The sequence below is a fragment of the Chromobacterium sp. LK1 genome (genome assembly GCF_001043555.1).
Taxonomy (GTDB): Bacteria; Pseudomonadota; Gammaproteobacteria; order Burkholderiales; family Chromobacteriaceae; genus Chromobacterium; species Chromobacterium aquaticum.
Genome location: NZ_LDUI01000012.1, coordinates 1 through 98,958, shown reverse-complemented (window position 1 = coordinate 98,958; position 98,958 = coordinate 1). Strand labels below are relative to the sequence as shown.

General features: G+C 61.3%; 94 protein-coding genes and 1 pseudogene. 48 read left to right on the top strand and 47 right to left on the bottom strand.

Annotated features, from left to right (window positions below):
• The 5 genes from VI26_RS06670 to VI26_RS25145 all read right to left on the bottom strand — a co-directional run.
• On the bottom strand, nt 1-301 hold a 301-nt coding region (locus VI26_RS06670), incomplete at its 3' end, for a hypothetical protein (protein ID WP_048408960.1).
• Nucleotides 302-338: 37 nt separating this feature from the next.
• Nucleotides 339-530: a hypothetical protein gene (locus VI26_RS06665; RefSeq protein WP_043632737.1), complete on the bottom strand. Its 192-nt coding sequence runs from the start codon at nt 528-530 to the stop codon at nt 339-341.
• Nucleotides 527-1,171: a hypothetical protein gene (locus tag VI26_RS06660; RefSeq protein ID WP_048408959.1), complete on the bottom strand. Its 645-nt coding sequence runs from the start codon at nt 1,169-1,171 to the stop codon at nt 527-529. Before VI26_RS06660 ends, VI26_RS06665 begins: the two co-directional genes overlap by 4 nt.
• Nucleotides 1,171-1,533: a hypothetical protein gene (locus tag VI26_RS06655; protein ID WP_048408958.1), complete on the bottom strand. Its 363-nt coding sequence runs from the start codon at nt 1,531-1,533 to the stop codon at nt 1,171-1,173. Before VI26_RS06655 ends, VI26_RS06660 begins: the two co-directional genes overlap by 1 nt.
• Before the next feature lie 79 nt (nt 1,534-1,612).
• Nucleotides 1,613-1,744: a hypothetical protein gene (locus tag VI26_RS25145; RefSeq protein WP_254894529.1), complete on the bottom strand. Its 132-nt coding sequence runs from the start codon at nt 1,742-1,744 to the stop codon at nt 1,613-1,615.
• Between the two features lie 971 nt (nt 1,745-2,715).
• Here VI26_RS25145 and VI26_RS06650 point away from each other — a divergent pair.
• A complete protein-coding gene (locus VI26_RS06650; protein ID WP_048408957.1) occupies nt 2,716-3,474 on the top strand; it encodes an autoinducer binding domain-containing protein in 759 nt (252 codons plus the stop codon).
• Between the two features lie 170 nt (nt 3,475-3,644).
• A complete protein-coding gene (locus VI26_RS06645; protein WP_048408956.1) occupies nt 3,645-3,842 on the top strand; it encodes a hypothetical protein in 198 nt (65 codons plus the stop codon).
• Between the two features lie 22 nt (nt 3,843-3,864).
• Here VI26_RS06645 and VI26_RS24395 read toward each other — a convergent pair whose 3' ends face one another.
• Both VI26_RS24395 and VI26_RS23155 read right to left on the bottom strand, forming a co-directional pair.
• Entirely contained in the window at nt 3,865-4,230 is a 366-nt protein-coding gene (locus tag VI26_RS24395) for a hypothetical protein (RefSeq protein WP_156183779.1), read from the bottom strand.
• The gene (locus VI26_RS23155; RefSeq protein ID WP_141111156.1) at nt 4,230-4,544 is read right to left on the bottom strand and encodes a hypothetical protein; all 315 of its coding nucleotides are present in this window, start codon (nt 4,542-4,544) and stop codon (nt 4,230-4,232) included. The genes VI26_RS24395 and VI26_RS23155 overlap by 1 nt, the downstream gene beginning before the upstream one ends.
• A 156-nt stretch (nt 4,545-4,700) precedes the next feature.
• Between VI26_RS23155 and VI26_RS06630 the strand changes: the two genes are divergently transcribed.
• The 32 genes from VI26_RS06630 (at nt 4,701) to VI26_RS06485 (ending at nt 32,545) form a co-directional block, all read left to right on the top strand.
• Nucleotides 4,701-4,946 (top strand): hypothetical protein, encoded by a 246-nt coding sequence (locus tag VI26_RS06630; RefSeq protein ID WP_048408955.1) that lies wholly within the window; start codon nt 4,701-4,703, stop codon nt 4,944-4,946.
• The gene (locus tag VI26_RS06625; RefSeq protein ID WP_048408954.1) at nt 4,943-5,401 is read left to right on the top strand and encodes a phage regulatory CII family protein; all 459 of its coding nucleotides are present in this window, start codon (nt 4,943-4,945) and stop codon (nt 5,399-5,401) included. The genes VI26_RS06630 and VI26_RS06625 overlap by 4 nt, the downstream gene beginning before the upstream one ends.
• A gap of 37 nt (nt 5,402-5,438) precedes the next feature.
• Nucleotides 5,439-6,314: a YdaU family protein gene (locus VI26_RS23150; protein WP_053074272.1), complete on the top strand. Its 876-nt coding sequence runs from the start codon at nt 5,439-5,441 to the stop codon at nt 6,312-6,314.
• Entirely contained in the window at nt 6,295-6,873 is a 579-nt protein-coding gene (locus tag VI26_RS06615; RefSeq protein ID WP_048408953.1) for a hypothetical protein, read from the top strand. Before VI26_RS23150 ends, VI26_RS06615 begins: the two co-directional genes overlap by 20 nt.
• Nucleotides 6,870-7,313: a RusA family crossover junction endodeoxyribonuclease gene (locus VI26_RS06610; RefSeq protein ID WP_048408952.1), complete on the top strand. Its 444-nt coding sequence runs from the start codon at nt 6,870-6,872 to the stop codon at nt 7,311-7,313. The genes VI26_RS06615 and VI26_RS06610 overlap by 4 nt, the downstream gene beginning before the upstream one ends.
• Nucleotides 7,310-7,843: a hypothetical protein gene (locus VI26_RS06605; protein ID WP_048408951.1), complete on the top strand. Its 534-nt coding sequence runs from the start codon at nt 7,310-7,312 to the stop codon at nt 7,841-7,843. Before VI26_RS06610 ends, VI26_RS06605 begins: the two co-directional genes overlap by 4 nt.
• Nucleotides 7,844-7,932: 89 nt before the next feature.
• Complete coding sequence (locus tag VI26_RS24390) at nt 7,933-8,190, top strand: hypothetical protein (RefSeq protein WP_156183777.1); 258 nt, start codon at nt 7,933-7,935, stop codon at nt 8,188-8,190.
• 231 nt (nt 8,191-8,421) lie between these two features.
• Nucleotides 8,422-8,724, top strand: a complete 303-nt coding sequence (locus VI26_RS06600; RefSeq protein WP_048408950.1) for a hypothetical protein — start codon at nt 8,422-8,424, stop codon at nt 8,722-8,724.
• An 11-nt stretch (nt 8,725-8,735) separates the two neighbouring features.
• The gene (locus VI26_RS06595) at nt 8,736-9,185 is read left to right on the top strand and encodes a hypothetical protein (protein WP_048408949.1); all 450 of its coding nucleotides are present in this window, start codon (nt 8,736-8,738) and stop codon (nt 9,183-9,185) included.
• Between the two features lie 2 nt (nt 9,186-9,187).
• Nucleotides 9,188-10,666, top strand: a complete 1,479-nt coding sequence (gene terL / locus VI26_RS06590) for a phage terminase large subunit (RefSeq protein WP_082150922.1) — start codon at nt 9,188-9,190, stop codon at nt 10,664-10,666.
• Complete coding sequence (locus tag VI26_RS06585; RefSeq protein ID WP_048408947.1) at nt 10,648-12,846, top strand: phage portal protein; 2,199 nt, start codon at nt 10,648-10,650, stop codon at nt 12,844-12,846. Before terL ends, VI26_RS06585 begins: the two co-directional genes overlap by 19 nt.
• A gap of 15 nt (nt 12,847-12,861) precedes the next feature.
• On the top strand, nt 12,862-14,040 hold the full coding sequence (locus tag VI26_RS23750) for an HK97 family phage prohead protease (protein ID WP_048408946.1): 1,179 nt from the start codon (nt 12,862-12,864) through the stop codon (nt 14,038-14,040).
• A 69-nt stretch (nt 14,041-14,109) separates the two neighbouring features.
• Complete coding sequence (locus tag VI26_RS06575; protein ID WP_048408945.1) at nt 14,110-15,636, top strand: hypothetical protein; 1,527 nt, start codon at nt 14,110-14,112, stop codon at nt 15,634-15,636.
• Nucleotides 15,637-15,687: 51 nt separating this feature from the next.
• Nucleotides 15,688-15,996, top strand: a complete 309-nt coding sequence (locus tag VI26_RS06570; RefSeq protein WP_048408944.1) for a hypothetical protein — start codon at nt 15,688-15,690, stop codon at nt 15,994-15,996.
• A gap of 3 nt (nt 15,997-15,999) precedes the next feature.
• Complete coding sequence (locus VI26_RS06565; RefSeq protein WP_053074270.1) at nt 16,000-16,518, top strand: head-tail connector protein; 519 nt, start codon at nt 16,000-16,002, stop codon at nt 16,516-16,518.
• Entirely contained in the window at nt 16,515-17,003 is a 489-nt protein-coding gene (locus VI26_RS06560) for a hypothetical protein (protein WP_053074269.1), read from the top strand. Before VI26_RS06565 ends, VI26_RS06560 begins: the two co-directional genes overlap by 4 nt.
• Nucleotides 17,000-17,431 (top strand): hypothetical protein, encoded by a 432-nt coding sequence (locus tag VI26_RS06555; RefSeq protein WP_048408943.1) that lies wholly within the window; start codon nt 17,000-17,002, stop codon nt 17,429-17,431. The genes VI26_RS06560 and VI26_RS06555 overlap by 4 nt, the downstream gene beginning before the upstream one ends.
• 67 nt (nt 17,432-17,498) lie before the next feature.
• Nucleotides 17,499-18,272: a hypothetical protein gene (locus tag VI26_RS06550; RefSeq protein WP_048408942.1), complete on the top strand. Its 774-nt coding sequence runs from the start codon at nt 17,499-17,501 to the stop codon at nt 18,270-18,272.
• A gap of 44 nt (nt 18,273-18,316) precedes the next feature.
• Nucleotides 18,317-18,655 (top strand): hypothetical protein, encoded by a 339-nt coding sequence (locus VI26_RS06545; RefSeq protein WP_048408941.1) that lies wholly within the window; start codon nt 18,317-18,319, stop codon nt 18,653-18,655.
• 95 nt (nt 18,656-18,750) lie between these two features.
• Entirely contained in the window at nt 18,751-18,912 is a 162-nt protein-coding gene (locus tag VI26_RS06540) for a hypothetical protein (protein WP_156183776.1), read from the top strand.
• 32 nt (nt 18,913-18,944) lie between these two features.
• On the top strand, nt 18,945-19,547 hold the full coding sequence (locus VI26_RS24385) for a hypothetical protein (RefSeq protein WP_156183775.1): 603 nt from the start codon (nt 18,945-18,947) through the stop codon (nt 19,545-19,547).
• Nucleotides 19,548-19,615: 68 nt separating this feature from the next.
• Nucleotides 19,616-19,900 carry a phage holin family protein gene (locus VI26_RS06535; RefSeq protein ID WP_048408939.1) on the top strand — a complete coding sequence of 95 codons (285 nt, stop codon included), beginning with the start codon at nt 19,616-19,618 and terminating at the stop codon, nt 19,898-19,900.
• Nucleotides 19,897-20,328: a lysozyme gene (locus tag VI26_RS06530; protein WP_048408938.1), complete on the top strand. Its 432-nt coding sequence runs from the start codon at nt 19,897-19,899 to the stop codon at nt 20,326-20,328. The genes VI26_RS06535 and VI26_RS06530 overlap by 4 nt, the downstream gene beginning before the upstream one ends.
• A 29-nt stretch (nt 20,329-20,357) precedes the next feature.
• Nucleotides 20,358-23,639, top strand: a complete 3,282-nt coding sequence (locus VI26_RS06525; RefSeq protein WP_082150921.1) for a tape measure protein — start codon at nt 20,358-20,360, stop codon at nt 23,637-23,639.
• The gene (locus VI26_RS06520; RefSeq protein WP_048408936.1) at nt 23,639-24,235 is read left to right on the top strand and encodes a DUF2460 domain-containing protein; all 597 of its coding nucleotides are present in this window, start codon (nt 23,639-23,641) and stop codon (nt 24,233-24,235) included. Before VI26_RS06525 ends, VI26_RS06520 begins: the two co-directional genes overlap by 1 nt.
• A 3-nt stretch (nt 24,236-24,238) precedes the next feature.
• Nucleotides 24,239-25,093 (top strand): DUF2163 domain-containing protein, encoded by an 855-nt coding sequence (locus VI26_RS06515; protein ID WP_048408935.1) that lies wholly within the window; start codon nt 24,239-24,241, stop codon nt 25,091-25,093.
• 66 nt (nt 25,094-25,159) lie between these two features.
• Nucleotides 25,160-25,348, top strand: a complete 189-nt coding sequence (locus VI26_RS06510) for a hypothetical protein (protein WP_048408934.1) — start codon at nt 25,160-25,162, stop codon at nt 25,346-25,348.
• Nucleotides 25,349-25,404: 56 nt separating this feature from the next.
• Nucleotides 25,405-25,842, top strand: coding sequence for a C40 family peptidase (locus tag VI26_RS06505; protein WP_048408968.1), 438 nt, complete (start codon nt 25,405-25,407; stop codon nt 25,840-25,842).
• 3 nt (nt 25,843-25,845) lie between these two features.
• Nucleotides 25,846-31,155, top strand: coding sequence for a phage tail protein (locus tag VI26_RS23140; protein ID WP_053074266.1), 5,310 nt, complete (start codon nt 25,846-25,848; stop codon nt 31,153-31,155).
• Between the two features lie 42 nt (nt 31,156-31,197).
• Nucleotides 31,198-31,626, top strand: coding sequence for a hypothetical protein (locus VI26_RS06495; protein WP_048408933.1), 429 nt, complete (start codon nt 31,198-31,200; stop codon nt 31,624-31,626).
• A gap of 39 nt (nt 31,627-31,665) precedes the next feature.
• Nucleotides 31,666-32,175, top strand: a complete 510-nt coding sequence (locus VI26_RS06490) for a hypothetical protein (protein ID WP_048408932.1) — start codon at nt 31,666-31,668, stop codon at nt 32,173-32,175.
• Nucleotides 32,176-32,212: 37 nt separating this feature from the next.
• Entirely contained in the window at nt 32,213-32,545 is a 333-nt protein-coding gene (locus VI26_RS06485; protein WP_048408931.1) for a hypothetical protein, read from the top strand.
• Between the two features lie 8 nt (nt 32,546-32,553).
• On the opposite strand, the gene VI26_RS06480 is transcribed toward VI26_RS06485, so the two are convergent.
• Nucleotides 32,554-33,756, bottom strand: coding sequence for an integrase arm-type DNA-binding domain-containing protein (locus VI26_RS06480; RefSeq protein WP_053074278.1), 1,203 nt, complete (start codon nt 33,754-33,756; stop codon nt 32,554-32,556).
• A 168-nt stretch (nt 33,757-33,924) separates the two neighbouring features.
• Between VI26_RS06480 and VI26_RS06475 the strand changes: the two genes are divergently transcribed.
• The 3 genes from VI26_RS06475 to VI26_RS06465 all read left to right on the top strand — a co-directional run bounded on the left by VI26_RS06475 (nt 33,925) and on the right by VI26_RS06465 (nt 37,188).
• Nucleotides 33,925-34,704 carry a class II glutamine amidotransferase gene (locus VI26_RS06475; protein ID WP_048408930.1) on the top strand — a complete coding sequence of 260 codons (780 nt, stop codon included), beginning with the start codon at nt 33,925-33,927 and terminating at the stop codon, nt 34,702-34,704.
• A 70-nt stretch (nt 34,705-34,774) separates the two neighbouring features.
• Nucleotides 34,775-36,580, top strand: coding sequence for a putative nucleotidyltransferase substrate binding domain-containing protein (locus VI26_RS06470; protein WP_048408929.1), 1,806 nt, complete (start codon nt 34,775-34,777; stop codon nt 36,578-36,580).
• On the top strand, nt 36,580-37,188 hold the full coding sequence (locus VI26_RS06465; RefSeq protein WP_048408928.1) for a 3'-5' exonuclease: 609 nt from the start codon (nt 36,580-36,582) through the stop codon (nt 37,186-37,188). Before VI26_RS06470 ends, VI26_RS06465 begins: the two co-directional genes overlap by 1 nt.
• Before the next feature lie 17 nt (nt 37,189-37,205).
• Here VI26_RS06465 and VI26_RS06460 read toward each other — a convergent pair whose 3' ends face one another.
• Complete coding sequence (locus tag VI26_RS06460; protein WP_048408927.1) at nt 37,206-38,996, bottom strand: sigma-54-dependent Fis family transcriptional regulator; 1,791 nt, start codon at nt 38,994-38,996, stop codon at nt 37,206-37,208.
• 494 nt (nt 38,997-39,490) lie between these two features.
• Between VI26_RS06460 and VI26_RS06455 the strand changes: the two genes are divergently transcribed.
• Entirely contained in the window at nt 39,491-41,011 is a 1,521-nt protein-coding gene (locus tag VI26_RS06455) for an aldehyde dehydrogenase family protein (protein WP_048408926.1), read from the top strand.
• A gap of 342 nt (nt 41,012-41,353) precedes the next feature.
• Nucleotides 41,354-41,827 carry a class I SAM-dependent methyltransferase gene (locus tag VI26_RS06450; protein WP_197081403.1) on the top strand — a complete coding sequence of 158 codons (474 nt, stop codon included), beginning with the start codon at nt 41,354-41,356 and terminating at the stop codon, nt 41,825-41,827.
• A gap of 51 nt (nt 41,828-41,878) precedes the next feature.
• Here VI26_RS06450 and VI26_RS06445 read toward each other — a convergent pair whose 3' ends face one another.
• From VI26_RS06445 to VI26_RS06395, 12 genes are all read right to left on the bottom strand, one after another.
• A complete protein-coding gene (locus tag VI26_RS06445; protein WP_048408925.1) occupies nt 41,879-44,074 on the bottom strand; it encodes a phosphocholine-specific phospholipase C in 2,196 nt (731 codons plus the stop codon).
• A 14-nt stretch (nt 44,075-44,088) separates the two neighbouring features.
• On the bottom strand, nt 44,089-44,262 hold the full coding sequence (locus VI26_RS24380) for a hypothetical protein (protein ID WP_156183774.1): 174 nt from the start codon (nt 44,260-44,262) through the stop codon (nt 44,089-44,091).
• Between the two features lie 187 nt (nt 44,263-44,449).
• Nucleotides 44,450-45,817: a cell envelope integrity protein CreD gene (gene creD / locus VI26_RS06440; RefSeq protein WP_048408924.1), complete on the bottom strand. Its 1,368-nt coding sequence runs from the start codon at nt 45,815-45,817 to the stop codon at nt 44,450-44,452.
• 115 nt (nt 45,818-45,932) lie between these two features.
• Nucleotides 45,933-47,351: a two-component system sensor histidine kinase CreC gene (creC, locus tag VI26_RS06435; protein WP_048408923.1), complete on the bottom strand. Its 1,419-nt coding sequence runs from the start codon at nt 47,349-47,351 to the stop codon at nt 45,933-45,935.
• A gap of 4 nt (nt 47,352-47,355) precedes the next feature.
• Nucleotides 47,356-48,036 carry a two-component system response regulator CreB gene (gene creB, locus VI26_RS06430; RefSeq protein WP_048408922.1) on the bottom strand — a complete coding sequence of 227 codons (681 nt, stop codon included), beginning with the start codon at nt 48,034-48,036 and terminating at the stop codon, nt 47,356-47,358.
• Nucleotides 48,033-48,494 (bottom strand): dihydroneopterin triphosphate diphosphatase, encoded by a 462-nt coding sequence (gene nudB, locus VI26_RS06425; protein WP_048408921.1) that lies wholly within the window; start codon nt 48,492-48,494, stop codon nt 48,033-48,035. Before nudB ends, creB begins: the two co-directional genes overlap by 4 nt.
• Complete coding sequence (locus tag VI26_RS06420; protein WP_048408920.1) at nt 48,494-49,117, bottom strand: response regulator transcription factor; 624 nt, start codon at nt 49,115-49,117, stop codon at nt 48,494-48,496. The genes nudB and VI26_RS06420 overlap by 1 nt, the downstream gene beginning before the upstream one ends.
• A gap of 18 nt (nt 49,118-49,135) precedes the next feature.
• On the bottom strand, nt 49,136-50,419 hold the full coding sequence (locus VI26_RS06415; RefSeq protein WP_231461433.1) for a mechanosensitive ion channel family protein: 1,284 nt from the start codon (nt 50,417-50,419) through the stop codon (nt 49,136-49,138).
• Nucleotides 50,420-50,455: 36 nt separating this feature from the next.
• Entirely contained in the window at nt 50,456-51,169 is a 714-nt protein-coding gene (gene lolD, locus VI26_RS06410) for a lipoprotein-releasing ABC transporter ATP-binding protein LolD (RefSeq protein WP_048408919.1), read from the bottom strand.
• Entirely contained in the window at nt 51,162-52,406 is a 1,245-nt protein-coding gene (locus VI26_RS06405) for a lipoprotein-releasing ABC transporter permease subunit (protein ID WP_048408918.1), read from the bottom strand. The genes lolD and VI26_RS06405 overlap by 8 nt, the downstream gene beginning before the upstream one ends.
• 78 nt (nt 52,407-52,484) lie before the next feature.
• The gene (locus VI26_RS06400; RefSeq protein ID WP_197081402.1) at nt 52,485-52,706 is read right to left on the bottom strand and encodes a hypothetical protein; all 222 of its coding nucleotides are present in this window, start codon (nt 52,704-52,706) and stop codon (nt 52,485-52,487) included.
• Nucleotides 52,707-52,781: 75 nt separating this feature from the next.
• The gene (locus tag VI26_RS06395; protein ID WP_231580968.1) at nt 52,782-53,504 is read right to left on the bottom strand and encodes a C40 family peptidase; all 723 of its coding nucleotides are present in this window, start codon (nt 53,502-53,504) and stop codon (nt 52,782-52,784) included.
• Nucleotides 53,505-53,791: 287 nt separating this feature from the next.
• Here VI26_RS06395 and VI26_RS06390 point away from each other — a divergent pair, with 287 nt between their 5' ends.
• Together VI26_RS06390 and VI26_RS06385 are read left to right on the top strand one after the other, a co-directional pair.
• Nucleotides 53,792-55,474 carry an AarF/ABC1/UbiB kinase family protein gene (locus VI26_RS06390; protein WP_048408916.1) on the top strand — a complete coding sequence of 561 codons (1,683 nt, stop codon included), beginning with the start codon at nt 53,792-53,794 and terminating at the stop codon, nt 55,472-55,474.
• Between the two features lies 1 nt (nt 55,475).
• Nucleotides 55,476-56,288, top strand: a complete 813-nt coding sequence (locus tag VI26_RS06385) for a hypothetical protein (protein WP_048408915.1) — start codon at nt 55,476-55,478, stop codon at nt 56,286-56,288.
• A 4-nt stretch (nt 56,289-56,292) separates the two neighbouring features.
• Here VI26_RS06385 and VI26_RS06380 read toward each other — a convergent pair whose 3' ends face one another.
• Nucleotides 56,293-56,931 (bottom strand): hypothetical protein, encoded by a 639-nt coding sequence (locus tag VI26_RS06380; protein WP_156183773.1) that lies wholly within the window; start codon nt 56,929-56,931, stop codon nt 56,293-56,295.
• Nucleotides 56,932-57,628: 697 nt separating this feature from the next.
• Between VI26_RS06380 and VI26_RS06375 the strand changes: the two genes are divergently transcribed.
• Together VI26_RS06375 and VI26_RS06370 are read left to right on the top strand one after the other, a co-directional pair.
• Nucleotides 57,629-58,054 (top strand): hypothetical protein, encoded by a 426-nt coding sequence (locus VI26_RS06375; protein ID WP_048408913.1) that lies wholly within the window; start codon nt 57,629-57,631, stop codon nt 58,052-58,054.
• Nucleotides 58,055-58,337: 283 nt separating this feature from the next.
• Nucleotides 58,338-59,330: a DUF2860 family protein gene (locus VI26_RS06370; protein WP_048408912.1), complete on the top strand. Its 993-nt coding sequence runs from the start codon at nt 58,338-58,340 to the stop codon at nt 59,328-59,330.
• A 240-nt stretch (nt 59,331-59,570) separates the two neighbouring features.
• Here VI26_RS06370 and VI26_RS24375 read toward each other — a convergent pair whose 3' ends face one another.
• From VI26_RS24375 to VI26_RS25300, 20 genes and pseudogenes are all read right to left on the bottom strand, one after another.
• The gene (locus VI26_RS24375; RefSeq protein ID WP_156183772.1) at nt 59,571-59,885 is read right to left on the bottom strand and encodes a hypothetical protein; all 315 of its coding nucleotides are present in this window, start codon (nt 59,883-59,885) and stop codon (nt 59,571-59,573) included.
• A gap of 309 nt (nt 59,886-60,194) precedes the next feature.
• Nucleotides 60,195-60,596: a hypothetical protein gene (locus VI26_RS24370; protein WP_231580967.1), complete on the bottom strand. Its 402-nt coding sequence runs from the start codon at nt 60,594-60,596 to the stop codon at nt 60,195-60,197.
• 410 nt (nt 60,597-61,006) lie between these two features.
• Nucleotides 61,007-61,324, bottom strand: a complete 318-nt coding sequence (locus tag VI26_RS24365; protein ID WP_156183770.1) for a hypothetical protein — start codon at nt 61,322-61,324, stop codon at nt 61,007-61,009.
• 41 nt (nt 61,325-61,365) lie between these two features.
• Complete coding sequence (locus VI26_RS24360; protein ID WP_156183769.1) at nt 61,366-61,554, bottom strand: hypothetical protein; 189 nt, start codon at nt 61,552-61,554, stop codon at nt 61,366-61,368.
• Nucleotides 61,555-61,584: 30 nt separating this feature from the next.
• Nucleotides 61,585-62,016, bottom strand: a complete 432-nt coding sequence (locus tag VI26_RS23745) for a hypothetical protein (protein WP_082150925.1) — start codon at nt 62,014-62,016, stop codon at nt 61,585-61,587.
• A gap of 9 nt (nt 62,017-62,025) precedes the next feature.
• Complete coding sequence (locus VI26_RS24950; RefSeq protein WP_231580966.1) at nt 62,026-62,529, bottom strand: hypothetical protein; 504 nt, start codon at nt 62,527-62,529, stop codon at nt 62,026-62,028.
• A gap of 397 nt (nt 62,530-62,926) precedes the next feature.
• A pseudogene (locus VI26_RS06365) lies at nt 62,927-63,604 on the bottom strand (IS3 family transposase); the annotation flags it as partial.
• A 76-nt stretch (nt 63,605-63,680) separates the two neighbouring features.
• On the bottom strand, nt 63,681-64,037 hold the full coding sequence (locus VI26_RS24355; protein WP_197081401.1) for a hypothetical protein: 357 nt from the start codon (nt 64,035-64,037) through the stop codon (nt 63,681-63,683).
• Nucleotides 64,038-64,618: 581 nt separating this feature from the next.
• Nucleotides 64,619-65,011 (bottom strand): ribonuclease toxin immunity protein CdiI, encoded by a 393-nt coding sequence (gene cdiI, locus VI26_RS23735; protein WP_082150918.1) that lies wholly within the window; start codon nt 65,009-65,011, stop codon nt 64,619-64,621.
• A 145-nt stretch (nt 65,012-65,156) separates the two neighbouring features.
• A complete protein-coding gene (locus VI26_RS24350) occupies nt 65,157-65,549 on the bottom strand; it encodes a hypothetical protein (protein WP_156183768.1) in 393 nt (130 codons plus the stop codon).
• Nucleotides 65,550-65,662: 113 nt separating this feature from the next.
• A complete protein-coding gene (locus tag VI26_RS25305; protein WP_082150917.1) occupies nt 65,663-65,872 on the bottom strand; it encodes a DUF4926 domain-containing protein in 210 nt (69 codons plus the stop codon).
• A 381-nt stretch (nt 65,873-66,253) separates the two neighbouring features.
• A complete protein-coding gene (locus VI26_RS06360) occupies nt 66,254-66,457 on the bottom strand; it encodes a hypothetical protein (protein ID WP_048408911.1) in 204 nt (67 codons plus the stop codon).
• On the bottom strand, nt 66,458-66,637 hold the full coding sequence (locus VI26_RS25230; RefSeq protein WP_304413457.1) for a restriction endonuclease fold toxin: 180 nt from the start codon (nt 66,635-66,637) through the stop codon (nt 66,458-66,460). It lies immediately after the preceding gene.
• Complete coding sequence (locus VI26_RS25225; protein WP_304413456.1) at nt 66,622-66,783, bottom strand: restriction endonuclease fold toxin; 162 nt, start codon at nt 66,781-66,783, stop codon at nt 66,622-66,624. The genes VI26_RS25230 and VI26_RS25225 overlap by 16 nt, the downstream gene beginning before the upstream one ends.
• 462 nt (nt 66,784-67,245) lie before the next feature.
• A complete protein-coding gene (locus VI26_RS24345) occupies nt 67,246-67,545 on the bottom strand; it encodes a hypothetical protein (protein WP_156183767.1) in 300 nt (99 codons plus the stop codon).
• Nucleotides 67,546-67,607: 62 nt separating this feature from the next.
• Complete coding sequence (locus VI26_RS24340) at nt 67,608-67,922, bottom strand: hypothetical protein (RefSeq protein ID WP_156183766.1); 315 nt, start codon at nt 67,920-67,922, stop codon at nt 67,608-67,610.
• Between the two features lie 334 nt (nt 67,923-68,256).
• Complete coding sequence (locus VI26_RS24795; RefSeq protein ID WP_197081400.1) at nt 68,257-68,460, bottom strand: hypothetical protein; 204 nt, start codon at nt 68,458-68,460, stop codon at nt 68,257-68,259.
• A 241-nt stretch (nt 68,461-68,701) separates the two neighbouring features.
• Nucleotides 68,702-68,914, bottom strand: a complete 213-nt coding sequence (locus VI26_RS06355; protein ID WP_156183765.1) for a hypothetical protein — start codon at nt 68,912-68,914, stop codon at nt 68,702-68,704.
• 153 nt (nt 68,915-69,067) lie between these two features.
• A complete protein-coding gene (locus VI26_RS06350) occupies nt 69,068-69,382 on the bottom strand; it encodes a hypothetical protein (protein ID WP_048408909.1) in 315 nt (104 codons plus the stop codon).
• A 208-nt stretch (nt 69,383-69,590) separates the two neighbouring features.
• Nucleotides 69,591-69,800, bottom strand: a complete 210-nt coding sequence (locus tag VI26_RS25300) for a DUF4926 domain-containing protein (protein ID WP_082150916.1) — start codon at nt 69,798-69,800, stop codon at nt 69,591-69,593.
• A 140-nt stretch (nt 69,801-69,940) separates the two neighbouring features.
• Here VI26_RS25300 and VI26_RS06345 point away from each other — a divergent pair, with 140 nt between their 5' ends.
• Entirely contained in the window at nt 69,941-70,873 is a 933-nt protein-coding gene (locus VI26_RS06345; RefSeq protein ID WP_048408908.1) for an IS5 family transposase, read from the top strand.
• 281 nt (nt 70,874-71,154) lie between these two features.
• Here the strand turns inward: VI26_RS06345 and VI26_RS06340 are convergent, their stop codons facing one another.
• The 3 genes from VI26_RS06340 to VI26_RS06330 form a co-directional block, all read right to left on the bottom strand.
• Nucleotides 71,155-71,625, bottom strand: a complete 471-nt coding sequence (locus VI26_RS06340) for a hypothetical protein (protein WP_156183764.1) — start codon at nt 71,623-71,625, stop codon at nt 71,155-71,157.
• Complete coding sequence (locus VI26_RS24335) at nt 71,612-84,343, bottom strand: hemagglutinin repeat-containing protein (protein WP_048408906.1); 12,732 nt, start codon at nt 84,341-84,343, stop codon at nt 71,612-71,614. The genes VI26_RS06340 and VI26_RS24335 overlap by 14 nt, the downstream gene beginning before the upstream one ends.
• 67 nt (nt 84,344-84,410) lie before the next feature.
• Nucleotides 84,411-86,120: a ShlB/FhaC/HecB family hemolysin secretion/activation protein gene (locus VI26_RS06330; protein WP_082150915.1), complete on the bottom strand. Its 1,710-nt coding sequence runs from the start codon at nt 86,118-86,120 to the stop codon at nt 84,411-84,413.
• Nucleotides 86,121-86,570: 450 nt separating this feature from the next.
• Here VI26_RS06330 and VI26_RS06325 point away from each other — a divergent pair, with 450 nt between their 5' ends.
• The 4 genes from VI26_RS06325 (at nt 86,571) to VI26_RS06310 (ending at nt 97,028) form a co-directional block, all read left to right on the top strand.
• Nucleotides 86,571-92,249, top strand: a complete 5,679-nt coding sequence (locus tag VI26_RS06325; RefSeq protein WP_231580965.1) for an alpha-2-macroglobulin — start codon at nt 86,571-86,573, stop codon at nt 92,247-92,249.
• Nucleotides 92,239-94,425, top strand: a complete 2,187-nt coding sequence (gene pbpC / locus VI26_RS06320) for a penicillin-binding protein 1C (RefSeq protein ID WP_053074262.1) — start codon at nt 92,239-92,241, stop codon at nt 94,423-94,425. Before VI26_RS06325 ends, pbpC begins: the two co-directional genes overlap by 11 nt.
• Nucleotides 94,426-94,498: 73 nt before the next feature.
• Entirely contained in the window at nt 94,499-95,536 is a 1,038-nt protein-coding gene (locus tag VI26_RS06315) for a patatin-like phospholipase family protein (RefSeq protein ID WP_048408904.1), read from the top strand.
• A 427-nt stretch (nt 95,537-95,963) separates the two neighbouring features.
• Nucleotides 95,964-97,028 carry a hypothetical protein gene (locus VI26_RS06310; RefSeq protein ID WP_156183763.1) on the top strand — a complete coding sequence of 355 codons (1,065 nt, stop codon included), beginning with the start codon at nt 95,964-95,966 and terminating at the stop codon, nt 97,026-97,028.
• An 82-nt stretch (nt 97,029-97,110) separates the two neighbouring features.
• Here the strand turns inward: VI26_RS06310 and yedF are convergent, their stop codons facing one another.
• On the bottom strand, nt 97,111-97,350 hold the full coding sequence (gene yedF / locus VI26_RS06305) for a sulfurtransferase-like selenium metabolism protein YedF (RefSeq protein WP_019100738.1): 240 nt from the start codon (nt 97,348-97,350) through the stop codon (nt 97,111-97,113).
• Entirely contained in the window at nt 97,347-98,558 is a 1,212-nt protein-coding gene (yedE, locus tag VI26_RS06300; RefSeq protein ID WP_048408902.1) for a selenium metabolism membrane protein YedE/FdhT, read from the bottom strand. The genes yedF and yedE overlap by 4 nt, the downstream gene beginning before the upstream one ends.
• Between the last annotated feature and the right edge of the window lie 400 nt (nt 98,559-98,958).

Below are 98,958 nucleotides of genomic sequence, written 5' to 3'. Positions count from 1 at the left end.
CGCTGCTGCCGATCTGGGCGTCGTCGCCGCTGCTGTTTAACTCTCCCTCCGGCAACTCCGAATTGATAATCGACGCGCTTACCGCATCGATCGAAGCCATTTCCACCGGCAGGAACTCGTCGCCGAAGTGCTCGAAGCACTTCGCGGATAGCCAGCGAGCATCTGCGGCGCGCTTGTCGTCATAGAGAGCAACCACGATGTCGTGGTAGGAGCCCTCGCCCGCAGGAAACTTGGCGATGAACCATTGATAGCCCTCACGGCAAGCGGACCATTGCTTCAGCAGAACCTTGGTAATTTGCATGTTCTTCTCCTCGCCCTGTGGGCGTAAAAAAGGCCGCTCAGGCGGCCTTGTCGTTGATTGGGTCTTCGCCGGCGAGCTCACGCTCCAGCTGGCGCTGCCAGTAGTCGCCGCGCCGGCGGCGGTGTTCCGGGGTTTCTGGCTTGCTGCGCACCTTGGGGACGAGCTCGCTGGCCCTGGCGCCCTGGGCGATCTGGATGAAGTCGCGCAGCTCGGTGTTGTGGCCGATCATGCGATGAGCCCTTCCACGGAGAAGAGCGCAGCGACGGCGTCGGGCAGGTGGGATATCCGCTCAAACCGGCTACCGGCCTCCAGTTCTTGCCACGGTGCCACGTCTCCGTTGAGGTGCAAGCCGGCTACACCCTCGCTCTCGGTCATCAGGCCTTGGATGTCTTCGACCAAGCCGGAAAGCGCCGCCAGTAGCAAGGTGCGCTGATGCAGTTTGCAGTCCACCTCGTCGAGGGTGGACTCCTCCGGCCGGGCGCCAATTGCCTCGCGTATCGCGCGCAGCTCTGCCCAAGCGTGATCACGCTCCTCAGCCATCGCGGCCAAAGCGGCATTCGAATTGGCGAGTTGAGTCTGAAGTTCATCACGCTGTTTGCGTGCAATATTCAGCTCGGCAAACCTCTGACCGAGGTTTGGATTACCCGGCGCGCCGCCCTGCGCATAGCGCTCCAGCGTTGCAGTATCCCAGCCGACCAAGGCATTCACACATGCCACGATGCGGCGGGCGTTTCGATGCACAACGGACTCCGCAATCAAATGGCCTCCGTAGTACTCGACGTGTTCTGACCCCGGCATCTCTGGGACAGGATCATTAGCAATGACCGTATAGCCAATACCCAGACGCCACGGCTCTTGGGTGTGCTCCATCACGCCGCCTCCCGTTCATCGTCGGCCCGGCCATCCATCTGGTCGCGCGCCGCAGCGGTGTTGAAAGTGCGCACCGCAGCGACCAACGGCTGCATCGGCTCACCCATCGGGCAACCGTCAAACACTTTGCGCAGCAGGTCTTGCCCCAGGAACATGTACAAGGCTTCCAGCGCTTCCGGGCGGCCGCTCTCCCACATCTCTTCGAAGAAACGCTGCCCCATCGCACGGCAGCAATCGGGATCAGCGAGCATCAGATCGATCTCGTGCTCGACGGCCAGGTGGTCAATCTCTTCCGCCGCCATCGCGGCGCCGTGCCGGCCCAGGTCGGCAAGCACTTTGCAAGACAGGTTTTGTAGGCTCATGGTGATCAACTCCAGTAAGGTTGCAGCGCCAGCAACAGCACGATGGCCATGCTGATGGCGATGGTTTGAAGGGCGTAGCTCATCGCGCCCTCACGACTTGGTGAACCGGTGTACCGCGGCGGCTGAACCACATGAAGCGCAAACACTCGCCGTTGGCGCGCAACTGCTGCGCCTGGGCGTCGCTGAGCCAGCCGATCATGAAGTGAGGCATGCTGTGACCTCCAAAAAGAAGCCGCCCGGCGGGGAGCGCGGGCGGCCAAGGTACTGCGGGGGAAATCTGTCCCCGTCTTTCCGGGGTGTCAGCGCTGCGGTAGCTTTCCGTCGAACTTTCCAGCGCATTCCCGACGCATCAGCCGTTGGTTCAGGGCGCCGCACCCCTGTTTGCTGCTGCCGGTTACGTTGTCCGGAGTCGCTTGGCATGCGACCGTCTGCGCTGCCCCTCGCCACCCTTGCCATCGAGCCAAATTCATTGGGGGACGGTAGCCGGCTTTCAACTGCGCCTTTCCGTGGGCTACGACGCACCTCCACCCGTTCGCGTCCTTTGCTCGGTTGCCTGGCCGTGGTCACCAGTCCTGCTGCTGCACATTGAAGCGGGCCGGGCGCTACTCCGGCTCTGTGGTCGATACGCGGTTCGGAGGCTAACTTCTATTGCTCCATCGGCTAACACTGCCCAAGCGGGACTCTCACCCCTACCGCCAGATCTAGTCTGGACACCCGCGCCACGTCTGCGTGTCTGCTTTCCACGCCGCCGCTTCAATGTGCCGCCTCGTTTAGAAGCGGCCTTCTACTTCACTCCCCCGTTTTCTGCCACGGTGGGCTTGGCTTCCTTTGCGTAGGCCCGTGCAGTCTTGCTGGCGGTGCCCTATTCGCGCCTGTCGCATTCCAGGCGCTCTCCCTCAACCGAGTTTTGCAGGCCGTAGCCGCGAGGGTGGTGCTGTTCGCAGGTTGTTTGAGATCGGTGCCCGGTGTGCTGGGCTGGTGACTGAACAATAGCAACGAGCGAATGCACATGCAATAGCAACGAGCTAATTTTTATTAGCAATGTTGCTTTTTTGTCGTGCGACCAATCGCACGTTGCTCAGCAAACTGGGTATCTAAATAGGAAGAAGGGAGGCATGCGAGCTGTTCGGAGGCACAAAGGCAACCAAAAAATGACCTAATGTGAACAATGAGGAGGTCTTAATGCAGATAACGCTTTCAAACCTGCCGGAGGCCGTGGAGCTTTTCAGGCAGCGGACTGGCGCCGTGGTGCATGACGTGGCGGTGCTCAGGCGCGTGCTAATCAAGGTAAGGACTGCGCACGATCTTGAAGCGGCCCTGGCTCTGGTGCGCGCGGCCGCCGGCGGCCTACCGCTCATCTTGGTGGCGTTCTTCGGCGACCAAGGGTTCGACAAAGCGCTGAACATAAACCTCGGCTGGCCCAAAGCCTGGATCGCAACGTACTCAGCAAACCAGTTCCATCGCGTTGACCCTGTTGCCTACGGCCCAGCCGGCGCAGTATTTCCGTGGTCGCCGATGCTGACGACGCTGGAGCCTCGGACAAAACTCGACGAGCAGTTCGCGCGGGCAATCAAAGAAAACCAGATGCAATACGGTCTTTCGTACATTGGAGAGTGGCAGGACTGCCGCGTGATTCTGTCGATGATAGGGAAAGAGATAGAGGACGACCGGGAGACTCGCGATTTGCTGGAAGTGCTAATGCCGGATCTGGTGGACGTTGCCTATAGAGTTTTTGCTTCAAACAGAAAAACTTCCCAAATGGAAGTAATTCAGCAAACACTAATAGAACTGTATTGTCACAAGGGATTAAAAAAAGACGAGATAGCATTAGAATTAGGCATGACGAGAAAAGGCGTGGATTACCACATAAACCAGCTCATGGACCGTTATTCCGCCAACACTATAGAACAATTGATGTTCAAGATTGGTGCATGCGAATAGCTCATCACTCTTAAATACTTGCTTCAAAAATACGTAGAAATACTGTGTACAGTTTTGACTTCCTCTGGGGAAGTGACACTGAACTCCGTCAAATGGGAAAATATCGTCACAACACAACAACATAGTGACAAATGACAGGCCCTACGCTCGACGAAGAAACGGAGTAAGAAATGCAATGCGGTAAAAGTAGCAACACGAATCACCCCTGCATCCACGCGACAAACTGCCATCACTTCAAGGCAATCGTGGACGCGGACAACGAAGAAGGACCTATCGCCCAGCTGCTGGTTCAGATCCTGCCGTCTGGAAAGCTGCGATTGAGCGGCGCAGATGGTGAGGTTGGGAAAATCCTGAAGTTCTTCTCGTGATAAATGGCGCCCCCCGGCGCCATTATGCTTTCTTAGAGCGAAGAATCAACGCATCGCGCATCAGGTTGAGAAATGTTTCTGTCTCAAGCTCAGCAAGGATATGGGCCAACTCCTCCATAGAACGCGCCTCTATTTTTAATTCCCGGCCGTCGCCACATAATGGATGGGGGCGATCCATCCATCCAGTTGGTTTGCCGCAACCTTGCTCCAACTTCCTGGCAAGTGTATGCCCCACACCGCGCGGGCGCCCGCTCGGAAGGGGTACACCGTTCAGGATATGGGATAGATAGGCAGGTGATGTATCTGAAACTTGTGCGACAGCAGCAATAGTAGATCGCTCAACCACCAAAGCCCGGAGGTTTTCAAGTCTTACATCTTCAACCTTCATTACACCTTCTTGGCGTGCTGGGCCAGTGCATCGGTTATCAGCTTGTGCAGGGTGTTTGTCTCCAGCTCACCCAATATGCTGGCGAGTTCCTCCAGAGAACTGGCTTCAATTCGCTGCACCTGGCCACCACTGCCTATAGGATGAGGGTGATCCATCCAGCCCATTGGCTTACCGCAGCCCTGCTCCAGCTTCCTGGCCAAATCCGGACCAACATCACGCGGCTTACCTGTACGCGACGGCACGCGGTTCAATATCTGGCTCAAATAAGATGGGGATGTATCAGCGACCTGGGCGACGGCTGCGATGGTGGACATCTCAGTCACTAAGGTCCGCAAATTATCCAGTCTGATGTCTTCAACTCTCATATCTCACTTATAGCATTTTGCTAAGACCCAATACATGTGCACGTTGCTATTGCTTTAACATTTGCACGTTGCTAATATCGCCTCATCACCACCCTGGAGATGAGCATGAAGCTGAACACCATGACGGCGCAGGAGCGAAAGGCTCTAGCAGAAGCGGCCGGCACAGACCACGTCTACCTGTATCAATGTGGCGCAGGCCTCAGGAAGCCAAGCCCCGACCTCTGCCGCCGCATAGTAAAGGCTGACCCGAGATTTCTTCTGTCCGATCTCCGCCCTGACATCTGGGACGCCAATACGAGCGTAGCAGTCAGCTCGAATGATGAATGCATGAATAGCGAGGTGCAATCATGAGCTCCCGCTACATTCACATCACAGCCGCGGCCCAGACGATCGCGAAGAGCCACCATAACGGCATCGCCGGCCTGGCCGCAGCGATGAAGACCTATCCCAAACTGCTGGCCAACAAGCTGAACCCTACCCTCGCCGCCAACCAGCTGACGCTGGAGGAGGCCGCAGAGATCACCGACCGCACGCAAGACCCTGCGATCGCCGACGCGCTGGCCGCCCTCTGCAACCGCGTGACTGTTGCCCTGCCTGATGCGGAGATAACCCTCAAAGAACTCTCCCGCGAGTGCTGCCGGCTGACGACGGAATGCGGCGAGGTTGCACGCGAGATTTCTGATGCAGAGCAGCCCACATCCGAGTGGGGCGAGCGCGTCAGCCCGGCCGAAGCCAAGCGGATCGAGTCCGCGCTCTGGGATCTGGTCTCGGTGACCATGGGCATGATCCAGCGAGTCAGGGGGTAGGCATGGAACCCCGCAGCATTGCTCATTGGGGGCAGACATGAACTATTACGAGCATCACCTCGGCGACTATGCCGAAGCCACGGCGCACCTCTCTTTCGTTGAGGATGCTGCCTATAGCCGGCTCATCCGAAAATACTACGCGACGGAGACCCCACTCCCGGCGGATCTGCGAACCGTGCAGCGGCTGGTCGGCGCCAGATCTGAGGAAGAGCGCCAGGCCGTCGAAATCGTCCTCAGCGAGTTCTTCACCCTGGCCGATGACGGCTACCACAACGCGCGCTGCGATCAGGAAATTGAGCGTTTCCGCGATAAGCAAAAAAAGGCTCGGCGCAGTGCGAACGCACGCTGGAACAAGGACAAGGAGCAATGCGAAGACGATGCGAGCGCACCGGACACAGCATTACAACCGCAATCCAAAGGCAATGCGAACGCATCCGAGCCGCACAAGCCTAGCAATGCGAACGCATCGAAAAAAGCATGCGAACGCATAGATTCAGGATGCGAAGGCAATGCTCACCAGTCACCAGACACCAATACGCAATCAGTAGATTGCTATGTGAGTGATACGCGCGCAGGAATTCCCGTCCCTGACGACTTTCAACCGGCACGGGTTGACGTGGCGAAAGCACAATCGTCAGGCCTGGATCTGGCGACCGAAGTCGATCGCTTCGTGGCCCACTACCAAGCCCACCGCGAGACCCGTGCTGACCAGCAAGCCTGGGAGGCTCAATTCCGCAAGTGGATGCTCGACCAGCAGCAGTTCAACGCCGACCGGCAGCGTGTAACCGACGCCAAGGTCCGTGCCGCAAACCGTCCAGGTGCTGATGCTGGCCGCGCCGCCGCAGCCGACGCAATCGGCGTTGGCGATCAGTACTTCACCACCGGAGGCAGCTATGAAGCGATCCCATCTTGACCGCGCCACGGTGCGGGAGATTTTCCGCGTTCTCCGCGGCAGTTTCGGAAGCGTGTTCCTCGAAAAATTCAGAACGGGGAAGTTGGTCGAAGGCGGCCCGAATGACGGCCGCGACGTCGGCGTACTGGAGGCAATGGACGTGTGGGCTCACAAGCTGCGGAACCTGTCCGCTGCTGACGTCAAGCACGGCCTGGAGGCCACGTTCAAGCACCCGCCGTCCTGCGACGAGTTCCTGACGGCCTGCTGCGCCCGGGACATCCGGCCACCGGCGCCGGAGTACAACCAGGCCCAGCTTGAGGCGCCGAAGATGACCCGCGAAGAGGCCGAAGTGCAGATCGCCCAGGTAAAACGCGCAGCGCGAGGCATGCGCTTCCCGAGTGACAACGTGCGCAAGCTGGAATGGGCTTACGCCATCGCCGACGAGACCGCGCGAGGCGTCTACAAGGGCGGGATGCATGGCAAGCGTATGGCCGCCGAGGCGATCCGAGACTCGCGCAAGCCTGTCCCCGAGTCCCTGGTGCCGTTCCTGACGAAAACCAACATGGAGGACGCGGCATGACCCCGATCCGCTTCACCGTCCCCGGCGCACCAGTCGGCAAAGGCCGCCCGAAGGTCAGCACGCGCGGCGGCAAGTTCGCACGGATGTACACGCCGGAGAAGACCGCGAATTACGAATCCCTGATCGCCATCGCTGCCCAGCAAGCCATGGCCGGACGACCGCTGATTACAGGCCCTGTCGACGTCCGCATGATGATCACGCTCCCGATCCCTGCCAGCTGGAGCAAGAAAAAGCAGGCGGCCGCCCTCGCCGGCCAAATCCTCCCGACGAAGAAGCCAGACATCGACAACGTCGAAAAGGCAATTTACGACGGCATCAACGGCGTTGTGTGGACTGATGACGTGCAAGTGTGCGACGTGATCAAGCGCAAGCGTTACGGGGCTATACCAGGCGTCACCGTGCAGGTTCAGGAAATACAGGGCGCGCTCTTCGCCGCATGACCGTGATGACCAAACAAAACCAAAACGAAATCGAGGGCGATATGCAGTTCTCAACTATCCGCGCGCTGGTAGGCTGGGCGTTTCAGATCGAAACCGTCAGCATGGTGAAGGTGCAGAAATTTGGCGAGGACACATCGCCGGCGTTCGAGGGATTGACGCCCTGCGACCTGAAGGCGCAAAGCGCGATGGTGATGGCCAAGATCAACCGGCTCCCGCCGGATCAGCGTGCTGTGCTGTGGGCGCTGCACGTACAGCGGGAAACCGAGATTGTTTACCTGACCACGCTCACGCCCTGCAAGTGGCACTGGCGCACAGACATGGACATCATCCGGAAATGGGCTACAGGCGAAGGGCCAGGCTGCCGCGATCTCGGCGACCGGCACAACATTCACTATTCGACCGCCCACCGGTACGAAAAGACGGTGATCAAACAGATGGAGCGACTGATGCACCAGGCCTATTCCGCACTGGAGGAACCGCTATCTGACATTCTCATGGCATTGAGATACGAGGAACGAGACGCTGCATAATCCCCCTCTTGAGAACGTTGTCATCGCCCATATCTACCTGTCCAGGCGCCTTTGCCTGCATGTAAACTTTTAACAAAAAAGGTGTAAAAATGGGGACTTTGATTGTTCAATGTAACCAATGCCAGCGAAGTCATACTGTTGATGTGGCCGAGCTTGAATTCGACACTGTTGGTTCCGATGACCGACAGATGGGGCCGGAAGTGTTGTATGGTGCAGAGCACGATATTTACTGCACCTGTGAGAATCATATTCAAATTTCTCACCAGTACTCTGAGTATCCTATTGGCGTTGAAAATGAAGGGACAACAGACGTCACAGGGGCGTTTGTGATTAGCGATACCCTGTAATTACAAATGAGGTAGTTCACCAGTAGCTTGACAGTCTGGTGCAACAAAACTACCATATTTGCAGCAGCCCAAACCACGTCCATGGTTTGGGCTGTTTTGTTTTCAGGCCTCCTCAAGACCCTCTGCACATCCCCATAATGCAAGGGTTTCGCCCCAGATACCACATGAATAATCCGCCTGATTCATGACCTCGCCCCGCCAGCCGCGGGGCATTTTTTTTTGGAGCTCCAAATGCTGACCCTCACCCCCATCAACGAACAGATGTCCTTCTGCATTCGCCCGGTAAACGTCAACCAGGACGGCTCTATCTCCGCAACCGTTTCCCTTGGCGTGGTCCGGGAGACTGCCCCCGCAAGCGAGGGCCAGCCCGCCAGCCGTACCTTCGTCACCTTCGCCCAGCAGTCCCACTTCATCACGCCGGAAGAGGCGGTGACCGTCCTGGCCACCCGACCGGATGAAGGGGAATCGCTCAACGACGCGCTGTCCCGCGCTGTTCACACCGCGCTGAAGGCTAAGGGCGCGATCCAGTTCTGAAAGAAAAGCCGATGGCGAACCATACAAAGCTGACAGCTGAAAAAATGGCGCGCTTTCTGGAAGTCCTGTCGAACACCGCCAATGTTTCGGCGGCGGCCAAGACGATACGTGTGTCACGCGGCCACCTGTACGAGGTCCGCGCCGGCAACGACGAATTCGCCGCCGCATGGGACGAGGCGGTCAAGCTGGGCACCTCTGCCCTCGAAGACGAGGCAGTGCGGCGCGCCATGGACGGCACGCTGAAGCCGGTGTTCTACAAGGGGCAGAAGTGCGGAACGATCCGCGAGTACAGCGACACGCTGCTGATCTTCCTGCTGAAGGCCCGCGACCCGGACAAGTACGCTGACCGCGTGCGGAAAGAACTGACAGGCCCTGGCGGTGGACCGATTCAGCAGCAAACCCAGCTCTGCAGCGCAGCCGAGTTCCAAGAGGTTCTGAAGGGCATCATCGACGAGGTCTGACCATGAGGGAGTTCAGCGCGAAGGAACGCGAGGCTGCACGCATCGCGGCGCGCGAGGACTTCTATTTCTTCGTGCGCTGGATGTTCCAGCAGCGCAAGAAATTCAAATGGCGCCGCGCCAGGCAGCACAAGGTCATCTGCGAAGCCCTGATGCGTGTCTTCCGCGGCGAGTGCAAGCGCCTGGTCATCAATATCCCGCCGCGGTACTCCAAGACGGAGATTGCGGTCGTGATGTTCACGGCCTGGGCGATGGGGAAATGCCCGGATAGCGAATGGATTCACACCTGCTATTCCGGGAAGCTGGCGACAAAGAACAGCGCCGAGATTCGCGAGATCGTGCGCTCGCCCGCATACCGGGAGATTTTCCCCGACGTCCACTTGCGAGACGACAGCCAGGCTAAGGACGACTGGGGAACGACAGAGGGCGGCGTCTTCTACGCTGTAGGCTCTGGCGGCACGATCACCGGCTACGGCGCCGGCAAGGTGCGCGACGGCTTCGGTGGCGCGATCGTCATCGACGACCCACACAAGGCCGACGAGGCGCGCAGCGACACGATCCGAAACGGCGTGATCGAGTGGTTCCAGAACACACTGGAGAGCCGCTGCAACAGCCCTGAGACGCCGATCATCCTCATCATGCAGCGCCTGCATGAGCGCGATCTATCTGGCTGGCTGCTGGATGGCGGAAACGGCGAGAAGTGGGAGCACGTCAAGCTGAAGGCCCTACAGGATGACGGCACGGCCCTTTGGCCAGAGAAGCACACCGTCGAGCGCCTGCAGATCATGCAGCGGGCCAGCCCCTACACCTTCGCCGGCCAGTACCAGCAAGAACCATCACCGGGCGACGGCAACACATTCAAGCCCGACGCCATACCTATCATCGACGCAATCCCCGCTGGCACACGCTGGGTACGCGGCTGGGATTTTGCCGCAAGTGTGCCCAAACCCGGGCATGCGCCTGACTGGACGGCTGGCGGCAAGCTTGGGATTACGCCCGACGGCCGTTTCATCATCGGCGACATGGTGCGCATGCAAGGCGCGCCTCACGAGGTGGAGAGCACGCTCAAGAACACGGCAGACCGCGACGGCAACAGCGTCAAGGTCAGCATCCCGCAAGACCCCGCGCAAGCCGGCAAGTATCAAGTCGCTGCCTTCGTCCGCCTCCTCGCAGGCAAAACTGTCAGCGCTTCGCTGGAGTCCGGCGACAAGGTGACGCGCGCCGAGCCGTTTGCGGCTCAGTGCAACGTCGGCAACGTGATGATGCTGCGCGCGCCCTGGAACGACGCGCTGATCTCCGAGATGCGGGTGTTCCCCAACGGGATAAACGACGACCAAATCGACTGCCTTTCCCGCGCATTCCACGAACTATTCGGCGGCAACACCGGGATGCTCGACTACCTGCAGAAGCTTGCGCAGGAGGCCGAGGCCCGAGCCGCAGCAGCGCAGCAACAACAGGAAAACCCATGGCTCAACCAAAGATAACCCCCATCGAACAGGGACTGATCGCCCGCGTTGTCGCCGGCGCGCGCTACATGCTCTCCGGCAATGTCCCCGACGAGTGGTTCGGGCCAGGCGAGCCGCCGGCGCCGGCCGCGCCGGAGAGCGTCGCCGGGCGTCAGTCGGACTATCGGACGGGCATCAACCTGAACAGCCGGCCGCGCCAGGACGAAGCGGTTACATTCGCCCAGATGCGCGCGCTGGCTGACAGCTACGACCTGATGCGGCTGATCATCGAGACCCGCAAGGATCAGCTGGCCAAGCTGAACTGGACGGTCAAGCGCAAGGACAAGGTCGGCACGCCGGCGAACGAATCCGCCGAACCGGACGCGCGCTGCGACCAGTTGGTCGAGTTCTTCCAGTCCCCGGACAAGGAGCACGACTGGAACACCTGGCTGCGCATGCTGCTGGAAGACCTGCTGGTGATTGATGCCCCCGCGGTTTATCCACGCCGGACGTTGGGCGGTGCGCTGTACGCCCTGGAGCCGATAGACGGCTCCACGATCAAGCGGGTGCTGGACCAGGGCGGCAGGACGCCGGCGCCGCCTGACCCTGCATACCAACAGATCCTGAAGGGGCTGCCGGCGGTCGATTACACCCGCGAGGAGCTGATCTACATGCCGCGCAACCCGCGCACCCACAAGGTGTACGGCTATAGCCCGGTGGAACAGGTCATCACCACCGTCAACATCGCGCTGCGCCGCCAGGCGCACCAAATGTCCTACTACACCGACGGCGCGACGCCGGACCTGATCTTTCAGGTGCCTGAGAGTTGGCAAGCGGACCAGATCCGGCAGTTTGAGGACTGGTGGAACTCGGTGCTGGCCGGTAACGACAGCGAACGGCGCAAGACTCGATTCGTGCCGAAGGGTGTTGAGCCATTCAACACCAAGGCAGCTGCGCTCAAGGACGAGATGGACGAATGGCTGGCGCGGATCATCTGCTACGCCTTCAGCGTCTCGCCGCAGCCCTTCATCAAGGAGATGAACCGCGCCACCGCGCAGACCGGCGCCGAACAGGCGCTGGCCGAAGGCCTCGCCCCGATGCAGGAATGGGTCAAGGCGCTGATGGACAGGATCATCCTGCGCCATTTCGGATGGAGCGACATCGAGTTCGTCTGGCACGAAGAAGAGTCGGTCAAGCCGCTGGAGCAGTCCGAGATCGACAAGAACTATGTCGAGGCGAAGATCCTGCACCCCGACGAAGTCCGCGCCAAGCGCTTCGGCCTGCCGGCGCTGACGCCCGAGCAACGCGCCGACATGAACCCTGCCCCGCCAGTGGTCGATGACGGCCCAGCCTCTGGGGCAGATGCCCCGGGCGAAGCCGGCGATGACAAGAACGACGACGGCGACAAGGAGGCGCTGGCCAAAGCAAAAAAAGCCATTCGCCCGATCAACCGCGAGCGGACTGCGGTTGTTCGGGCGCGTGCGGCGATGAGTGGCGCTATTGAGCAGTTCCTCGCCGGCCTGGCCGATTCTCTCGCTGACCTGGCGCTGCACGGCGACACGGAAAAAGACGATGGCGCCATGGACTACAGCCCAACCGTCTTCGAAGACGCCATCGAGCGCGCGCGCTGGGATTTGCTGGCGAAGCAGGTTCGCAAGAGTCTGCGCGCCCTGGCCAAGGATGGTGTCGCTGCCGGCTTCGGCCAGCTCGGCGCGGATCTTGGCGACGTGCCGGCGGATGTCCTGGCGCAGGCCAACCAGAACGCGATCGCCTACGCGGACAGCCGGGCGGCCGAGTTGGTGGGCATGCGTTGGGTGGATGGAAAGCTCGTCCAGAACCCTGACGCCCGCTGGCGCATCGACGAGACAACCCGCCTGCGGGTCAATGAGCTGGTCACCTCCGCAACGGAGGAAGGCTGGTCCACCAGCACGCTGGCCAGCGCCATCAGCGAGGACCATGTCTTCGGCGCCGCCCGCGCGGAGATGATCGCGCGAACCGAGTCGGCATTCGCTGACGCCGAGGGCAACCTTGCAGCCTACACGGAGAGCGGCGACGTCGAGGGCGTGGAGTGGATCACCGGCGCCGGCTGCTGCGCCGCGTGTGCAGCACTGGACGGCCAGCGGCGGGCACTCGGCAAACCCTTCCCCCATGGCCGCGGGACCGCACCGGCACACCCGCACTGCCGTTGTGACGTTGTGCCGGTCCTGATAGACGAATAACCCGGAGAAGTGAAGATGAGCAAGAAAACCCTATACGGTGACATCTCGAAAGTGGAGGAGCTGGACGACGGCACGCTGAAGGTCTGGGGCATCGCCTCGACTGAAAGCGAGGACTCGGACGGCGAGATCATCACCGCCGCGGCGATGAAAGCCGCCCTGCCCGACTACATGAAGTTCGGCGCGGTGCGTGAGATGCACCAGCCCAAGGCCGCCGGCACTGCGCTGGAGGCAGAAGTAGGCGACGACGGCACCACCAAGTTTTGCGCTCACGTAGTCGACAGCGAGGCGGTTAAGAAGGTGAAGACGGGTGTCTACAAGGGCTTCAGCATCGGCGGCCGCGTCACTGGTCGCGACGAGCTGAAGAAAAACACCATCACCGGCCTGCGCCTGGCCGAAATCAGTCTGGTAGACCGCCCGGCCAACCCGGGCGCGGTGATCACCTGCTACAAAGCGGACGGCATCGACCTGGACGAACCGCTGGCCAAAGGCCTGTACAGCGTCAGCCGCTTTGCTGACCTGCTCGATAGCCTGGGCTATCTGGTCTCCGGTGCCGAGTACGAAAAGCAGTTCGAGCAAGACGACAGCCCGATCCCTCTGCAGATGCGGGAGTGGCTGGCCCAGGGCGCGGAGCTCCTGAAGGCCATGGCCGCCGAGGAGGTCGACGAGTTGCTGGCCAGCCTGCAGTCGGCGGTCAAGGCAGCCAAGCCTGATGACCTCGCCAAGGTGGATGGCAGCGAAAATGACCTGGCCAAGGCTGGCCGGCGCAACAGCAACACCGACCAGGCCACCCTGAACCAGATTATGAAGCTGCTCAAGCAGCTGGGCGCCGAGGACGCGGACGACGACGAGGCCGACAAGGTGGCCAAGGCCGAGCAATTCGGTGAGCTCACCAAAAAGGCCAGCGACCACGATGCACTGCTGAAAGCCTGCGGCGCGGCAGGCTGCGCCGAGGGCGAGATCGCCGCCGACTTCGTTGCCAAGCTGGGCACCGAGCGCGACACACTCGCCAAGCGCATCAAGGAGCTGGAGGCCACGCCGGAGCCCGCGAAAGCAGTCTTGAAGGCCCTGACCAAGGGCGACGATCTCGGCGGCGCTGACGACACCCCGGCGCCCCAGGTGCAGAACGGCGACGGCAGCACGAACGAGGTCGCCAGCCTGATCAAGATGGTCCACTCCGGCCGCCGCATCGGCTGACAAACAAAGCGTTAAACCCGACCCGCCCAATGGCGGGTTTTTTCATGTCCTCACAGGAGCAAACACGCCATGGGCGCGAATCAAACCGAAGAAACTCTGGAACTGATGAAGGCCGCACAATTGAAAGTGCTGCCGGATGAAATCCTCAAGGCATACATCCAGCCGGGCAGCGCCACTACCGGCCTGCAAGCCTACGATCTGGAAGGCCCCTCCAAAAAGCTCTACCCGATCATCACTCCGCTGCGCAACAGCATCCCGCGCGTCGGCAACGGTTTCGCCACTCAATCCAACTGGAAGGTGGTCACCGCCATCAACATCGGCAACCAGCGCGCCGGCGTGTCTGAAGGCCGTCGCGGTGGTGTAATCCAGCACCAGTCCGCCGACTACTTTGCCGCCTATCGCGGCTTCGGACTCGAAAACAACGTCACCTTCGAAGCGAACTACGCGTCGAAGAACTTTGAGGACGTGAAAGCGTTGGCGGTATCCCAGACGCTGGAATCCACCATGATCGAGGAAGAGCGGCTGATCCTGGGCGGCAACACCTCGGTTGCCCTGGGCGTCACCCCGACCCCTACCGTTATCGCCAGCAACGGCGGCGGCAACTTGCCTGCCGGCAACTATTCGGTGATTTGTGTCGCCCTGGGCGTGCAGGCCTGGCTGGATGTCTCCGGCCCGAACAATGGCGCCATCGGCCAGGCGTTTGATCCGGCATTCAGCCGCGTGCCCGGCCAGATCAGCCGCAACAACGCCGACGGCACCGTCGAGACCTTCGGCGGCGGCTCGGCGCAAAAGTCGGCCCCTGGTTCCGGCACCACCTCCGGCACCACTGGCTCGCTCACCGCCACCGTTTCCACCGTGCGCGGCGCCGTGGGCTACGCCTGGTATCTGGGCGCGGCCGGCGCGGAGAAGTTGGTCGCGCTGTCCACCATCAACAGCGTGGTGCTGAAGGATGCGCCGCAGGCCACCGCGCAGCCGGCCAGCGAACTGCAGGCGAGCGACAACTCCACCAGCCAGCTCGACTTCGACGGCCTGCTGGTGCAAGCATTCAAGCCCGGCAGTAACAGCTATGTGAAGGTGATGCCCACCGGCAACGCCGGCCAAGGCACCCCGCTGACCAGCGACGGCGCCGGCGGCATCGCGGAGTTCGAAGAGGCGTTTGCCTGGTTCTACAGCCGCTACCGCCTGAGCCCGTCGACGATCTACGTCAGCACCCAGGAACTGCTGAGCGTCACCAAGAAGATCATCGCCAACGGCGGCGCGCCGCTGCTGCGCTTGTCGATCGACGCATCGAATCCGGCGACCATCTCGGCCGGCACCGTGGTCGGCGACTACCTGAACAAGATCACCGGCGAGCGCGTCAAAATCCGCGTTCATCCGAACATGCCGTCCGGCACGATCTTTTTCTTCACCGAGCGCCTGCCATACCAGCTGAACAACATCGGCAACATCGTCCAGATGAAGATGCGCCAGGACTATTACCAGATTGAATGGCCGCTGCGGTCCCGCCGCTACGAGTACGGCGTTTACGCCGACGGCGTGCTGCAGCACTACGCGCCGTTCTCGATGGGCGTCATCACCAACATCGCCAAGGATTAACCCCTGCCGCCCGGCCATGCCGGGCAGCACCATCACCAAGGAGATTCACACATGGCCAAATTCAAATGCCCGGAGGGCGTCAGCTCCGTCAGCGTGGGCGGCGAGCAGTTCAATGCCGACGATGAAGGCTTCATCGAAGCGCACGACAACCTGGCCGGCCTGCTGGAGCCGCACGGCTTCACGCGCGAGAAGGAGCCCAAGCCGCCCCAGGCCGGCGCCGAGGAGCTGAGGCAGAAAAGTGGCTTTGAGCCACCGGTGCGATCCCCTGCGCCGCTCGACACCCAGCAGGAAGAGCAAAAGCAGTCCCGCCGCAAGGCCGCCACCGCGCCCCAGGCCGGCGCCGAGCAGGCGCAGGAGTAAGCCATGCTGACCACACTGGAGAACGCGAAGTCATGGCTGAACATGCCCGATAGCGCCAGCGATGTAATGCTGACGCGGTTGATCACCGCCGCCAGCGAGTTCATCGAAAACTGGTGTGGCCGGCGCTTCGCAAAACAGGAATACACCGAACGACGCGACGGCCACGGAAACGACGTGATGGTGCTGGGCGCATGGCCGGTGTCCCAGGTTTCCAGTGTGGTCATCGACGGCCAGCCCGCGAGCTTCGTCTTCGACAAGACCAAGGTCGCGCTGCTCGGCGGCAATCGATTCACCCGCGGCCGCATGAACGTCCTTATCACCTACCAGGCCGGCTATGACACGACCCCGCCGGACATCGAGCAGGCCTGCATCGATCTTGTTGCCCTGCGCTTCAAGGAGCGCGACCGAATCGGCCACCAGTCAAAGAGCATGGCCGGCGAAACGGTGACGTTCTACATCGGCGAACTCTCCCCCGCTGCGCGCGGTGTGCTGACCCAATATCGAAAGGTGGTGCCGATATGATTCGCCACGAGATTGTGGGCGATAAGCAAACGATCGAGTTCCTGCGGCAGGTCCACCCGCAGGTGCAGCGCAATGTCGAAACCACCATCGGCCGGCTGACGCTGAGGCTGCTGGCTAAGGTCAAAGCGGAAAAGCTGTCCGGCCAAGTGCTCAACGTCCAAACCGGCCGCCTGCGGCGCTCGATCAACCGGCGCATCGCCGGCGCGGGAACGACCTCGATTGCTGGCTTTGTCGGCACCAATGTCGAGTACGGCCGGCGCTGGGAGTTGGGCTTTGATGGCACCGAGACCGTGCGCGAGCACCTTCGGCTGGTCAAGCAGGCCTGGGGCAAACCCATTGCGCCGCGCATGGCCACGGTGAAGGCCCACACACGCAAGGTCGAGCTGCCGGCTCGGTCCTTCCTACGCTCTGCGCTGACGGAAATGGAAAGCGAAATTGTCAGCGCGCTGTCGGAGGCGACACGGAAAGGGATTCAACGCAGATGAACCGAGAGCAAATTTACGCCGAACTGTTTGAGCGGCTGAAAGCCATTCCCGGGCTGCGCACCACAAGCCGAAAGCTTCGACACTGGAGCGATGTGGATTCGAGTCAGCAGCCCGCTCTTTTCCAGGCTCAAGGGCGCCAGATAGCCGCGCCAGGCGATCCAGCCCGCGGCGTTCCGACGAAATGGACGCTGTTGGTCGATGTCTACGTCTACGCTCGCACCGACGGCGATCGTGTGCCTGGCACCGTGATGAACCCGCTTCTGGATGCGATCGAGGCCGTGACCAAGACCGACAACCCGATGCAACGCGTCCAGACCCTCGGCGGCCTTGTTGAGCGCTGCTGGATCGAGGGCGACATCGAAACCGACGAGGGCAGCCTCGGCGATCAGGCGGTGGCCATCGTGCCGTTCCGCATCCTGGCGACCTGACGGCGCCGCATTTTCACCAATCCAGCCCGGCCCCGTGCCGGGCTCTCTCGTTTATGGAGACTCCACAATGTCGCAATTTGGATTCGGCTCGGGCATCCTCTGGGCCACCCCGCAAAAAGACGCCCTGGGCAATGTCATCGCCAACCCGACGCCGATCATGGTAGGCGTGATGCAGGAAGGCAGCGTCGACATCAACTTCGAAAACAAAACGCTGCACGGCCAGAACCAGTTCCCGGTCGCGGTCGGCCGCGGCAAAGGCAAGATCACCGGCAAGGCCAAATTTGCCCAACTGTTCGGCGCCATGTTCAACAGCATAATTTTCGGCCAGACCCTGACCGGCGGCCTGGTGACCGCCAACTACGACACCGCCGGCCAAGCCATCCCGGCATCCCCGTCGCAAGTCACCGTCAGCCCGCCGAACGGCGGCACTTTTACCCGCGACTTCGGTGTCATCGGCAGCAAGGGCTTGCCGCTGAAACGAGTGGCCAGTGCGCCGACTGCCGGCCAGTACATGGTCACCGCCGGCGGCCAGTACACCTTCGCGACGGCCGACGCCGGCAAGACGGTATTCATTAACTACGAATACACCGTCGACACCACCAGCGCACCGGATGCGACCAAGTCCACGGTGATGAACCTGCCCATGGGCTCCGCTCCGGCGTTCACCGCCGACCTGTTCCTGCCCTACCAGGGCAACAGCATGAAGATCACGCTGTTCTCTGCCATCGCCGGCAAGTTGAGCCTGTCCACAAAGCAGGATGACTTCCTGGTGCCCGAGTTCGACTTCGAAGCCTTCGCCGACCCCATGGGCCGCGTCATCTCCTACAGCCTGTCCGAGTAAACCCACCAGCCCGGCCGCCGGCCGGGCGCTCTGGAGCGTAAAGCATGACCGAGATCGTCAAAGTCAAAGGCGTCCCCGTGACGCTCGGCGACAAGAAATACATCATTCCGCCGCTGAACCTGGGCGCGCTGGAGCAGTTGCAGGAGCGGCTGGCCGCGTTCACCGGCGGCATTGACGCCGCCAGCGTCGGCACGGTGTTGGATGCGGCGCATGCCGCGCTGCTGCGCAACTATCCCGGCATCACCCGCGACGACGTCGCCGCCGTGGTCGACGTCGGCAACATGGGCGAGGTGATGGAAGCCGTCATGGACGTTTCCGGCCTCAAGCGGAAAGCCATCGAGGCCGAGACCGCCGCCGCGGGGGAGCCGACGGGGAAGGACTAGAGGGCTGGGGCGAGATTTACTCCCACCTCATCGCCTGCACCGGCTGGAGCTGGGAATATATCGCCGAACACATGGACCTTCCCCGGCTTGAAGCCATGAACACCTACTGGCGCAATCACCCGCCCCTGCACCTGATGGTCGCCGCATATCTGGGCATCAAGTCAGAGCCAAAGAGCACGGCAGGAGGCCAGCCCGATGATCAGCCCGACCTGGGCGCCTTGCTTGCCCAGTTCCCGCAAGCGGGGATGCAGGGTTAGAATCCCCTCGTCATCAAAGACATGGGGGTGGTATGAGAAAAGTAGTCATCGCATTATCGGTGGCGATCTTAGGCGGGTGTAGTCAAGAAAAAGATCAACCAAAATCCGAGAACGTTCCACCTTTGGAAATGCCTCAAAATTACTCTGAAAACAAGAGTAAAAATGATGGACCATTCGGATTCACAATGGGAGCAAAATTAGAGCAGCTAAGTGCCATAAAACCACATGACACACAAAAAAACAGTCAATGGCTAACAAATATGGCTCCAGGAGATGCTGGAGATTTCGACTTGTTCACATTGACTATTACTAAAATAAATGGATTGTGTTCTGTTGATGCTTCAGCCACTTCGGTAGCGAATGTCAAACCTATTCTTGAAGCTTTAAAAGCAAGACTGGCAGACAAGTATGGCGAGATAAATTCCGAGATCGGAAGGGAGTTGCCTACTTCTGAAGGCTATAGACAGGGTGATTTTTCTTATAAATTTACTTGGGCCCCCAAAAAGGAAACAAATCTGGAAAAAATAGAATTAGCTGGCTCTTACATTAACGGCAACCCTTACCTCACTTTGAAATACAAGTTTGTGAACTATCAGGATTGCATGAAAGAAATAGCATCAAAGCCTCAGATATAAATCTTTCATAATATCGCCCATAAAATTCCACCCGCCTCTCGGCGGGTTTTTCTATTCAAGGAACCATCATGCAGGAGCACGAGAAAGGTGTTCTGTACTTGGTCGTAATCGGTGCCGTAATTGGCCTGGGCAAGCTGCTCGTGAGCTCGGAAAAGATCACCGGCCGCCTGGCGCTGGGCCGGGCCATCCTGGGCGGCGCGACGTCCACTGTTGCCGGCGTCGTGCTGGCGCAGTTTCCCACTATTCCTCTGCCTGCCCTCATTGGCGTGGGCAGCGCGCTGGGCATCCTTGGCGCCCAGTTCCTGGAGGCGTGGCTGAAAACCCGGGTCAACCAATTGGAGCAAAAACCATGAAAACAAGCGATGCAGGAATCACGCTGGTGAAGAGTTCCGAGGGCCTGAAGCTGGTCGCATACAAATGCCCGGCCGGCATCTGGACGAACGGCTACGGCCACACAGGGCCGGACGTGACGCCTGGACAAGTCATCACCCAGGCGCAGGCCGACGCGCTGCTGGCGCGCGACTTGGAGCGATTTGAAGCCGGTGTCGCGCGGCTGGTCAAGGTGCCGCTGAACCAGAACCAGTTCGATGCGCTGGTCTGCTTCAGCTTCAATCTTGGTCTGGGCGCGCTGCAAGGCTCTACGCTGCTGCGATTGCTCAACGCGGGCGACTACGCCGGCGCGGCCGCACAGTTCCCGCGCTGGAACAAGGCCGGCGGCAAGGAGCTGCCCGGTCTCGCCCGGCGCCGCGCAGCCGAGCAATCCCTCTTTCAGGCCGCTTAACCAGCGGCCTTTCTCTTTTGGTGGTCTAGATGAGCAACGATATCGAAGTTCGGATTGGCTCGCGCACGAGCGATCTGGAAGCCGGCATGGGCCGGGCAACCCGAGTTATCGCGGACTCGATGTCCGATATCCGCCGCCAGCTCGACGGCATCGGCAATATGTTCAACAGCGTCATCGGGCTGGCGGGCGGCGCTGGCCTGGCGATGCTTGGCCGGCAGGCCGTTGGCGTCATGTCCAATTTCGAGCAGTTGGAGATCCGGCTCAACTCGGTGATGGGCAGCGTCGGCAAAGGACAGGAGGCTTTCGCCTGGATTCAGCAGTTTGCCAAAGACACGCCGTATCAGGTCAACGAGGTCACCCAGTCTTTCATGCTGCTGAAGAACATGGGCATAGACCCCATGGGAGGCGCGATGAAGTCGATCGCCGACCGCGCGGCGCAGACTGGCGGCGGCTTCGAGACGCTGCAACGAATATCCCTCGGCCTCGGCCAAGCCTGGACGAAGGGCAAGCTGCAGGGCGAAGAGGCGATGCAGCTTCTGGAGGCCGGTGTCCCAGTCTGGGACATGCTGTCCAAGGTGCTCGGCAAGACCACCGCCGAGGTCCAAGAGCTCTCATCAAAAGGCCGGCTCGGTCGTGATGTGCTGAAGGCGCTGATCGACGAAATGGGGCGTTCGTCCGAAGGCGCAGCGGAAGCCCAGATGAAGAGCCTGGGCGGCATGTGGTCGAACTTCATCGACAACATCGAAGGTGCGCTGAACAGACTGCGCAAAGACGGCGCGCTCGACCCTCTGAAGACGATGATGTCCGAGATGAACGCCGAGTTCGAAAAGCTCGAAAGCAATGGCACCCTTGCCCGCTGGAGCTCCGAGCTTGCCGAAAGCATCAAGGCGGTCGGCAGCGGCATGGCCAGCGCCAAGCAGTTTGTTTCGGAATATGGCGACCAGATCAAGTTCCTGGCCGGCGCCTATGTGACCCTGAAGGCGGCCCAGGCCGGCAGCAACATGGTCAGCCAGTTGACCGACGAGATGCGCGCGCGCGTTGCTGGGATGGCCGCCGCGAAGGAGAAAGCAGCCGCGGACCTGGCCGCCGCCAATGCTTCCAGCATTGCAGCAAAGCAGACTCTGCTGCTGGCAGAGAGCGAGAACACCGCCGCGCGCGCGGAGCTCCAGCGAGCGGCGGTGCAGGTAGAGAGCTGGCAAGCGGCCCTCCGCTCCGCAAAAGCCGAAACAGACCTGGCCGCGCGCACCCAATTGACTGCGCAGGCCCAGACCGAGCTGACCGCAGCCCTGGCAGCTCGAAACACGGCAGTTGCCCGTGCGGCGACCGCTACCGAGGCCCTGGGTCGCGCCAATACGGCGGCCACCGCCAGCACGAAAGCCGCCACCGTTGCCCAGGTCGCTTTCGAACGTGCAACGACCGTTGCCGGCCTGGCGGCGCGCGGCTTCTCCACTGTCATGACCGCGCTCGGCGGTCCTGTCGGCATCGCCATCATGGCGCTGGTTGCCCTGGTCACCCACTGGGACGACGTAGCCGCCGCCGCCGGCAACGCCGCAGCAAAGTCGCGCAAGGCAGCTGACGACATCAAGCAAGCGCTTTCCGATGTCGACGTCTCGCGCATGCGCCAAGGGCTGAAGGAGGCAACGGACGAATTCAACCGCCTCAAGTTGAAGCGACAGACCTCCGGCGGCAACCTGACCGTTGACCAGCGCGCGCTCGGAGCAGCGGAGGATGAAGCCCGCGGGCGGATGCTGCTCTATCAAAAAGGCTTGGACGACGTCCAAAAAACTCAAGCCCAAAATGCCTACCAGCCAATCTTGGACAAGTACAAGGGTGAAGATCCGGAGTGGCGCAAGCAGCAGGAAGAGAAAAAAGGCGACAGCACCTCCGGCGGCCCGCCGAAGCTGCTCGACGAGAAGGAGAAGAAAAAGCATAAGCCGAAGGAGGAGTCGCGCCTCAGCGAGTGGAACAACGAACTCGACTCGAAACGCCTTGATGCCGAAATGGCTGGGAGCAAGCTTTCTGCCCAGGCGGAGGCGGATTTCTGGCAGCAGAAGCTGGCGCTGACCAAGGCAGGCAGCAAGGAGCGCGAACAGGTCGTGCGCCAACACACCCATGCGCTGCTGGCAATACAGCGCGAGGGCGACCGCAACGCGAAGGAGCTGGAGCAGGCGCAAATGGACGCGCGCCGGCAGGCGCAGGACACCGCGCTGCAAATCGACGAGGCCGCATATCAACGCGAAGTTGAGATGCTTGGACTATCAGCTGACGAGCAGGAGGCCACGCTCATAGCCTTCGAGCAGCGCCGGCTGGAGATCAAGCAGTCATTCCTGGACCAGCGCATCGCGGCGCTGGAGCGCGACCCGGACCACAACATCGCGGAAGTTTACCGCCTGCAGCAGGAGCGGGAGCAGGCCGAAGTCCAGCACCAGGCCAGGCTTGCGGAGATTAGAGGCGCATCCGCAAAACCGGGATACGACCGCTGGCAGGGTGCGGAGGACGACACGAGCAGCATGTACGAGGACGGCCTTCAACGGATGCTGCAAGGCACCCTGTCGTTCAAGCAAGCCATTCAGGGTGTTTGGGCCGAGATTGGGCGCATCATGGTGCAAAACTTGGTGTTGAGGCCAGCCGCCGAACTTGCCGGAAAATACACTCGGGAAATAGCCCAAGAAAGCGCTCATCATGCAGCCTTGTTCGCCATCGAGCAGGGATGGCTTACCAAGAAGCTGGCGATCAAGCTGGGCCTGATCAAGGCGGACGCCGCCGCCACCGCAACGGGGGAAACCGTCAAAACCGGCGCAGTCGCCGCGGGCGAGGCGGCTCGAACCGGGGCGACGGCCACCGGCACGCTCGCGCGCCTGGGCCTCAAGGCGATGGAGGCGGTGAAGTCCATCATGCTCAGCGCCTGGGAGGCCATGGCCTCAGCATTCAAAGCAATTGTCGGAATCCCCTATGTTGGACCAGTCCTTGCTGTTGGCGCTGGTGCGGCCGCCTTTGCCGCCGTATCTGGAATCGCAAGCAGGGTCAAATCCGCGCGCGGAGGCTACAGCATCCCGCGCGGCGTCAACCCGATGACCCAACTGCACGAAGAGGAAATGGTGCTGCCTAAACCCTACGCCGAAGTAATTCGAGAGATGGCGGAAGGCAAAGGAGGCGGAGAGCAAGGTCAGGGTGGCGCTGCAGCACCCGCGCCCAGTCTGCCGCCCATTCAGTTGACCGGCGTTTCAGCTGGGGAATTCTTTGTCGCATCCCGCAAGGATTTGCTTAAGGTTCTCAAGGCTGCAAAGCGTGATTTTGCAGGGGGTTTTTGATGAGCAACGCCATCTTCCCAACCTTCCCCGGCCTGGCCTGGGGGGTGGTCAAGGCGCCGCAGTTCACGACGCGCATTCAGCGCGCAGCCAGCGGTCGAGAGCTGCGGGCGTCCTTGACCGCATACCCCACGTACACGATCCGGCTATCGTTCGAGTTCCTGCGCGCTGACGAATTCCAGCAATTGCTGGGCTTCTTCCTGGCGCGGCGCGGCGCGTGGGACTCGTTCCTGTTCACGGACCCTGACGACTGCCAGGTGACTGACTACCGGATCGCCGCCGGCGACGGCAATCGCAACCTGTTCCAGCTGCTGCGGCCCTGCGGCGGCTTCATCGAGCCAGTCGAGAACGTCAACACGATAACGGAGGTGCGTGTCGGTGGCGCGGTGAAGATCCAAGGCAAGGATTACACCGTCACGCCGACCGGCATCCTCGTCTTCAACCCGGCGCCAGGCCCTGGCCAGGATGTGACTTGGACGGGCAGCTACTACTACCGGTGCCGCTTCAAAGACGACTCCGCCGATTTCTCCAAATTCATGCAACAGCTCTGGGAGTTCAAGAAGTGCGAGCTCGTGGGGGCGACTGGAAATAAGGTCTGAAACATGCGTAATGCAAGCCCTGCCCTGCAGGCCCTGCTGAATTCTGGCAGGGCCTTTTTCATGGCCGATCTGTACACCTTCACGCTGGTCGGCGGCGCCATTGTCCGATACACGAGCGCTGACGTGGACCTCGTCGTCAATGGCCAGACGTTTTCGTGCAAAGGGCCGCTATTCAAGCGTGGCCGCACGCGCTTGACTCTGGGCCTGGAAGTGGACACGCTCGATCTGACCCTGTTCGCAGACAGCACCCACACGATCAACGGCGTGCCATGGCTCCATGCGGCGCGCGTCGGCGCCCTGGATGCGGCGGCTGTGCGCCTGGAGCGCGTGTTTTCTACCGACTGGACCGATACCAGCGCCGGCAGCATCCTGCTTTTCGAAGGGCGCATCGCTGACGTGAAGCCCAGCAGGACGGAACTGCGCTTGACGGTGAAATCTGAACTGGAGCTGCTGGACACCCAGATGCCGCGCAACCTCTACCAGCCCGGCTGCCTTCATACCCTGCACCAGGGCGGTTGCGGCATCTCGAAAGAGGCATTTGCCATCAACAGCACCGTGAACGGTGGCAGCACCGTCAACCGGATCAACTGCTCGCTGACACAGGCAGTCGGCTATTTCTCGCTGGGGACCATTCGCTTTAACAGCGGCCCAAATGCCGGCGTGATCCGGTCGGTGAAGGATTACAGCCCCGGGGTTGTGACGCTGTCCGCCCCGCTAGTCATGCAGTGCAACCCGGGCGACAGCTTCACGATCTATCCCGGATGCGACAAAACCAAGGCGACCTGCCAGTCCAAGTTCAACAACGTGATCAACTTCCGCGGCCATCCGTATGTTCCGGCTCCGGAGACCGTGCTATGACGCATTGATAATTGCAGCAGTGGCACAATATGGCCATTTCCTTCATTTGCTCAGATTGGAAAATCAATGGAGTACCAAATTTTGATTGGTGGCGGCGCAACCCCCGAGAAAGCAGCAGTTAGCCTAGAAGACAAGGTTAGATCAGCGATTCGTTCGGAATGGAAGCTCGAAGGTCAGCCTTTCGTCATTCCTGATCCGCGTACAGGAACGGGTGTCTTTTACACTCTGGCTCAAGCCATGATCCGCAACAAGTAACAAGCAATCCACCTCAATCAAAGCGCCTCCGGGCGCTTTTTTTATTGCCGATCGCCATGCACAAAACCGAGCAAAAACAGCGCGCCGCCGTGGTGGCCGAGGCCATGACCTGGCTGAACACGCCCTACCACCACCAGGGCAACGTCAAGGGCGCCGGCGCCGACTGCGCCTTCCTGCTGATCCGCGTGTTTCACGCCTGCGGCCTGATCCCCGACATTGACCCGCGGCCCTACCCAATGGACTGGCACCTGCACCGCGGCGAAGAGCGTTATCTCCGCTGGGTTGAGGAATACGCCAGGCCGGTGGAAACGCCGCAGCCCGGCGACATCGTGGTCTACAAGTTCGGCCGCTGCATCAGCCACGGCGCAATCGTCATTGACTGGCCCACCATCCTGCACGCCTACGTCGGCGAGGGCGTGGTGCTGACCGACGCGGAGAACACCCCGCGCCTGCAGGGCCGCCAGGCCGGCTTTTATTCGATCTGGGAGGAGTAAGCAATGGGCGGTATTTTTGGAGGTGGTGGCGGCACCAAGATTTCGACATCCGCCCCGGTCGTTTCAAGCCTGCGCATGCAGACCTCGGCCTATGGCCGGGCGATTCCCTTGCTGTATGGCAAGGCGCGCGTGGCGTCCAACGTGATCTGGTATAACGACTTTATATCGATCGAGCACCGCAGCACCCAAAGCGCCGGTGGCAAAGGCGGTGGCGGCGGCGGTACAACCGTCGAATCGATCTCGTACACCTACCAAGTCGCTCTGCAGCTCGGGCTGTGCGAGGGGCCGGTGCGAGGCGTCACAAACGCATGGGTCGGCAAGAAAGTCGGCACCATTGATCACTGGAACCTGTCGCAGTTCAACGGTAGCTATAACCAGCAGCCTATGGGCTATGTTCAAAGCCGGCACCCCGACCAGGCCCTGGCCTACCGCGGCACGGCCCATGTCGGCACCGGTGTATTCGAGCTTGGCGACGACCCGACGCTGCCGAACATGACCTTCGAGATCGACAGCGGCTTCGGCTTCTCCAACGACATCCGCGACGCCAACCCGCGCGACGTTGTGATCGACTTCAGCACGAACCCCTATTACGGCGCCGGCGTACCCGCGTCCAAATTCGGCGACCTCAAGCCGTTCTCCGATTTCTGTGTCGCCAACGGGCTGTTCATTTCTCCGGCGTACACCGAGCAAGAGCCCGCGCACGAGATCCTGGCGCGCCTGTTCCGTCTGACCAACAGCGGCGTGTACTTCAGCGAGGGCAAGATCAAGGTCGTCCCCTACTCCGACACTGCGGCCACCGGCAACGGCGTCACATTCACCCCAAACATGGCCCCGGTCTATGACCTGACCGATGACGACTTCCTGGCCTCCGGCAGCGAAGACCCCATCCTCTGCACCCGTGTTGCAGCCTCCGATGCCCATAACTCGGTGCGCGTGAAATTCTTCAACCGCGGCAACAGCTACAACGAGGAGGTGGCCGAGGCCAAGGATCAGGCCAGCATCGAGCAGTTTGGACTGCGCATGCTCGAAGTCGAGCTCCACGAGGTGGCCGACGCCGGCGTCGCTCGTCTGGTCGCACAGCAGATCCTGCAGCGCAGCCTGTACGTCCGGAACAGCTACGAATTCCGCCTGGGCTGGAAGTATGCCCTGCTAGAGCCGACCGACCTTGTGACTCTGACCGATGCGGCGCTTGGCCTGGACAAGACCCCCGTCCGTATTACCGAGATCGAGGAAGACGAAGACGGCGAGCTGCTGGTGCGCGCCGAGGAAGTGCCGCTGGGCTCTGTTGGCGCAACCCGCTATCCGACCCAAAACGGGGACGGGTATTCGTCGAACTACAACATGCCCGCCGGCCCGGTTAGCCAGCCCGTCATCTTCGAGCCGCCGCTGTCACTGGCCGGCGCGCCGCAGATATGGATTGCCACCTCCGGCGGCAAAAACTGGGGCGGCTGCGACGTTTGGGTGTCCGACGACAACGCCACCTATCTGCGCATTGGTCGTATTGTTGGCCGCTCGCGTCATGGCGTGCTTGCCACCAAGCTGGACAATGGCCCAGGCGTCGACACCGTCAACAACCTCCGTGTCGACTTGTCCGTGTCCGGCGGCGCGCTGCTGGCGGCAACCCAGCAGAACGCCGAAGAGCTGGTGACCCTCTGCTATGTTGATGGCGAGCTGTTGGCATACCGAGATGCGACGCTGACCGCGCCGAATCAGTACGACCTGGGCTATCTGGTACGCGGGGCTCACGGCACCGTCATCAGCAGCCACGCCGCCGGCAGCAAGTTTGCCCGGCTGGACCAGGCCCTGGCCAAGTTCCCATACGACAAGGCCAAGGTCGGAAAGACTATCTACATCAAGTTCCAGTCGTTCAACATCCACGGCGGCGGCGTAGAAGACCTGTCCACGTTGACCCCGGTGACCTACCAGATCACCGGCGCGCCGCTAGCCGACGTCACCGGTCTGTCGCTGGAACAGCCGTTCACCGGCCGCAGCTGCAAGATCAAATGGAACCCCGTCGACGGCGCCGCAAACTACACAGTGGAAGTGTGGGCCGGCACGCCGCAGACACTGCGCAGGTCGGCATCGGTGGGCGACGCCCGCCGCTTCGAATACAGCTGGGAGGATGGCAAGGCCGATGGCGGGCCGTGGCGTCAGCTCGTCTTCCGCGTGCGCGCCACCAGTCAGACCGGTGCCTCGGGCAACTGGGCGACCCTTGTCGCATCCAATCCAGTGCCTGCTGTGCTGACCGGTGTCTCGGTGAATCCGGGCTTCAAGTCCGCATTTTTCTCATGCAATCAGCCCTCCGACACGGACATTACCGGCATCCGGATCTGGATGTCGGCCACGTCGGGCTTTTCGCCTGCTGACGACTGCCTGGTCTATGACGGCCCGGACTTCTTCACCACCCTGTATAAGCTGTGGTCTGGCGCCGAACTTGCCGCCGGCGCCACCTACTATGTCAAAGCCGCGGCATACGACAGCTTCGGCAAGGATGGGCTCAACATCTCCAGCGAGGTCGCAGTTACGCCGGTATCGGTCGCCGGCGGCATCAAGCCGGGTGAGATTGAAGCCGAGATGATTAAAGCCATCGACGCTTCGAAAGTGGTCGGGACGCTGAAGGATTGGCAGATCGATGCAATCAACGCGCTGAAGGTCACCGGACAACTGAGCGATGCCCAGGTAGCTGGCCTGTCTGTTGAAAAGTTGGTCGGCCAGGTCAAGCTGGCGCAGTTGGCTGGCGATGTTCAAGGCCCGCTCAATAGCGCCGTCAGCACAGCAAACCAGGCACTTGTAAAGGCGAATGAGTCCGCGAGTGCAACCACCGTCCAGAAGCTGCAGGCAGCCGTCGGCCAGCGCCGGCGCATGCTGTTGCGCTCTTGCGGATTCAACGACCCGCAGCGCGATAGCGGCTTGTGGGTTGACGATGCGAAGGTGCTGGCCGGCGGCCTGGGTTACACGCTGGCAACGCTCAATGAAGCCGGTAACGTAGTGGCGTCTGCGCGGTTTGATTTTCAGTCCGACGAATCTGCTCTTGCTGCGGCGAACTGGCTCAATGCTGTGCAGACCGGGACCGCCGTCTTTGTCTATGCCGATGAAGATGCATGGACGCGGCGGCTGAGAAGCGGCTTCCCAGACGCGCTATACCGAGCTGGTGCCAGCAAGGCCATATTCGGTAATCCAGCCTTCAAGTCCAGATCTGCATACCTGCTTGTTGGCCGGGCCGGTGTCGGAGAAGGCAGCGGCTTTGAAATGTATGCCGGCAAAATCTTCAACGACCCAGCCGCCCGCGCCGAACTGAAATTTGATTGGTTAAATGGCCCCGTGGGCCTGGGAAACAATGCGCTCGGCTCACTGCTTCAAACGAACGTTGACGCCGCGCTGACGCGCGTTGGCTGGGTTGAGGCAGCAATGAACGACAAGGCCGCGGCCAGCGACCTGACGTCGCTGCGGTCCGAGTTCGCCGGCAACAAAGCCACCGTTGACGAGCAACTGACAACTCTGGCGGATGCTGACAAAGCGCTGGGGCAGCGTATCGACAACGTCACAGCCACCGCCAACACCGACCGTTCTTCAACGCAGGCCGGCATCAACGAGGTCAAGACTGCCGTCGCAGATGCAAAGCAAAGCAGCGCTCAGAGCATCAACCAAGTCAACGCTCGATTAGCGCCAGGCGGTGACATAAACAACGCTATCAATGGGAAAGCGGCGCAGGCCTCATTGGACGCAGCAGTGCAGCGCATTTCCTCTGCTGAAACAACGCTGGCCGGCAAGGCCAATGCCCAGGACGTGACGACATTGTCAGCCCGCGTCGGCACGGCGGAGGCGAGTGTCACTCAGGTACAGCAAGCCCAGGCGAACCTGGACGGCAAGGTGTCTAGCAAGTGGGGGGTAGTGCTGGGCGCGGCGCAGAGTGATGGCCGGCAGAAGCTGGCGGGGATTCAGGCATTCAATGATGGCACTGTATCGCAGTTCGTGATCACCGCCGATCAGTTGCTGATCAATCCAGGCGAAAGCTTAATCCCCGACCCTAATTACTACCAGCTGGACTGGTGGGGGCGCCCAGGCAATCCGATTGAGGAAGCTAGCGAAGCGGGATGGGCGCGCAGCCGGCGGCGTTTGATGATGGCCAATGGTATTGCAACCGAGTCTATCAGCAAGCAATTCGTTCTAGAGCCAGGTGCAGCTTATCGGCTGGAAGTTGAGGTCTATGGAAACGGAGGAAGTGGCGGCATAGGAGTCGATCTGCACGTTCCCGGTGTCTGGTGGTGGTCATTCGGTGGCAACGGCGACAGCAAATGGTTGACGGAAAGCCAAAGCGGCGCACGCACCTTCGCCACGACAGTCACAATACCGAGAAGCATCGCCTTCAACTGGGGGCAAATCCGCATCCGTCATGCAGTAACGTCCGGCAGCTATATGGTTGGGCTGATTTCGGTTACTCGGGTATCTGGCAGTACGCTGATAGCCGATGGTGCAATTACCACCGACAAAGTGGCGGCCAACGCTGTCACTGCGGACAAGATCGCAGCGAACCAGATTACTGCGACTCACATCGTAGTGGGATCGTTGACCGGCGACCGCCTTGCCGCAAATAGCATCACCGGCGACAAGGTCCAGGCCGGGGCGATCACAGCCAATCACATCGACTCGCGCGGCCTTACGATCAAGGACACTGCTGGCAACATCATTTTCGGCGCTGGCCAGAATCTCGATGTAAACCGTGTGGCCGGACTGGGAAGCATGGCAAGAAAGTCGCAGGTCGCTGCCAGCGACATGGCCATCGGTCAGCTGTCTGCGATCACGGCCAACATCGGTGAAGTGACGGCCGGGATCATGTATTCCAATGACCGGCAGAAGTATTTCAACCTCGATCCGGCGCGCAGCGCTGCAATGATGTATGTCCCCGGCGCAGTGCAGATCAACTTCGATGGATCGGGCTATTTCGCCCGCACCATCGTATCTGCTCCGGACGTTCGCGCCAGCGGCGTTGCATGGGTGAATTCGGGCTGGATCGGTAGTAGTGGGACATGGACCACCTTTATCGATACCGGCGTGAACTTGCCCAGCGGCTGGTCAACTGCTTCGTCTGATATGTTCCAAGCGTCGGCCACCATCGCCGGCGGCAACAGCCAATCTGGCGGGGCCATGGGTTATACATCGGCAGAAGTCGTTCACGGCGACGGCCTGCTCGCCGGCGCAGCGAATAGCCCGATTGATAACCGGATGTACATCAAGTTCACATGGAACGGCGCAGGTACTTCCGGTGGGGTGATCAACATCACTCGCATCGACTGGAAGCTCGTTCGGGTCTGACCCTTTTTTCCCAACAGCAGCACCCTTTGACAGGAGACTCTCATGAAGCCTCTGGCTTTTCTATTGCCGATCGTATTTGCAGCATCTGCGCATGCTGTGGAAATCACCCCGAGCCTGATCGCGGCCACCACCAGATGGCAGCAAGGCGGGAGCCTTGCAGACCCTGGAGCCGGCGTTGCGCTCAACATACGGCTGCAAGATGGACCGGAACTGGGCGCGGCATACATGCAGCACCGGATCAACGGTTCGGTTGAGCATGTTGTCGCATTCGGCCCGCGCTGGCAGACAGCAGGCCGGTGGCATGTCGGCGCGAGCCCTCAGATAGTTGGCATGCAGTACGAGGGTCACACCATCGCACGCCCTGCCCTGACGCTGACCGGCGGTTACAGCGGCTATCACCTTGACCTGATGCTCATGCCAAAGAGCAACCGGCCGCCCGGCGCGTGGCTGTGGATCAGGACAGACCTTTAAGGCCGGATTTCCGGCCTTTCTCAATTGAGGTGCTAATTCATGAATTGGATCAAAGCTGCGGCGGCCTTGCTATTGGCCGCCATTTTTCTTTTCGGGGGCTGGCATTACCGGTCGGCGCTGGCCGAACGTGACGCTGCGGGCCAGCGCGCCGAGGCCGCGGAGCGGGTGGCGGCCGGTGAGAAGGCGGCCCGGGCGCAGGAACAGGCAACCGCACGCAGCGACAACGCTGCCGCAGAGGCATATCAGGAGGGATTGGAAAATGGGAAAGTGGAACTTCAAGGGGCTGTTGCTCGTCTGCGCGCTCAGCTCCGGATGCGCGACCAGCGCGCCGCCGGTGCCGGCAATCTGCCCGCAACTGCCGCCGCCGCCGGCAGCCGTGATGGAGATGCAGCCGCCGAATTTTCTGGAGCGCAGCGAGAAAAACTTGCAGCAGCTCTTGAGCGATTTGGGGTTGAGCAGTACTCAATCGCCGGCGACGCCAACAAAGCGGCCGGCCGGCTCAACGCCTGCCAGGTGATCCTGGCAACCGACCGCGCCGGTGCCAAGTGATGACTATGCTGGAATCTGGTAACCACCGGATTCCAGCATGCCCCCCGAAGAAATCCTTGAACGCGCCGCTGCGGCGTTCGACCACCTGGGCCGGAGCAAAACCTTAACCCTCGGTCAGGGCGCGCGGATTGTCGCGTCGTTCCGAGGCGTTGAGCCGCTGAGTGGCGACCTGTTCCCTGCCGACGCGCGGCAGCTTGAGCTGGCGACGTGGATGCTGATGCTGATCGGTGAGACGGATAGATTGCTGGAGAGGTATCGCGGACTTGGATTGCCTGGGCAGCTGAAAATGGCGGAGGTGCCATTGCTGCAGGCTGCGATAAAAGAGAGGTATAAGACGGTGCTGGGCGGCCGACCCGCCAAGCCGTTTTGACATTTGGTTCACAAAGGAGAGGATGATTTTGATGGGGTGGCCATCTTCTTTTGTTCATCAAGTAAATCAGCCCAATCCTGCATCATCTTCTTGCGCTCGGCCATGTAGCCAGCGTGATTGTAAGCTGCTTTCACCTTATTTCGCTCAGAATGAGCAAGCTGTCGTTCTATGATGTGCTCCGGATATCCATGCTCGTAGAGTATTGTGGATGCCGTAGAACGAAACCCATGTCCAGACACGATTCCCTTGAAACCAATCAGCCCGATCAGGCGGTTTATCGTGGACTCCCCAATTCCCGCATTGGGTCTGCGGATGTTGGGAAAGACATGAGCATGCATCTCCGTGAACGGTTTCAGTTCAAGCAAAAGTGCAATGGCTTGGCGGGAGAGAGGGACCAAATGCTCTGTTCGCATCTTCATCTTGTGGGCAGGAATCCGCCAAATAGCATTGACCAAGTCAATGTCAGCCCACTCAGCCTGCCTAATCTCCGCCGTCCTAACAAATGTCAATAGCATGAGTTTGGCGGCAGGTTTCGCCACGCCGAACCCCCTGTAGGCTTCCAGGGCATTAAGAAATTTGGGCAGATCAGCTTTTGCTAGGGGCCTATGGTGCTGGACTGCACCCGCCTTGATATACCCTTCAAAGCTCTGCGCGGGGTCTGACTCTGCCCTGCTAGACGCAATTCCGTAGTTGAATACTGCAGATATCCACATCCTGACATTTCTTGCCACTGTCCGGGCATCTCGCTTGACGATCCCATCCAGGATGTTTCGGATCATTGGCGGCTTAATGTCACGAACCGGTAGCGCGCCTAGAGTCGGGTAAACATCAGTCTTCATCGCATTAGCAACCCGCCGGCGATACGCCGCAGACCACTGAACGTTTGCAGTCATCCAGTCGGCCGCTAGAACCTCGAATGTCTCCCCTGCTGCTGCGAGGTTTGCATGCTTCTCTACACGCTTGGCCGTAGTGGGATTGATCCCCTTGTCGACCATTGCGCGAGCCTCCTCTAGTAGCCGACGAGCTTCTGCCAAACTGATAGCAGGATACTCCCCGATAGTGAACATGCTCGGCTTCCCTTCAATGCGGAACCGATAACGCCAAAATCGCTGGCCAGACGGCCTCACCTCAAGACAAAGCCCTTTTGCATCCGCAAGACGATATACTTTATCAGTGGGCTTTGCTTGCCTCACCTTTGTGTCTGATAGCATGATGTGAGTAACCAAATTGTTGGGAGTGAGTAACACAATATTACTCACAATCTTACTCACATATTAAAGCGAAGTCATGCAAAGACTTGCAAGCCACAGCAAAGCGACAGTCAACAATAGCAAGGCATGGCAGCATTAGCCGCCATGCCATGAAATGGAATACAAATAATGTGCCAGTTATTGGGCATGAATTGCAATACTCCAACCGATATCCTGTTCTCCTTCGAAGGCTTTCACCGCCGCGGCGGCCAGACCGACCACCATGCCGACGGCTGGGGCATCGCCTTTTTCGAGAACAAGGGCTGCCGCATCTTCCTGGACGACAAACCGTCGGTGGAATCCCCGGTGGCCAATCTGGTGCGCAACTATCCGATCAAATCGGAAAACGTGATCGCCCACATCCGCAAAGCCACCCAGGGCGAGGTCAATCTGGCCAACACTCACCCCTTCATGCGCGAGATGTGGGGCCGTTACTGGATTTTCGCCCACAACGGCAACTTGGATAATTTCCAGCCCGAGGCCGGCTGCCACTACAACCCGGTGGGCAGCACCGACTCCGAACGGGCCTTCTGCCATCTGATGGAACGGTTGCGCGCCAAGTGGTGCCAGCAACCGCAGCTGGACGAGCTGTTCGCCGAAGTGGCGCGCCTGGCGGCGGAGATCGCCGGCCACGGCGTGTTCAACTTCATGCTCAGCAACGGCGAAGTGCTGTTCGCCCACTGCTCCACCCATCTGCACTACATCATCCGCCAGGCGCCGTTCAACACCGCCCACCTGGTGGACGACGACGTCAGCGTGGACTTCTCCTCGGTCACCACCCCGCACGACCGCGTGGCGGTGATCGCCACCCAGCCGCTGACCGACAATGAAAGCTGGACCCAGCTGAGCGCCGGCGAACTGCTGCTGTTCCGCGACGGCTCGCCGCTGCTGCAACACCTGCCGGGCTGAACCTCCGCCGACAAGCCCTTGCCGCCAGTGTTATGCTGGCGGCAATGTTTTGTCTGCCGCGAGGGCCGCCATGCAGCGATTCGATTTCAGCCAACCCCCTTTTGACGCGTTGAGCCCGGCCGAGCGCCAAAAGCTGGAGGCGCGCGTCGACATCGTGTTCCACGGCGGCGACGCCCTCATCCTCTCCCCGGAGGCGCCGGTGGACGCCATGTATGTGGTGATCAAGGGCGTGGTGCGCGAAATGGCCGGCGATGAGACCATCGCGCTGCACCGGCCGCAGGACAGCTTCGACGCCCGCGCCGTCGCCGCCGGCCAGACCTCCCATCGCTTCATCGTGCAGGAAGAAGCGTTGCTCTACGCGCTGCCGCGCGCCGAAGTGCTGGCGCTGACCGAAAGCAACCCGCGCTTCGGCGCCTATTTCTACGCCAGCGTGTCGGAAAAGCTGGGCCGGCTGGCGCAGCGCGCCGGCCAGCGCGAACTGCAGACCCTGCTCACCGCCACCGTGCGCGACGCCAACTGCCGCCGGCCGGTTTTCATCGACGGCGGCGCCAGCCTGCGCGACACCGCGGCGGCGATGAAGGCGCAGCAGTCCAAATCGGTGCTGGTGCGCGCCGAAGCCGGCCTGGGCATCTTCACCACCACCGACTTCCGCGACATCGTGCTGAACGGCGTGTCCGCCGACGCGCCCGTGGCCGCGCATTGCAACTACCAGCTGCTGACCATAGACATAGACGATTTCCTGTTCAACGCGCTGCTGCTGATGACGCGGCGCAATCTGCGGCGGCTGGTGGTCACCGAGGGCGGCGCGCCGGTGGGCATGCTGGCCCAGGTGGATGTGTTGTCCTACTTCTCCAATCACTCCCACCTGATCGCGCAGCGCCTGGAACGCGCCGACACCCTGGACGAACTGGCCGAGATCGCCGCACAGATCACGCGGCTGGTGCGCATACTTTGCGGTCACGGCGTCAAGCCGCTGCAGCTCGGCCGCCTGGTGCAAAGCCTGAACGCGCGCCTGTTCGCCCGCGCCTGGCGCCTGATCGCGCCGCCGGAGCTGCTGGCCAATAGCTGCCTGCTGGTGCTGGGCTCGGAGGGGCGCGGCGAGCAGATACTCAAGACCGACCAGGACAATGCGCTGCTATTGCGCGACGGCGCGCATTGGCCGCAACTGGAGGCCAGCTGCCAGGCGTTTTCCGACGCGCTGGAACGCTTCGGTTATCCGCCCTGTCCCGGCGGCATCATGCTCAGCCGTCCAGGCTGGCGCTTCAGCGGCGCCGAGCTGCGCCAACGCTTCCAGCAATGGGTGCACCAGCCCAGCGGCGACGCGTTGATGCGGCTGGCCATCTTCGTGGATGCGGAAGCCGTCTGCGGCGACAGCGAACTGCTGGAGCGCGCGCGCGACGAGCTGCATGCGGCGCTGCGCGACGACGCCGGCTTTTTCTCCCGCTTCGCCCGCGCCATCGAACAGTTCGACACCCCGCTGGGCCTGTTCTCCCATCTGCAAACCCAGGCGCGCGACGGCCGCACCACGCTGGACCTGAAAAAAGGCGGCATCTTCCCGCTGGTGCACGGCATCCGCGCGCTGGCGCTGGAACACGGCGTGCGCGACAACAGCTCGCAGCAGCGCCTGCGGCGGCTGGTGGAGCTGGAGCGGCTGGATGCGGAGCTGGCCGAGGATGTCGGCGAGGCGCTGTCCTTCCTGATGCAGCTGCGGCTGGAGCACGGGCTGGAACAGCAGGACGCCGGTCGGCCGGCGGATAATCTGCTGGAACCGGAAAAACTGTCCTCGCTGGAGCGGGACCTGCTCAAGGACGCGCTGGGCGTGGTCAAGAAATTCAAGGCGCAGCTGCGCCACCATTACCGGCTGGGCAGTTTCTGATGCTGACCGCCCTGCTGCGCCAATGGCAGCGCCGCCGGCTGCGCGATCCGGCCTATGCCGCCATGTACCAGGAACACCCGGACGAACTGGTCAGCCTGGACTGCGAAACCACCAGCCTGGACCCGACCGCGGCCGAGCTGCTGTCCATAGGCGCGGTCAAGCTGCGCGGCAACCGCATCCTCGCCAGCGAGGCGCTCTATCTCTTGGTGCGGCCGGAGCGCGCGCCGCAGGCGGACAATGTGCGCATCCACGGCCTGCGGCCCATCGACGTCAGCCAGGGGCTGGCGGCCCGGGACGCCGTGCGGCAGCTGCTGGACTTCATCGGCGGCCGCCCGCTGCTGGGCTATTACCTGGAATACGACCTGGCGGTGCTCAACCGCTATGTCCGCCCCTGGCTGGGCGTGCCGCTGCCGCAGCGGCGCATCGAGATTTCCGGCCGTTACTACGATTACAAGCTGAGGCAGAACCCGGACGCCCACATCGATCTCAGCCTGGCCAGCATCTGCCGGGATCTGGACATGCCGACGTTGCCGCGCCACGACGCGCTCAATGACGCCATCAACGCGGCCATGCTCTATCTGGCGCTGAAACGGCGCGGCTATGGTTGACCGCTGCCGGACGCGTGTCAGCGCCGCGCTCGCCGCCGGTACAGCGTGCTGCGTGCCACGCCCAGCTCCGCCGCCGCGCGGCTGACATTGCCCCGGCAGCGCGCCAGCGTCTGTTCGATCAAATCGTCGCCGCCAGCGGCCAGCGTGACCGCCGCTGGCGACGTCTCGGCGCGGCAGCCGGCCGGCAGATCCTCGACCCCCAGCTCCGCGCCGTCGTCGGCCAACGCCAGCATGGTGCGTAGCGCGCTGTGCAGCTGGCGCGCATTGCCCGGCCATGAGCAAGCCAGCAGCGCGGCGCGCAGCGGGGCGCCCAGGCGCACGCCGCGTTGCGCCGCGCCCAGTTCCCGCCACATCTCGTCCATCAGGCGCGGCAGATCATCGCGCTCGCGCAGCGGCGACAGCCACACCGGGTAATCCTGCAAGCGGTAGAACAGGTCGGCGCGGAACTCGCCGGCCGCCACCATCGCAGCGAGATCGCGATGAGTGGCGCAGATCAACGCGAAATCCACCGCATGGGCCTGGCCGCCGCCCAGCGGCGTGACTTCGCGCTGCTGCAGCGCGCGCAGCAGCCGCGCCTGCATCGCCGCCGGCATGTCGCCCACCTCGTCCAGGAACAGCACGCCGCCGTCGGCCTCGCGCAGCTTGCCGGCCATGCCCTTGCGCCGCGCGCCGGTGAAGGCGCCCTCCTCGTAGCCGAACAGCTCAGACTCGATCAAGGCCTCCGGTATCGCCGCGCAATTGACGGCGACGAAGGGCGCGCGGCCGCGCCGGCTGGCGGCGTGCAGCGCGCGCGCGAACACCTCCTTGCCCACGCCGGTTTCGCCTTGCAGCAAGACCGGGATGTCGGCGTTCAGCACCTTGACCGCGCGTTGCAGCGCCAGCGATGGCCGCGCCTCGGCCTTCGGCGGCGGCCGCTGCGCCACCACCCGCCGCGTCGGCGGCGTGATCTGCAGATGAAAATGCTGGCCGCGCCGGCCTAGCCGCGTGCGCAGGCCGTCGGCCGGCTGTAGTTCGCCGTCGAACAGCTGGCCGAAGCGCAGCCGGCCCAGATCCGCCCACGCCAGGCCCAGCCAGGCCAGCGCGCAGCTATTGGCCTCCACCAGCACATCGTCGGCGAAGACGAGCACGCCTTCGCGCGCGGAGCCGAGCAAGGCGTGATTCAGATGGAAGCGCACCAGCCAATGCTCGGCCGAAGGCCGCTCCAGCCAGCGGTGCTCGATCTGCCGCGCCGCCAGCCGCACCAGGCCCAGCGCGTGCGCCTCGTGACAGCGCGCGTCGCTGCTGATGTTGAGCGCGCCGGCCAGGCGGCCGTTGGGCGTGAATATCGGCGCGGCCGAGCAGGAAATGCCGCCGTTGCTGGCCAGATAATGTTCGCCGCCGTTGACCTGCACCGCCGCGCCCAGCGCCAGCGCGGTGCCGATGGCGTTGGTGCCCTTGTCGCGCTCGCCCCAGGCCATGCCAGGCAGCAGCGCCACCTGCTCCGCCTTGCGCAGAAATCCGGAGCTGCCGGCGGCGTTGAGGATCACGCCGGCGGCATCACTGAGCAGCACGATGCCGCGCCGGTCGCTGATCTGCTCGTACAAGCCGTCCAGTTCCGGCTGAGCCAGGCGCAGCAGCAAGCCATTGGCCTCGCGCAAGGCGCCCAGCGCCGCGCCGTCCAGGCCGTCCTCCGCCGGCTGCGGCGGCAGTTGCCGGCAGCGCCGCCAGGACTGGGCGATTTCGTCGCGGAGCCCGACGGGCTCCAGGCCCTCATGGAAGAAACGCCGGCGTGCGCCGTCCACCGGCGGGCGTGTAGAGTGCTCGGTCATCGCGATGCTCCCGAATGGCTGGTGCGCCCAAGGCCTGGGCGCGAAATCTCGGAACCTGTTCAAAGTCCGCCGCGCTTGCTGAGACGTAACACGGCGAGCGCCGCTTCAGCATGCTTCTGCACCACTTGTGCATTCCGCTTCTCCGGCTGTTTCGCCTTGTCTCGCTCAGGCTGGCGAGACTTTGAACGGACTCGCAGAACTATTAGCACCGCCGGCACGGCGGGCGCAAACGGCGGCTGAAAATCCGTAGCGCAACACTGTAGCGTTTTGCGACAACTCATGGCCTGGCCTATCGGCCAGCCGGCATCCATCGCCGCCATCTTGCGCCGCAATATCGATGTGGGCAGCGGCAATAGCCATCGGCCATTATCGATTTCGCACCGCAACATGATCCGAAGGCGTGACGGCTTGGCACGCTTCCTGCTGTGGGCCAGGACAGCGCGGTCCTCGCCGGCCGCGCGCCATGGCCAAATCTACAACAGGAGAAACCCAGCATGCGTTACGCTCATCCCGGCACCCCCGGCGCGGTGATTGCGTTCCAATCCCGTTACGGCAACTACATCGGCGGCCAGTTCGTGCCGCCGGTCAACGGTCAGCACTTCGTCAACACTTCTCCGGTCAACGGCCAGCCCATCGCTGAGTTTCCGCGCTCCGACGCCGCCGACATCGAACTGGCGCTGGACGCTGCCCACGCCGCCGCGGATGCCTGGGGCCAGACCTCGGCGCAGCAACGCTCCTATCTGCTGCTGCAGATCGCCGACCGCATCGAGGCCAACCTGGAAAAACTGGCGGTTACCGAAACCTGGGACAACGGCAAGCCGGTGCGTGAAACCCTGAACGCCGACATCCCGCTGGCGGCCGACCATTTCCGTTACTTCGCCGGCTGCATCCGCGCCCAGGAAGGCACGGCGGCGGAAATCGATCACAACACCATGGCCTATCACATCCACGAACCGCTGGGCGTGGTCGGTCAGATCATCCCGTGGAACTTCCCCCTGCTGATGGCGGCGTGGAAGCTGGCGCCGGCGCTGGCCGCCGGCAACTGCGTGGTGCTGAAGCCGGCGGAACAGACGCCGCTGGGCATCGCGGTGCTGATGGAAGTGATAGGCGATCTGCTGCCGCCGGGCGTGATCAACGTGGTGCACGGCTTCGGCAAGGAAGCCGGCCAGGCGCTGGCCACCAGCAAGCGCATCGCCAAGATCGCCTTCACCGGCTCCACCCCGGTGGGCCGCCACATCCTGCAATGCGCGGCGGAAAACATCATTCCGTCCACGGTGGAGCTGGGCGGCAAATCGCCCAATATCTTCTTCGAAGACATCATGGAGGCCGAGCCCTCCTTCATCGAGAAGGCCGCCGAAGGGCTGGTGCTGGCCTTCTTCAATCAGGGTGAGGTCTGCACCTGCCCGTCGCGCGCCTTGGTGCAGGAGTCCATCTATCCGGCCTTCATGGCCGAGGTGATGAAGAAGGTGAAGGCAATCAAGCGCGGCGATCCGCTGGACACCGACACCATGGTCGGCGCCCAGGCCTCGCAGCAGCAGTTCGACAAAATCCTGTCCTATCTGGACATCGCGCGCCAGGAAGGCGCCGAAGTGCTGAGCGGCGGCAAGCTGGAACCGCTGGAAGGCGGCCTGGCGCAGGGCTATTACATCCAGCCCACCCTGCTGAAGGGCAATAACAAGATGCGGGTGTTCCAGGAGGAGATTTTCGGCCCGGTGGTCAGCATCGCCACCTTCAAGGACGAGGCCGAAGCCGTCGCCATCGCCAACGACACCGAGTTCGGCCTGGGCGCCGGGGTGTGGACCCGCGACATCAACCGCGCTTACCGCGTCGGCCGCGCGATCAAGGCCGGCCGGGTGTGGACCAATTGCTACCATCTCTACCCGGCGCACGCGGCCTTCGGCGGCTACAAGAAGTCCGGCATCGGCCGCGAAACCCACAAGCGCGCGCTGGATCACTATCAGCAGACCAAGAATCTGTTGGTGAGCTTTGACGGCAAGCCGCTGGGCTTCTTCTAGGAAGCTGTGCACGGCTAGCGAGATCGTGAACGGTTGTTAAACCCCAAAGCGCCGCGATGCGACAATCATCGCGGCGCTTCAGCTGCGCTTAAGCATTGTTTTCTAGCATGGCTTCTCCAGGACAAACCAGCATGTCAAACCGGAGAAAGTCCCATGCGCAGCCCTGATCCACTCGAAGCCTCCCCCTCCTTTTGCCCCATTTGCGCCAAAGCGCTGCACGCGCCCGCCGTCTGCCGGGCCCATTTGACCGCCCGCGCTCCCCGCCTGTTTCTTCGCGAATGGATAAACCGGCCCGGCCGGGTGGGCGCGGTCTGGCCCAGTTCCAAGCGCCTGGCGCAGTGCATGGCCGCCCAGACGCCGATGTCCGGCACCGGTTTGGTGATCGAGCTGGGCGGCGGCACCGGCGTCATTACCCAAGCCTTGCTGGCGCAAGGACTGAGCCGCGAGCGCTTGCGGGTGGTCGAACGCTCTCCGGCCTTTGCCCGGCATCTGCGGCAGCGTTTCCCCTCGGTTCATGTAATACAGGGCGACGCCGCGCGGCTGGCGGCCTTGTTGCCGGAGCACGCGGCGATAGACGCCGTCGTCTCCAGCCTGCCGCTGCGCTCCCTGCCGCGGGCGGAAGCCTTGGCCATCGTCGAACAATGGCGTCGCGTATTGCCGGCCGGCGGCGCGCTGCTGCAATTCAGCTACGCCTTGCAGGCGTCGGCGGACTGGCTGGGCGCGGGTTTTGCGCTGCGCGACAGCCAACTGGTCTGGCGCAATCTGCCGCCGGCCAGGGTGATGCGGTTCGAGCGCCTGGACACGCCGGGCCATTAAAAAAGCGGCGCCGTCGGCGCCGCCCGTTTTAAACCGGCAAGACCGGCCGGCTCAGGACGTGGCCCACTGCTCGCCCTGCGCCGCGCCGCCCATCGCCGGATCGCTATAACCGTCGCGGCCGGTTTCCACCCGGCCGGCGAAGCGGCGGCTGAAGCCGGGGAACACCGGCGCGCTGACGCTGACGTCATACCAACCGTGACTGTCTTTCAACGGCCAGTTCAACACCGCCTCGCCCTGCGGGCCCACGGTGACGCGCCGCGGCTCGGTGTTGACATAGGCGTTGGCGCGCACCTGGAACTCACAGTTTTCGCGGCCGCTATTGTGCAGCTTCAGGTAAACGTCGCCGGCGGCCGGGTCGTAACAGACCTGGATTTCCGGCTGCGCCTTGCTCAAGCGCCCCAGCTGGCCGGCATCGCCGGTGAAGTGGCGATGGAAACCGTTGGGGCCCAGCACCCATAGATCGTAGAGATTGGCGTCGTAATTGACCCGCCACAGCCCGGACAGCTGCTTGCCGGCCTCCACCGTGTAGCGGCGCGGCGGCGCGTCCAGATGACGGCGGTCATACACGTGGAACACCGCCGCCGCCTTGCCGCTGTTGGCGAAAATCAATTCCACGGTGCCGGCATTGCCGTCCACCCGCGCGCTGGCGTGCAGCTCGTAAGGCAGCGCGCGCGAGCGGCGCAGGCCAACCGCCTGCACCGGCAGCTCAGGCAGGGCCGGCGCGCTGGGCTTGGTGCGGCCGGGCAAGGCGCGCGCGCGCGCCGCCAGCGCGGCGGTGGCCGGCAGCTTGGGCAGCTCGGCATTGGGGTTGACGAAGTCGAAGCAGGACAGCAGATCGCCGCACACCGCGCGCCGCCAGGCGGTGATATTGGGTTCCTTGACCCCAAAGCGCTGCTCGATGAAGCGGATCACCGAGGTGTGGTCGAACACCTGGGAATTGACCCAGCCGCCGCGGCTCCATGGCGAGATCACGTACATCGGCACCCGCGGTCCCGGGCCGTAAGGCACGTGGATCAGGTCGGCGCGCTCATTGCCGGTCTCGCTGCTGCGCAGATGATGGTATTCGCCGTCGGTGGCCACGGTGGACGCGCCGGCCAGCACCGCCTTGGCCGGATCCGCGTCCCAGCTCAGATAGCTGGGCGCGGCCGGCGGCGGCACGTGATCGAAGAAACCGTCGTTCTCGTCGAAATTGACCAGGAACACCGTCTTGCTCCACACCTCCGGATTGGATGTCAGCGCATCCAGCACCCGGGCGGTGTAATCGGCGCCCTGCGCCGGGCTGGACGGGCCGGGATGCTCCGAGCCCTCGGCGGTGGCGACGATATAGCTGACCTGGGGCAGGCGGTTGGCCTGCACATCCCGGCGCAGATCGTCCAGCGTCCAGGTGGACAAGCCCTTGTCCTTGAGCGCAGGCTTGGCGCCGGGCTCATCAAAGTAGGCGGCGCGGAAGCTGCGGAAGCCGGCCACCGGATTGTCGGTGAAGTTGTCCGCCATGTTCTGGTAAATCTTCCAGCTCACCCCGGCCGCTTCCAGCCGCTCGGCGTAAGTGCTGAAGGTGTAGCCGCCCTTGGGGTTGTAATCGACCGAGTCGTAGGCGTTGGCGATCACCGGGCCCTTGCCCTGTTGCTGTGGATCGTTGCCGCCGCACCACAGGAACACGCGGTTGGGATTGGTGCCGCCCTGAAACGCGCAGTGATAGGCGTCGCACAGGGTGAAGGCATTGGCCAGCGCGTACTGGAACGGCAGGTCCGTCTCCTTGAAGTACCCCATGGCGTGGTTCTGCTTATAGGTGGGCCAGGCGTTCATCACGCCCTTGCCCCAGGCGTATTGCGCGTCCGACCACACATGCGGCGTGCCCTCCACCCGCATATAGGCGAAAGTCTGCGCGGTGTTGAGGTGGAACGGCGCCACCACGCGCGGCGGCGTCAGGCTATTGCCCTGGTTGGTCTGGAACCATACGCTTTTGCGCTTGAGCAAGGCGCTGTCCGCCAGCGGCAGCGGGAAGCGATCGCCAAAGCCGCGCACCCCGGCCAGGCTGCCGAAGTAATGGTCGAAAGCGCGGTTTTCCTGGGTCAGAATCACGATGTGCTCGACATCCTGAAGCGTGCCGGTGCGGTTATTGGCGGGAATCGCCAGCGCGCGCTGAATGGAGGCCGGCAGCAGGGACAGCGTCAGGGAACTGGCGGCCAGCGCGCCGCCGCGCTTGATGAACTGGCGGCGGGACGAGGAAACGGGGGTATCGGTCATGGCGGAGGGTCCGGTCAGGGCGCGCAGCTGAGCTTGGCCGGCGGTTTGGTTTGATTGGAATTGCCATTGCCCGGCTGGCCGGACGGGTCTTGATTGCTGTCGCCGATACAGCCGGCGAGCAAGGCCGCCAGCAGGCAGGCGGCCAGCCAGCGCGCCCAGCGGGCCGGCGTGAGAGTGGTATGCGTCATCGGAAGCTAGTCGTTTTATGGCGGCGCCAGCGCGGAGCCGCAATGGAAAACCGCCGGCCCGGGACGTATCCGGGCCGGCGCCCCGCCCGGAAGATGGCCGGGCGGGAAAACGATAGCGAGAGCGCATTACTCGATGATGGCGGTTTTGTGAATCCGTAAAATCATGCCGATGTCAATGCCGCGGTATTCAAGACTGCTCCGGGGGCGAAGGCAGCGGCGCTTCCGCCGCCGTGTCTTCGCTGCGCACCGAGAAGCGATACCAGTCCAGCCGCCGCGTCAGCGTCATGATCGCGGTCAAGGCGGCGAACAGCAGCAAGCTGCCCAGCAACAGCGCGTTGTCCTCGGACTGCAGCAGGCCGTACAGCACCGCGTACAGCAGGCTGAGCAGTCCGGCGAAACCCAGGCCGCGCTTCCAGCCGCCTAGGATATGGCTGACGTAGAAGCCGATCTGGCCGACGCAGGCCGCCGCCGCCAGCAGATAGGCCGGTCCGAAGCCCAGGTGCTCGGACAAGGCCAGCAGGACCAGGAAGAACATCACCAGCGCCATGCCCACCAGCACGTACTGGATAGGGTGCACGCGCAGGCTGCGCAGCGTTTCCAGCAGGAAGAAGGACAAGAAGGTCAGTCCGATGAACAGCACCGCGTATTTGACCGAGCGCTCATTCTGTTGATACTGATCCACCGGCTGCACCAGACCGGTGCTGAAGGCCGGCAAGGCGCTCAGGCCGGATTTGCCGTCGCTGAAGGCGGCTTGCTGGAAACGGTCGTTCAGATTATTGGCGAACCAGCTGCTCTCCCACTGCGCCTTGAAGCCCTTGGCGTCCACGCTGCGCTGCAGCGGCAGGAAGTTGCCGATGAAGCTGGGGTGCGGCCAGTTGGACGTCAGGCTCAACGTGCTGCTTTCGCCCACCGGCACATAGCTGATGCTGCGGGTGCCCTGCAGATTGAGCTGAAAGGCGAACGGCAGCGTCTGCGGCTTGGCGAGGTCCAGCAACTGCGGCAGCGGCGCGTGTATGCCCTCGCTCATATGCGGCAGGCCGGCGCCGGCGGAGAATGGATGCGCTTTGCCGCCCGCGTTCAGCTGCGGCACCTTGCCGATGCCGCGCGGATCGCTGATGCCCACCGCCAGATAGGGGGTCTTCAACTGAATCGACGGCTTGAACAGATCCGGCTGCGGCGGAATCTCGAAATGGCCGCTGAAGCCGGCTTCGCTGCCGAAGATCAGCGCCTGGTAAATGCCTAGCGCGCGCGGGCTGACCTTGAGCTTGCCGTCCACCGCCAGCTGGCGCGGCAGCACATAGCGCTCCAGTTCGTGCTTGACGCTCTGGGTCTTGCCGTTCTGCTTCTCCTCCACGGTTTCCACATAGGGAATCACCAGCACCGGGCCGATCACGGTTTGCTCGCCGCTGGTGCTGGCCACCACTTTTTCCACCGCTTCTTCCTGGTAGTGCTTGCGTTCGGAAATCAGATTGCTGATCGCGCTCACCGGCACCAGCAGCGCCAAGGACAGCGCCAGCAGGATCAGTATTTTGGTCAATAAGGGGTTTTTCTTCATCGCTTGTCTCCTGGATCTATGACGGGAGACAGCCTAAATCCAGGCGATGAAGCGGGAATGAGCCCGTGTGAAGTCTCGGTGAAGTGGGCCGAAGCCGCTTGCTATCGAAGCCGGCTCAGCCCGCCGGCAGCCACAGCCGCGCCTCGGCGCCGCCATCGGCATGGTTAAGCAGTTCGGCGCGGCCGCCGTGCAGCTGCGCCACTTCGCGCACCAGGCTCAGGCCCAGGCCGGTGCTCTTGCCGCTGTCCGGCCGCGGCAAGGAATAAAAGCGCTCGAACACCCGCTCCAGCGCATAATCCGGCACCCCCGGCCCATGGTCGCGCACGCGGAGCAGATAGCCGCCCTCTTCCGGCGCGCCGCTCAGCTCGATGACGCCGCCCGGCGGGCTGAACTCCAGCGCATTGTCCAACAGATTGGACAGCGCCTGCGCCAGCAGCAAGCGGTCGCCGTTCAAGGCCGCCGGCGCCAGCCGGCAATCAAACTCCACGTCGCGCCGCGCGGCGGCCAACGCCTTGCCGTCCACGGTTTCCGCGATCAAGGCCGGCCAGTCCAGCGCCTGGGCGTCCGGCCGCAGCCGCGATTCCACCCGAGCCTGCCACAGCAGTCTTTCGATCAACTGCTGCATGCGCAGGCTTTGCGCCAGGATATTGTCGATGAAACGGCGTCGCGTTTCCGGCGGCGGGTCTTCCCGCAGCAGCTCGCCGGCGCCGCGTATCGCCGCCAGCGGGCTTTTCAGTTCATGGCTCAGCGTGTGCACATACGCTTGCACATACTCCTTGCCTTCCAGCTTGCGCCGCATCGCCTCCACCGCCTGGCCCAGGCTGTCCAGCTCCGGACTGCCCAGCCGCGGCAAGCGCGCCGGCTCGCCGGCCGCCACCGCCTCGGCATAGCCCACCAGCCGGCGGATGGAGCGGTTGATCCACCACACCATCACCGCGCCTATCAACAAGGCGGCGCCCAGCAGCGCGCCGCCGGCCAGCATGATCTTGCGCTCGCTGCGGCGTATCACCGGCTCCATCGCCACATTGGGCTTGGACACCGTCAGCACGCCGACGATGCGGCCATCCAGCCGCACCGGCGCGGCCACGTGCATCACGCTGCTGTTTTCGTCATCCGGCTTGCTGCGGGTGCTGCGCGCGCCGTACTCGCCGCGCAGCGTGCGGTAAACGTCGTTCCAGCGCGAGTAGTCGCGGCCCAGGTCGCGGCCGCTGGAATCGAAGATCACCACGCCGCGCGCGTCGGTGACGTAGACGCGGAATTCCATATTGTTCTTGACGATGCCGGAGATATTGGCGCCTATCGGCGGCCGCGGCGGGCCGCGCAAGGCCCGCGCCAGCCGGCCGTTGCCGATGTCGCCGTCGGCGATGTCGGCGGCGGCGACCCCGGCCAGCGCATTGGCGCTGTCCACCAGCGTGCCCTCGGTGGCGCGGCGCACGCCCGGTTTCACCTCCTGGGTGAAAATGGCCAGCACGAACCAGCCGGCCACCGCCACGATCAGGAAATAGCCGAGGAATAGCCGCAGGCCGAAGCGCATTGGGTCAGAGGCTCAAGCTATAGCCCAGGCCGCGATGGGTCTGGATGGGCTGGGCGTCGGGATCGATGTCGCGCAGCTTGGCGCGCAGGGTCTTGATATGGGTGTCCACGGTGCGGTCGAAGCTGTCCTCGGCGTCGCGCCACACCCGCTCCATCAGTTGCTGGCGCGAAAACACCCGCCCCGGCTCCGCCAGCAGGGTTTTCAGCAACAGGTATTCATAGCGGGTCAGGTTCAGCTTGTGGCCGGCGAAATGCACGCAAGCACGCGCCTCGTCCAGCTCAAAACCAGCGGGCGCCGGCGCGGCGGCCGGCGTCTGGCCCTTGGTGTAACGACGCAGAATGGTGCGCACCCGGGCGCTGACCTCGCGCGGCGAAAACGGCTTGGCCACATAGTCGTCGGCGCCGATTTCCAGGCCGATGATGCGGTCCATCTCCTCGCTGCGCGCGGTCAGGAACATCAGCGGCACATCGGCGCGCTCGCGCAAGCGGCGGCACAGCTCGAAGCCGTTGATGTCCGGCAGGCCCACGTCCAGGATGCACAGCGCCGGCTGCTCGGCGGCCAGGCGCTCCAACAGCGGCAGGCCGCGCTCGAACCACTCCACCGCGAAGCCGTCGGTTTCCAGCGTGTAGACCAGGGTGTCGGCGATGCCGGCCTCGTCCTCGGCCAGCCAGATCAGCGGCTTCACGCCTGCGTCGCCGCGGCCAGTTTTTGCGGCAGCAAGCGCAGCGCCTCGGCGTTGGACGGCGAAAACACCTTGGCGGCGGCCTCGTCCCATGGCAGCCAGAGCTGGGCCAGGTGCTCGCGCGGCGCCAGCGTCACCGCCAGCGGCCGCTCCAGGCACAGGCCGAACACATGCTCGTCGTTGTGGGTGACGCCATCCGGGTAACGGTGACGCCAATGCGGGTAGATTTCATAGTGGTTGACGATGCCCCAATCGCTGAGCCGGACATCGTCGCGTTCCAGGATCAGGCCGGTTTCCTCGGCCAGCTCGCGCAGCGCGGTGTCGCGCAAGGACTCATCGCCTTCGCGGCTGCCGGTCACGGATTGCCAATAGCCGGGCTTGTCGGCGCGCTCGATCAGCAGCGCCTGGCCGTCCATGGCATGGATCACCACCAGCACCGATACCGGTTGCTTACTGCCCATCAGCGCTTGCCTCCATTGGCCGGGCTCTGGCTGGCCAGCAGGCCGGCCAGCTCCACCGCGGATTTGACGCCCATCTTGTCGAACACGCGGGCGCGGTGCACTTCCACCGTCTTCATGCTGATGGCCAGCTCCTCGGCGATCTGCTTGTTCAGCTTGCCGGTGAGGATCAACTGCATCACCTCGCGCTCGCGGTCCGTCAGCAAGGACAGCGCGGCGGACACCTTGCTGCGGCGGCCATGCAGCAAGCGGTTCTGCTCGTCGCGCAGCACCGCCGCCTCGGCGCGTTCCAGCAGCCGTTCGTCGTCGAAGGGTTTTTCCATGAAGTCCAGCGCGCCCAGCTTCAGCGCCGCCACCGCGTGCGGCACGTCGCCATGGGCGGTGAGCATGATCACCGGCGGGCAATAAGGCCAGCCGGCCAGCTTCTCCAGCAGCATGATGCCGCTCATGCCGGACAGCCGCAGGTCCAGGATGATGCCGTTGAAATCGCCGCCGTCCGGGCAGGCCAGGAATTCCTCGCCGCTGTCGAAGCCGGCGGCCTGATAACCCTGGCCATCCAATAGCCAGACCAGCGACTGCCGCACCGCGGCGTCGTCGTCTATGATTGCCAAGCGTTTGCCTGCCATGGCGGCGTCTCCCCTGCCTTATTCTTGCGGCTTGTCGTTGAGTATGCGGATTTCCCGCTGCGGGAACGGCATTTGAATGCCGTGCTGCTGGAACAGCCGCCAGATTGCCATATTCAAATCGGATTTCAAGCCCATGAAGCCGTTTTCCGGGTCCGCCACCCAGAAACCCAGCTCCAGATTGATGCTGCTATCGCCAAACAGCGTGACGAAGCCGCGCGGCGCCGGCTCCTGCTGCACCCGCGGATGATTGGCCGCCTGCTTGAGCAATTCCAGCGCCTTGTCCAGATCGGTGCCGTAAGCCACCGACACCGGCAAGCTGGTCCACATGCTCTTGTCGGAGTACGACTGGTTGACCACGGTGTTGGACATCAGCGAGTCATTGGGAATCAGCGCCTCGGTGCCGTCCGCGCCCTTGAGCACCACATAGCGCGAGGTCATCTTGGTCACGTAGCCGACGCGATTCTCCACCATCAGCCGGTCGCCGATGCGGATGGAGTGGTCCAGCAGGATGATGAAGCCGGACACGAAGTTGCTGGCGATCTTCTGCAAGCCGAAACCCAGACCGATACCCACCGCGCCGCCGAACACCGACAGCACGGTCAGGTCTATGCCCACCACCGGCAGCGCGATCAGCACCGCGGCGATCAACAGCCCGGTGCGGGTCAGCTTGGCGAACACGATGCGCAGGCTCGGGTCCAGGTGCTTCAAATTCATCAAGCGCGATTCGATCAGGCGGCTGGCCCACAAGGCCACCACCACGATGATGGACACCCACAGCAGGCCATTCAAAATGGTCAGCATGTTCAGCCGGCTCTTGCCCACCGAGAACGACATCGATTCCAGCCAGTCGATCACCACCATGTCGAAGCCGATGGCCCAGCTGACGAAACCCAGCCACAGCGCCGTGGCCAGGAAATGCTCGGTGTGGCGTTCGAAACGGCCCTTGGGCAAGGCCTGGCGCACCACCGCGCAGCATAGCCGGATCAGCGTCAGCCAGAACAGCATCGCGCTCAACAGATGCAGGATCATCGCCCGCTCATGCAGCAAATGCACCCAGGCCGAGCGCGACAGCAGCACCAGCGCCTGCGCCGCCACCGGCAGCACCAGGCGGAAACCGACATAGGGCAGGAAGCGCTCATAGCGCTCCGGCGCATGGGCGAAGACATGCTTGAAGGTGAAGCGGGCCAGGTGGAAGGCGATGAAGATGCACAGGACACCGATGACGGCCTCCATCATCCCGGATGAAGTCTGCAAAATATCCAGCAAGGCATCAAAATCGATTTCTTCACGCTTGAACAGCAATGTGGTCTCCTAAGTTTGAAACGGGTCCGAAAGCAATCAAAGCGCCAGGCCGGCGCTGTCGGCGCGCTCCGGCGCCAGTTCGGCCAGCCGGCCCTCGTTCAGCCGCAGCGTGCGCTGGGTGCGCGCGGCCAAATCCAGATCGTGGGTGACGATGATCAGGCTGGTGCCCAATGTGCGATTCAGCTCCAGCATCAGGTCGAACACCTGGCGCGCGGTGTGCACGTCCAGATTGCCGGTGGGCTCGTCCGCCAGCAGGCAGGCCGGCTGCGTCACCAGCGCGCGCGCGATCGCCGCGCGTTGGCGCTCGCCGCCTGACAACTCGCCCGGCTTGTGCAGCAGGCGCTGGCCCAGGCCCACCCGTTCCAGCATCTCGCCCGCCATCCCTTCCGCCTGCTTGCGCGCCATGCGGCGGATCAACAGCGGCATGATCACGTTTTCCAACGCGCTGAATTCCGGCAGCAAATGGTGGAACTGGTACACAAAGCCCATCGAGGCATTGCGCAAGCGGCCGCGTTCGGATTCGGACAGGGTCGCCAGATCGCGGCCCAACACCTCGACGCTGCCCTGGCTCGGCGTGTCCAGCCCGCCCAGCAAATGCAGCAGCGTGCTCTTGCCGGAACCGGACGCGCCGACGATGGCCAGGCTGGCGCCCTTCTCCACCGACAGGCTGACATCGGACAACACCGTCAACTGCAGCTTGCCCTCGTTATAGGACTTGCCCAGCCCTTGGCACGACAACACATTACTCATAGCGCAAGGCCTCCGCCGGTTGCGTGCGCGCCGCGCGCCAGCTGGGGTACAGCGTGGCCAGCAAGGCCAGCGCCAGGGAAATCAGGGTGATGGAGGACACATCGCTCCACTGCACGTCGGACGGCAGATAGTCGATCACATACACCTCGCTGGACAGAATCTTGCTGCCGATGATGCGCTCGATCACCGGCACGATCACGCCCAGGTTCAAGGCCACCACCACGCCGAAGACCACCCCGGACAAAGTGCCCAGCACCCCCGCCACCGAGCCCTGGATCATGAAGATTTTCATGATGCTGCCGGGCGAGGCGCCCAGGGTGCGCAGAATGGCGATGTCCGCCTGCTTGTCGGTCACCACCATCACCAGCGTGGACACCAGATTGAACGCCGCCACCGCCACGATCAAGGTCAGGATGATGGTCATCATCCGCTTCTCGATCTGCACCGCGCGGAAATAATTGGAATTGCTGTCGGTCCAGTCCGTCACCAGGTTCTGCGGCAGCTTGGCGCGCAGGGACGCCTTCACCGCCGGCGCCAGCATCGGATCGTCCAGCTTGAAGCGCACGCCGCTGACATTATCGCCCAGCCGCGACAGCACCTGAGCATCGCGCAGATTCACCATCGCCATCGACGCGTCGAACTCGAACATGTCCACCTTGAAAATGCCCACCACGGTGAACTGCTTGGAACGCGGCAGCATGCCGGCCGGCGTGATCGTGCCCTGCGGCACGAACAGCATCACCTTGTCGCCCAGGCCCACGTTCAACTGACGCGCCAATTCCGCGCCCAGCGCCATGCCGAACTCGCCGGGACGCAAATCCTCCAGCTTGCCGGCCACCATGTGGCTGCCCACGTCCACCACCTTGTTCTCCAGCGCCGGCTCGATGCCGCGCAGCAGGCCGCCGCGGACATTGCCGTAGGCGGAAAACAGGCCCTGGCCGCTGACGAAGGGCGCCGCGGCCAGCACATGCGGCTGCTGGCGGCCCAACTCGGCCGTCTGCTGCCAATGCTCCAGCCGGCCGTCGAAGCTGCTGATCTCCAGGTGCGAGGCCACGCCCAGGATGCGGCCGCGGATCTCCTTCTGGAAACCGTTCATCACCGACAGCACGATGATCAGCGTCGCCACCCCCAGCGCGATGCCGATGATGGAAATCAGGGAAATGAAGGAAATGAAACCGTTGCGGCGTTTGGCCCGCAAATAACGCAGGCCGATAAAGGCTTCAAAAGGCCAATGCATCAAAAAAGCCCCTTTCCGGAACGAGTCGCGGGCCCGCCGCGCGCGGCGGCGGCCCGAGGGGGTGGATGAAAACGGCGCTCAGCGCCCTTGATAGGGGTTGTGCAGGCTTTGCATCACCTGCACCAGGAAATCCTTGACCTGATGCTCGTCGCAGCCCATCAGCACCGCGTCTTCCAGCGCGTCCTGCGCCAGCTGCGCCAGCTCCTCCAGGTTCTCCTGCATCACCTTCAGCTTCTCCACGCAGGCCACCACATTGCCTTGTGGGTCCTTCCACACCGGAATAGTCACGTTCAATGCCATCGTTTCACTCCAAAGCACATTGCCCGCAATGCGGGCAATGTCAATCCTGCTATCGTTACCAGCTTAAACCGCCAATCAACGCTTGGCTTTTTTCTTGCCGCCGGCAGCCGCCTTGCCGCCCTTCTTCGCGGCGCCGCCCTTGCCGGCCTTTTTGGATTCGGCCTTGCCACCCTTCTTGGCCGCCGCCTCCGCCTTGCACTTCTTGCCCTTGCGGCACTTGACCGCGGGCGCGCTGTCCGCCACCTTGCGCACCGGCGCCGCCACGTTCAGATCATCCGACGTGTCCGCCGCCTGCGCCGCCGTGCTGCGGTTCACCCGCCGCGCGCCGTTGAAACGGCCGGCCCAATAGCTTTGATTGATATTGGCCACCTCGATATTCTTGCCGGTGCGCGGCGCATGGATGAACTTACCATTGCCCATATACATGCCGACATGCGAATACGTGAAGCCGCGGGTGTTGAAAAAGACCAGATCGCCGGGCACGAGTTCGCCGCGATTGATGGATTTGCCCACTCGCGCCATTTCGGCGGACGTGCGCGGCAGGTTCACCTTCAGCGACTTTTGAAATACATAGCGGATAAAGCCACTGCAATCCAGGCCGTTTTCCGGCGAGTTGCCGCCAAAACGATAGGCCACGCCCAACAGGCTCATGGCTTGCAACAGCAGATCCCCCACCGCGTCTTCCGCGGGGGAGGAGAATTTGGATATGGGATCGTCCTGGCCGGACTGCGCGCTAGCTTCCGCCGCGGGGCGCCCTTCCGGAGGGGCCTTTTCCGGCGCCGCTTCAGCGAATACCATAAAGCCCGCCAGCACCAGAGTCATTAAGCGGAGTTGCAATTTCATAGGCCGAACTCTATCGGACGGGGGCGGCAGTGTAAAGCCGCAGGCAGGCCGTTTCCGGCGCTTTGGGCCGCCCGGCTTGAGCCCTGGCTTGAACCTTGGCCGAGACAGCCGCCACTAATGGCGTACAATCCATCGCAATGGCATGACGGACGGCGAAAACCCCGCGGCAAGGCCGCGTCGGCGCGCCCGCCCGGCAAGCCCTTGTTTTTGAGCGACAACCCCATGCCCACAAGGCAGCATTCATGCTGAGAGAAACCCTGATCGCCATGCGCGACCTGCCGCGGCTGAAAGAAATCAGCGGCATCCTGATCCGCCACGGCCTGGGCGAATTCGCCCAAAGGCTAAAATTACCGCGCGCGGTGGAAAAAGCCGGCCAATGGCTGAACCTGGACCTGCCGGAATCCGCAAGCCGCCCGCCCACCCCGGTGCGCGTGCGCCTGGCCTTTGAAGAACTGGGCCCCACCTTCATCAAGCTCGGCCAAATCCTGTCCACCCGCGTGGACGTGTTCCCGCCGGAATGGATAGCCGAATTCGAAAAACTGCAGAGCAAGGTGCCGCCGGTCAGCCCGGAATCGGTGCGCCGGCTGGTCAAGGCCGCGCTGGGCGCGGAACCGGAAGCGCTGTTCGCCAGCTTCGACCTCGAACCCATAGGCTCCGCCTCCATCGCCCAGGTCCACCGCGCCACCCTGCGCGACGGCCGCGAAGTGGCGGTCAAGCTGCGCCGCCCCGGCATCGTGGACAAGGTGGACGCCGACCTGCGCATCCTCAACCACCTGGCCGGCCTGCTGGAACTGGAATTCCCCGACGTGCGCCGCTTCCAGCCGGTGGAAATCGTCGGCCAGTTCGCCCGCTCGCTGAAGCGCGAAATGGATCTCGCGGTGGAAGCGCGCAACTCCGAACGCTTCGCCCGCGACTTCGCCGACGATCCGGAAGTGCAAGTGCCCAAGGTGTACTGGGACTACACCAACGCCGCCGTCAACGTGCAGGACTACATCGCCGGCGTGCCGGCCACCCGGCTGGAACAACTGGCCGACAGCGGCCTGGACCCGGTGCTGCTGGCCCAGCGCGGCGCCGACGCCGTGCTCAAGATGATCCTGATCCACGGCTTCTTCCACGCCGACCCGCACCCCGGCAATGTGTTCTTCCTGCCGGAACACCGCATCGCCTTCATCGACTTCGGCATGGTGGGCCGCATCAGCCATGGCCGCCGCGATGAAATCGTCGACCTGCTCGCCGCCGTCGCCAACCGCGACGAAGCCGGCATCATCGACGTGCTGATCGAATGGACCGGCAGCACCCCGGTCAACGAACGCCAGTTCGCCCACGACGTGGCCGAATTCCTGTTCCAGTACGAACACGTGCCGCTCAAGGGCATCAACATCAGCCAGCTGATCGGCGACATCATGGCGCTGATCCGCGACCACTCCATCCTGCTGCCGCCGGACATGGCCATGCTGTTCAAGGCGCTGATCACCCTGGAAGGCCTGGGCCGCCAGCTGGACCCCAACTTCCAGCTGATCGCCCACATCACCCCCTTCGTGCGCGAGCTTTCCATCGCCCGCTACCACCCCAGCGCCCTGTTCAAGCGCGGCCGCCACTCGCTGAGCGAAGCGCTGTCCATGCTCTCCAGCCTGCCGCGCGACCTGATGCGCATGGCCAAGGACATGCGCCACGGCAAGTTCCGCGTCAACCTGGACCTGCAACGGCTGGACAGCTTCGGCCGCCAGCTGGACCGCAGCGCCAACCGGCTGACCATGGGCATCGTCACCGGCTGCCTGATCATAGGCTCCTCCATCGTGATGACCGTCAACGCCGGACCCAAGCTATTCGGCCTGCCCTTCTTCGGCTTCATCGGCTTCATGCTGGCCATGTTCAACAGCGTGTGGCTGGTCTGGGCCATCTGGCGCTCCGGCAAGGAATTGTGACATGAGATCGAAACGAAAAACCCTATTGGCGGCCGCGCTGCTGAGCCTGGCCGCCGCCGCGCAAGCCGCCGACGTGATCACCCTCAACTGGCGCGACGGCGACGAAGTGACCGCCGCGCTGCGCCCGCAACTGCGCGACGGCGAAAAGCTGGGCGCGCTGGGCAACCAGCTGATCCTGGACGCCCCGCCCGGCCGCAGCGCCGAGCTGCGGCGGCTGATCCGCCAGCTGGACGTCAAATCCTCGTCCCTGCTGGTGGAAGTGGCCCAGGACGGCGTCAGCCGCGAAAGCAAATCCGCGGTGCAGCTGGGCGGCCAGGTTCAGGGCGGCGGCTACAGCATCAGCACCGGCAAGCCGATGACGCTGCGCCCCGGCAGCCAGGTGGTGATCGCCGGCGGCGCCAGCCAGTCCAACACCCGGCTGCAAGCCAGCCAGGCGCTGCGCATGCTGGACGGCAAGACCGGCTTCATCGAGATAGGCAGCAGCCGGCCGCTGCCCTGGCTGATGTTCGGCGCCGACGGCCGCCCGGTGGTGGGCGTGCGCTACCAGGACGCCGTCACCGGCTTCTACGCCCGGCCGCGGCTGCGCGGCCAGCGCGTGACGCTGGAACTGGCCGCCAGCCAGCAAGCCTTCAACGGTCAGAGCCTGGACAGCGCCAAACTGGCCACCACCGTGGAAGGCGCGCTGGGCGAATGGCTGACCGTGGGCGGCATCGGCCGCGACCAGAGCGGACAGGAAACCGTGCTCATCGGCGTCAGCCGCAGCAATGTGCAGCTGGAGCGCAGCATCAAGGTGCGGGTGACGCCGGCGCAGTGAGCAACTACTCCGCCGGCGGCAGCCCACGCTCATTGTCCGGCAACTCGCCGCGGCCGCCGCGCGGCCCGCGCGCGACGCGCCCACCGCCGCGGGAAATCGTCCGCGGCGAATCATAAGCCGAGGCCGGGCGCTCCAGCCTGGCCTCCAGCTCGCCGCCGCGCCAAGTCCACACCATCGCGTTCAGGCGATTGCGCGGCTGACGCGCGCGCCACGCGCCGTCATCCTCGTCCACCGCCATCGCCCCCTCCTGATTGCAACTGGCCACCAGCGTCCAACTGCGCACCTGGTAATCGCGCAGCTGCAGCAGACGATAAGCCGGCGCGCACTCCGCATCGTCGGCGCGCAACAGCACCAGCGCGTCCTTGCCGACGACGCGCGCATCCACGATGCGCACCCGCTCCCATTGCGGGTCCAACGGCGCCACCAGCTGGCGATCATAGAACTTCAGCTCAAAGCGCCCGCCCAGCGACGAGCGCAGCACCAGGTGATTGCCGGCCAGCGGCACGTCCTGATGCACGAAGGCCAGGGCCTCCTGCCAATCCAGGCGACGCTTGAGCGAGCCATCGGCGGTGCGCTGCTGCGAACAAGCGGACAAGGCCAGCGGCAACAACACGGCCCAGGCAAAGCGGCGCATTCTCGTCATGCCAGCCCTCCCGCGGCATGGTTGCTGATCGTTCCATACTACCACCAACCGTTTCCGCCCCACCCCCGCCGCCGTCAAGTTCCTGCCTCGAAAACCGCCGCCAGCGGCGCTTGCCGGGTGCGCCGTGAGCCCGCAAGAATGCAGCCACTCCTCTATCTTGAAGCGCCGGGATTGCAAGCCGGAATCGAAAAGACAACACTATGCTGATGCCTTCAACGGCGGGCCGTGACGGGGAGGCCTATGGCCTGGCCGGCCCTTTGCACCGGTCTCTCAACCCTGCCACGCGCCCGCCTTCCCAATTGAGGTTAGGATGATGAGCGAGAGCAATGGCATGACTCACCTTCCAAAACCACTTCGCCATCGCCACCTCTCAATCCAGAGCCGGGCCTCTCGCAAGCATAAGCCCTCGCCACGCCGTGATCGGAGCAGCCCAAGGCACTAAGCCCGGAAAGTCGTCGCCCGCCGCGCTTGCCTAGCGCGCCAGGAGCCGGCAATAATGCGACCGTGCTTCTATCTCGAAGCACCGGGATTGCAAACCCGGAATGGAAATGACAACGCCAATGCCTTCAACGGCGGGCCATGGCGGGGAGGCCTATGGCCTGCCGGTTGTCTTTTCCCGGTTTTGCAATCCCTGTCATGCGCCTGCCTTCCCGATTGCAAACGGGGGTGCAGGGTTTACCATGAAAGGAACCTGCACATGACACTACCTCCCAAGCCGCCTCGCCGCCGCTACCTCCCCAACCCCGAACCCCAGCCCTATCAGGCCCTGCCCTTCGCCGCGCTGCGGCCGGACCAGCCCAGGGTGCACTGCTGGCAAGTGCCGCCAACGAACGACCGTCAGCACGCCTATCTGCTGGGCCGGGAATACGCCGCGCACTTCCTCGTGTTCCTGCAAGACAACCCCGGCAGCCCGGACCACTTCCTGCTGGCCCGCATCGCCGGCGATGTCGACTTCGACGCGCCCGGAGCCGAACGCGGCTACTGGGCCGGTTTCTTCCACCTACTCGAACTGGTGCTGACGCAGAGCATCGCGCAGCTGGACGTGTTCGACTACATCGATCGGCTCAACACCTACGAAGCGGCGCTACGGCAAATGATGCGTAAACCGCCGTCTCAGACTTAATATATGCACTAAGCCGCGACGCAACGGCGTCGCGGCCGGCAAGCACTGCGCCCGCTGGCAAATGCGCAACAAGCCAGCGCCTAAACCTGCTCGTTTTTCAAAGCGGTACACGAATAAGAGACATTCCACTCGCTTTCCGGCTACTATAAGCGGCCGAATCAATATGCATAAGGCATGGTTTTTGCTCATGCCTATCCGTTCATCAGATTGCAATATCGCCGTGCGCCACGGCGTAGCGACCACTGGAAGTCCATAGCACCCTCATCATCAAAGGATTGTGAACATGCGCAATATAAGCATTGGCCTCAGCGCCCTGCTGCTCGCGGGCCTGGCCGCCGCCGACCCCATCCCCACCGAAAGCGGCTTCAACGGCAGCGTCGGCCTGGGCCTGGGCGGCAACAAGGTCAAGTCCAACCTCTACAAGGGCGACAAGAACCAAAGAACCAACAGCCTCAACGACTCGCCGGAATCCCATAACGACACATTCGCGCTGCCGGTGCTGAGCCTCAGCTACACCTTCGCCGCCAGCCGCACCCAGATCGTGTTCGACAGCCAGATCCACGACCCGCTGGGCATGGACGACACCCTGGAACTGGGCGTGCGCCAGGAAGTGGGCAACAACGGCATCGTCTCCGCCGGCCTGCTCTACGGCGGCCTCAGCAAAAACACCTGGACCGACCCCTACGCCGTGGGCGTGGACCGCGACAGCACCAAGCGCAAGTCCACCGGCCTGCTGCTGGGCTGGGAAAACATCATGGGCACCGGCTTCAAGGCCCTGCTCACCCAGCGCAACATCAAGATCGACGACGAGCGCAGCGGCCAGAGCGTGGCCGGCCTGAGCGCGGCGGACCGCGCCACGCTGAACCGCAACGGCGACGCCACCTTGCTCAAAGTGGGCTATGAATGGGCATTCGCCCCCAACCAGACCCTGACTCCGGGCCTGGTATGGGGCAAGGACAAGCTGGACGGCGGCGCGATGAGCAACAAGAGCTACGGCCTGAGCCTGGACTACGCCTACAGCAGCGACCTCAACACCTTCACCGCCGGCCTGCTCTACCGCCAGCAACGCTTCGACCAGGCCAACCCGCTGTTCAACAATAAAAAAGCCGACAGCAAGGCCTTCGCCATCGATGTCGGCTATCTGCGCCACCAGTTGTTCGGCTACAAGGCCTTGTCCGGCTTCGTCAGCGCCGCCTACGGCAAATCCAACTCCGACATCAACTTCTACGATGCCGGCATCAGCTCCTTTGGCACGGGCTTGGTTTACTCGTTCTAAAGCCTCCGCGCGCCCCTGCTTGCTTCACCAGGGGCGCTGCGTCAAAGCCTCATTCCGTCATCAGGCGATAAAACGGCTCCTCGCGCAAGGCCTGGCTTTGCGCGAGGAGCCGTCTCTGCCGCTGCGGCAACTGGTTTCAATGCCTACGCTCACAGCTTGATCTTCAACCCTTGTAAACAGCGATCAAGACAAGCAAAAACCCGTGAATGCGGGTTGCTTTATTAGCGACCAAACAGAACGCTATACCTTATAACTCACCACACAATTCAATAGATCATTTACAAAGCCATCACCAACCTGAGTGGAGTCTAAAGCTTGGATCGTAAACTCCCCAGGCCACTCATCAAAAAATAGCTCACACTCGACACCTTGCCATTCAAAATGGTAGACATGTGCATCAAACACCTCTCCACAGAACAAATGCCGGACATTCCTGGCAAGCATTTTAGAAAGCAAGTCAGAGGCAAATCCCGGAAATGCATGCCAATTCAAACCAACATCCTCGACCAAGACATAACTACGATCTTCCGATGACCTTCTCAAGCTAATGTTCATTTCTTACCTGACCACTTTACTTTCCAACAACCTACTCCATCAAGTTATTTTTGAAACGTGAAACAACCTCGTAACCCGCGCCCAACTTTTTTTGTGGCTTCTGCTATAGCAAGCATTCCCAATTTCCCACTTCATTTTTTAAGATAGGAAAACGCTCAGCCAGAAAATATTCAATTCGGCCATCATCAAAAAGTCGCCACAGGCAATGACAGAAATACTCAGGATAAAGTCGGATAACTTGCCTCATCTAACAAACCCATAAGTACAACCTAATACTTGCCTCGCTTCAAATCAAGTAAACCAATGAGATCAACAAGGTAGTGGGCTCCATGGAGACCTAAAGCTCGCAAGACTCTGGTCCGACAACATCTGCGTCAACACAAACTCATAGTATAGTTGAAGTGCCACGAGGATGTCGCTGCAAACAGTACGTGCATCCCATTCATGCTCGGCAAAGAATTCTTTACCGTTGTAGGGCGCATCCTCACTCCCCCACCACTCCAAAAGCTCACTCTTTGGGTCTTCCGAGTTTGTAAGCAAAACAATTCTAAATTTTCCACCTATAGCTTTAAGGTTTATCGAACTAACAAACAATGCTGTCGGTGGCTCTACCTCTATCTCTACAAGCCCATCAAAATCATATGCTTTCTTAATAGCCTCCTCCACTACACCCCAATTTGGATTCACAACATGATTGGCGGGTGGCAGCATCGAATTATCAAGCGAGCGCATTTTCAAACCAGCCTCATAAAAAACAATGCCATTACCGCGACTCCCTTTCTCATTGACTTTTGCTTAAACAGTTAGACAAGTCGGAAAAGCTTATTGTTTATTATGAAACTTGCTGCCGGTCACACTCAACCAAAAGCCACGACAACAAGATAGATTAAACATAGGTTTATCAAGAAGACACATTGTCATGACGCCATCTTCAAGCAACTCCAAGCAAATAAAAGACCATCCAGATGCAACCTAAAGTCACGCCGCCAGCATAGCTGGCACCAACGAGCCCACACAATTCACAGCAAAAAACCCGCAGCCGCGGGTTTTTTTGCAATGCAGTTCCTTCTATACAACACCTAAAGGCCGAGATCCGTTCGTGGCCTTGATGAGCTTACTCCTCAATAAAAAAATTTGGCATGGGCCTTGCCATCAGCATCAATAGACAATACAAATTGCTTCCAAAAACCACCTGTATGATGAAGCATGATCTCATGTAGCTCATGCACTAACTCCGGCACTTGATTTTGTGGGTTTTTCAAAAGCTTAGACTTACTAACCCCTTGTGCAGTATAAGAAAAACCAAAACCAACGGCCCAGTCCTTTTCGCCACATTCATACTCAAAATCGCAGTGAGCCTCGCTATACGGCTCTTCTGCTGACTCATGTACAATTTGAGCCAACTCAGCCAATAATTCCATCTGCCTTTCAATGCTCATAGTCTTCCTAAGTTAACATTCTTTTACTTTAGGTGTGCGTCTCACACCATCGGGCGGTTTTCAAAACCAGTAACAACCTGATAGCTTGCACCAAGCTCCCTTTGCAGCTTCTGCTGCAGCATGATGCCTGCACTCCAAAACGCGGTTTCTTCTTGTTGATGAGAAAAGGCGGAGTTAGCTGGATACTCATCGCAGTAGGTCGACTGATACCAAGCCTCCCAATTTTCCACAGTTACAGTCTTGCCATTTAGCCCAATAAATCACATTGCCCAAGACTGCCTTGCTGGTTCAGCATTTTCTAAAACATGCAATTCAAACCCTTGGGCCTCCACGTTAATTGAAACTGACGATGAAAAACCGTGGAGACTCCCTTCTAAAATATACTCTTTTAAGTCTTCAGTCACATTACCTTCGTAGCTTGTGCACATAGGATCCCTCCAAAATAATTTCCCATCTTCATCCTTATGAATCAACGTCACTTGAAAATCGAATTTTCTCACTCCGGTAAATACAAGTTTACAATGCCCCGCATACCCTTCATCATTTACTCGAGAAAATTCATGATATAGCTCACGACTAGGAGCCAGCCATTGGTTTACATAAATTTCCGCTGTTGAATCGAAAAATACATGCGCCCCATATTGACAGTTGTAAGTATCTATCTTATCCCAGCAATTTTTGAAAATTTTCACTTGCAATCCTTATGGTTTTTTTACTAACACAACCGACTTCATTGGCGCCGTAAGTACTGAGCCATCCGTTCTCAAGAATGTCATACCTTGAAACTGGGGGAGCAGTGGGCCCTGATACTTAACTGACAAACCTAGTGCATCAAGCTGCATCTGCGTCGGCATATTGGTTAAATACTTATTAGCGGGAGTGCCATTAATAATAATTTCTCCTCCGGGCTGAGTGATACGAGCGGCCTCAGGTAAGTAATCCATCATAGAGCCAGTTCCTCCTGCGTTTGGCGGAATAAATGGATTATTCGCAACTACAGTTGCCTGGCTGCTACTGGGAATATTTGGCATCCTCATTGCATTTGACCCAACTGCATTTGGCGTTGTCGGCCCGACCGCCACTACTCCCGGAACTTTGGCACCTGACGCATCTGTAAACACTTCAACAGTACCACCTTGCGTGATCGCAGGTTTTATTCCCGAGCCAGGAACAAGTGCAGTTCCACTAGGGGTGAATCGCCACATCTAGCCTAGAAATTTTCTGTGCTCTCCAATGGCATAGCTATTCGGAAATCACTCTTCTAGTTTACAGCCTGCACATAGCTAAATAACAACACGCTAACGCGACTCCACTTCTTTAACATAGGACTGATACACCCCACTCTCAGTCTCCAGCCACAACCTCTCGCACTGAGGGCACCTCAGAACACCTACTCTATCTTTGTCAATTCTTTCAAAAAAACCATCAACATCTAAGGCCTCATTACTTTCCAATAGGCACGAAATTTCCTCAATATTTTTCTCAGGAATCAAGGCAAGCTCATACGATTCCCATCCCGTAGATAAATTCATGACACAACCACACTTACATCCAAATTTTGGCATCACTCAATCCTCTTTATGGGCCCGACGCCCCCCATTCTCAGTAGCACTGAACATTAGAGTCCGAGGTTAATTTACCTGATTTCTCTGCAAGTGATTCGGCATAGGCCGCCGGTGTCAAACCACCCAGGACTTTCTTGGGTCTTTCATTGTTTGTTGTATTCCCTTCGCCAGGCTTCGATGACGACCTGGGCATGGCGCAGGCTGGTGAACCAGTGCTCGTTCAAACATTCATCCCGGAAGCGCCCGTTGAACGATGCGATGTAGGCGTTCTGATTGGGCTTGCCGGCTCGATGAGGAAGAACTGAACGCCACGGGCATGCGCCCAGGTGAGCATGGCGCGGCTGCAGAATTCCTTGCCATTATCGGTCTGGATGGTTTTGGGCAAGCTACGTGTCTTCGCCAGCTTGTCGAAGACGCGCGTCAGATGCAGACCTCCCATCGCACGTTCCGGAACAATGGCCACAGCCTCATCCGTGGCATCATTGACCACGGTCAGATTCTTGATGACACGCCCCTCTGCCGTTCGGTCGAACACAAAGTCCATCGACCAGACCTGATTGGCCGCCAAAGGACGAGCCAGTGGGTGACGGTCTGCCACGGGGATTTTCTTGCGCTTGCGCCGGCGGATTTGCAGGCCCGCCTCGGCATAAAGCCGGTCCAACCGCTTGTGATTGACCTGTATGCCCTCCTGCCGCAGCTTCAGGTAGATCATGCCGGCAGTGATGTGCTACTCAATACTGGGGGGGCGTCGGGGGGCATCGTTCCCTTTACTTCCATTTGCTCGACTCAACTTACTCTTCATCCCAAATACCGACAGGCGTCACATATATAGAGTTTTTGAGAACTGGCAACCACCCCATATCTTCATAAAACATTGAAAGATCTTCAATTTTGTATACACCATCAGATACTGGCTCAAGTGAAATCAAGCAGCACCTATGATGCGTCCATGCTCCACCTGCTCCTGCAGGGGCTCGCCACTCCAACTCCTTTCTGTCCCAATCCTCAACGAGCCCAAATTTTTCATATTGCAAGCATGGGAAATGCACTTCAAAATTAATACCTATCTTACAAAGACAGGGTATATTTTTTTGCTGCACCAAGGATTGAGACAATAAATCCTTAGCGAAATTAATTATTAATTTCATTACATTATTTTTTTTTAGGAACGACCACCTAGTTGCAAAACGCACCCCACCTCACCATTTGCCTTCAGCACTTCCACTCTCCCATCCACTCTTACATCTCCAAATTTGAGCAATTAAAACTCACAAAAGGCTTTACTCTTAATGAAAAATCATGCCTCACACCCCCAAACATAACCTTAGCACTTAAAATCCCCCCAACACCATCTCGCCTTATTTTAAAACAAGAAACACACTCACACAAGAATCGAGATATTTCGCGCCCCTGAAATTCCAAAACAACCTGAACCCACCCTGCGACCTCGCAATAAGAAAAAACAACCGTAACATTGCTAACATCAGTATATCTATATGAAAAATGTAGATCCTGCTTGTTTTCAGTTATAGGATCCGACTCAAAAAACCCTAAAAGTTCAATACTGTCTGGCACCGACCTAATAAACACCCCCCCCTCCTTTTTTCGGAATTGTAGTTACAAACCACCTAATTTTACCTGACATGACCTCATAGGTAAGCTCACGCCACCCTATGCTTTCCTACTTTTCCCTAACACCCGCTTCACTTCAAATATGAAATATCCAATATTATGCTCTATCAATACCACCAAATCTCTCACTTGTTTTATCAAAAATATCTTTTACAATCCGCTCATCCTCTGGATGATTTTTCATGTATTTTGCACACGTAATATTAATCAAACTCAAACAAACGTCTAGACTTACAATCACTTCATCATCACCCCCATCCATCGAGTACCCGCAAATAAATTTAATCCCTTCAAATCTATCTTCATCGTAAAAACTATCCATAAATGGGAAATGGCAATAAGCGCCATCCACACTCAAGCCGACTCCATCTGAAATAGACTCAATCGCCTCGATAAATTTTCCATCACTGTACATTCTATCCAAATACGCCAACACAACCCAATTTGTATCGCGCTCATCATATGGCTGACCAAAAATCTCTTTATGCATGCCAACACCATTTCATGCTACTTCTTAATAATCGTTTATGCAGATTACCAAAACCCAGTGAGTAAAAGTTCGGCTCAGACAGCCTTTACGCCACTCAACTATGGTAGCACTACATGCAAGTTCACCACGAGATACACCTCAACCATCACAAAATAGAATAGCGAGATCTTATTTTTCCTATGTAACGTTCAACCGCTTGCTTGTCCTCTACATGCCGCTCCACATAAGCCTTTGAAATACACGAAATCGCCAGTAAAAATTCAGAAACTTTCAAGGTAGAGCTTTCAAAATATCCAACAAAAAAAGCAACCTCATCAAAGTCTTCTGGAAAGTCCCAGTCTTGATCTAATGAATACCCTAGACCTTCATGGACATGGCATCCATGTCCCTCGCTTGCACGGGCAAGAAACTGTAAATAGTTCATTTTGTCCTCCAACAAGACAGAGCTTAAAACGTGATACAGGTCCTCCCCTCCTGTGCCGAAACCATCCAAATATTCTCTAATTTCACAAATCCATTGCTTATCAATTCTATCCATACAAATCTCTATCTAGACTGTCCACAGTACCTTTGAGAAGGAAGGGCTTGCTCACCCCGTCACTTTACCGAATGGACGCAAGCTCTGATTTGTGCAACAAAGCCGCTGAAGCATCAACCAGAATGCTGCACAAGTTCTAAATCCTCCTCTTTCACTGTTAAGACGGCTAGTGATTCGCCTTCGCTGTCAACAAACTCGACTTCATACTGAGGATGTTCTGATGCAAACACCATCAAAATGGCTCCGGTTGTCCCACTCGGCACACCATCCACGAGAGAGCAAGTTGATCTCACCACGTCATACTTAAAGAATTTTGTATTCATTTCTTGGTCGGAATAGCTGTTGTTAATCTGACGATGCCGTCATTGTTTCGAATCCATCCAAATGTCACCGACGCCCCCCCCTCACGGATAGCACATGAAAACTATGCTATCTTGCAGATGGTCTACCACCAAACTATCCAACAGCTTCACGACCATGAAAATCTAGGGCCTCTCTCCTTATCACAGCCATAGCCACAATGGAGGTTGATCATGTTATTTTGAATCAGTCCCTTTCTTCCTCAACAAACTCGCTTTCGGACACTCTCCACAACCTAGCTACACAATCATCTTCATCATCAACATAAAACAAGCCTTTAATATCCAAGCCAAGCTTAGTCAGCTCTAACACTGCCCCCTTAACAAACAGCAAGTTATTTTTATTTATGCTTGCACCAAAAAAACAAAGCTCACCCAGTTAATAGGTTCCACAGGAAAGCTCCACCCCTTGCCATACAAAACAGCAACCGCCTCCTCTACTTGAAACTCAGAAAACTTCATCCAGCAACTCTCAACTGACTCCTTGATTTTTACCACATCCTTAAAGTCACACTCAATCCAACCTCTTATCAGAACATAGCTAGCCATTTACCGCCCCATTTCCACACGAACCACTCCACCCTTTGTCTCAATATAACTTCTCACTTTTGGGCGCGCTCCATATTTAAACCAAAATTCAGCTGCTTTGCCTTGCTGATTAGCCATATCAATAGTGGCCTTTATTTGGTTTCTTGTCGACTTGCTCAGGAAGTCTACGGGCTTATCCACTGCTGAGTACGTTCTTTGACCTGAATTAGTGCCTTCTCAGTCACAACATCTATTTCTCGGCCATTTATCACTTCAGAGGCTCTATTTGCAACCCTTCTGACCAAATCCACATAATGAACATCCAATGCTTTCCTATACTTATGCATATAAATTTCTTGCCTGATCTGAGAGTTTTACTCCTGAAACAACATCGGGCATGCTTACCCCCTTAACACCATTCTCCGTAGCGAGTACTTCTGACGCAATAGTGGTCTTCACTATGGCATTCGATACAACACTTTTTCCTGCTTTTGCAGCTACTGCAGCAGCATGATGCCTGCACTCCAAAACACGGCCTCTTCTTGAGCCAATAAAAAATCACAGCAACAAGACAGATCAAATATAGACTTATCAAGAAGGCACATTGTCATGTGCATCATTTTCAAGCAACTCCAAGCAAATAAAAGACCATCCAGATGCAACCTAAAGTCACGCCGCCAGCATAGCTAGCACCAACAAGCCCGCACAATTCACAGCAAAAAACCCGCAGCTGCGGGTTTTTTGCAATACAGTACATTCTATACAACACCCAAAGGCCGAGATCTGTGCATAGCCTTTGAGCTTACTCCTCAATAAATGAAGTTAGTATGGGCTTTACCATTAGCATCTATAGACAACACAAACTCCTTCCAAGACCCACCAGTATGCTGCCGCATGAGTTCGTGTAGTTCATGTACCAGCTGGGATGAGCGATCATTTGGATCATTCAAAAACTCAGATCTACCCACCCCTTGCAAAACATAGGAAAAACTAGAGCCAACAGTCCAGTCTTTTTCCGAACATTCATAATCAAACTCGCAGCGGGCCTCGCTATAACCCTCACTAGCCGACTCATGCACAATCCGAGCCAACTCAGTCAATAATTCCATCTGCCTTTCAATGCTCATAGCCTTCCTAAGTTAAGCTCATTCTTTTACTTTAGGTGTGCGTCTCACACCACCGGGCGGCTTTCAAAACCAGTAACCACCTGATAGCTTGCACCAAGCACCCTTTGCAGCTTCTGCTGCAGCATGATGCCTGCACTCCAAAAAGCGGCTTCTTCTTGTTGATGAGAAAAGGCGGAGTTAGCTGGATACTCATCGAAGTAGGTCGACTGATACCAAGCCTCCCAATTTTCCACTTCATTTTTTAGGGCCAAACTAATGGGAAGGCGCTCCACTGGAAAATCTTCAACTCCGCCATCATCAAAAAACACCCATAGGCAATGGCAGAAGTACTCGGGAGAAAGTCGGGTAACTTGTTTCATCTAAAAAGCGCGTCGTTACAACTCAACATTCAACTTGCAAAGAATGTAAGTTCTAAACCCCACCCAAAGATGGACCTCAGCACCAATGACAACATCCACTTTATCTACTTTAATATTTCTGTTTGTCAGATATGTTCCAACAACGCCACTTAAACAAGCACAACATCCCTAGCGACTAATTATTCCCCAAATTACCATAGCAATCTGGCAGTTCATATCCTTCAGGCAGCTCCGGCCACCCCCCTGTTTTAAGTATAGTTTCGGCGTCATCAGCAATTGCATCAAATAAACTTGACAAGCCCATTGCGTAGCTCCTTAGCCTTAGCAACGCCGATTACATTGCCAATTCATCGTTAACACTTTTCGCGCCTGAAAGCAGAGCAGCTCTAGACTGGCAAAGTGCCATATACTTTAATAGCAAACTCTCCAGTGATGCACCATAGTCAATCGACAAATCATCAACAGCACTAGAAGACTTTTCGTTAATAATTTCTAAAAAATCACTTTTCATTTCATCAAGAAAAGAATACGTTGCCATTCACTACCCTATCAGATAAAAAATTCATTTCCGCGCAAATCCGAAGCGGATTGCTCCGCTACCTTTTCCACTTCCCGAATGGTGTAACACATCTTCGCTTTCAGAAATTTTATTCATCAAAGTAGATCTTTATTGAAAAACAACCAAACCGATATGAATTTAGCTCAGGATTACATTAATCTTCTCTCAACGCAAACCCCGCAAGCAGGACAGCCTTTACGCCCACAACAATTCGTTAAATTTAAAAAATCTCAAAATGCAGGCCGCTAACAATTAAATTAAATTTTTTAATATCAACAATCTCTCCTTGGAATTTTACATCCTCACTTTTTCGCAGGGTACCAATTATGCTTGCATCACACAAATAGCTGAACTCACTCCCACCGAGGGCAGGAACCAAGGAGAAAAGTATTTTTTCAAGATCGGGATGCTGGATTTTTATAGCATTTTTCATAGAGAATGCGTCTTCCTTACTCTCTACCAAGAACCCAACCCCTGAGACCATTACAAAACAGCAATTTATCTCAACCTCTTTATCGAGGCCACTAACAAGGAAACAATTTTCCATTTACTCAAGCATCAACACGCACAAACCATCACTTCTTTTTTAGCAGAACCCAGCATCAATAAGCCCCTCCTCTTTAATAATCTCCAAAAATCTACGATATGCATCCTCATCAGACTCTAACAAATCATCCAGCAATTGCTCTTCAATCATCGACCAATGATAGACACCTTTAATCTGATTAAGCTCACAAAACACCAACCTACCTGCCAATGTGGCGTCTACAACTTCTACTTGAGAAGATTCATAAGAAATCAAACCTCCGTGCCCAGCTGGCAACCCCAGGAAAAATGTCTTTCCATCAATCCAATAAATGGAAAAAACATCAATAAAGTAATTTTGAAACACAATTTTCATACTCAGCTTCCTGTCAAAAAACCCTACCCTCCTGTACCGAAACCATCCAAATACTCTCTAATTTCACAAATCCATTGCTTATCAATTCTATCCATACAAATCTCTATCTGGACTGTCCACAGTACCTTTGAGAAGGAAGAGCTTGCTCACCCCGTCACTTTACCGAATGGACGCAAGCTCTGATTTGTGCAACAAAGCCGCTGAAGCATCAACCAGAATGCTGCACAAGTTCTAAATTCTCCTCTTTCACTGTTAAGACGGCTAGTGATTCGCCTTCGCTGTCAACAAACTCGACTTCATACTGAGGATGTTCTGATGCAAACACCATCAAAATGGCTCCGGTTGTCCCACTCGGCACACCATCCACGAGAGAGCAAGTTGATCTCACCACGTCATACTTAAAAAATTTTGTATTCATTTCTTGGTTGGAATAGCTGTTGTTAACCTGACGATGCCGTCATTGTTTTGAATCCACCCAAATGTCATGTCAATAACTTTGCCATTTGCTCGGCGCTGTTGCACAAATCCTTCTCCACCGCAGCTTGGTAGGATAGCGGCATGACCAAGCCCGCTCCGAAACGTTACCGCACTACCAACTGGAACGCCTACAACCAAGCCCTGATCCAACGCGGCTCTCTGTCCGTCTGGCTGGACACGAGCATGTCATTGCAGGCCGCTCCTCGGGGCAAGCGCGGACGGGCGCAAACCTATAGCGATGTGGCTATTCAGTTCTGTTTGACTATCAAGAACCTGTTTGGACTGCCTTTGCGGCAGACCATCGGTTTCATCCAAAGTCTGCTCAAGTTGGCCGGCTTGGGCTGGGGCGCCCCCGACTATAGCACGCTGTCCAGACGGCAGCAGACACTGCAGGTCAAAATTCCCTATCAAAAAAGTTCAGCCGCTCTGCATCTGCTGGTGGATAGCACCGGCATCAAGATGTTGGGCGAAGGGGAGTGGAAAACCAAGAGGCATGGCGCGGAATATCGCCGGCAATGGCGAAAAGTACATCTAGGCATCGATGCGGAAACCCTGCAAATCCGCGCCATTGAAGTCACGGACAACCGCCAGGGCGATGCGCAAATGCTGCCTTCGCTATTGACGCAAATTCCGGCCGCTGAGCCGATAGCCTGTGTGACCGGCGATGGGGCTTTCGATACCAAGGCATGCCACGAGGCGATTGCCGCACGGGGCGCGATCGGGTGCATTCCGACCCGCAAGAATGCGAAACCATGGAAAGGAAACTCCTTGGGTGTGCTGGCTCGGAATGAGATTCTGCGGGCGACCAAACGACTAGGCCGGGCGATTTGGAAGTGTTGGAGCGGCTACCATCGCCGCAGCCTGGTGGAAACCAAGATGCATTGCTTCAAACGGTTGGGTGAAAGGGTGACGGCCCGTCGCTTCGATAGCCAAGTGGCAGAGCTGCAAGTACGCGCTGCCATCTTGAACCGTTTCAGCATGCTGGGCCGTCCATGCACGGTGGCGGTGGCGTAAATCGGCTTGGGGAAAGGGGAAACTCGCCCTTTTGAGGATTTATGCAACAGCGCCGAACAAAACCAACAGTTACTCTGGCTTACAGCAGGCCTTCACTTTCGTAGCAAGAAACACCTAAAGCAATATTAAGCCCCCTAGCCTTTTAAGTAGATTTAGCTCTAATTCAAAGTCATATTGCCCATCATGTACCATCAACTAACAAACATCGATAAAATCAATATTTAGCCCCCCCTCTAGAACCTCCATAAACAACAACACATCACCAGGCCACACCCCATTAATTAAAAAATTTTTCTCCACCCCTCTCCGCAAACTGCAGAATTTAGAAATGATGAGGGGCCAAAATACATCATATCCTTATCAAAGGTAGCTGGTCGAAAAACCAAAAACCTAATCTCCTCATCAAATAAAACACAATCCAACAACGGCAGTTCGAGATCAAAATCAAACCTTTGAAACTCCTCCAACCTCTCCTTTGTTGACTCGAATATAAGACACTCGACCCTATTGCTGTTAGCGCTCACATCCATGCCCCGAACCAAAAATACGCTGCCAGCATCGATGCCATTTATCGCCAAACTCAAACAATCCGCGTCTTCATCAAAAATATTTTTATCATCCAACGCATACCCCCCCCAATCTAAACTACGAATTTTATCAAAATCAATATAGCCATCAGCCTTAAAGTATCCTGACAGGCGAAAAACCAAGCCTTCATTCAAAAAACCTCTTTTAAAATCACTTAGAGCCATATCTAATCTCCCGAATTGTTCGTCCTTTTGAATTAATAATTTCAATTGTTGGTCGTGATGCTCCGCCATCATTGCTTGGTCTAACTTTGACTACCGTACCATCAGACATAACTCCCATACGAATCTCTCCTTTCGGGGTTTTTATCTCCCGAACATTTTTCAATTTTAATTTATCAAAATCTGCATCTGCCTGCTCCCGATTTCCATTCGGCACACTTTCAATACTGGTTCCACGAGAGGTAACATTTTCAACGGTTGTATGCCCAGAAAAAACCCTGTCAACATCAGGATGCACGCTATAGTTATTCGGATCAATCGGCTTAGTGATACCAAACCCCTCCAGCACCCACTCTCCAAATGCTGCAGGATTCCCAACTGCCTCACCAAAGCCTGACATCGAAGCCTGAACTTCTTTAGCGATTTGCTCAGCCAAATTAGGTTTACCATCCAAACCTACATTAACGCTGGGAACCTGCATTCCTGGAAGTGGCGGCGGAGGTGTAGGAATAGCTAAAAAGTTGTTCTCGACTTCATTCTTAGCCGCCTGCGCCCCACTCAACGCGCCAGCACTATCCCCCCCAGCCAGTGAGCCAGCCAAGCTGCCCGCCATCGTGGTCAGCGCGGAAATGGTCTGTTTCTGGGACTCGTTGAGATCCTTGACTGCTTTCCCTGGGTATAGTTGGTTAAGCAGCAATTCTGCCACGACCGGAGCCGCTGCGCCGCCCGCGGCTCCCGCCGCCGCGCTCTCACCCTTCATCTGTGCCAGCGTCGCACCCAGCAAGGCGTGCGCCATCACATTGGCTTCTTTATTGCCATCGGTCATGTTCTTGACCACGCCAGCCAGGTAAGGCGCGGCGGCACCGCTGAGGGCGGCTTGCACATTGCCGCCAGCCAGGCCTTGCAGCGCGGCGGTGGCGGCTTGGGCGGCACGCTGGAAATCGCTGTCGGCCCCCCATTTAGCGTTCAGCTCCTTATATTCCTTGCTGTCCGCATATTTGGGATTGCGTCGCAACTCCTCGTTCGCCTTCATCATCATCTCAGTGGCGACGATCTGGGTGGCTTGCGCGCCGATCTGGCCGACCAGCTGCGCTTCCTGCAGGCGGTTGAGCTCCTTCTCCTTATCGAAGATAGGGCTCAGGCCGTTGGCGGCGTGTTCGGCGTCGCGGCTCAGGGCTTTCAGGTCTTGTTGCTGTTTGTCCTGGTCGCGGACCTTGATCGCGCCTTCGCTGATCGCGGCGTAGGTGGTGGATTCGGCGTGGCCGCTGCTGTTGCCGCCGCCCAGCACGCTGCTGGCGCCCTGGCTCATCAGCGTGCCTTTCAGCGTGCCGGTGAGGCTGCCGCCGGTGCTGAAGCCGAAGCTTTGGCTTTCCACCTTGAAGTCCGCCTGGTTGTGCTGATTGCTGAAGCCCAGCGTGCCGGTATCCAGCGTGTTTTTGTCGGCCTTGGCGGTGCTGGCGATCACCGCGCCGTCCAGTTGGGTATGGCGGCCCACCTGGATGTCGAAGCCGCCCTGGCCGGCGTAGAGGCCGGTTTGCTGCTGCACGCTGACAAAGTCGCTGTCCGCCTTCTGGCGGCTGCCGCTGATGGAGGTGCTGCCGTTCATGCTGCCGAAAGTGAAGCTGGCGCCGGCTGAGATATTGCTTTGCTGGCTGTGGTAGTAGTCCCGATCTTGCTGGCTTTGCAGCGTCAGATTGCGGCCGATGTCCGCCACCACGGTCTTGCCGCTGGCTTGCGCTCCGGTCAGGCTGGTATCGCGGCCGCTTTGCAGGTTCAGGGTGTCGCCGGCGCTGAGCACGGTTTCGTTCCAGCGGCTGCCATTGCCCTCCTCCTTGCCCTTGCCCTTGTTGGCGTTGGCGAACACGGAAATGCCCGCGCCCTGGCCTATGCCTATGCTGACGCCCACGTTCCAGCCGCTGCTGTTGTTGCCGCCGTTCTGGCTGTCCTGGTGATGGCCGGCCTGCAGCTGCAAGTCGCGCGCGGCGTCCAGCGTCAGCTCCTTGCCGGCCTTGAGATGGCCGCCGGTGACGCTGATATCGCCGTCCTGCGCCTTGCCCTGGGCATCCTTCGCGCCGCTGCCGGTGGCGGTGAGGCTGAGATTGCCGCCGGCGGTGAGCTGGCTGCCCTGGCTCTGGCTTTGCTGGCGCTGGCTATGGGATTCGCTCTTCTGGCTGCCCACCGACAGGCTGACGCCGACAAAGCTTTGCTCTTCCGCCGGCTTCAGCATTTCCTGCTGATAGGCCTGGTAGGCTTGATAGCCTGACAGGCCGGCCTGTATGCCTTGCAGCGCGGCCAGGCGGCCGCTTGGCGCCTTGCTCAGTTCCTGCGCCTGTTGCACCGCGGTATTGGCGGCGGAGCCCACCGCTCCGGACAAGGCCACGGTCAGGCCGCTCTTGCTGGCTTCGTGCTTCTCGTCGCGCTGATAGCGGTTGGCCACGTCTTCGACACGGATGTTCTGCGCCAACACGTCGATATCGCCGCCGGCGACCAAGTCGGAGCCCTTGATCAAGGCATTGCGGCCGGCATCGACATTGACATGGCCCAGCACGCTGCCAACGGTGCTGCTGGTATGGCTGACGCTGGTTTCGCCTACTTGGTCTCGCTGTTTCTGGCTGCCGATGCTGAAGCCGATGCCGCCGCTACTCAGCAAGCCGGATTTCTTGACGCTTTCCTCGTGGTGGTTGTACTGACGATTCTCTGCGGTGGTGACGTTGGCGTCCCGGCCGGCGAGCAGATCCACGTCATGAGTCGCGGCCACGCTGCTGCCGGCCACGGTCAGGTCCTGTCCGGCTTGCATACGAATGCTGTCGCCGGACAGGCTGCTACCCTTGGCTGTCGTTTGCCAATTATCGGTCTTGCCCTGGCTTTGCTTGCTGCTGGCCAAGCCCTTGCGGGTGCTGCTGGATTGTTCCTGGAAGCTGTAGTTTTCTGCCGCCGCGCCCACTTGGATGTCGCGGGTGGCGCTGAGCTTGAGATCGCCTTTATCGCTGGCGATATCGCTTCCCAGCACTTTGATGTCGGTATCGCGTGCCTGGATGGTCACACCCTGCTGACCGCCGATCTGGCTGCCCTGCGCTTGCGTGTCACGTATGGCTTGCTGGCGCTGGCTGCGGGTCTGGCCAATGTGGTTGTTTTCGTAATCGTCGATTTCCACATGGCGCTCCGTCGCGCCGATATCCACTTGCGTGCCGGACAGCAGCACCTGGCCCTGATCGCTGGCGACGCGGCTGCCTTGCACGCTGAGCGCCTGGCCGGCCACGGCGACCACGCCGGCTCCGCCGCTGAGCTGGCTGGCAATCAGCGTATCGGCCTGATAGCGCGCCTCCACGCGAGAGCTGGCGCTATCGGCGGTGAGCTTGGTGTTGTTGGTGGTCTTGTCGGCCAATACCGACAGCCGGTTGCCGGCGCTGACATTGAGCTGCCCCTTGGCCTGAGCGCTGGAGCCGGTCAACGTCAGGTCCTTGCCCGCGCTCAAGTTGAGCTTGCCGCCGGATTGCAGGCTGCTGCCCTGCGCGGTCTCCCACACGCCGCTGACGGTGGCGACGCCGCTGCCGCCCACATCGGGGCCCAAGCTGGCATCGCGGTTGCCCATGCTGCCGGCGATCAGGTCCACGCTGCCTTCCTTGCGGCTGCGCGCGGTGCCCAAGGTCAGATTGTTGCTGGCGCTGAGCGTCAGTTGTTCCAAGGCGTCCACCTTGGCGCCCTTCAAAGCGATGTCAGCGCCGCTCAGGCTGACATCGCGCCCGCTGACGGCGGCCTGGCGGCCGGCGTTCTGCAGATCCGTGTCCAGCGTCAGGTTGTCCGCCAGCAGCTTGACGGTGTCGGCCTGGATCAGGCCGCCGGTGTTGCGGATGACATCGGCCTTGGCCACCAGGCTTTGATCGGCTTGCAGCTTGCCGCTATTGCTCAGGCTGGCGGCGGACAGGCTGAGGTCCTTGCCGGCGATCACCGCGCCGTCGCCGGTGAGCCCCACGGTGTTGTGCGCCAGATAGACGGTGGGCACCAGCACGGTTTGCGGCCCGTTGGCGGTGTGGACGGTTTCGCTGACCATCCAGACGATATCTTGCTGCAAGGCGGCGATTTGCGCCGGCGTCAGCGCCACCCCGGTGGTGAGCCGGAAGTCCTTGGCCACGTTGACGCCCTGGTTCATCAGCGCCTTGAATTGCTCGGTGGCGTCTTCGCCGCGCAGCGATGGGCGGCCGGTCAGCGCCAGGATCTGGTCGCGCACCAGCTTTTGCTCGTAATAGCCGTCGCCCAAGCGCTTGTGCACGCCGGCCGGGTCGTAGTTCAACTGTTTCAGCATGTAGTCGCTGCTGACGAAGTTGTTGTACTCGGTGAAGCGGCTGTCGGTCTCTATCAGGTAGGGCGCCGTGGGGCTGGGGTTTTGCTGGAACAGCTGGTTGTTGGGCAGGCGGTCCAGCAAGCCGGGCTGGGCGGCGCTGCCCTTGAGCGGATGCGTTTGCGCGCGCGGCTGGGCCGTGGCCACTTGCGCGGCGGCGGGGGCGCCGCCGGCCTGGGCGTGCTCCAGCTTGGCGCCTTCAAGCGCCGGGCCGACAGTGGACGGGTTTTGCTCCAGCTTGACCTGCTGTGCCGCCGTGCCGGCTTGCACCGCGGCCACCGCGTTATGCCCTGCGCTAGGAGCGATGCGTTCGCCCGCGCCCAAACTCAAGGGCAAGGCTTCCGCGCCGGATTGCACCTGGCCCAGGCGGCCGGCCTGCGGCCCCTGGCCGCCACGGGCCTGGCCGGCGCTGGCGGCGGTCTGCGCGCCGTCCCAAGCCGCCTGTTCCGCCTGCGCGGCGGCCTTGGCCGCTTCGGCCACGCTGACCTGGGCCGGATTGACGGTGATGTTTTCTATGCTGGGCGCGCGCACGCTGACGCCCTGGTGACCGGCGATGGTGGCGTCTATGGTCTGCAGCGCCACCGTTTTGTCCAAGGTGTATGTGGGATACCAATGGCGGGTGTTGCGGTCGTAGTGATCGGTGCCGGTTTCCTGGATGCGCTCGTTGACGGAATAGGCGCGGTTGATCACCCGGCCATCTCCGCCGCCGTTGTCCGCCCCGTTGATGGTGATGCCGCCATTGGCGGCGATGCGGCTGGCGTCGTTCAAGAGTTGTCCGCTGATGCTCACCGTCATATTGCCGCCGGCGCTCAGGCTGGCGACTTCGCCGACGGAGATCAATTTGTCGCGGGTCTTGGTGCCGCTGGCGGAGCGATTCCGCAAGTTGAACTTGTTATTGGGGTCGACAAAATCCAGCTCCAGCGGATTGATGTGAATGTCCGGGTTCCATTGTTCGTTGCGACCAGACCATACCTCGCGCCAGACGGTGTGCTCGTAAGGACAGGCCGCACCCTGGAAGCAGCTGTAGCCTTGGTAGAAGGTCATGTCGTAGCCGCCGCTGTCGTTTTTCTTGATGGCGTTGTAGTTGACCCAGCGTTCCTGAGTGCCTTGGAAACGGACCAGGGCCTGCTTCTTGGCTTCATTCACCTGCAGGATGGTGCCGTAACGCGTCTTGGCCGCTTCAGCGTCGTTGACCGGCAGCGATTTGGTGACGGCCGACCAGTCCCAGCCGCCCACGCGTTCGAACACGTCCCAATAGTAGTTGTACTTGTACCAGCTATAGTTCTCGCTTTCCGCCGCGCGCTGGATATTGACGTGGGTGCGCTGGTTGTTGAGCCGGCCGGCGCGGATGGAAACATCGCCTTCGGCCTCTATGGTGGTGGAAATGTTTTCAATCAGGTCGCCGCTGCTTAGACTCAAGGCGCCGCCGCTGTAGATGTAGCCGCTGTCGCGGTTGCTCAGGCGGCTGCCCGCGTTGAGGCTGAGGCTGCGGGTGGCGGCCAGCACCGCCTGGCCACCGTGGTTGTCGATGACGCCGCCGTTCACCATGACGTCGCGGCCGCTGATCATGCCGGTGTTGTCCAGCGCCGCCGCGGTCAAGCTCAGCTGCTCGGCGTCCAGCCGGCCCTGGTTGAGCGCCTGGCCGGCGCTGTTGATGTCCAGCTGGCCGCGCGCGGCCAGCTTGGCGCCGGCGGCATTGCTGAAGCTGGCTGCTTGCAGGCTGATGTTGCCGGCGTTGGCCCATTTTCCCTCATTGCGCAGGCTGCCGCTGGTGCGCAGGCTCAGCGCGCCCTGGCTGGCCAGGGTGTCGCCGTCGCGGAAGACGTAATCCTGCCGCAGGTCCAGACTAAGGCTGGCCTGCCCCACCATCTTGCCGCCCTGGTTGTTCAATTGCCCGGCGTTCAGGCTCAGCGCCTGGCCGCTGCTGACCGCGCCGCCCTGGTTGTGCAGCAGGCTGGCGCGCAGCCGCTGGTCGCGATCGGCGATCAGCTTGCCCTGGCGGTTGTCGATCTGGCCGCTCAGTTGCGCGTCCAGCGCACCCGCGGTCTGTACTTGGCCGTATTGATTGTCGAAGCCGCTCAGGCCCAGGCTGATGTCGCCCAGGCTCAGCAGGCTGCCATAGCGGTTGCCCAGTTCGCCGGCGCTCAGCGCCAAGGCGCCGCGGCTGCTGAGCATGCCGCCGGCGTTGTTGACCGCGGCGGCCTGCAGCTGCAGGCCCTGGTCGGTGATGATCTTGCCCTGGCTATTGTCCAGCGCGCCGCTCAGGCTCAGTTGCGCCGCGCCGCCGCTTTGCAGTTCGCCGTCCTGATTGAGCAACTGCGTCAGCTGATAGCTCGCATCGCCGCTGCTGATCAGCTTGCCGTGCTGATTGCGCAGCACGCCGCCGTCCAGCTTCATGGCCTGGCCGCTATTGATCAGGCCGCGCTGGTTGTCCAGTTCGCCGGCGCTCAGTTGCAGGCCCTGATTCGCCACCAGCTTGCCGCCCTGATTATTCAGCAGGCCGGCGCTACTCAGCGTCATTTCGCCCAGGGTCTGCATCTTGCCGTCGCGGTTGTCCAGCGTGTCCAACGTCAGGCTCAAGCCGCGCTGGCTGGCCACCGCGCCGTCCTGGTTGTCCATCTGGCCGGCGCGCAGCTCGATGCCTTCGCCGCCGGCCAGCGTGCCGTGCTGATTGCGCAGCGCCCTGCCGTCCAGCCGCATCGTGCGCTGAGCGCTGATGCGGCCCTGCTGGTTGTTGATCTCGCCTTGGCTCAGCAGGGTCAGCGCGCCGCCGCTTTGCAGCTTGCCGCCGCCATTGTCCAGTTGATCCAGCTGGATCTCGCCGTCGCCCAGGCTGGTGATGCGGCCGCCTTGGTTGCTGGCGACGCCGGTTTGCAGCTTGAGCGCGGCGCGGCTGACGATGTCGCCATCGTCATTGTTCAGGCTGCCCGCTTTCAGGCTTTGCCGCTGGTTGCTCAGCAAGGAGCCTTTCGCATTATTCAGCTGACCGCTGGCGCTCAAGGTCAGCGCGGCTTCGCTTTCCATTGCGCCGCCGGCGTTGTCGATCTTGGCGGCCTGCGCCGTCAGGCCGGCGCCGGCGCTGATCGCGCCGCCGCGGTTGTCCAGGCCATCGTTGGCGGACAGGTCCAGCGCGCCGCGCCCGTCGATGACGCCGCCCTGGCTATTGTCCAGTTGTTGTCCGCTGGCGTTCAACGCGCCGCCGGACAATAGCTTGCCGCCCTGGTTGTCCAGCTTGCCGGCCTGGCTGCGCAGCTCCAGTTGTTTCAACGCGCTGAACTGGCCCTTGCGGTTCAGGAGTTCACCCTGTGTCCGCACGTCCAGCTTGCCGTCGCCGTGCACCTTGCCGCCGTTGTTGTCCAGGCTGGCCAGCTTGAGTTCGGCATCCCCCAGGCTGAGAATTTCGCCGCCACGGTTGCTGGCGGCGCCGCTGTCCAGTTTCAAGCCGGCGCGGCTGCCGATGCTGCCGCCGTCGTTGTTCAGGCTGGCGGCCTGCAGGCTCTGCGCCTGCTCGCTCAGCAATTTGCCGCCGTGGTTGTCCAGCGCGCCATCCACCTTGAGCGCCTGCGCGCCGGTGCTTTCCAGCGCGCCGCCGACATTGCTCAGCTCGCCGGCCTCCAGCTCCACCGCCGCGCCGCCACGAATGCGGCCGCCGTCATTGCCCAGTTGGCCGGCGCTGTGCAGCGTCAGCTTGCCGTCGCCGTCGATGACGCCGCCCTGACCGTTGTCCAGCTGTCGCGCGCTGAGCGCCAAGGTGTCGCCGGCCTGCAGCTTGCCGCCCTGATTGTCTATCTTGCCGTCGCGGCTGTTCAGCCTCAGTTGTTGATCGGCGCCGATCAGGCCGCGCGCATTCTGGATGTCGCGCTGCGCGGCCAACTGCAGTTGGCCGCCGCTCAGAATCTTGCCGTCGATGTTCCGCAAGCTGTCCAAGCGAAGCTCGCCCTTGCCCAGGCTGGCGATGGTGCCGCCCTGGTTACTGGCCGCGCCCGTCTGCAAATCCAAGTCTTGCAGGCTGGCGATCTCGCCGCCGTCGTTGTTGACGCTGCCGGCCTGCACGCTTAGCGCCTGCTTGCTGCGTAGCTTGCCTTGGCCATTGTTCAAGGCCTGGTCGATATTCGCGCTGACGGCGGCCTCGCCTTCCACCACGCCGCCTGCGTTATCCAGTTCGCCCGCTCGCAGCGCGATGTCGGCGCCGCTGCCGATGCGACCGCCGGCATTGTCCAGCTGGCCGGCGCTGTTCAAGCTCAGCTTGCCGCCGCCATCGATGACGCCGCCCTGGCTATTGTCCAGCAGCTGCGCGCTGGCGTTCAGCGTACCGCCGGACAGCAGCTTGCCCCCCTGGTTGTCCAGCTTGCCGCCCTGGCTATGCAGTTCCAGTTGTTTCAGAGCGCTGATCTGACCCTTGCGGCTCAGGATGTCGCCCTCTGCCCTCAGCTCCAGCTTGCCGTCGCTGTGCAGCTTGCCACCGGCGTTGTCCAGGCTGGCCAGTTTGAGCTCGGCATCGCCCAGGCTGAGGATTTCGCCGCCGCGGTTGCTGGCGGCGCCGCTGTCCAGCGTCAATCCAGCGCGGCTGCCTATGCTGCCCTGGTCGTTGTTCAGGCTGCCGGCCTGCAAGCTCTGCGCTTGCTCGCTCAACAGTTTGCCGCCGTGGTTGTCCAGCCTGCCGTCCACCTTGAGCGTAAGCGTGCTTGCGCTTTCCAGCGCGCCGCCAGCATTGCCGAGGCCGCCGGCCTGCAGCTCCACCGCCGCGCCGCCATGGATGCGCCCGCCGTCATTGCCCAGTTGGCCGGCGCTGTTCAGTGTCAGCTTGTCGCCGCCGTCGATGACGCCGCCCTGGCCGTTGTCCAGCTGTTGCGCGCTAAGCGCCAGCGTATCTCCGGCCTGCAGCTTGCCGCCCGCATTGTCTATCTTGCCGTCGCGACTATGCAGTTCCAGTTGCTGCAGCGTGCTGACCACCCCTTGCTGGTTCAGGATGTCGCCCTGCGCCCCTAGCCGCAGCGTGCCGTCGCTGAGCAGCTTGCCGCCGACATTGTCCAGGCTGGCCAATTGGAACTCGCCATCGCCCAGGCTGAGGATTTCACCGCCGCGGTTGCTGGCGGCGCCGGCTTGCAAGCTCAAGCTCTGATGGCTGGCGATCTCGCCGCCGTCGTTGTTGACGCTGCCGGCCTGCACGCTGAGCGCCTGCTTGCTGCGCAGCTTGCCTTGGCCATTGTTCAAGGCCTGGTCGATATTCGCGCTGACGGCAGCCTCGCCTTCCACCACGCCGCCTGCGTTCTCGAGTTCGCCCGCTCGCAGCGCGATGTCGGCGCCGCTGCCGATACGACCGCCGGCATTGTCCAGCCGCCCGGCGCTGTTCAAGCTCAGCTTGCCGCCGCCATCGATGACGCCGCCCTGGCTATTGTCCAGCAGCTGCGCGCTGGCGTTCAGCGTGCCGCCGGACAGCAGCTTGCCGCCTTGGCTGTCCAGTTTGCCGCCCTGACTATGCAGTTCCACTTGCTTCAAGGCGCTGATCTGGCCCTTGCGGCTCAGGATGTCGCCCTCTGCCCTCAGCTCCAGCTTGCCGTCGCTGTGCAGCTTGCCGCTGGCATTGTCCAGGCTGGCCAGCTTGAGTTCGGCATCGCCCAGGCTGAGGATTTCGCCGCCGCGGTTGCTGGCGACGCCGCTGTCCAGCGTCAAGCCGGCGCGGCTGCCTATGCTGCCCTGGTCGTTGTTCAGGCTGCCGGCCTGCAAGCTCTGCGCTTGCTCGCTCAACAGTTTGCCGCCGTGGTTGTCCAGCGCGCCATCCACCTTGAGCGTAAGCGTGGTCTTGCTTTCCAGCGCTCCGCCGGCATTGCCGAGGCCGCCGGCATGAAGTTCCACCGCCGCGCCGCCACGAATGCGCCCGCCGTCGTTGCCCAGTTGGCCGGCGCTGTTCAGCGTCAGCTTGCCGCCGCCGTCGATGACGCCGCCCTGGCTATTGTCCAGCAGCTTCGCGCTGGCGTTCAGCGTAGCGCCGGCCTGAAGCCTGCCGCTTTGGCTGGCTATCTTGCCGTCGCGGCTGTGCAGCTCCAGCTGTTGCAACGTACTGACCACCCCTTGCTGATTCAGGATGTCGCCCTGTGCCTGCAGTTCCAGCTTGCCGTCGCTGTGCACCTTGCCACCGGCGTTGTCCAGACTGGCCAGCTTGAATTCGGCATTGCCCAGGCTGAGGATTTCGCCGCCGCGGTTGCTGGCGGCGCCGCTGTCCAGTGACAGGCTGCCGCGGCTGCCTATGCTGCCGCCGTCATTGGCGAAGCCATCGGCTTTCAGCATCTGCGCGCCGGCGCTGAGCAGCTTGCCCTGATTGTTGTCCAGCAAGCCCTGGGCGCTCAGCCTCAGTTCCCCCAGGCTTTCTATCGCGCCCTTGGCATTGCTCAGCGCGCCGGCGCTGATGGCGACATCGGTATTGCCCGCCAGCAGACCGGCCCGGTTGTCCAGCAGGCCGGAGGTATTCAGCACCAGATTTTTGCCGGCATCGACACGGCCGCCGTCGCGGTTGTCCAGGCTGCCGGCCGTCAAGTTCAAACCGTCCGCGGCCAGCAGCTTGCCGTCGCGGTTGCCGGCGGCGGCATCGATTCGCAGCGTGAGACCGCGCGCGCTTTGCACCGTGCCGCCGGCATTGTCCAGGCTGCCGGCGTTCAGGCGCAGCTCGGCGTTGCCGCCGATCAGGCCGCCCTGATTGCTCAGATCTTGCCGCACGCTCCAGGACTGCGCCGTGTCGCCCAGGGCCAGCAGTTTGCCGCCGCCGTTATCCAGCCGGCCAAGGCTCAGCGCCAGGCTGTCGGCCTCGATGCGGCCGCCGCGGTTGTCCAGCAGTTGGCCGATGCGGAAGTCGCCGCTGCCCTGGCCCAGCTGTTCCCAAACGCCGCCCTGGTTGCTGAGCGCGGCGGCGCTGGCCCGCCATTGACCGGCTTGCAGCTTGGCCGCGTCGCTATTGAGCTGCCCGCCAGCCTGGATGAGCAGCCGGCCGGTGTTCAAGCTGGCGCGGCTGAGGCCCAGCCCGTTCTCCGCCGTCAGCCTCACGCTATCCTTGGCGCGCAGTTTGGCGTCGGCCGCATCCAGCGCCGCCGCCTTCAGTTCCAGGCTGGAGCCGGCCAAGGCGTGGCCGCTCAGTTGCAGCTTGTCGCCGGCGTTCAGGCTCAGCGCGCCGCTCGTTCCCACTTGCCCCTTGTCGTCGCTGCCGGCGGCGAAATCGCCGCTGGCGGCAATGCTGCGTGCGCCAACCGTCACATCGCCGGCCGCCGCCACGGTGCCGCTCTGGCGCAGGGCGGCGTCGCCGCTCAGCTCCAGCTTGCCGCGGCTATAGCTGGCGCCGCCGTGTTCGATGTCGCCGGCGGCATGGTATTGGATGTCGCCGCCGTTCTGGCGGCCGTTCAGGGTCAGTTGGCCGGCGCTGTCCAGCTTCAGTTGCTCGTCGCCGCTCAGTTGGCCGCTGCTGCGCACGCCGACGCCGGCCTCGGTGGCCAGCAGACGGATCTTGCCGGCGTACATGCCGCCCAATTGCGCCACGTCGATGGCGAAGCCGGGCCGTCCGGCGCTGTCCGCCGCCAGGGCCTGGATGTTTTGGTGATCGGCGCTGATGCGGTTGCGGCCGGCGCTGACGCTAAGCTGCGGCGCCCAGATGCCGGCCTGCACTTCCACCGCCCGCGCCATCAGTTCGGCGTACTCGGTGCTGCCGGCCTGCATGCCGGCGCCCTCGATGCGGATGACGCCGCTTTCCACGCGGTAGCCGGCCAGGCTGCCGTCCGGGTTCAGTTCCGGGCGGCCGGTGGTCAGGGTCATGCGCCCGGCGTTGATGGTGCCGCAGCCGTCGCAGAGAATGCCGGAAGGGTTGGCCACGATGACCTGGGCGCGGCCGCCGGCCACTTCCAGGAAGCCGCGCAGCTGGCTAGGGTGGGCGCTGTTGACTTCGTTGAGGATGACCCGCGCCGGCGCGGCCGGATTGAGATTGGGGTTGCCCTGGATCCAGCCGCCTAGCTGGGTCTGCACGCTGGTGGCGCTGTTATTGAGAATGGCCCCGCCCTTGTTGACGTCGAACTGGCTGTACTGGTTGCGCGACACCCCGGCGGCGCTGGGCGCCTGGATGTTCACCTGCGGCAGGCCGTTGGCGGTGTTGATCACGCTGGGGCGTTGCGCCGCCGGAGCGTTCGGGTCCGCCACGATGCCGCCGGCCAGCGCGGCGGCGCCGGCCAGCGCGCACCAACTGGCCCAGACGATGCCGCGCAGGGTCACGCCCAGGCGCTGGCTTGGCGCCGCCGGCGCGGCGGAGCGGCCTCCGCCCGCGCCCATCGGCTTGACGATCTCGGCAACGGCCATGATCAGGCCGCGCGCGCGGTTGAAAATCAGACGATAACAAAGACGGTTCATGGCCAAAACTCTCGATAAGGGCGGGACCCTCTGTGCAGCGTCTTGCCGCCGGCCCCGAATTCAAAGATCAAAATTGCAGGTTCAGGCTGAAGCCAGAGGCGGCGCCAGTGTGGAAGCCGGCGGGTTTCTGGATCGGCCAGCCGGTGAACATGTCGTAGGACAGGCGCTTGAACAGGCTGCCGCGCATGCCGACGGCGCCTCCGGCCAGTTGCCGGCCTATCAGCTGGCTGCTGGCGGCGCCGCTGACGCGCCCCAGGTCCAGGCCCAGATACAGCTCCTGCCCGCTGGGGCCCATCGCCCAGGACAGTTCGTTGCGCCACAGCCAGCCACGCTCGCTGGACAGGCTCAAGTCGCCGTCGAAGCCGCGCACGGTGTAGCGGCCGCCAATCGAGAAACGGTCCTGCGGCACCAGCGCGCCCTTGCTCCACTGGCCGCGCCATTGGCTGTTGAGCCGCAGTTTCTGCGCGCCGATTTGCAGCGGCTGGGTATAGCTCAGCTCCGCGGACACGATGCTGGGCCGGGAACCGCCGTTGCCCGTTTCCTCTTCCGGCGCGTTCAAGGCGCCCAGCATGCCGCTGCCGCGCCGCCAGTTGAGGCCGGCGTCCAGCGTGGCGTCGCCCAGATAGGAGCGCTGGTTCAGCCCCAGCTCCCAGCCCGCGGTCTGCCGATGCTGCAGGCGGATTTCCGTGTCTTCGACGAAGTTGCGCGATTTGCGCTGGTAGGCGCGCAGGCTCAGCGTGGTCTTGTGCGCCTGGCTGCGATACACCACTCGCGACAGGCTGAGTTGGCTGTTTTCGCTGTCGCCGCGATACAGGTATTTCTCATTGGCGCCGGCTATGGTCTGGTGATAGCGGTAATCGTTGAGCGTGAGACCCAGCTGCCAGTAGCCCAGGGGCAGCGAGTAATGCAGCGACCGGCTTTTGGAGCCCAGCGGGTCATGCTGGAACAAATCCTTGCCCTGGCTGTAATAGAACAGGTCGTTGACGGTGAGCAGATTGTCCAGCGACAAGGTGGCGCTGCCCTGGTAGCGGCCGGTGGCGTCGCTGCCGCCATCGTCCAGGCTCAAGGACAGCCGGATGGGCAAGGTCTCTTTCCAGGCGATCACCAAGTCGCTTTCGCCATCGGCGCCGGCTGGTTCGATCTGGATGTCGGCGTCCGCCGTCGGCACCCGTTTGAAGTTTTCCAGCGCCTGTTCGATATCGCGCAAGTTGAGCACATCGCCCGGCCGCGCCGGCAGCGCGTTGAACCAGCGCGCGCGCCACGACGCCGGATCGGCGAAGCGGATCGCATGAATGCGGCCGGGGATCAGCGTCAGCGTCAGCACGCCCGGCTTCAGGTCCTGTGGCTTGATCAACACCCGGGTGGTGACATAGCCCTGGGCGATCAAGGCGTTCTGCACCCGCTTCATCGCCAGGTTCACCCCCTGGACGCCCAGGCAGCGGCCGGCGGCGTTGGCCGCCTCCAGCGCCCAATGGAAACGCTCGGCCAGTTCGCCCTCCAGCCTGAGCTCGCGGATGGCGAAGCATGGGGCCTCGCCAACGGGGTAGTCCGCCAGCGCATCGGCCTGGCGCGGCAGGCGCACATCGGGTGCCGCCGGCTGCACTTGCTCTTGCAAGACCCGCTCGCGCTCCTGCTGCAAGATCAATTGCTGATCGGGAGACGGCGTGGCCGCCGGCAGCGCCGATGCCGGCACGGCAAAACCCAGCGCCAAAAACGCAGCCGCGGCCTGGCCGGCCGGCTCACGGCAAACCCAGTCCGATACTTTCAAATGCCCCATACAAAAATAGCGTTTTCTTGAAAATCCGCGATTTTATGACAATGGAGCCCGCTCCCAATCCGTATAACTACGTAGTTTCGAATTGTTAATCTTCACATAAACACACAAAAAAACTGTTGTTTTGATTAGGAATTTTTGCTCTAGACCATTATGCCCATTCAGCCAGCGAGCCCGGTGGGACATGCCTCGGCCAAGGCTGGAGCGCAAACAAAAACATGGCTGGGATTCCGTTGGCGATGGATTCGCGCTCGGCCAAATCCCTTTCTCTTCGCATGACGGGAATCTGTAATTCACCTAGAAAAATCACATTGGAATGGTAAAAAAAACAACAAATCCATGTTCGAATCTTAATACCCTCGCCCAAAGCGACAAATAAAGATTGCGGCCATTCCCCGCGCAATGTCCGGTCAGCCGCGTATAATCGCAATGGTATTTTCCGGAGCCTTGCCCATGTCCTTGCCATCCCGTCTCGCGTCCGTCCTGCTCGGCGTCGCCAGCGCCGCCAGCCTGGCCGCCGGCGTCACCACCTTCAGCCCCCAGGGTGAAGTCAAAGAAGTGCAGCAGGTGCGCGCCACTTTCAACAGCAGCATGATTCCGCTGGGCAATAGCGCCGCGCCGGCGCCGTTCGCCTGGAGCTGCGGCCTGAAGGCCAAGGGCCATTGGGTGGACGACAAGAGCTGGGTGCTGGACGTATCGGAAACCCCGGCCGCCAATACCGATTGCCGCTTCACGCCCAAGCCCGGCCTCAAGGATCTGCAGGGCAAGGCGGTGGGCGCCGGCCTGAGCTTTCGTTTCTACACCGGCGCGCCGGTAGTGGTGGAACGCTGGCCGCGCAACGGCCGCATCGAGGAAGACCAGGCCTTCGTGCTGCAATTCAACGGTGTCGGCGTGCCGGCCTCGTCCCTGTATTGCCAATCCTCCAGCCTGCCGGAACGCATCCCGGTCCAGCCCTTGCCGGCCGGCGAGCGCGCGGCGCTGCTCAAGCATCTGAAATTGGAATCGCAAGCCGCCAAGGTGCTGACGCTGCGCTGCGGCCAGCGCCTGGCGCCGGACAGCAAGCTCACCCTGGTGCACCAGCGCGGCGCGGCCACGCCGGACCGCCTCAACTACCAAGTGCGACCGCCGTTCAGCGCCAGCATGAGCTGCCTGCGCGAGAACGCTAAAGGCGCTTGCATCCCGTTCAAGCCCATCACCCTCAACTTCAGCTCGCCGGTGCCGGAAAAACTGGCGATGGCGGTGCGCCTGAGCGGCGCCGGCGCCGAACGTGCGCCGCAGCCAGAGGCCCGCAGCAAGGGCGAGCCAGTGGACAGCATCAGCTTCGCGCCGCCGTTCCCGCCCTTGGAAACGCTGACGCTGAAACTGCCCAAGGACTTTGGCGACGAGGTGGGCCGGCCGCTGGTCAACGCCGAGCGCTTCCCCCTGGCCATCAAGCTGGCCGACTATCCGCCGCTGGCCAAATTCGCCGCCGCGCCGTTCGGCATCATAGAGTCCGGCGCGGACGCGGCGCTGCCCATCACCCTGCGCGGGGTGGAAGGCGATCTCAACATCAAATCGGTGCAATTGGGCGGTCAGGCGCTGCGGCTGAACAAGGACCAGGACATGATGGCCTGGCTGGCCAAGGTGCTGCGCTATCACGAGAGCTACCTGCCCGCGGGCAAGGACAAGACCATAGAAAGCCGCCGCCTGTCGCTGCTGGCCAAGGAGCCAGACGCCCAGCCGCTGAAGCTGCCCAGCCAGCCGGACAAGCAGGGCAAATGGCCGTTCGAAGTGGTGGGCATCCCGCTGCCCAAGCCCGGCCTCTACGTGGTGGAAGTGTCGTCGCGGCTGCTGGGCAAATCGCTGCTGGCCAGCAATAAGCCGATGTATGTGCGCACCGCCGCGCTGGTCACCAATATGGCGGTGCACTTCAAGAGCTCCAAGGAAAACGCCGCGGTGTGGGTGACCACGCTGGACAAGGGCAAGCCGGTGTCGGCCGCCCGCGTCAACATCTATGACTGCAAGGGCAATGCGCTGTGGTCCGGCAAGACCGACGCCAAGGGCGTGGCCGCGGTCAAATCCGTGCTGCCGGCCGGCAACTGCGATAACGAAGAACTGTCCGGCCTGTTCATCACCGCCGCCGCCAAGGACGCCAATGGCAACGACGACGTGTCCTTCGTGCGTTCCAGCTGGAACCGCGGCATAGAATCCTGGCGCTTCCCCTTCCCCACCCAGTGGAGCGACAGCCCCAACATCCTGGCCCACACCATTCTGGACCGCGCCTTGTTCCGCGCCGGCGAAACCGTGTCGATGAAGCATCTGCTGCGCACCCAGGTCAGCCGCGGCCTGGCGCAGCTCAAGCCCGGCCAGTTGCCGCAGCAATTGCGCATCGTCCACGACGGCAGCGGCGACGAAATCAACCTGCCACTGAGCTGGCGCAACGGCCGCTACGCGGAGAGCAGCTACGCGCTGCCCAAGGAAGCCAAGCTGGGCGAATACACCCTCTACCTGGAACGCAAGGGCGCGCGCGGGCCGGACGACAAGGACAAACCCTCCAGCCCGGAGCTGGACGGCTATTCGCTGCACAGCGGCGGTTTCCGGGTGGAGGAATTCCGCCTGCCCACCATGAGCGGCCGCATCTCCACGGTGAAGAACGCCGGCATCGCGCCCAAGCAGTTGCCGCTCAATGTGTCCCTGTCCTGGGGCAACGGCGGTCCGGCCAAGGGCTGGCCGGTGGAAGTCAGCGCCATGCTGGCCGACGCCTACCAGCGCATCAAGGGTTATGAGGATTACAGCTTCTCCCCGCCGCAGCGCCAGCGCGAGCAGGCTGAGTCCTCGCTCGATGGCAAGGTGCTGCTGGACAAGTCCGCGCTGCAACTGGACGCCAACGGCAACGGCAAGACCACGCTGGACAAGCTGCCCAAGCTGGACCGCCGCTACGACCTGGTCACCGAGGCCGCCTACCGCGACCCCAACGGCGAAGTGCAAACCCTGACCCGCCGCATTCCGCTGTGGCCGGCCGGCCTGCAAGTGGGCATCAGCGTGGACAGCTGGATCACCGCCGGCCGCGCGCTGCAGCTCAAGGCCGTGGTGCTGGACACCGCCGGCAAGCCGCTGGCCGGCAAGAACGTCAAGATCAGCCTGCGCGAACACCGCTACCTGTCCAGCCGCAAGCGGCTGGTGGGCGGCTTCTACGCCTGGGACCACAATGAGGAAACCGACGACAAGGGCAAGGTGTGCAGCGGCGGCACCGACGGCCGCGGCCTGATGTTCTGCGAAATCAATCTCAAGGACGCCGGCGACATGGAGTTGATCGCCGAAGCCAGCGACGACAACGGCAACCTGGCGCAAAGCGCGCAATCGGTGTGGGTCAGCAAGCACGACGAGCTGTGGTTCGACGTGGACAACAACGACCGCATCGACATCCTGCCGGAAAAAATCAGCTACGCCCCCGGCGAAACCGCCCGCTTCCAGGTACGCATGCCTTTCCGCAAAGCCACCGCCTGGCTGGCGATAGAGCGCGAAGGCGTGATCGAAACCCGAGTGGTGGAACTGGAAGGCAAGAACCCAGTGATCGAGCTCAAGATCGAGCCGGGCTGGACCCCTAACGTCTACGTCTCGGTGCTGGCGGTGCGCGGCCGCGTGCGCGAAGTGCCGTGGTACTCCTTCTTCACCTGGGGCTGGAAAACCCCGAGCGAATGGTGGGACGCCTACTGGAACGAAGGCGGCGATTACACCCCGCCCACCAGCATGGTGGACCTGTCGCGGCCGGCCTTCAAATACGGCATCGCCGAAATCCAGGTGGGCGACGCCGCCAAGCGGCTGGACGTGACGGTGAGCCCGGCGCGCAAGAGCTACGGCATACGCGAAACCGCCGACGTGACCATCCAGGTCAAGCTGCCCGGCGGCAAGCCGGCGCCGGCCGGCACCGAAGTGGCCTTCGCCGCCGTGGACGAGGCGCTGCTGGAACTGCAGCCCAACCGCAGCTGGGAACTGATGCAGGCGATGTACCAGCGCCACAGCTACGGCGTGGAAACCGCCACCGCCCAACTGGAAGTGGTGGGCAAGCGCCATTACGGCCGCAAATCGCTGCCGCCGGGCGGCGGCGGCGGCAAGGCGCCCACTCGCGAACTGCTGGACACCCTGCTGCTGTGGCAGCCCCGCGTGGTGCTGGACGCCAACGGCAGCGCCCGCGTCAAAGTGCCGATCAACGACGCGCTGACCCGCTTCCGCCTGGTGGCGGTGGCCGACGCGGGCAATGATTTGTTCGGCACCGGCGAAGCCGGCTTCAATGTCACCCAGGACCTGCAATTGAGCTCCGGCATCCCGCCGCTGGCGCGCGAAGGCGACCAGTTCAGCGCCGGCGTCACCGTGCGCAACGGCGGCGACAAGCCGCTCAAGGTCAAGGTCCAGGCCGGCGCGCCCGGCCTGCCGGCCTTGCCGCCGCAGGAAATCAGCCTGCCGGTGGGCGAAGCGCGGCTGTTGAGCTGGCCGGTGACGGTGCCCAACGACGTCAAGGAACTGAAATGGAGCTTCAGCGCCCAGCAAGTGGACGGCAAGGCCGCCGACAAGCTGGCGCTGCGCCAGGAAATCGAGCCGGCGGTGCCCATCACCGTGGAGCAGGCCACGCTGCAACGCGTGGCGCCGGAACTGAGCATCCCCGTCGCCTTGCCGCCGGGCGCCCTGCCCGGCCGCGGCGGCATCCGCGTCAGCCTGCAGGCCAAGCTGGGCAATGAACTGCCCGGCGTGCGCCGCTGGTTCCAGGACTACCCCTATGTCTGCCTGGAACAGCGCAGCTCGGTGGCGCTGGGCCTGGCCGACGCCAAGCGCTGGGATCAATTGATGAGCGAGCTGCCGCTGTATCTGGACGGTAGCGGCCTCGCCGCCTACTTCCCGCTGGCCGAAGGCGCGCCGGATCGCGGCAGCGACATCCTCAGCGGCTATCTGCTGGCCGCCGCCCACGAAGCCGGCGTCGCCATCCCCGAAGCCCAGCGCGCGCGGCTGCTGGACGGCCTGTCCGCCTTCGTCGAGGGCCGGATCAAGCGCGATCTGCCGCTGGGTCGCCAGGACGCAGACGCCCGCCGCCTGAGCGCGATGGAAGCGCTGGCGCGCTACGGCCGCTTCCGCCCGGCCATGCTGGACGTGCTGGATCTCAACCCGCAGAAGATGAGCACCGCCATGCTGGTGGACTGGCTGGCGCTGCTGAACCGCGCCGCCGACATCCCGCAGCGCGCCGCGCGGCTGAGCGAGGCGGAAAACCTGCTGCGCGCGCGGCTCACCTACCAGGGCACGCGCATGGGCTTCAGCACCGAGGCCAGCGACAACGCCTGGTGGCTGATGGGCAGCGCCGACGTCAACGCCGCCAAGCTGCTGCTGACGGTGCGCAAGCTGCCGGGCTGGCAGGCGGACATGCCGCGCCTGCTCACCGGCCTGCTGGGGCGTCAGCAAAAAGGCCATTGGGGCACCACCACCTCCAATCTGTGGGGCAGCCTGGCCGTCGCGCAATTCTCGCGTCAATTCGAAACCACGCCGGTCAGCGGCCAGACCAGCGCCGCGCTGGGCGGCGCCAAGCTGAACCTGGGCTGGCCGCAGGAAGGCATCAAACAGTTGGGCCTGCTGCCCTGGCCCGCTGGCGGCGGCAGCCTGCAGCTCAAGCACGCCGGCGGCGGCGCGCCGTGGGCCACCATCCAGGCCGAAGCCGCCATCGCGCTCAAGGCGCCGCGCTACGCCGGCTACAGCATCAAGAAAACGCTGAGCCCGGTCAGCCAGAAAACCAGCGGCCAGTACCAGCCCGGCGACGTGGTCAAGGTCACACTGGAAATCCAGGCGCAAAGCGATATGACCTGGGTAGTGGTCAACGACCCGATCCCCGCCGGCGCCACCATCCTGGGTTCCGGCCTGGGCCGGGATTCCGCGATCAACGCCAAGGCCGACAACGACGGCGACCCCGCCGATTACGTGGAGCGCCGCTTCTCCGGCTACCGCGCCTACTACGGCTACGTGCCGCGCGGCGGCCTGAAAGCCAGCTACACCATGCGCCTGAACAACCCCGGCGCCTTCAAGCTGCCACCGACGCGGGTGGAAGCGCTGTACGCGCCGGACGTGTTCGGCATGTTGCCCAACCCGGTATTCAAGATAGTCGATGGCAAATAGAGCGAGATGGACCTGGCTGGCGGCGCTGGCTTTCAGCGCCGCCGCCGCGCCGGCGCTGGCCCAGCCCAGCTTTCAGCAGGTCAAGGCGGAATGGCGGCCGTCGGACGTGGTGGTACTGGACCGCAACGGCCAGCCGCTGCAGCGGCTGCGAGTGGACAAGCAAGGCCGGCGGCTGGACTGGGTGGGCCTGGCCGATACCTCGCCCGCCTTTCGCCACGCGCTGGTGGTGTCGGAAGACCGGCGTTTCTATCAGCACAGCGGCGTGGACTGGTCCGGCGTGGCCGCCGCGGCCTGGGGCAATCTGTGGAACACCCGCACCCGCGGCGCGTCCACGCTAACCATGCAGCTGGCCGGCCTGCTGGATAACGATCTCAAAGTGGGCCGCAATGGCCGCAGCCTGTGGCAGAAAATGGGCCAGGGCTGGTCCGCTGCCTGGCTGGAAACCCACTGGAGCAAGGCGCAGATCCTGGAGGCCTACCTCAATCTGGTCGGCTTCCGCGGCGAGCTGGTGGGCCTGTCCGCCTTGTCCGCCACCTTGTTCGGCAAACTGCCGGCCGGCCTCAATCTGGAAGAATCCGCCATCGCGGTGGCGCTGATCCGCGCGCCCAACGCCACGCCGGACAAAGTGGCCGTCCGCGCCTGCCGCATTCTGCAGGACATGCGCCGCCAGCCCAATTGCGCGGCGCTGGCGGTGCGCACCCGCCAGGCGCTGGCGCAGAGCCGCGCCGCCAATCCGCTGGCGGAGCAGGACGCCCCCCACTTCGCCCAAAAGCTGCTGCAGCGCCAGCCGTTGACGGCCGGCAGCCGCATCGCCTCCACGATGGACCTGGGCCTGCAGCGCTATGCCGCCTCGGTGCTGCGCCGCCACCTGGCCGCGCTGGCGCAGCGCAATGTGCAGGACGGCGCGCTGGTGGTGTTGGACAACGCCAGCGGCGACATCCTGGCCTGGGTGGGCTCCAGCGGCCGCGGCCTGTCCAACGCCGCCGAAGTGGATGGCGTCACCTCGCTGCGCCAGGCCGGCTCCACCCTCAAACCCTTCCTCTATCAGTTGGCGCTGGAGCGGCGCTACCTGAGCGCCGCCTCCCTGCTGGATGACAGCCCGCTAAGCCTGCAAACCGGCACCGGCTTGTACGCGCCGCAAAACTACGCCAAGGACTTCAAGGGCCTGGTGTCGGCGCGCACCGCGCTGGCCTCCTCCCTCAATGTGCCGGCGGTGCGCGCCATTGAAATGGTGGGCCCCAACGCGCTGCGCGACCGCCTGTACCGGCTGGGCCTGAGCAGCCTGCAGCAGGACGGCGACTACTACGGCTTCAGCCTGGCGCTGGGCGCCGCCGACATCCGCCTGCTGGAGCTGGCCAACGCCTACCGCACCCTGGCCAATCAGGGCCTGGCCAGCCCGACCCGCTGGACGCTGGCGGACCCCAAGCCCAAGCCGCAGCGGCAGCTGGACGCCGCCAGCAGCTTCATCATCGCCGACATCCTGTCCGACCGCACCGCGCGCGCGCGCACCTTCGGCCTGGAGAGCGCGCTATCCACCCGTTACTGGAGCGCGGTCAAGACCGGCACCAGCAAGGACATGCGCGACAACTGGGCGGTGGGCTTCTCGCGCCAGCGCACGGTGGCGGTATGGGTGGGCAACGCCGCCGGCGAGCCGATGTGGGACGTGTCCGGCATGCACGGCGCGGCCCCGGTGTGGCAGGCGGTGCTGGACCGCGCGCAGCAAGGCGCGCCGGCCTCCCTGCCGCCGCCCCCGCCGCCCGGCGTGGTGAGCCAGAACGTGCGTTATGAAGGGGATGTGGAAGCCAGCCGCCGCGAATGGTTCCTGGCCGGCACCGAGCGCGCGCTGATCGTGCCGGAGCGCGGCAGCGCCGCCAGCCAGACGCCGGGCATCGCCGCCCCGGTGGATGGCAGCGTCTACGCGCTGGACCCGGACATTCCGCCGGCCAACCAGCGCCTGTTATTGCGCGCGCGCGGCGTGGCCCGCCCGCAATGGTGGCTGAACGGCAAGCGCCTGGGCGTAGGCGCCAGCCTGCCCTGGTTCCCCTGGCCTGGCCGCCACGCGCTGGAACTGCGTGACGCCAAGGGCCTGGTGGTGGAGAAAATCCGTTTCGAAGTGCGCGGCGCGGTGGCCACACCTGTCCGAAAGGCCGGCAAACCAAGCGCTCGCGTCAACTAGTAGCCGCAAACGCCGCCTCATGCCGTAAACATAAATGGCGAGTCATTCCCATTTCAACGACAAGGAGCGGCATATGAAATATTCATTCGAAAACCTGGCGCTGTCCGGCGGCGGCGTCTGGGGCATCGCCTACCTGGGCATGCTGGAGGAACTGGAGCGGGCCGGCGCGCTGGCGCAAATCCAGCGCGTGGTCGGCGCCTCCGCCGGCGCCATATCCTCCATGCTGATCAGTTTCCGCCTCAGCGCGGCCAAGACCCAGGAACTGTCCGACTCCCTGGACTACAGCAAGATTCCGCAAAAAGTGGCTGATCCGGCCACGCCGCAACTGCAGGCCGCGCACAAGGCCTTCCAAGCCCAGCTGGCCCTGGAGCCTCACGCCAAAAACATCTCGCTCGAAGACTTCATCTGCCTGCTGCGCCTGTTCAACAAGAAAGGCTGGTATTCCAGCGACTACTTCTACCACTGGCTGAAAGGCGTGGTCGCCAGCCAGTTCAAGGACGGACGGCCGGACAAGAAATACACTTTCGCCGACTTCGCCAAGCCGGCGCTGCACAAAAACGACCAGCCCTTCCGCCAGCTCCACGTGATAGGCTGCGACGCCAACACCCATCAGGCCAGAATATTCTCCGCCGAGCTGACGCCGGACGTGGAAGTGGCCGAGGCGGTGCGCATCTCCATGTCCATCCCCTTCTTCTTCGAAGCGCAGAACTTCAGCTACCCCGGCCAGCCAGCCGGCGTATTCGTCGACGGCGGCACCATCTGGAACTACCCGATCAACTTCTTCGACGACAAGTACCCAGCAAAGCCCAAGCAGGGAGAAGATAAGGAGGAGGAGAAAACCTTCGGCGCCCGTTTCGACGCGCCGCTGGGCAAGCCGTCACCGGACGCCAACCTGATCCAGCACATCCAGAACATCGCCCAGAGCGCCTGGCAAGCGCAAAACCTGAACTATCAGTATTCGCCGCGGGATCAGGCGCGCAGCATCAATATCCCCACCGAAGGCGTCTTGGCCACGGACTTCAATATCAAGACCGGTGACGACAAGTATCAGCGGCTATTCCAGGCCGGCGCCGCCGCCACCCGCGCCTTCCTCTCGCGCTGCGAGCGCTAAGCTGGAGCCCCCGCGCTGTTGAGCGCGGGGGTGCTCGCCTCATCCACGATCCGGCTTTGCAACTGATCTTTCTACCCATGCGGTGATGATTACAGGCACCCTACCCCGAAGAACTGATCTTTCGGCGTAGGAAACCTCTATTCGCCTGCGCGCCTTTCGCAACACTAAGTACCGCCTTCCCTTAAATGGCCTCACGCAGATTTCCACTTAAGTGTTTTCCATCGGCGCGCCGTTCTAGCCGGGCTTTATGCTGATTGAGCGCGGCGACTAGCGACGACTCGGCTTCCGAGATCTATATGCTCCCCTGCCTGCCGTCTACTCCATATCGGAAAAACCGCAACGCGAAATTATTTTTGCACTCCCAAGCCAGCCGCATCGAAATCCCGCATGCGCGCCGTATGCGTTCTTAATTTCAGGAGTAGATCTCATGAGCACGAAATGGAATGACATCTTAATCAGGAAGGCACTCAACGACACAGGCGTCACCCCTTACACCGGAGGCACCTGGACCAACTCCCCCGACATTATTCCGAACGGCACCTTAGTGGAACCCAATCCGCAGCAAGCATTCGGAGCCAAGACTTACAATGCCGACGTTGGCAAACCCACCATCTTCATGCAGCAGAATTATTTCTATGTTCGCGGCAAGAATCTCTCTTCCGGCGCCGACGCCGGTAAAATCTACCTGTATTACTGCCCGCAAAACCTGTTCCTGTTTCCGTCCCTGTGGTCCCAAAACCAGCTCAAAACCAGTTCACACCAAGACTATGTGCAAGTGGTGGCCAATGATGTCAATGAAGTCACCGTCACACCGGAGCCCTTCACCTTCTTGCCCACCTCGGAAACTCACAGCTGCCTGATTGCCCGGGTCAGCACCCCCAATCACCCCAATCCCCTGCCGCAAGATGGGGAAATCGGCACCATGGCGCAATTAGCCAACTACATCGCCAGCCACCCCAATATGGGATGGCGCAATGTGGCCTTGGTCAACAAGGGCATTCCGTCTTACACCAATTACTTCACCCTGGACACAACCTGCCTGAAACCGGGCACCGAATACCTGTTCTTGGTGGGGCTGAGCTATAAAGGCTTGACCCCGGGCAGCATCCTGGCCTTCTCCTCCGGCACCCCCATCCCCTCGGGTCCGGACAAAGGCGTCGTCATTCAACACCCACCCACCCCCGTAGACCAGGCCGACGGCTCCTTTGGCACTCGTTACCTGACGATCCCGGCCGGTTTCAAAACCAGCGTTTCGTTCACCTACACAGCCAAACCGCCTATCCAGCAAGGATGGTCTTTGCAGTTCTTCGCGGTCTACCTGCCCTTGCAAGCCGCCGCCAACAGCGATGATCAGACCGCCCGCGACCTCGCCATCCCGGTGCATGAGCACGGCATTCCGGGCCTGGACCTCAACCATCCCCTGCTGCGCCTGGCGCCGAACGGCATTGTGCCCGGCATCAAACTGGGCGATGTCAGCCTGATCGGACAATAAAAAACGCCCCCGATGAGCATGGCGCTCGTCGGGGGCATTTCAATTTCACACCGGCCCGCAAAACCGCTCGGGCGCGCCGCGTTCAACGCTGGATCAGATAACGTATCGTCGGGCCGTCCTGCTGGATTTCCAACACCGTGTAGCCATGGTTCTTGGCGTCCAGCGGGATGTTGTTGATCGACTGCGGGCAATCGGTCACCACCTCCAGGATTTCGCCTGGCTGCAGCTGCGGCATCGCCTCCAGCGTGGCCACCGCCGGATATGGGCAAGGCTCGCCCATCATGTCCAAACGGTAATTGGGAGTGTAACTCTGCTTGCTCATGCCGCCTCCTTGCTGAATCTAGCCGCCCGCGCCTTATTGGCGAAAAAGCGTTTTTCCCACCACATCACCGCCAGCATCGCCAGCGCCAACATCGCGTAAGTGAGCACCAGGCCGCCTTGCGGGCCAAACACCGCCAGCAGATTGACCTTGGCGTAATCGGTTGCCACCGCCGGCGCGATATCGTCCCACCACGCCGCCAGCAAGGTGGCGCCGACGATATTGCCCAGCCCCACCCACCAATAATGCACCTGGCCCTCCACCGCGCGATACATCCAGCCGGTTTCGCAACCGCCGGCCAGCACGATGCCGAAGCCGAACAAGACCCCGCCTATCACCGCATTCGGGCCGGCCCACAGTATCTTGGGCGGCACGCCCAGCTGCACATAGCTGTACACGCCAATCACGCTCACCGCCATGCCGGCGATGATGGCCTTGGCCATCTGAGTGCGGCCGGTCAGCCACAGATCGCGGAAGGCCGAGGTGAAGCACACCTGCGCGCGCTCGATGATCAGACCGAAAGCCAGGCCGAACAAGGCCGCCAGCCCCAGCTTGGGCATGGAGAAGGTGCGGGCCAGCGCCCACAGCGTGAAGGCGACGAAAATCAGCATGCCCAGGCGGAAACGACGCCGCGCCTGGTCCTCGCGCTGCTGCAAGGGCTGCGGCGCGCTCACCTTCTGCAGCTTCACCGGAATGCGGAACACCGGCAGCATGGTCACGCGCGCGCCAAACCAGGAACCGGACGCCGTCGCCAGCGCAAATAGCCAGGCATGCAGGGAAAACTGCGGAATGCCGGTGAAGAAGGCCGCCAGATTGCAGCCCATCGCCAGACGCGCGCCAAAGCCGGCGATCAAACCGCCCAGTACCGCCTGCACGATGCGGACGCGATGATGCGGCATGCGCAGCTTGACGTTATTGGCCCACAAGGCCGCGGACAGGCAGCCGGCGAACATGCCTATGATCATCATGCCGTCCACCCGGTCCAGCGGCGTGCCTTCCAGGTGGATCACCTTGAAATAGCCCCAGGTTTCCGGATGAAAGCCAAACAGCTGCAAGGCGTGACCGCCCCAGCGCGTGAACTCCCCGGTCACCGCCCAGAAAGTGCCGGTAATGCCAAAATAATAAGCGGACAACACCCCGGCGGCGATCACCGCCGGCACCGGCGCCCAGAAGCGCACCAGGTATTGCGTCTTGAAATCCTGCCAAGTCATGGCTCAGACGTCTCCCAATAAAAAAACCTGCCCGCGGGCAGGGTCAAAAACATACGGTTGGCATTGTAGAACAGTGCGTGAACCATGTCAGCGCCAGATTGTCGCACCCACGGCCGTCCGCGGCAAACCCGAAACCGGCCCGCCTTGATCCGGCTCAGCCGGCGCCGGCCTATCCAACTGGTTTCGATTAAAACAAAATCCCTTTGGCATCAAAGCCTTTGTGCCGGCCAGCAAAAACACATAGAATAAGCTCGCTTTTTAACAAAAACTATCAACAGCTGCTGAAACCAGCAGCTGCCAGCGGCGCGAAACCCGCATGCAGCCTGTGTTCGCCCCGATAAAACCATCGCTCAACGAACCTTAAGCCCATGGATCTCAACACCCTGCTCGCCAGCTTCGC

Bases quoted from the DNA above. Each gene is read 5' to 3' on its own strand.
- lolD (WP_048408919.1), bottom strand. From the start codon at position 51,169: ATGAGTAATGTGTTGTCGTGCCAAGGGCTGGGCAAGTCCTATAACGAG.
- VI26_RS23140 (WP_053074266.1), top strand. From the start codon at position 25,846: ATGGGCGGTATTTTTGGAGGTGGTGGCGGCACCAAGATTTCGACATCC.
- VI26_RS06470 (WP_048408929.1), top strand. From the start codon at position 34,775: ATGCAGCGATTCGATTTCAGCCAACCCCCTTTTGACGCGTTGAGCCCG.
- VI26_RS24385 (WP_156183775.1), top strand. From the start codon at position 18,945: ATGAGAAAAGTAGTCATCGCATTATCGGTGGCGATCTTAGGCGGGTGT.
- VI26_RS06660 (WP_048408959.1), bottom strand. From the start codon at position 1,171: ATGGAGCACACCCAAGAGCCGTGGCGTCTGGGTATTGGCTATACGGTC.
- VI26_RS06605 (WP_048408951.1), top strand. From the start codon at position 7,310: ATGACCGTGATGACCAAACAAAACCAAAACGAAATCGAGGGCGATATG.
- VI26_RS06645 (WP_048408956.1), top strand. From the start codon at position 3,645: ATGCAATGCGGTAAAAGTAGCAACACGAATCACCCCTGCATCCACGCG.
- VI26_RS06650 (WP_048408957.1), top strand. From the start codon at position 2,716: ATGCAGATAACGCTTTCAAACCTGCCGGAGGCCGTGGAGCTTTTCAGG.
- VI26_RS06405 (WP_048408918.1), bottom strand. From the start codon at position 52,406: ATGCATTGGCCTTTTGAAGCCTTTATCGGCCTGCGTTATTTGCGGGCC.
- VI26_RS06565 (WP_053074270.1), top strand. From the start codon at position 16,000: ATGCTGACCACACTGGAGAACGCGAAGTCATGGCTGAACATGCCCGAT.
- VI26_RS06395 (WP_231580968.1), bottom strand. From the start codon at position 53,504: ATGGTATTCGCTGAAGCGGCGCCGGAAAAGGCCCCTCCGGAAGGGCGC.
- VI26_RS06400 (WP_197081402.1), bottom strand. From the start codon at position 52,706: ATGGCATTGAACGTGACTATTCCGGTGTGGAAGGACCCACAAGGCAAT.
- VI26_RS25300 (WP_082150916.1), bottom strand. From the start codon at position 69,800: ATGAATACAAAATTTTTTAAGTATGACGTGGTGAGATCAACTTGCTCT.
- VI26_RS23150 (WP_053074272.1), top strand. From the start codon at position 5,439: ATGAACTATTACGAGCATCACCTCGGCGACTATGCCGAAGCCACGGCG.
- VI26_RS06360 (WP_048408911.1), bottom strand. From the start codon at position 66,457: ATGGCTAGCTATGTTCTGATAAGAGGTTGGATTGAGTGTGACTTTAAG.
- VI26_RS06555 (WP_048408943.1), top strand. From the start codon at position 17,000: ATGAACCGAGAGCAAATTTACGCCGAACTGTTTGAGCGGCTGAAAGCC.
- nudB (WP_048408921.1), bottom strand. From the start codon at position 48,494: ATGGGCAGTAAGCAACCGGTATCGGTGCTGGTGGTGATCCATGCCATG.
- VI26_RS06595 (WP_048408949.1), top strand. From the start codon at position 8,736: ATGGCGAACCATACAAAGCTGACAGCTGAAAAAATGGCGCGCTTTCTG.
- VI26_RS24355 (WP_197081401.1), bottom strand. From the start codon at position 64,037: ATGAAATTAATAATTAATTTCGCTAAGGATTTATTGTCTCAATCCTTG.
- VI26_RS24340 (WP_156183766.1), bottom strand. From the start codon at position 67,922: ATGAAACAAGTTACCCGACTTTCTCCCGAGTACTTCTGCCATTGCCTA.
- VI26_RS06495 (WP_048408933.1), top strand. From the start codon at position 31,198: ATGAAGCCTCTGGCTTTTCTATTGCCGATCGTATTTGCAGCATCTGCG.
- VI26_RS06310 (WP_156183763.1), top strand. From the start codon at position 95,964: ATGAGCACGAAATGGAATGACATCTTAATCAGGAAGGCACTCAACGAC.
- VI26_RS06460 (WP_048408927.1), bottom strand. From the start codon at position 38,996: ATGACCGAGCACTCTACACGCCCGCCGGTGGACGGCGCACGCCGGCGT.
- VI26_RS06450 (WP_197081403.1), top strand. From the start codon at position 41,354: ATGGCCGCCCAGACGCCGATGTCCGGCACCGGTTTGGTGATCGAGCTG.
- yedF (WP_019100738.1), bottom strand. From the start codon at position 97,350: ATGAGCAAGCAGAGTTACACTCCCAATTACCGTTTGGACATGATGGGC.
- VI26_RS06550 (WP_048408942.1), top strand. From the start codon at position 17,499: ATGTCGCAATTTGGATTCGGCTCGGGCATCCTCTGGGCCACCCCGCAA.
- VI26_RS06630 (WP_048408955.1), top strand. From the start codon at position 4,701: ATGAAGCTGAACACCATGACGGCGCAGGAGCGAAAGGCTCTAGCAGAA.
- VI26_RS24795 (WP_197081400.1), bottom strand. From the start codon at position 68,460: ATGGCAACGTATTCTTTTCTTGATGAAATGAAAAGTGATTTTTTAGAA.
- VI26_RS24950 (WP_231580966.1), bottom strand. From the start codon at position 62,529: ATGTGGCGATTCACCCCTAGTGGAACTGCACTTGTTCCTGGCTCGGGA.
- VI26_RS06615 (WP_048408953.1), top strand. From the start codon at position 6,295: ATGAAGCGATCCCATCTTGACCGCGCCACGGTGCGGGAGATTTTCCGC.
- VI26_RS06520 (WP_048408936.1), top strand. From the start codon at position 23,639: ATGAGCAACGCCATCTTCCCAACCTTCCCCGGCCTGGCCTGGGGGGTG.
- VI26_RS25305 (WP_082150917.1), bottom strand. From the start codon at position 65,872: ATGAATACAAAATTCTTTAAGTATGACGTGGTGAGATCAACTTGCTCT.
- VI26_RS24350 (WP_156183768.1), bottom strand. From the start codon at position 65,549: ATGGATAGAATTGATAAGCAATGGATTTGTGAAATTAGAGAATATTTG.
- VI26_RS24380 (WP_156183774.1), bottom strand. From the start codon at position 44,262: ATGACGCATACCACTCTCACGCCGGCCCGCTGGGCGCGCTGGCTGGCC.
- VI26_RS06475 (WP_048408930.1), top strand. From the start codon at position 33,925: ATGTGCCAGTTATTGGGCATGAATTGCAATACTCCAACCGATATCCTG.
- VI26_RS06585 (WP_048408947.1), top strand. From the start codon at position 10,648: ATGGCTCAACCAAAGATAACCCCCATCGAACAGGGACTGATCGCCCGC.
- VI26_RS06480 (WP_053074278.1), bottom strand. From the start codon at position 33,756: ATGCTATCAGACACAAAGGTGAGGCAAGCAAAGCCCACTGATAAAGTA.
- VI26_RS06485 (WP_048408931.1), top strand. From the start codon at position 32,213: ATGCCCCCCGAAGAAATCCTTGAACGCGCCGCTGCGGCGTTCGACCAC.
- VI26_RS24395 (WP_156183779.1), bottom strand. From the start codon at position 4,230: ATGAAGGTTGAAGATGTAAGACTTGAAAACCTCCGGGCTTTGGTGGTT.
- VI26_RS23155 (WP_141111156.1), bottom strand. From the start codon at position 4,544: ATGTCCACCATCGCAGCCGTCGCCCAGGTCGCTGATACATCCCCATCT.
- VI26_RS24335 (WP_048408906.1), bottom strand. From the start codon at position 84,343: ATGAACCGTCTTTGTTATCGTCTGATTTTCAACCGCGCGCGCGGCCTG.
- VI26_RS06560 (WP_053074269.1), top strand. From the start codon at position 16,515: ATGATTCGCCACGAGATTGTGGGCGATAAGCAAACGATCGAGTTCCTG.
- VI26_RS06570 (WP_048408944.1), top strand. From the start codon at position 15,688: ATGGCCAAATTCAAATGCCCGGAGGGCGTCAGCTCCGTCAGCGTGGGC.
- creD (WP_048408924.1), bottom strand. From the start codon at position 45,817: ATGAAGAAAAACCCCTTATTGACCAAAATACTGATCCTGCTGGCGCTG.
- VI26_RS06505 (WP_048408968.1), top strand. From the start codon at position 25,405: ATGCACAAAACCGAGCAAAAACAGCGCGCCGCCGTGGTGGCCGAGGCC.
- VI26_RS06345 (WP_048408908.1), top strand. From the start codon at position 69,941: ATGACCAAGCCCGCTCCGAAACGTTACCGCACTACCAACTGGAACGCC.
- VI26_RS06655 (WP_048408958.1), bottom strand. From the start codon at position 1,533: ATGAGCCTACAAAACCTGTCTTGCAAAGTGCTTGCCGACCTGGGCCGG.
- VI26_RS06600 (WP_048408950.1), top strand. From the start codon at position 8,422: ATGCTGACCCTCACCCCCATCAACGAACAGATGTCCTTCTGCATTCGC.
- VI26_RS06340 (WP_156183764.1), bottom strand. From the start codon at position 71,625: ATGGCTCTAAGTGATTTTAAAAGAGGTTTTTTGAATGAAGGCTTGGTT.
- VI26_RS06535 (WP_048408939.1), top strand. From the start codon at position 19,616: ATGCAGGAGCACGAGAAAGGTGTTCTGTACTTGGTCGTAATCGGTGCC.
- VI26_RS06525 (WP_082150921.1), top strand. From the start codon at position 20,358: ATGAGCAACGATATCGAAGTTCGGATTGGCTCGCGCACGAGCGATCTG.
- VI26_RS06540 (WP_156183776.1), top strand. From the start codon at position 18,751: ATGAACACCTACTGGCGCAATCACCCGCCCCTGCACCTGATGGTCGCC.
- creC (WP_048408923.1), bottom strand. From the start codon at position 47,351: ATGCGCTTCGGCCTGCGGCTATTCCTCGGCTATTTCCTGATCGTGGCG.
- VI26_RS06510 (WP_048408934.1), top strand. From the start codon at position 25,160: ATGGAGTACCAAATTTTGATTGGTGGCGGCGCAACCCCCGAGAAAGCA.
- VI26_RS24375 (WP_156183772.1), bottom strand. From the start codon at position 59,885: ATGAACATTAGCTTGAGAAGGTCATCGGAAGATCGTAGTTATGTCTTG.
- VI26_RS06445 (WP_048408925.1), bottom strand. From the start codon at position 44,074: ATGACCGATACCCCCGTTTCCTCGTCCCGCCGCCAGTTCATCAAGCGC.
- VI26_RS24345 (WP_156183767.1), bottom strand. From the start codon at position 67,545: ATGGAATTATTGACTGAGTTGGCTCGGATTGTGCATGAGTCGGCTAGT.
- cdiI (WP_082150918.1), bottom strand. From the start codon at position 65,011: ATGCATAAAGAGATTTTTGGTCAGCCATATGATGAGCGCGATACAAAT.
- VI26_RS06350 (WP_048408909.1), bottom strand. From the start codon at position 69,382: ATGAAAATTGTGTTTCAAAATTACTTTATTGATGTTTTTTCCATTTAT.
- VI26_RS06490 (WP_048408932.1), top strand. From the start codon at position 31,666: ATGAATTGGATCAAAGCTGCGGCGGCCTTGCTATTGGCCGCCATTTTT.
- VI26_RS06530 (WP_048408938.1), top strand. From the start codon at position 19,897: ATGAAAACAAGCGATGCAGGAATCACGCTGGTGAAGAGTTCCGAGGGC.
- VI26_RS06355 (WP_156183765.1), bottom strand. From the start codon at position 68,914: ATGAAAAATGCTATAAAAATCCAGCATCCCGATCTTGAAAAAATACTT.
- VI26_RS06610 (WP_048408952.1), top strand. From the start codon at position 6,870: ATGACCCCGATCCGCTTCACCGTCCCCGGCGCACCAGTCGGCAAAGGC.
- VI26_RS06625 (WP_048408954.1), top strand. From the start codon at position 4,943: ATGAGCTCCCGCTACATTCACATCACAGCCGCGGCCCAGACGATCGCG.
- VI26_RS06420 (WP_048408920.1), bottom strand. From the start codon at position 49,117: ATGGCAGGCAAACGCTTGGCAATCATAGACGACGACGCCGCGGTGCGG.
- VI26_RS06375 (WP_048408913.1), top strand. From the start codon at position 57,629: ATGACACTACCTCCCAAGCCGCCTCGCCGCCGCTACCTCCCCAACCCC.
- VI26_RS06315 (WP_048408904.1), top strand. From the start codon at position 94,499: ATGAAATATTCATTCGAAAACCTGGCGCTGTCCGGCGGCGGCGTCTGG.
- VI26_RS06545 (WP_048408941.1), top strand. From the start codon at position 18,317: ATGACCGAGATCGTCAAAGTCAAAGGCGTCCCCGTGACGCTCGGCGAC.
- VI26_RS24370 (WP_231580967.1), bottom strand. From the start codon at position 60,596: ATGCTGCCACCCGCCAATCATGTTGTGAATCCAAATTGGGGTGTAGTG.
- yedE (WP_048408902.1), bottom strand. From the start codon at position 98,558: ATGACTTGGCAGGATTTCAAGACGCAATACCTGGTGCGCTTCTGGGCG.
- VI26_RS06370 (WP_048408912.1), top strand. From the start codon at position 58,338: ATGCGCAATATAAGCATTGGCCTCAGCGCCCTGCTGCTCGCGGGCCTG.
- VI26_RS06455 (WP_048408926.1), top strand. From the start codon at position 39,491: ATGCGTTACGCTCATCCCGGCACCCCCGGCGCGGTGATTGCGTTCCAA.
- VI26_RS06515 (WP_048408935.1), top strand. From the start codon at position 24,239: ATGCGTAATGCAAGCCCTGCCCTGCAGGCCCTGCTGAATTCTGGCAGG.
- VI26_RS25145 (WP_254894529.1), bottom strand. From the start codon at position 1,744: ATGCCTCACTTCATGATCGGCTGGCTCAGCGACGCCCAGGCGCAGCAG.
- VI26_RS06575 (WP_048408945.1), top strand. From the start codon at position 14,110: ATGGGCGCGAATCAAACCGAAGAAACTCTGGAACTGATGAAGGCCGCA.
- VI26_RS06385 (WP_048408915.1), top strand. From the start codon at position 55,476: ATGAGATCGAAACGAAAAACCCTATTGGCGGCCGCGCTGCTGAGCCTG.
- VI26_RS06665 (WP_043632737.1), bottom strand. From the start codon at position 530: ATGATCGGCCACAACACCGAGCTGCGCGACTTCATCCAGATCGCCCAG.
- VI26_RS25225 (WP_304413456.1), bottom strand. From the start codon at position 66,783: ATGCATAAGTATAGGAAAGCATTGGATGTTCATTATGTGGATTTGGTC.
- VI26_RS06330 (WP_082150915.1), bottom strand. From the start codon at position 86,120: ATGGGGCATTTGAAAGTATCGGACTGGGTTTGCCGTGAGCCGGCCGGC.
- VI26_RS23750 (WP_048408946.1), top strand. From the start codon at position 12,862: ATGAGCAAGAAAACCCTATACGGTGACATCTCGAAAGTGGAGGAGCTG.
- VI26_RS24390 (WP_156183777.1), top strand. From the start codon at position 7,933: ATGGGGACTTTGATTGTTCAATGTAACCAATGCCAGCGAAGTCATACT.
- VI26_RS06380 (WP_156183773.1), bottom strand. From the start codon at position 56,931: ATGACGAGAATGCGCCGCTTTGCCTGGGCCGTGTTGTTGCCGCTGGCC.
- terL (WP_082150922.1), top strand. From the start codon at position 9,188: ATGAGGGAGTTCAGCGCGAAGGAACGCGAGGCTGCACGCATCGCGGCG.
- VI26_RS06465 (WP_048408928.1), top strand. From the start codon at position 36,580: ATGCTGACCGCCCTGCTGCGCCAATGGCAGCGCCGCCGGCTGCGCGAT.
- VI26_RS24365 (WP_156183770.1), bottom strand. From the start codon at position 61,324: ATGAGCATTGAAAGGCAGATGGAATTATTGGCTGAGTTGGCTCAAATT.
- VI26_RS06325 (WP_231580965.1), top strand. From the start codon at position 86,571: ATGTCCTTGCCATCCCGTCTCGCGTCCGTCCTGCTCGGCGTCGCCAGC.
- VI26_RS06390 (WP_048408916.1), top strand. From the start codon at position 53,792: ATGCTGAGAGAAACCCTGATCGCCATGCGCGACCTGCCGCGGCTGAAA.
- pbpC (WP_053074262.1), top strand. From the start codon at position 92,239: ATGGCAAATAGAGCGAGATGGACCTGGCTGGCGGCGCTGGCTTTCAGC.